The 112,291-nt window shown below is 64.1% G+C and carries 114 protein-coding genes and 5 tRNA genes (2 of these 119 running past the window's edge); 75 read left to right on the top strand and 44 right to left on the bottom strand.

The annotated features are described in order from the left end of the window. From QN084_RS02520 to bcp, 5 genes are all read right to left on the bottom strand, one after another. Positions 1-2,154, bottom strand: partial view of an efflux RND transporter permease subunit gene (locus QN084_RS02520; RefSeq protein WP_069695128.1) — the 5' portion only. It extends 1,068 nt beyond the left edge of the window; the window shows 2,154 of its 3,222 coding nt (coding positions 1-2,154); it begins with the start codon at positions 2,152-2,154; its stop codon lies off the left edge, out of view. Between the two features lie 69 nt (positions 2,155-2,223). Further along, positions 2,224-3,729, bottom strand: a complete 1,506-nt coding sequence (locus tag QN084_RS02515) for a malate:quinone oxidoreductase (protein ID WP_166183206.1) — start codon at positions 3,727-3,729, stop codon at positions 2,224-2,226. A gap of 79 nt (positions 3,730-3,808) precedes the next feature. After that, on the bottom strand, positions 3,809-5,476 hold the full coding sequence (locus QN084_RS02510) for an ABC transporter substrate-binding protein (protein ID WP_083261901.1): 1,668 nt from the start codon (positions 5,474-5,476) through the stop codon (positions 3,809-3,811). A gap of 194 nt (positions 5,477-5,670) precedes the next feature. Then, positions 5,671-5,752, bottom strand: a tRNA-Leu gene (locus tag QN084_RS02505). Between the two features lie 59 nt (positions 5,753-5,811). Next, positions 5,812-6,285, bottom strand: a complete 474-nt coding sequence (bcp, locus tag QN084_RS02500) for a thioredoxin-dependent thiol peroxidase (protein WP_069695126.1) — start codon at positions 6,283-6,285, stop codon at positions 5,812-5,814. Positions 6,286-6,371: 86 nt separating this feature from the next. On the opposite strand from bcp, the gene QN084_RS02495 reads away from it, so the two are divergent. Further along, positions 6,372-6,872: a MarR family winged helix-turn-helix transcriptional regulator gene (locus tag QN084_RS02495; RefSeq protein WP_259362625.1), complete on the top strand. Its 501-nt coding sequence runs from the start codon at positions 6,372-6,374 to the stop codon at positions 6,870-6,872. Between the two features lie 74 nt (positions 6,873-6,946). Here QN084_RS02495 and QN084_RS02490 read toward each other — a convergent pair. The 4 genes from QN084_RS02490 to QN084_RS02475 form a co-directional block, all read right to left on the bottom strand. Continuing rightward, a tRNA-Lys gene (locus tag QN084_RS02490) sits at positions 6,947-7,022 on the bottom strand. Between the two features lie 246 nt (positions 7,023-7,268). Further along, a tRNA-Lys gene (locus tag QN084_RS02485) sits at positions 7,269-7,344 on the bottom strand. 116 nt (positions 7,345-7,460) lie between these two features. Next, positions 7,461-8,615, bottom strand: coding sequence for a PQQ-dependent sugar dehydrogenase (locus QN084_RS02480; RefSeq protein WP_069695125.1), 1,155 nt, complete (start codon positions 8,613-8,615; stop codon positions 7,461-7,463). A 48-nt stretch (positions 8,616-8,663) separates the two neighbouring features. After that, the gene (locus QN084_RS02475) at positions 8,664-9,614 is read right to left on the bottom strand and encodes a sunset domain-containing protein (protein WP_021470926.1); all 951 of its coding nucleotides are present in this window, start codon (positions 9,612-9,614) and stop codon (positions 8,664-8,666) included. A gap of 226 nt (positions 9,615-9,840) precedes the next feature. Between QN084_RS02475 and ilvD the strand changes: the two genes are divergently transcribed. The 8 genes from ilvD to metG all read left to right on the top strand — a co-directional run bounded on the left by ilvD (position 9,841) and on the right by metG (position 22,606). Then, entirely contained in the window at positions 9,841-11,562 is a 1,722-nt protein-coding gene (gene ilvD / locus QN084_RS02470; RefSeq protein ID WP_069695124.1) for a dihydroxy-acid dehydratase, read from the top strand. A gap of 286 nt (positions 11,563-11,848) precedes the next feature. Then, positions 11,849-13,750 carry an acetolactate synthase large subunit gene (locus QN084_RS02465; protein ID WP_069695123.1) on the top strand — a complete coding sequence of 634 codons (1,902 nt, stop codon included), beginning with the start codon at positions 11,849-11,851 and terminating at the stop codon, positions 13,748-13,750. A gap of 3 nt (positions 13,751-13,753) precedes the next feature. Further along, positions 13,754-14,266, top strand: a complete 513-nt coding sequence (ilvN, locus tag QN084_RS02460; RefSeq protein WP_021470923.1) for an acetolactate synthase small subunit — start codon at positions 13,754-13,756, stop codon at positions 14,264-14,266. 101 nt (positions 14,267-14,367) lie between these two features. Then, positions 14,368-15,393 carry a ketol-acid reductoisomerase gene (gene ilvC, locus QN084_RS02455; protein ID WP_021470922.1) on the top strand — a complete coding sequence of 342 codons (1,026 nt, stop codon included), beginning with the start codon at positions 14,368-14,370 and terminating at the stop codon, positions 15,391-15,393. Positions 15,394-15,641: 248 nt separating this feature from the next. Beyond that, positions 15,642-17,237, top strand: coding sequence for a phosphoglycerate dehydrogenase (serA, locus tag QN084_RS02450; RefSeq protein WP_062097096.1), 1,596 nt, complete (start codon positions 15,642-15,644; stop codon positions 17,235-17,237). 211 nt (positions 17,238-17,448) lie between these two features. Continuing rightward, entirely contained in the window at positions 17,449-20,259 is a 2,811-nt protein-coding gene (locus tag QN084_RS02445; protein WP_069695122.1) for an FtsX-like permease family protein, read from the top strand. Continuing rightward, positions 20,256-21,011, top strand: a complete 756-nt coding sequence (locus QN084_RS02440; protein WP_021470919.1) for an ABC transporter ATP-binding protein — start codon at positions 20,256-20,258, stop codon at positions 21,009-21,011. The genes QN084_RS02445 and QN084_RS02440 overlap by 4 nt, the downstream gene beginning before the upstream one ends. Before the next feature lie 35 nt (positions 21,012-21,046). After that, complete coding sequence (metG, locus tag QN084_RS02435) at positions 21,047-22,606, top strand: methionine--tRNA ligase (RefSeq protein ID WP_069695121.1); 1,560 nt, start codon at positions 21,047-21,049, stop codon at positions 22,604-22,606. 114 nt (positions 22,607-22,720) lie between these two features. Here metG and QN084_RS02430 read toward each other — a convergent pair whose 3' ends face one another. The 4 genes from QN084_RS02430 to QN084_RS02415 all read right to left on the bottom strand — a co-directional run bounded on the left by QN084_RS02430 (position 22,721) and on the right by QN084_RS02415 (position 27,993). Next, positions 22,721-25,204 (bottom strand): ABC transporter permease, encoded by a 2,484-nt coding sequence (locus tag QN084_RS02430; protein WP_069695120.1) that lies wholly within the window; start codon positions 25,202-25,204, stop codon positions 22,721-22,723. A 2-nt stretch (positions 25,205-25,206) separates the two neighbouring features. Beyond that, entirely contained in the window at positions 25,207-26,001 is a 795-nt protein-coding gene (locus tag QN084_RS02425; RefSeq protein WP_069695119.1) for an ABC transporter ATP-binding protein, read from the bottom strand. 90 nt (positions 26,002-26,091) lie between these two features. Beyond that, entirely contained in the window at positions 26,092-26,733 is a 642-nt protein-coding gene (locus QN084_RS02420; RefSeq protein WP_406626602.1) for a LuxR C-terminal-related transcriptional regulator, read from the bottom strand. 75 nt (positions 26,734-26,808) lie between these two features. Continuing rightward, entirely contained in the window at positions 26,809-27,993 is a 1,185-nt protein-coding gene (locus QN084_RS02415) for a sensor histidine kinase (RefSeq protein WP_069695118.1), read from the bottom strand. Between the two features lie 117 nt (positions 27,994-28,110). On the opposite strand from QN084_RS02415, the gene QN084_RS02410 reads away from it, so the two are divergent. From QN084_RS02410 to QN084_RS02365, 10 genes are all read left to right on the top strand, one after another. Continuing rightward, positions 28,111-29,163: a 3-isopropylmalate dehydrogenase gene (locus QN084_RS02410; protein ID WP_069695117.1), complete on the top strand. Its 1,053-nt coding sequence runs from the start codon at positions 28,111-28,113 to the stop codon at positions 29,161-29,163. A 119-nt stretch (positions 29,164-29,282) separates the two neighbouring features. Then, positions 29,283-30,395 (top strand): branched-chain amino acid aminotransferase, encoded by a 1,113-nt coding sequence (locus QN084_RS02405; RefSeq protein ID WP_069695116.1) that lies wholly within the window; start codon positions 29,283-29,285, stop codon positions 30,393-30,395. Positions 30,396-30,596: 201 nt separating this feature from the next. Then, entirely contained in the window at positions 30,597-31,415 is an 819-nt protein-coding gene (locus QN084_RS02400) for an MBL fold metallo-hydrolase (protein ID WP_069695115.1), read from the top strand. Positions 31,416-31,466: 51 nt separating this feature from the next. Next, positions 31,467-32,243 (top strand): fumarylacetoacetate hydrolase family protein, encoded by a 777-nt coding sequence (locus tag QN084_RS02395; RefSeq protein WP_021470910.1) that lies wholly within the window; start codon positions 31,467-31,469, stop codon positions 32,241-32,243. A gap of 122 nt (positions 32,244-32,365) precedes the next feature. Next, positions 32,366-33,886, top strand: a complete 1,521-nt coding sequence (gltX, locus tag QN084_RS02390) for a glutamate--tRNA ligase (protein ID WP_021470909.1) — start codon at positions 32,366-32,368, stop codon at positions 33,884-33,886. 12 nt (positions 33,887-33,898) lie between these two features. Next, positions 33,899-34,639 (top strand): HAD family hydrolase, encoded by a 741-nt coding sequence (locus QN084_RS02385; protein ID WP_069695114.1) that lies wholly within the window; start codon positions 33,899-33,901, stop codon positions 34,637-34,639. A 126-nt stretch (positions 34,640-34,765) separates the two neighbouring features. After that, positions 34,766-34,837: transfer RNA gene (locus QN084_RS02380), tRNA-Gln, on the top strand. A gap of 129 nt (positions 34,838-34,966) precedes the next feature. Then, positions 34,967-35,042 (top strand) — tRNA-Glu (locus tag QN084_RS02375). Positions 35,043-35,244: 202 nt separating this feature from the next. Further along, positions 35,245-36,921: a dynamin family protein gene (locus tag QN084_RS02370; RefSeq protein ID WP_139126777.1), complete on the top strand. Its 1,677-nt coding sequence runs from the start codon at positions 35,245-35,247 to the stop codon at positions 36,919-36,921. Beyond that, a complete protein-coding gene (locus QN084_RS02365) occupies positions 36,918-38,537 on the top strand; it encodes a GTPase (RefSeq protein ID WP_069695112.1) in 1,620 nt (539 codons plus the stop codon). Before QN084_RS02370 ends, QN084_RS02365 begins: the two co-directional genes overlap by 4 nt. Positions 38,538-38,543: 6 nt before the next feature. On the opposite strand, the gene QN084_RS02360 is transcribed toward QN084_RS02365, so the two are convergent. Both QN084_RS02360 and QN084_RS02355 read right to left on the bottom strand, forming a co-directional pair. Then, positions 38,544-39,080 carry a DUF1697 domain-containing protein gene (locus QN084_RS02360; RefSeq protein ID WP_069695111.1) on the bottom strand — a complete coding sequence of 179 codons (537 nt, stop codon included), beginning with the start codon at positions 39,078-39,080 and terminating at the stop codon, positions 38,544-38,546. 12 nt (positions 39,081-39,092) lie between these two features. Beyond that, on the bottom strand, positions 39,093-39,812 hold the full coding sequence (locus tag QN084_RS02355; RefSeq protein ID WP_014922101.1) for an IclR family transcriptional regulator: 720 nt from the start codon (positions 39,810-39,812) through the stop codon (positions 39,093-39,095). Between the two features lie 113 nt (positions 39,813-39,925). Between QN084_RS02355 and leuC the strand changes: the two genes are divergently transcribed. The 6 genes from leuC (at position 39,926) to QN084_RS02325 (ending at position 46,546) form a co-directional block, all read left to right on the top strand. After that, positions 39,926-41,377: a 3-isopropylmalate dehydratase large subunit gene (gene leuC, locus QN084_RS02350; RefSeq protein ID WP_021470835.1), complete on the top strand. Its 1,452-nt coding sequence runs from the start codon at positions 39,926-39,928 to the stop codon at positions 41,375-41,377. A gap of 9 nt (positions 41,378-41,386) precedes the next feature. Next, on the top strand, positions 41,387-41,986 hold the full coding sequence (gene leuD / locus QN084_RS02345) for a 3-isopropylmalate dehydratase small subunit (RefSeq protein ID WP_069695110.1): 600 nt from the start codon (positions 41,387-41,389) through the stop codon (positions 41,984-41,986). Positions 41,987-42,201: 215 nt separating this feature from the next. Continuing rightward, the gene (gene murA / locus QN084_RS02340) at positions 42,202-43,527 is read left to right on the top strand and encodes a UDP-N-acetylglucosamine 1-carboxyvinyltransferase (protein WP_069695109.1); all 1,326 of its coding nucleotides are present in this window, start codon (positions 42,202-42,204) and stop codon (positions 43,525-43,527) included. Between the two features lie 12 nt (positions 43,528-43,539). Beyond that, positions 43,540-44,358: a lysophospholipid acyltransferase family protein gene (locus QN084_RS02335; RefSeq protein ID WP_021470832.1), complete on the top strand. Its 819-nt coding sequence runs from the start codon at positions 43,540-43,542 to the stop codon at positions 44,356-44,358. Beyond that, on the top strand, positions 44,355-45,407 hold the full coding sequence (locus QN084_RS02330) for an NAD(P)H-dependent glycerol-3-phosphate dehydrogenase (protein ID WP_021470831.1): 1,053 nt from the start codon (positions 44,355-44,357) through the stop codon (positions 45,405-45,407). Before QN084_RS02335 ends, QN084_RS02330 begins: the two co-directional genes overlap by 4 nt. Continuing rightward, entirely contained in the window at positions 45,407-46,546 is a 1,140-nt protein-coding gene (locus tag QN084_RS02325; RefSeq protein WP_021470830.1) for a D-alanine--D-alanine ligase family protein, read from the top strand. Before QN084_RS02330 ends, QN084_RS02325 begins: the two co-directional genes overlap by 1 nt. Positions 46,547-46,562: 16 nt before the next feature. Here QN084_RS02325 and QN084_RS02320 read toward each other — a convergent pair whose 3' ends face one another. Beyond that, positions 46,563-47,057, bottom strand: a complete 495-nt coding sequence (locus QN084_RS02320) for a DUF3515 domain-containing protein (protein WP_069695108.1) — start codon at positions 47,055-47,057, stop codon at positions 46,563-46,565. Positions 47,058-47,110: 53 nt separating this feature from the next. Between QN084_RS02320 and thiL the strand changes: the two genes are divergently transcribed. From thiL to rsmD, 4 genes are read left to right on the top strand one after another with little or no spacing between them, the layout of a single operon-like run. After that, complete coding sequence (gene thiL / locus QN084_RS02315) at positions 47,111-48,124, top strand: thiamine-phosphate kinase (protein ID WP_069695107.1); 1,014 nt, start codon at positions 47,111-47,113, stop codon at positions 48,122-48,124. A gap of 22 nt (positions 48,125-48,146) precedes the next feature. After that, entirely contained in the window at positions 48,147-49,142 is a 996-nt protein-coding gene (locus QN084_RS02310; RefSeq protein WP_021470827.1) for a DAK2 domain-containing protein, read from the top strand. Further along, a complete protein-coding gene (locus tag QN084_RS02305; RefSeq protein ID WP_069695232.1) occupies positions 49,132-51,387 on the top strand; it encodes an ATP-dependent DNA helicase RecG in 2,256 nt (751 codons plus the stop codon). The genes QN084_RS02310 and QN084_RS02305 overlap by 11 nt, the downstream gene beginning before the upstream one ends. Before the next feature lie 45 nt (positions 51,388-51,432). Further along, positions 51,433-51,999: a 16S rRNA (guanine(966)-N(2))-methyltransferase RsmD gene (gene rsmD / locus QN084_RS02300; RefSeq protein ID WP_031216031.1), complete on the top strand. Its 567-nt coding sequence runs from the start codon at positions 51,433-51,435 to the stop codon at positions 51,997-51,999. A gap of 19 nt (positions 52,000-52,018) precedes the next feature. On the opposite strand, the gene QN084_RS02295 is transcribed toward rsmD, so the two are convergent. After that, the gene (locus QN084_RS02295) at positions 52,019-52,729 is read right to left on the bottom strand and encodes a spermidine synthase (protein WP_259363018.1); all 711 of its coding nucleotides are present in this window, start codon (positions 52,727-52,729) and stop codon (positions 52,019-52,021) included. 77 nt (positions 52,730-52,806) lie between these two features. Beyond that, the gene (locus QN084_RS02290) at positions 52,807-54,048 is read right to left on the bottom strand and encodes an aminotransferase class I/II-fold pyridoxal phosphate-dependent enzyme (protein WP_069695104.1); all 1,242 of its coding nucleotides are present in this window, start codon (positions 54,046-54,048) and stop codon (positions 52,807-52,809) included. A gap of 35 nt (positions 54,049-54,083) precedes the next feature. Here QN084_RS02290 and coaD point away from each other — a divergent pair, with 35 nt between their 5' ends. The 6 genes from coaD (at position 54,084) to QN084_RS02260 (ending at position 58,338) form a co-directional block, all read left to right on the top strand. After that, positions 54,084-54,584 (top strand): pantetheine-phosphate adenylyltransferase, encoded by a 501-nt coding sequence (coaD, locus tag QN084_RS02285; RefSeq protein WP_021470821.1) that lies wholly within the window; start codon positions 54,084-54,086, stop codon positions 54,582-54,584. Positions 54,585-54,750: 166 nt separating this feature from the next. After that, positions 54,751-55,278, top strand: coding sequence for a YceD family protein (locus QN084_RS02280; RefSeq protein ID WP_079941228.1), 528 nt, complete (start codon positions 54,751-54,753; stop codon positions 55,276-55,278). A gap of 33 nt (positions 55,279-55,311) precedes the next feature. After that, entirely contained in the window at positions 55,312-55,515 is a 204-nt protein-coding gene (gene rpmF / locus QN084_RS02275; RefSeq protein ID WP_011775139.1) for a 50S ribosomal protein L32, read from the top strand. 23 nt (positions 55,516-55,538) lie between these two features. Next, entirely contained in the window at positions 55,539-56,249 is a 711-nt protein-coding gene (rnc, locus tag QN084_RS02270; protein ID WP_021470819.1) for a ribonuclease III, read from the top strand. Between the two features lie 3 nt (positions 56,250-56,252). Next, positions 56,253-57,191, top strand: a complete 939-nt coding sequence (mutM, locus tag QN084_RS02265) for a bifunctional DNA-formamidopyrimidine glycosylase/DNA-(apurinic or apyrimidinic site) lyase (protein WP_069695103.1) — start codon at positions 56,253-56,255, stop codon at positions 57,189-57,191. A 151-nt stretch (positions 57,192-57,342) separates the two neighbouring features. Beyond that, on the top strand, positions 57,343-58,338 hold the full coding sequence (locus tag QN084_RS02260; RefSeq protein ID WP_069695102.1) for a GIY-YIG nuclease family protein: 996 nt from the start codon (positions 57,343-57,345) through the stop codon (positions 58,336-58,338). A gap of 314 nt (positions 58,339-58,652) precedes the next feature. Here the strand turns inward: QN084_RS02260 and QN084_RS02255 are convergent, their stop codons facing one another. Continuing rightward, a complete protein-coding gene (locus QN084_RS02255; protein WP_139126770.1) occupies positions 58,653-59,534 on the bottom strand; it encodes a hypothetical protein in 882 nt (293 codons plus the stop codon). Positions 59,535-59,708: 174 nt separating this feature from the next. Here QN084_RS02255 and QN084_RS02250 point away from each other — a divergent pair, with 174 nt between their 5' ends. The 7 genes from QN084_RS02250 to QN084_RS02225 all read left to right on the top strand — a co-directional run bounded on the left by QN084_RS02250 (position 59,709) and on the right by QN084_RS02225 (position 66,965). After that, positions 59,709-60,206 (top strand): hypothetical protein, encoded by a 498-nt coding sequence (locus tag QN084_RS02250; protein ID WP_139126769.1) that lies wholly within the window; start codon positions 59,709-59,711, stop codon positions 60,204-60,206. Between the two features lie 153 nt (positions 60,207-60,359). Beyond that, positions 60,360-62,213: a DUF262 domain-containing protein gene (locus QN084_RS02245; protein WP_069695099.1), complete on the top strand. Its 1,854-nt coding sequence runs from the start codon at positions 60,360-60,362 to the stop codon at positions 62,211-62,213. 75 nt (positions 62,214-62,288) lie between these two features. Further along, complete coding sequence (locus QN084_RS23980) at positions 62,289-62,354, top strand: zinc finger domain-containing protein (RefSeq protein ID WP_352231360.1); 66 nt, start codon at positions 62,289-62,291, stop codon at positions 62,352-62,354. 215 nt (positions 62,355-62,569) lie between these two features. Beyond that, the gene (locus QN084_RS02240; RefSeq protein ID WP_069695098.1) at positions 62,570-64,621 is read left to right on the top strand and encodes an ATP-binding protein; all 2,052 of its coding nucleotides are present in this window, start codon (positions 62,570-62,572) and stop codon (positions 64,619-64,621) included. A 780-nt stretch (positions 64,622-65,401) separates the two neighbouring features. Then, complete coding sequence (locus QN084_RS02235; protein WP_069695096.1) at positions 65,402-65,608, top strand: hypothetical protein; 207 nt, start codon at positions 65,402-65,404, stop codon at positions 65,606-65,608. Positions 65,609-65,876: 268 nt separating this feature from the next. Further along, on the top strand, positions 65,877-66,371 hold the full coding sequence (locus QN084_RS02230) for a hypothetical protein (RefSeq protein WP_069695095.1): 495 nt from the start codon (positions 65,877-65,879) through the stop codon (positions 66,369-66,371). 129 nt (positions 66,372-66,500) lie between these two features. Further along, positions 66,501-66,965, top strand: coding sequence for a hypothetical protein (locus QN084_RS02225; protein WP_069695094.1), 465 nt, complete (start codon positions 66,501-66,503; stop codon positions 66,963-66,965). A 44-nt stretch (positions 66,966-67,009) separates the two neighbouring features. On the opposite strand, the gene QN084_RS02220 is transcribed toward QN084_RS02225, so the two are convergent. The 5 genes from QN084_RS02220 to QN084_RS02200 form a co-directional block, all read right to left on the bottom strand. Beyond that, positions 67,010-67,522 carry a hypothetical protein gene (locus tag QN084_RS02220; protein ID WP_069695093.1) on the bottom strand — a complete coding sequence of 171 codons (513 nt, stop codon included), beginning with the start codon at positions 67,520-67,522 and terminating at the stop codon, positions 67,010-67,012. Between the two features lie 78 nt (positions 67,523-67,600). Continuing rightward, positions 67,601-71,239, bottom strand: coding sequence for a hypothetical protein (locus tag QN084_RS02215; RefSeq protein WP_069695092.1), 3,639 nt, complete (start codon positions 71,237-71,239; stop codon positions 67,601-67,603). Then, entirely contained in the window at positions 71,236-73,467 is a 2,232-nt protein-coding gene (locus QN084_RS02210; protein WP_069695091.1) for a hypothetical protein, read from the bottom strand. Before QN084_RS02210 ends, QN084_RS02215 begins: the two co-directional genes overlap by 4 nt. A 41-nt stretch (positions 73,468-73,508) precedes the next feature. Then, complete coding sequence (locus QN084_RS02205; RefSeq protein ID WP_069695090.1) at positions 73,509-74,408, bottom strand: hypothetical protein; 900 nt, start codon at positions 74,406-74,408, stop codon at positions 73,509-73,511. Positions 74,409-74,660: 252 nt separating this feature from the next. After that, a complete protein-coding gene (locus tag QN084_RS02200; RefSeq protein ID WP_206599682.1) occupies positions 74,661-77,081 on the bottom strand; it encodes a type IA DNA topoisomerase in 2,421 nt (806 codons plus the stop codon). A gap of 237 nt (positions 77,082-77,318) precedes the next feature. Here QN084_RS02200 and QN084_RS02195 point away from each other — a divergent pair, with 237 nt between their 5' ends. Beyond that, complete coding sequence (locus QN084_RS02195) at positions 77,319-77,810, top strand: hypothetical protein (RefSeq protein ID WP_069695089.1); 492 nt, start codon at positions 77,319-77,321, stop codon at positions 77,808-77,810. On the opposite strand, the gene QN084_RS02190 is transcribed toward QN084_RS02195, so the two are convergent. Both QN084_RS02190 and QN084_RS02185 read right to left on the bottom strand, forming a co-directional pair. Then, positions 77,807-78,701, bottom strand: a protein-coding gene (locus QN084_RS02190; protein WP_206599970.1) for an IS5 family transposase whose coding sequence is annotated in 2 segments (ribosomal slippage) — positions 77,807-78,355 and positions 78,357-78,701 — 894 coding nt in all. Because the reading frame shifts where the segments join, the coding sequence is not laid out codon by codon here. The genes QN084_RS02195 and QN084_RS02190 overlap by 4 nt on opposite strands. Positions 78,702-78,781: 80 nt before the next feature. After that, positions 78,782-78,979 carry a leucine zipper domain-containing protein gene (locus QN084_RS02185; protein WP_069695088.1) on the bottom strand — a complete coding sequence of 66 codons (198 nt, stop codon included), beginning with the start codon at positions 78,977-78,979 and terminating at the stop codon, positions 78,782-78,784. Between the two features lie 203 nt (positions 78,980-79,182). On the opposite strand from QN084_RS02185, the gene QN084_RS02180 reads away from it, so the two are divergent. Next, positions 79,183-79,446 carry a hypothetical protein gene (locus QN084_RS02180; RefSeq protein ID WP_069695087.1) on the top strand — a complete coding sequence of 88 codons (264 nt, stop codon included), beginning with the start codon at positions 79,183-79,185 and terminating at the stop codon, positions 79,444-79,446. Between the two features lie 13 nt (positions 79,447-79,459). Here the strand turns inward: QN084_RS02180 and QN084_RS02175 are convergent, their stop codons facing one another. Beyond that, positions 79,460-80,437, bottom strand: coding sequence for a hypothetical protein (locus tag QN084_RS02175; RefSeq protein ID WP_069695086.1), 978 nt, complete (start codon positions 80,435-80,437; stop codon positions 79,460-79,462). A gap of 261 nt (positions 80,438-80,698) precedes the next feature. On the opposite strand from QN084_RS02175, the gene QN084_RS24145 reads away from it, so the two are divergent. Beyond that, positions 80,699-81,307 (top strand): transposase, encoded by a 609-nt coding sequence (locus tag QN084_RS24145; protein ID WP_139126768.1) that lies wholly within the window; start codon positions 80,699-80,701, stop codon positions 81,305-81,307. A 43-nt stretch (positions 81,308-81,350) separates the two neighbouring features. On the opposite strand, the gene QN084_RS02165 is transcribed toward QN084_RS24145, so the two are convergent. Both QN084_RS02165 and QN084_RS02160 read right to left on the bottom strand, forming a co-directional pair. After that, positions 81,351-82,373, bottom strand: a complete 1,023-nt coding sequence (locus QN084_RS02165) for a hypothetical protein (RefSeq protein ID WP_069695085.1) — start codon at positions 82,371-82,373, stop codon at positions 81,351-81,353. Then, a complete protein-coding gene (locus QN084_RS02160) occupies positions 82,370-82,780 on the bottom strand; it encodes a hypothetical protein (RefSeq protein WP_206599681.1) in 411 nt (136 codons plus the stop codon). Before QN084_RS02160 ends, QN084_RS02165 begins: the two co-directional genes overlap by 4 nt. A 388-nt stretch (positions 82,781-83,168) precedes the next feature. Between QN084_RS02160 and QN084_RS02155 the strand changes: the two genes are divergently transcribed. After that, complete coding sequence (locus QN084_RS02155) at positions 83,169-83,645, top strand: LexA family protein (RefSeq protein ID WP_206599680.1); 477 nt, start codon at positions 83,169-83,171, stop codon at positions 83,643-83,645. Between the two features lie 15 nt (positions 83,646-83,660). After that, positions 83,661-84,965 (top strand): Y-family DNA polymerase, encoded by a 1,305-nt coding sequence (locus tag QN084_RS02150; RefSeq protein ID WP_069695084.1) that lies wholly within the window; start codon positions 83,661-83,663, stop codon positions 84,963-84,965. Positions 84,966-85,035: 70 nt separating this feature from the next. Here the strand turns inward: QN084_RS02150 and QN084_RS02145 are convergent, their stop codons facing one another. Both QN084_RS02145 and QN084_RS02140 read right to left on the bottom strand, forming a co-directional pair. After that, the gene (locus QN084_RS02145; protein ID WP_139126767.1) at positions 85,036-85,320 is read right to left on the bottom strand and encodes a hypothetical protein; all 285 of its coding nucleotides are present in this window, start codon (positions 85,318-85,320) and stop codon (positions 85,036-85,038) included. Between the two features lie 108 nt (positions 85,321-85,428). Continuing rightward, positions 85,429-85,902: a hypothetical protein gene (locus tag QN084_RS02140; RefSeq protein ID WP_069695083.1), complete on the bottom strand. Its 474-nt coding sequence runs from the start codon at positions 85,900-85,902 to the stop codon at positions 85,429-85,431. Positions 85,903-86,110: 208 nt separating this feature from the next. Here QN084_RS02140 and QN084_RS02135 point away from each other — a divergent pair, with 208 nt between their 5' ends. Beyond that, on the top strand, positions 86,111-86,266 hold the full coding sequence (locus QN084_RS02135; protein WP_168529714.1) for a hypothetical protein: 156 nt from the start codon (positions 86,111-86,113) through the stop codon (positions 86,264-86,266). Between the two features lie 86 nt (positions 86,267-86,352). Here the strand turns inward: QN084_RS02135 and QN084_RS02130 are convergent, their stop codons facing one another. After that, on the bottom strand, positions 86,353-86,928 hold the full coding sequence (locus QN084_RS02130; RefSeq protein WP_069695082.1) for a mismatch-specific DNA-glycosylase: 576 nt from the start codon (positions 86,926-86,928) through the stop codon (positions 86,353-86,355). Positions 86,929-87,169: 241 nt separating this feature from the next. On the opposite strand from QN084_RS02130, the gene QN084_RS02125 reads away from it, so the two are divergent. Next, entirely contained in the window at positions 87,170-87,694 is a 525-nt protein-coding gene (locus QN084_RS02125) for a hypothetical protein (protein ID WP_069695081.1), read from the top strand. 153 nt (positions 87,695-87,847) lie between these two features. Here the strand turns inward: QN084_RS02125 and QN084_RS02120 are convergent, their stop codons facing one another. Beyond that, a complete protein-coding gene (locus QN084_RS02120) occupies positions 87,848-88,684 on the bottom strand; it encodes a hypothetical protein (RefSeq protein WP_069695080.1) in 837 nt (278 codons plus the stop codon). A gap of 332 nt (positions 88,685-89,016) precedes the next feature. Here QN084_RS02120 and QN084_RS02115 point away from each other — a divergent pair, with 332 nt between their 5' ends. The 15 genes from QN084_RS02115 (at position 89,017) to QN084_RS02045 (ending at position 95,485) form a co-directional block, all read left to right on the top strand. After that, a complete protein-coding gene (locus QN084_RS02115) occupies positions 89,017-89,256 on the top strand; it encodes a hypothetical protein (protein ID WP_069695079.1) in 240 nt (79 codons plus the stop codon). After that, complete coding sequence (locus tag QN084_RS02110; RefSeq protein WP_069695078.1) at positions 89,253-89,702, top strand: homing endonuclease associated repeat-containing protein; 450 nt, start codon at positions 89,253-89,255, stop codon at positions 89,700-89,702. Before QN084_RS02115 ends, QN084_RS02110 begins: the two co-directional genes overlap by 4 nt. Positions 89,703-89,791: 89 nt before the next feature. Then, positions 89,792-90,097, top strand: a complete 306-nt coding sequence (locus QN084_RS02105) for a hypothetical protein (protein ID WP_069695077.1) — start codon at positions 89,792-89,794, stop codon at positions 90,095-90,097. A gap of 216 nt (positions 90,098-90,313) precedes the next feature. Beyond that, positions 90,314-90,604 carry a hypothetical protein gene (locus QN084_RS02100; RefSeq protein ID WP_069695076.1) on the top strand — a complete coding sequence of 97 codons (291 nt, stop codon included), beginning with the start codon at positions 90,314-90,316 and terminating at the stop codon, positions 90,602-90,604. 200 nt (positions 90,605-90,804) lie between these two features. Next, positions 90,805-91,125: a hypothetical protein gene (locus QN084_RS02095; RefSeq protein WP_069695075.1), complete on the top strand. Its 321-nt coding sequence runs from the start codon at positions 90,805-90,807 to the stop codon at positions 91,123-91,125. After that, a complete protein-coding gene (locus tag QN084_RS02090) occupies positions 91,125-91,364 on the top strand; it encodes a hypothetical protein (protein ID WP_069695074.1) in 240 nt (79 codons plus the stop codon). The genes QN084_RS02095 and QN084_RS02090 overlap by 1 nt, the downstream gene beginning before the upstream one ends. An 18-nt stretch (positions 91,365-91,382) precedes the next feature. Continuing rightward, positions 91,383-91,646: a hypothetical protein gene (locus tag QN084_RS02085; RefSeq protein ID WP_069695073.1), complete on the top strand. Its 264-nt coding sequence runs from the start codon at positions 91,383-91,385 to the stop codon at positions 91,644-91,646. A 232-nt stretch (positions 91,647-91,878) separates the two neighbouring features. After that, a complete protein-coding gene (locus QN084_RS02080; RefSeq protein ID WP_069695072.1) occupies positions 91,879-92,376 on the top strand; it encodes a single-stranded DNA-binding protein in 498 nt (165 codons plus the stop codon). A gap of 165 nt (positions 92,377-92,541) precedes the next feature. After that, positions 92,542-92,802, top strand: coding sequence for a hypothetical protein (locus QN084_RS02075; RefSeq protein WP_069695071.1), 261 nt, complete (start codon positions 92,542-92,544; stop codon positions 92,800-92,802). Continuing rightward, positions 92,799-93,008 (top strand): hypothetical protein, encoded by a 210-nt coding sequence (locus tag QN084_RS02070; RefSeq protein ID WP_069695070.1) that lies wholly within the window; start codon positions 92,799-92,801, stop codon positions 93,006-93,008. Before QN084_RS02075 ends, QN084_RS02070 begins: the two co-directional genes overlap by 4 nt. 66 nt (positions 93,009-93,074) lie before the next feature. Next, positions 93,075-93,488: a hypothetical protein gene (locus QN084_RS02065; protein WP_139126766.1), complete on the top strand. Its 414-nt coding sequence runs from the start codon at positions 93,075-93,077 to the stop codon at positions 93,486-93,488. 306 nt (positions 93,489-93,794) lie between these two features. Further along, entirely contained in the window at positions 93,795-94,103 is a 309-nt protein-coding gene (locus QN084_RS02060; protein ID WP_069695068.1) for a hypothetical protein, read from the top strand. Between the two features lie 17 nt (positions 94,104-94,120). Then, on the top strand, positions 94,121-94,462 hold the full coding sequence (locus QN084_RS02055; protein ID WP_069695067.1) for a hypothetical protein: 342 nt from the start codon (positions 94,121-94,123) through the stop codon (positions 94,460-94,462). Continuing rightward, positions 94,459-95,106 carry a thermonuclease family protein gene (locus QN084_RS02050; RefSeq protein ID WP_069695066.1) on the top strand — a complete coding sequence of 216 codons (648 nt, stop codon included), beginning with the start codon at positions 94,459-94,461 and terminating at the stop codon, positions 95,104-95,106. The genes QN084_RS02055 and QN084_RS02050 overlap by 4 nt, the downstream gene beginning before the upstream one ends. Positions 95,107-95,149: 43 nt before the next feature. Beyond that, positions 95,150-95,485, top strand: a complete 336-nt coding sequence (locus QN084_RS02045; protein ID WP_069695065.1) for a hypothetical protein — start codon at positions 95,150-95,152, stop codon at positions 95,483-95,485. A 14-nt stretch (positions 95,486-95,499) separates the two neighbouring features. Here the strand turns inward: QN084_RS02045 and QN084_RS02040 are convergent, their stop codons facing one another. From QN084_RS02040 to QN084_RS02025, 4 genes are all read right to left on the bottom strand, one after another. Further along, entirely contained in the window at positions 95,500-96,462 is a 963-nt protein-coding gene (locus QN084_RS02040) for a DUF4365 domain-containing protein (protein ID WP_069695064.1), read from the bottom strand. An 86-nt stretch (positions 96,463-96,548) separates the two neighbouring features. Beyond that, positions 96,549-96,917, bottom strand: a complete 369-nt coding sequence (locus QN084_RS02035; protein WP_220459249.1) for a Fic family protein — start codon at positions 96,915-96,917, stop codon at positions 96,549-96,551. Further along, positions 96,812-97,150, bottom strand: coding sequence for a hypothetical protein (locus QN084_RS02030; RefSeq protein ID WP_264398637.1), 339 nt, complete (start codon positions 97,148-97,150; stop codon positions 96,812-96,814). The genes QN084_RS02035 and QN084_RS02030 overlap by 106 nt, the downstream gene beginning before the upstream one ends. Further along, entirely contained in the window at positions 97,147-97,452 is a 306-nt protein-coding gene (locus tag QN084_RS02025) for a hypothetical protein (RefSeq protein ID WP_069695061.1), read from the bottom strand. Before QN084_RS02025 ends, QN084_RS02030 begins: the two co-directional genes overlap by 4 nt. Positions 97,453-97,644: 192 nt before the next feature. Between QN084_RS02025 and QN084_RS02020 the strand changes: the two genes are divergently transcribed. Both QN084_RS02020 and QN084_RS02015 read left to right on the top strand, forming a co-directional pair. Next, entirely contained in the window at positions 97,645-98,238 is a 594-nt protein-coding gene (locus QN084_RS02020; RefSeq protein WP_069695060.1) for a hypothetical protein, read from the top strand. A 209-nt stretch (positions 98,239-98,447) separates the two neighbouring features. Continuing rightward, positions 98,448-98,681 (top strand): hypothetical protein, encoded by a 234-nt coding sequence (locus QN084_RS02015; RefSeq protein ID WP_069695059.1) that lies wholly within the window; start codon positions 98,448-98,450, stop codon positions 98,679-98,681. 28 nt (positions 98,682-98,709) lie between these two features. Here the strand turns inward: QN084_RS02015 and QN084_RS02010 are convergent, their stop codons facing one another. Both QN084_RS02010 and QN084_RS02005 read right to left on the bottom strand, forming a co-directional pair. Beyond that, positions 98,710-99,957, bottom strand: coding sequence for a sensor histidine kinase (locus QN084_RS02010; protein ID WP_168529718.1), 1,248 nt, complete (start codon positions 99,955-99,957; stop codon positions 98,710-98,712). Positions 99,958-100,076: 119 nt separating this feature from the next. Then, positions 100,077-100,793, bottom strand: a complete 717-nt coding sequence (locus tag QN084_RS02005; protein ID WP_069695057.1) for a response regulator transcription factor — start codon at positions 100,791-100,793, stop codon at positions 100,077-100,079. A gap of 1,332 nt (positions 100,794-102,125) precedes the next feature. Between QN084_RS02005 and QN084_RS02000 the strand changes: the two genes are divergently transcribed. Continuing rightward, complete coding sequence (locus QN084_RS02000) at positions 102,126-102,860, top strand: hypothetical protein (RefSeq protein WP_069695055.1); 735 nt, start codon at positions 102,126-102,128, stop codon at positions 102,858-102,860. A 115-nt stretch (positions 102,861-102,975) separates the two neighbouring features. Here QN084_RS02000 and QN084_RS01995 read toward each other — a convergent pair whose 3' ends face one another. Next, on the bottom strand, positions 102,976-103,197 hold the full coding sequence (locus tag QN084_RS01995) for a hypothetical protein (protein WP_069695054.1): 222 nt from the start codon (positions 103,195-103,197) through the stop codon (positions 102,976-102,978). Between the two features lie 251 nt (positions 103,198-103,448). Between QN084_RS01995 and QN084_RS01990 the strand changes: the two genes are divergently transcribed. From QN084_RS01990 to QN084_RS01970, 5 genes are all read left to right on the top strand, one after another. Beyond that, positions 103,449-103,688 carry a hypothetical protein gene (locus tag QN084_RS01990; protein ID WP_069695053.1) on the top strand — a complete coding sequence of 80 codons (240 nt, stop codon included), beginning with the start codon at positions 103,449-103,451 and terminating at the stop codon, positions 103,686-103,688. 67 nt (positions 103,689-103,755) lie between these two features. Further along, positions 103,756-104,085, top strand: coding sequence for a hypothetical protein (locus QN084_RS01985; protein WP_069695052.1), 330 nt, complete (start codon positions 103,756-103,758; stop codon positions 104,083-104,085). 5 nt (positions 104,086-104,090) lie between these two features. Then, the gene (locus QN084_RS01980) at positions 104,091-104,471 is read left to right on the top strand and encodes a hypothetical protein (RefSeq protein WP_139126765.1); all 381 of its coding nucleotides are present in this window, start codon (positions 104,091-104,093) and stop codon (positions 104,469-104,471) included. 35 nt (positions 104,472-104,506) lie between these two features. Continuing rightward, positions 104,507-104,761 (top strand): hypothetical protein, encoded by a 255-nt coding sequence (locus QN084_RS01975; RefSeq protein WP_139126764.1) that lies wholly within the window; start codon positions 104,507-104,509, stop codon positions 104,759-104,761. A 147-nt stretch (positions 104,762-104,908) separates the two neighbouring features. Further along, positions 104,909-105,631, top strand: a complete 723-nt coding sequence (locus QN084_RS01970; protein ID WP_069695051.1) for an HD domain-containing protein — start codon at positions 104,909-104,911, stop codon at positions 105,629-105,631. A gap of 105 nt (positions 105,632-105,736) precedes the next feature. On the opposite strand, the gene QN084_RS01965 is transcribed toward QN084_RS01970, so the two are convergent. The 3 genes from QN084_RS01965 to QN084_RS01955 all read right to left on the bottom strand — a co-directional run bounded on the left by QN084_RS01965 (position 105,737) and on the right by QN084_RS01955 (position 107,910). After that, on the bottom strand, positions 105,737-105,967 hold the full coding sequence (locus QN084_RS01965; protein WP_069695050.1) for a hypothetical protein: 231 nt from the start codon (positions 105,965-105,967) through the stop codon (positions 105,737-105,739). An 86-nt stretch (positions 105,968-106,053) separates the two neighbouring features. Beyond that, entirely contained in the window at positions 106,054-107,367 is a 1,314-nt protein-coding gene (locus QN084_RS01960; RefSeq protein WP_069695049.1) for an acetate and sugar kinases/Hsc70/actin family protein, read from the bottom strand. Between the two features lie 48 nt (positions 107,368-107,415). Then, positions 107,416-107,910 carry a hypothetical protein gene (locus tag QN084_RS01955; protein WP_069695048.1) on the bottom strand — a complete coding sequence of 165 codons (495 nt, stop codon included), beginning with the start codon at positions 107,908-107,910 and terminating at the stop codon, positions 107,416-107,418. Positions 107,911-110,065: 2,155 nt separating this feature from the next. Here QN084_RS01955 and QN084_RS01950 point away from each other — a divergent pair. Beyond that, positions 110,066-110,338 (top strand): hypothetical protein, encoded by a 273-nt coding sequence (locus QN084_RS01950; protein WP_069695047.1) that lies wholly within the window; start codon positions 110,066-110,068, stop codon positions 110,336-110,338. A 227-nt stretch (positions 110,339-110,565) separates the two neighbouring features. After that, a complete protein-coding gene (locus tag QN084_RS01945) occupies positions 110,566-111,054 on the top strand; it encodes an SLOG family protein (RefSeq protein ID WP_069695046.1) in 489 nt (162 codons plus the stop codon). 123 nt (positions 111,055-111,177) lie between these two features. On the opposite strand, the gene QN084_RS01940 is transcribed toward QN084_RS01945, so the two are convergent. Further along, positions 111,178-111,513, bottom strand: coding sequence for a histone-like nucleoid-structuring protein Lsr2 (locus QN084_RS01940; protein ID WP_043427369.1), 336 nt, complete (start codon positions 111,511-111,513; stop codon positions 111,178-111,180). Between the two features lie 207 nt (positions 111,514-111,720). On the opposite strand from QN084_RS01940, the gene QN084_RS01935 reads away from it, so the two are divergent. After that, positions 111,721-112,291, top strand: partial view of a DHH family phosphoesterase gene (locus QN084_RS01935; protein ID WP_069695045.1) — the start only. It continues 1,355 nt past the right edge of the window; 571 of the gene's 1,926 nt are visible here — the first part of the coding sequence; it begins with the start codon at positions 111,721-111,723; its stop codon lies beyond the right edge, outside the window.

The following is a 112,291-nucleotide window of genomic DNA, read 5'->3' as shown; positions in this document are numbered from 1 at the left end:
TACCTGGACCACGGCTTGGCTGGCTGCAAGGTTCGTAGCCACTTCGGTGCTGCCCGGAACGCCTTCCATGGCCTTCACCATGGCATCGCTGGCCGTTTGCAGGTCCGCCGAGTTCGCAGCCCTGATGGTGATGTCAACGGTGGAGGATGTGCCGAACCCGCCCTGCTGGGATCCTACGGTGATCTTTCCCGGCAGGCCTTCAAGCTTGCTGCGGACCTCGTCCTGGAGTTTTTTCTGGTCCACCTTCTCGTCCGTCACCACGGTAAACGTTGAGTTGGAAGCGCCCGTGGAGGTCAGCGCGGCAAAACCCGTTTGGGCGTTGCCGGAGGTCACCTGGACGTCCTTGATGCCCTCCGTGCCCCTGAGGAGGTCCTCCACCTTGGCAGCTTCCGCGCTGGTGGCGTCCAGGCTGGTACCGGCAGGCAGGACCTGCCGGACGGTCATGCTGTTTTCCCCGGAACGTCCCAGCAGGTCCGTAGCCAGCAGGGGAGAAACAGCCACGGTGGCGACCAGGATCAGTGCCGCGGCGCTCAGTGTGATCACAGGGTGTTTCTGCGTTGTGGCCAGGATCGGCAAGTAACCGCGCTGGAGCCTGCTCTTTTGCTCGGCTTCCCTCGCCCGTGCGGCAATGGTCTTTGCATCGGGGATTGCAGCGCCTGCGGCAGGCGGCGTGCTCTTCGCTGACGGGGACGCCAGGAACCAATAAGCAAGTACGGGGACGATGGTCAGCGAGACCAGCAAGGAAGAAAGCAGCGCGATGGTGACCGTCAAGGCGAAGGGCCGGAACAGCTCGCCCGCCAGGTCTCCGACGAAGGCGATCGGAAGGAACACGGCAACTGTGGTGAGCGTCGAGGCAGTGATGGCTCCGGCCACTTCGCGGATGGAGGTGACGATGGCCGTCAGCTTGTGCTCGCCGTAGCTCAGGTGCCGTTTGATGTTCTCAATCACGACGATCGAGTCGTCCACCACCCGGCCGATCGCGATGGTGAGCGCACCCAGGGTCAGGATGTTCAGTGAATAGCCGGTTGCGGAGATGCCGATGAAGGTGACCAGCAGCGACAACGGAATGGAAACCGCGGTCACCAAGGTGGACCTCACGGACATCAGGAACACCAGGATCACGGCCACCGCAAAACCGAGCCCGAGAAGTCCCTCGGTAGTGAGGTCCTTGATGGACTTCTCGATGAAGGGTGCCTGGTCAAAGACGGGGGTGAAGGCGGCGTTGCTGCCCAGCTCTGCTTCCATGGGCGCCAGGGCCTCACGCACGGCATGGGAGATCGCCACGGTGTCGCCCTCAGGCTTCTTCGTGACCGACAGCGCCAGTGTCGGTTTGCCGTTGGTGCGGGTGATCGAGGTGGCGGGGTCGTCCTCGATGCTGACATCGGCGACGCTTCCGATGGTGGCCGCTCCCTTTGCGCTCTCCAGTGGCAGTGCCTTGATGATCTCCAGGGAATCGACAGGGCTGCCCAGCTGGAGGGACAGCGTCTTGCCCTGGTCCTCGATGGTGCCTACCGGAACCAGGGTCCCGTTGTTCTTCAAGGCCGCGCTGATGGACTGCACCGACGCGCCGGAGCCGGCAAGGTCTGCAGGGCGGGGCTGGACCAGGATGTGCTGGGTCGCTCCGCCCGTTACGTCGGCGCCCCGGACGCCGTCGATTTTCTGCAACCGTGGAACGCTGAGGCGCTGCAGGTCAGCGTTCAGCTCGCTCAGCGGCTTATCCGAAGACACCGCCAGGTACACGATCGGAAAGTCGCTGATGTTGCCGGCGATTGACTGCGGTTCCACATCGGCCGGCAGAACTCGCTTCGCATTGGAGATGGCACGGTCGATCTGGTTGCGTGCCCTGTCCAGGTTGGAACCGTAGGTGAACACCATGGTGATCTGGGAGACACCGTTGCGGGACGTCGACGTCGTCGACTCGAGCCCCTCGACGCTGTTGAGGGCTGTCTCCAGCGGACGGCTGAGCTGCTTGTCCACCACTTCGGGAGAGGCTCCCGGCATGGAGGTAACCACCGTTATCTGCGGGAACTCAATCGACGGAATGAGTTCCTGCTTGAGCGAGCCCATGGTGATCACGCCGAACACCGCTGCAAAGACGGTGATCAGCGCGATCAGGGCCCGGTTTCCCAGGGACAACGTGGCCAAGCGGAACATTGCAAAGTCTCCTGAGATCTACGGAGTATTCGATTGGCGGGAACGGGTTCCCGTGGGGCGGTGCGGAGATCAGCTCCGAAGTGCCGGTGCGCTGTCCAACTGCAGGGACCGCGCGGTGCCCGCCTCAAGTTCTGCGGCAAGCTCCGGGTTGTCGTTCAGCTTTACGCCGTAACCGGGCATCATGTCTTTCAGCTTGGACTGCCAGCCCTTGAAGTTCTTGGGGAAGGACTTCTGGAGCAGCTCGATCATGATCGGTACTGCCGTTGATGCTCCCGGGGAAGCACCCAGCAGGGCGCCGATCGAGCCGTCCCGTGAGGCAATGACTTCCGTGCCGAACTGCAGGATGCCGCCCTTTTGCGGGTGTTTCTTGATGATCTGAACACGCTGGCCGGCCGTGATAAGTTCCCAGTCCCCGCCCGTTGCCTCGGGGTAGTACTCGCGCAGGGCCTCGACCTTGGCGTCGTGGCGCTTGGCTACTTCCTTGATGAGGTATGCCGTGAGGTCCATGTTGTCCTTGGCAACCGCAAGCATGGGAATGATGTTGCCCGGGCGGATGGACAAAGGTAGGTCCAGGTAGCTGCCGGACTTCAGGAAGTTCGTGGAGAAGCCTGCGTACGGTCCGAACAGCAGGGAACGCTGGCCGTTGACGTAGCGGGTGTCCAGGTGGGGAACGGACATGGGCGGCGCGCCCACGGAGGCCTGGCCATAGACCTTGGCATTGTGCCGGGAGGTGATGGAGGAATCGTTGCAGCGGAAGAACTGGCCGGAAACGGGGAATCCGCCGTAGCCCTTGCTCTCCGGGATGCCCGAGGCCTGGAGCAGGTGCAGTGCGCCGCCGCCGGCGCCGACGAAGACGAACTTGGCGTGGATCTTGCCGTGCTCGCCGGATTTGGCGTGCTTAATGGACAGATCCCAGCCACCGCCGGACGCGCGGCTGATGTTGGTGACATCGTGCCCGAAGTTCACTTCGGCACCGCTGCTGCGCAGGTAGCCGGTGAGCTCACGGGTCAATGCACCGAAGTCGACGTCGGTTCCTTCCGCTGCGCGGGTAGCCGCCACGCGCTGCTTCGGGTCGCGGCCCTTGACGATCAGCGGAGCCCACTTGGCGATCTGGGCCTGGTCCTCGCTGTATTCCATGCTGCGGAAGAGGGTGTTGGGCTTGAGTGCTTCGTAGCGTGTCTTCAGGAAGTTGGCGTGGTCATCGCCGATCACGAAGCTCATGTGCGGGACCGTGTTGATGAAGCCCTTGGGCGAGCCGATCACCTTGCTGTCCACCAGGTGGGACCAGAACTGGCGGGACAACTGGAACTGTTCGTTGATGTGGATCGCCTTGGTGGGATCCACGGAGCCGTCCTTGGCTGCGGGGGAGTAGTTCAACTCACACAGGGCGGCGTGGCCGGTGCCTGCGTTGTTCCATGGGCCGGAGCTTTCCAGGCCGGCTTCGTCGAGGCGTTCGAACATGGAGATGGTCCAGGTGGGTTCAAGTTGCTTGATGAACGCACCGAGGGTGGCACTCATGATTCCGCCGCCAATAAGGACGACGTCGGCATGTTGAGTCTTGGAAATGAAGGTCACGATCAATCTCCGTTAGCGGCGGCACTGGCTGTCACAGAATATCCCCGTGCGAGTCCAATACTGAAATTGCAGGGAATCGTCAAGGCTTTAAGCGGACGTTCGTAAAAACTTCATTGAGAACCGGGGAAGCGGGATAGCTTTCCACCTTGTTGGAGAGCGCCAGGGCGGAGATGGGGAAGGCGATCGGAACTGCCGGGACGGAAGCGGCGATCGCGGCATTGATCGACTGGTACTCCGTGTTGCGGCCGTCACCGGAGGGCAAGGCGCGGGCACGTTCGATCTTGTGGAACACGTCTGCGTCGAAGTAGTTGAACTCGGCACGCTGCTCACCGAAGAGCGGACCCAGGAAGTTGTCTGCGTCGGCATAGGAACCGTTCCAGCCGAGAAGATGCAGGGCATGGTCGCCCGGGGACTGGACCTTCTGGAGGTAGCCGTCTTCCCAATCGATCGGGACCGGTTTGACGTTGATGCCCACGGCCACCAGCTGCCGGCTGATCTCTGCATAGATCTTCTCGGGCGTAGGGAGGTAGGCCCGAGTGGCATTGAGCGGATAGTAGAACTTCAAAGGCTCGCCGTCGTAGCCGGCTTTCTTGAGGAGTTCCTTTGCCTTCTCAGGGTTGTAGCCCAGGGAAGGAGCGTTGTTGTTGAAGCCGCTGAGTTTCGGCGGGACGAACTGGGAGGCCTGGGCGGTGTTGTCGATGAAGAAGCGCCGGATCAGCGTCTCTTTGTCGATGGCCATCTCGATTGCCTGCCGGACCTCGAGTTTCTCCAAGGGAGCTACGGCTTGGTTGATTCCCAAATACATCACGGAGAAGGGGTCCCGCTGGATGATCTGGACTCCCTTCTTCACGAGCTGGTCGAACGTCCCGGGGGTCACGAGGTCGTAGGCGTCGATCTTCCCGTCCAGCAGCGCCTGCTGCCGCGTTTCGGCACGGTCATACGGGATGAAGTTGATGGTGGCAATTTGCCCGCGGTTTCCCCAATAGGCCTCATTCGTGGTCAGGGTGACCTTCTGGTCATCCCATGAACCGAACTTAAAGGGGCCCGTGCCAACCGGGTGGGCTGCGTAGGCGGACACCGCCTGACCGTTTCGAACGGTGTCAAGGATGTTGGCTTTCTGTGCTTCCAGGGCTGTTGGCGATGAGATCGCGAAGGCCGGCAACGTCAGGGCCTGGAGGAAACCGGTGAAGGGACGGGTGAGGTTGATCTGGACTTTGTTTGGCGCTTGGACCGCGCAGTCCTTGTAGATGGAAAAGACCGGTTCGTCGGAGTAGGCCTTGAAGACGCCCTGGAAGGAGATTCCCGGTGCTTGCTTTCGCAACGCGGCCGGGAACGTGAACCACCGGTTGAAGTTGGCACAGACCGCTGCTGCATCAAACGGGGTGCCGTCGTGGAACCGGACGCCTTCGCGCAGGGTGAAGTCGTAGCTCAGGCCATTGTTGCTGTCCTGCCATTCGGTGGCGAGCAGGGCAGTGGTCTGCCCGGTGGAGCCGTCCACGCCCACCAGTCCTTCAAGGACTTGGCGGGTCACCCGGTAGGCCTCGGAATCCGCGGTCATCGCTGGATCCAGGCCCAAAGGCATGGAAGCGGTCCCGAAGTTGAACGTTTGGGTAGGGGCAGCGGGAGTGGAACTGCTGGTGGAAGAGGACGGTGCGGGCCCGGGTGTTCCCGTGCACGCTGCGAGTCCCATCACCAGGAGCAGGGCGCCGCACTGCTTCGCCAGACGCCGCGTCTTGCTGCTTGCCACTCTTGTCCCCTCAAGCTGGTGTGAATTGGTGCCGACTTTGCCGGACAGCATTTCAGTCTAGTTGAACGTCCTGCAGGCAGAATCCGTTGCCAGGCGGCACACGCCCGTGGAACACGTTCCCCGTCTTCTTGAGGAAGGACACCCCAAGCTTTGAAAGCCGGGGGTGTCCTCAGGGAGCCAAAGCTCCAACACTGTGCGCAAGGGGGGACTTGAACCCCCACGCCCGAAGGCACAGGAACCTAAATCCTGCGTGTCTGCCAATTTCACCACTCGCGCTTGCCTGCGGTTCCAGCCCTCAGGGGCAGTACCGGCGGCGTCGGGGTCCAGTGTACCTGCTACTGATCGAGTTTGAGGTCCTTGCGCAGCTTGGCCACGTGACCTGTTGCCCGGACGTTGTACTGGGCCAGAGCCACTTTTCCTTCGGGATCCACCACGATCGTGGAACGGATAAGGCCCATGTAGGTTTTCCCGTAGTTCTTCTTCTCGCCCCAGGCTGCGTAGTCCTCCGCAACCGAGTGGTCCTCGTCGGAGAGCAGGGGAAAGGTGAGGCCCTCCGTGTCGGCGAACTTCGCCAGTGCCTTGGCAGAATCGGGGGAGATGCCGAGGACTTCGTAGCCGGCTCCCTGCAGGGACGCGAGGGAATCGCGGAAATCACAGGCCTGTTTGGTGCAACCCGGGGTGGAGGCCGCCGGGTAGAAATACACGATGGTATTCCGGCCGCGGAAGTCCTGCAGGCGTACTTCCTTGCCGTCCTTGTCCTGAAGAATGAAGTCCGGGGCCTGGTCGCCCGGGGTGAGTCGCTCCGCCAAAATTTGCTCCTTGAAATATGTGCGCAATCACCCACTTTAGTGCGGAGAGGCAATGTAAGCATGCTTAGCGCGCATATACTATCGACATGCCTGATATGGAGAGATGGCCCACGACGCGACTACTTTCGACCGCTGCGCGGCTCGTGGAAATCTCATGGAACGAGAAATTGAAGTCGATTGGCCTGACGCACGCCGGCGTTATCGCCATGCAGGTCCTGGCTGCCAAGGGTCCCATCACCCAGGCCGCTTTGGCGGAGGTTGCCAGGGTCAAGGCCCAGACCATGGGTACCACCCTTGCGCGGCTCGAACTGCATGGGCACGTGACGCGCCACCGCAGTGATTCAGACCGCCGGAGCCATGTGGTGACCCTTACGCCCGCCGGTAGCGAGGCGCTGACCGAGGCCGTGAAGTTGGAGCAGGACGTCCTTGCACCGGTTGCGGTTGACACTGCGCGGCTCCGCGACGAACTCCGCATCGTGGTCAGCGGACTCATCGGGGTCCCGTTGGCTGAAGAGGTGGGTATCCGGCCTCCTCATGAAACTGCTGGGCCAGGGGTGGAAAAGCCCTCGGGGGAGACCACCTCATAAGACTGGCCCCGTTCCTGCAAGGGTCGGGCAAAAGGAAAGGCTCCGGATCGCATCAAGCGATCCGGAGCCTTTTTTGGTGCACCCCCCGGGACTCGAACCCGGAACCCATTGATTAAGAGTCAATTGCTCTGCCAGTTGAGCTAGAGGTGCAACTATTGCTTTCAGCTTGGCGGGAATTTCTTCCTCAGCGGCCTCCGCAACGACAGATAACTCTACACCACTTCCAAGGTCGCAATGTCCACTTGTGCCGATCAGTGATGCACTCCACAGTCCGGCGATCGAAGCGGTGCCGGCTCCCGGCTGGGACATGCAAAACAGGGACACGCAAAACAGGGGACAGGCAAAACGGGGACACGCAAAAAGACCCCGAAGCGTTGGACGCTTCAGGGTCTTTCTTGGTGCACCCCCCGGGACTCGAACCCGGAACCCATTGATTAAGAGTCAATTGCTCTGCCAGTTGAGCTAGAGGTGCAGCTGTTGTTTTCGATCATTCCGACGAGGTTTATTTCCCCGGCGATCTCCGCAACGACAAGTAACTCTACACGACTTCAGCCGAACTGCAAATTCGCGGACGGCTGGCCCCGGCGCCTACCGTTCCAGCCTCAAAACCAGCGCAAAATCGGGGTTTCTGTTGTTGCTGAGTACCCACAAAGCACCGTCGGGGGCTGCCGCCACGTCCCGCAGCCGCCCGAAGTCTCCTGTGAGAAAGGCCACAGGAGTGCCGGCAGACTCTCCGTCCAGGGGAACGGCCCATAGGCGCTGCCCCCGGAGGGCGCCTGTGTACGCCACGCCGTCCACAATCTCCAAGCCACTGGGTGACGCCTCGCCCGTTGAAGGCCACACGACTTTTGCGTCGAGGAAGCCCTGCCGTCCAGGGGCTCCCGTCACCGTGGGCCACCCATAATTCCCGCCGGGCGTGATGAGGTTGAGTTCATCATCGACGTCCGGCCCGAACTCGCTCGCCCACAGGCGTCCCCCGGAGTCCCAGGCAAGGCCTTGAACGTTGCGGTGCCCGTAGCTGTACACGGGGCTGTCGCCAAAAGGGTTGCCCGGTGCGGGCCGTCCCTCCGGTGTCAGCCGGAGGATCTTGCCGCCCAGTGCCTCCAGGTCCTGGGGCTGCTCCCGTCGCTGCGAATCGCCCGTTCCAACGTAGAGGAGTCCATCAGGGCCGAAGCGGATCCTTCCGCCGTTGTGGGTGGACGCTTTGGGGATCCCGGAAAAGACCACTTCTGCCGGGCCCAGCCTCAGGTCCCCGGACCCGTCCCGGGTCAGCTGCATCCGGGCTATCCGGTTGTCCGAGCTTGAGGTGAAGTACGCATAGAGCCAACGGTCCGTGGCGAAGCCGGGCGAAAGCGCCAGGCCAAGGAGGCCGCCTTCACCACCGGGCACGACGCCGGCAACCTCACCGACAAGGGTGGCCTGCCCGTCCCGGATTGCCTTGACGGTTGCCGAATCGCGTTCAGAGACCACCGCAGTACCGTCCGGGAGGAACACGACCGACCATGGCAGTTGCAGGCCGACGTCGAGCCTCTCCTCAACCTGGACGCCGCGGGGAACAGCGGTTTGGGTCGTTGGCGGCGGGCCGGCGGTCGCAAAAGTCGTGCTGCTTTGGGGAACCGGGCTGCTGCCGGACGTGGACGTTCCGGCCGGACCTGACGGGCTTCCCGTGCAGGAAGAAAGAACCACGGCCAGCGCGCAGAGCACAGGCAGTGCGCGGGTGGCCGGCTTTCGGGCGTTCGTCATGGCGATCGGGAGAACAGCAAACGACGGCGGTTCGGCAGCAGATCCGGCTCAGCGGCGGCTGCGTCGTGGCGGACGGAAGCCTGCCGCCTCAGCGTGGGCGGCTGACTCGAACCAGACATCCGCAGGGGCGTCGGCGTAATCCGCGGAGTCGTCGTCGTAGTAGGTCATGGTGGCGGCTTCCCCCTTGACCGGGTATCCGTCCGGGGCACTGCCATCAGCTGCCGCGCCGGCGGAACCAGCGCCGTAGGGGTGATCGGCCGCCAAGTGTCCGGACGGCGCCTCGGCCTCCACTGTTTCGGCGGCAGCAGTTTCAGCGCCGGGAAGCGTGGGGGAGTGGGGGTCGGTGTACTCGTGGTGGTGGACCGGTTTTCCCGAGGAATCGGTCCACGAGGATTCCCACTCGTTCTTATCCGCCGCGTCCTGGCCGGTTGAGTCGGCGCGGGTGACGTCGTCTGCTGTCACTTCCCCGGTGCCTCCCACCCGTGCGTTCGTGTCCACTACGGGCTCGTCCACCACCGGCTCATCCAGGACGGGAGCCTCGATGACGGGTTCGTTCCCGACGGTCGCTTCGGTGGTTCCAGTGCGCTCAGTGCCGGCGCCGGCAGGTTCAGCGTCGCTACCCGCTCCGTCCGTACCGGCAGCAGGAGCAGGTTCGCCGTCCGTTGATGAGTGCCTGCCATGCCCGTGCGGTGCTGCGGAAGGGGCAGTCCCGGCCGTGGCGGCGTTGGAGGCGAGGTCCGGATCTTGTTCTTGGACGGCGGCGGGCTCCGGCGCTCCGGGACGGCTGTCTGCGGCGGGCTCCCTGCCCGCGGTGGTAACTCCTGCGAGACCGGCTACTCCCGCTGCCGCGGCAGCGGTCTCCGGAACGGCGGAAGTATTGCCCGGCTCCGTGGCGGCAGGCGGAGCGGCCGCCGGTTTGCGTGTGTTGTTGCGGCTGATAAGCCACCAGGCAACCGCAATCACCAGCACAATAACAATGACCCAAATCAACCAATCCATGGTGACGCCCTTCCGCTTTGGGGGTTTGAAGTCTTTCCAATGAGCCGTGTTTCCGACGTTACGTGCCTGCTCAGGGGCTGTCCAGCATCCGGACCGGGCTGCGGGCGACGAAAGGAAACCATGGGTATTTCCGGTGTTATCCGGACTTTGTGTCTTTTATGGTTTTTTTGATTTTTCCGGGACGGGCAAGGGACTGCGGGCAAGGCTGCCACATAGACTGTGGGGCATGAGCGAGGACACCCGGACTTCCACAGAGAATACGCCTGACATCAAACCCCGTAGCCGGGTTGTCACGGACGGCATTCACGCCGCTCCCGCACGCGGAATGTTCCGCGCCGTGGGCATGGGCGATGACGATTTCGCAAAGCCGCAAATCGGCGTCGCGAGTTCCTGGAACGAAATCACACCCTGCAATCTTTCCCTTAACCGCCTGGCCCAGGGCGCCAAGGAAGGCGTCCACGCCGGCGGGGGATTTCCCATGCAATTCGGCACGATTTCCGTCTCCGACGGTATTTCCATGGGGCATGAGGGCATGCACTTTTCCCTGGTATCGCGGGAAGTCATTGCCGATTCCGTCGAGACGGTGATGCAGGCCGAGCGGATCGACGGTTCCGTGCTCCTTGCCGGTTGCGACAAGTCCCTGCCCGGCATGCTCATGGCAGCCGCCCGCCTGGACCTGGCCAGCGTGTTCCTTTACGCCGGTTCCATCATGCCGGGGTGGGTAAAGCTCGAGGACGGTTCGGAGAAGGAAGTAACCCTCATCGACGCCTTCGAGGCAGTCGGAGCCTGCGCCGCCGGCAAGATGAGCCGTGAGGACCTGGACCGCATCGAAAAAGCCATCTGTCCGGGCGAAGGTGCCTGCGGCGGCATGTACACGGCAAACACCATGGCGTGCATTGGCGAAGCCCTGGGAATGTCGCTTCCGGGTTCCGCAGCTCCGCCTTCGGCAGACCGCCGTCGGGATGATTTTGCCCGGAAGTCCGGCGAGGCGGTGGTCAACCTCCTGCGGCTGGGCATCACGGCGCGGGACATCATGACCAAGAAGGCCTTCGAAAATGCCATTGCGGTGACCATGGCCTTCGGCGGTTCCACCAACGCTGTGCTTCACTTGCTGGCCATTGCCCGCGAGGCCAACGTGGACTTGACGCTTGATGACTTCAACCGGATCGGTGACCGCATACCGCACCTTGGCGACCTGAAGCCGTTCGGCCGGTATGTGATGACCGACGTCGACAAGATCGGCGGGGTTCCGGTCATCATGCGCGCTCTGCTAGACGCCGGACTGCTGCACGGCGATTGCCTCACCGTGACCGGCAAAACGCTTGCCGAAAACCTGGCTGCGATCAACCCGCCGGACCTGGACGGCAAGATCCTGCGGGCGCTGGACAATCCGATCCACAAGACGGGCGGCATCACCATCCTGCACGGCTCGCTGGCTCCCGAGGGTGCAGTGGTCAAGAGCGCAGGCTTCGACGCCGACGTTTTCGAGGGCACCGCCCGGGTGTTCGAGCGCGAGCAGGGCGCCTTGGATGCCTTGGACAAGGGCCGCATCCAGAAGGGCGACGTCGTGGTGATCCGCTACGAAGGTCCCAAGGGCGGCCCCGGCATGCGGGAAATGTTGGCCATTACCGGCGCGATCAAGGGTGCCGGGCTCGGCAAGGACGTCCTGCTCCTCACTGACGGCCGCTTCTCCGGCGGGACCACCGGCTTGTGCATCGGCCACGTCGCGCCGGAAGCCGTCGACGGCGGTCCTATCGCCTTCGTCAAGGACGGGGACCGGATCCGTGTGGACATCGCTGCGCGTTCTTTCGACCTCCTGGTTGATGACGCTGAACTCGAAGCCCGCAAAGTGGGCTGGGAGCCGCTGCCTGCCAAGTTCACCAAAGGCGTTCTTGCCAAGTACGCCAAGCTCGTCCACAGCGCCTCCACCGGGGCTTATTGCGGCTGAGTTTCCTGCCGGGCTCCGCGTCCCCTACGAGGGTGGAGTCCGGCAGATGGACATTGTTGTCCAGATATTGAGATACGATGTTGCTTGATTGACACGTATCTCGTTTAGAGGGAACACTGAACGCATGATTTCATTCGTTACCGTTGGCGTCGTCGTCCTTACCAAGCGCGTGGCATAGCCCGACTGGTAACGAACTGTCACGCGCAAACCCCTCGAAGAGCCGTAAGGCTGAGGGGTTTTTTTATTTGCAAGACCCACCAATGAAGATCCACTAAGGAAGAGTCCGATGAGCAAAGGATCGCCGATCAGCCCCTCGCTGATGGCTGCAAAGTCCGCTGGAGCCACCAAGGCTCCGGAAACGATCGACCGAACGGCTGACACCGTCGTCGACGCTGCTGCACCTCTCTCTCCTGTACTTGGGCCGAACAACGTTGTACCCCCAACGGTGATGACCGGCTCGCAAGCAATTGTCCGCTCGCTCGAAGAACTCGGCGTGGACGATATTTTCGGTTTGCCCGGTGGCGCGATCCTGCCCACCTACGACCCCTTGATGGCCTCCAGCATGAATCACGTCCTGGTCCGTCACGAACAGGGAGCCGGCCACGCCGCGCAAGGCTACGCCATGGTTACCGGACGGGTTGGCGTGTGCATCGCCACCTCGGGCCCCGGTGCCACCAACCTCGTTACCGCCATCATGGATGCCCACATGGACTCCGTGCCGATGGTGGCCATCACCGGCCAGGTCTCCAGTGGAGTCATCGGCACCGACGCCTTCCAGGAAGCCGACATCGTAGGCATCACCATGCCCATCACCAAGCACTCCTTCCTGGTGACGGATCCCAATGACATCCCGCACGTCATGGCTGAAGCCTTCCACCTTGCCTCGACCGGCCGCCCCGGCCCGGTCCTGGTGGACATCGCCAAGGATGCCCAGGTTGGCCAGATGACGTTCTCATGGCCGCCCAAGATCGATCTTCCCGGATACCGTCCGGTTGTCCGCGGCCACAACAAGCAGGTCCGCGAAGCCGCCAAGCTGATCGCGGCCTCCAGCAAGCCCGTTCTGTACGTCGGCGGCGGCGTGGTCAAGGGCCACGCATCCGCCGAACTCATGGAACTGGCACTGGCCACCGGCGCGCCCGTGGTCACGACGCTCATGGCCCGCGGAGCCTTCCCCGATTCGCACCCGCAGCACGTTGGCATGCCCGGCATGCACGGTGCCGTCTCGGCAGTCACCGCACTGCAGCAGGCTGACCTGCTCATCACGCTCGGTGCGCGGTTCGATGACCGCGTGACCGGTGTACTGAAGACCTTCGCGCCAACCGCCAAGGTGATCCACGCGGACATCGATCCCGCGGAGATCTCCAAGAACCGCACGGCGGACGTGCCGATTGTCGGCTCGGTGAAGGAGATCATCCCCGAACTGACCGAAGCCGTAAAGGCCCGGTTTGAACAAGTCGGTACTCCGGACCTGGGCTCCTGGTGGGCCTTCCTGAACAACCTGCGCGACACCTACCCCCTGGGGTGGACCGAGCCGGAAGATGGACTCACGGCTCCGCAGCGGGTCATCAAGCGCATCGGAGAACTCACCGGTCCTGAGGGAATCTACGTTGCGGGCGTTGGCCAGCACCAGATGTGGGCTGCCCAGTTCATCAAGTACGAACGTCCCCACGCCTGGTTGAACTCGGGCGGCGCAGGAACCATGGGCTACTCCGTTCCCGCCGCCATGGGCGCCAAAGTCGGTGAACCGGACCGGGTTGTCTGGGCGATCGACGGCGACGGCTGCTTCCAGATGACCAACCAGGAACTGGCTACCTGCGCCATCAACAACATCCCCATCAAGGTGGCCATTATCAACAACTCGTCGCTGGGCATGGTGCGCCAGTGGCAGACGCTGTTCTACGAAGGCCGCTACTCCAACACGGACCTGAACACCGGCCACGACACCATCCGGATCCCGGACTTCGTCAAACTCGCTGACGCCTACGGTTGTGCCGCCCTGCGGTGTGAACGCGACGAAGACATCGACGCCACCATCCAGAAGGCCTTGGAAATCAATGACCGCCCGGTGGTGATCGACTTCGTCGTCAGCCCCAACTCAATGGTGTGGCCCATGGTGCCCGCCGGCGTCAGCAATGACCAGATCCAGGTTGCCCGCAACATGACCCCGGAATGGGAAGAGGAAGACTAGGCCATGACCCGTCACACACTGTCCGTTCTGGTAGAAGACAAGCCCGGCGTGCTGACCCGCGTGGCCAGCCTCTTCGCCCGGCGTGCCTTCAACATCAACTCCCTCGCCGTGGGGCCGACTGAGGTCCCGGGCATGTCCCGCATGACGGTCGTCGTCGACGCCGACGGCGACCTGATCGAGCAGGTCACCAAGCAGCTCAACAAGTTGGTCAACGTGATCAAGATTGTTGAACTGACTTCCGAATCTTCCGTACAGCGCGACCACATCCTGGTCAAGGTACGTGCGGATGCCGCGACACGTCTGCAGGTTACCCAGGCTGCAGACCTGTTCCGTGCCGCCGTCGTCGACGTGTCTACAGACTCGTTGGTGATCGAGGCAACCGGTACCCCGGAGAAGCTCGCTGCGCTGCTCTCAGTGCTCGAGCCGTTCGGCATCCGTGAAATTGTGCAGTCCGGCACCTTGGCCGTTGGACGGGGATCCCGCTCCATGAGTGACAGGGCGCTTCGCTCCGCCTAAAGCACAGGCAGGGACTGCTCTTGCATGCCCTGCCCTGCGTTGCGCCCAGTACCGCAGCACCACCTTCAATATCTAGAAACCACTCAAGAGGAGTTACGCAAGTGACTGAAATGTTCTACGACGACGACGCAGACCTGTCGATCATCCAGGGTCGCAAGGTCGCAATCGTCGGTTATGGCTCGCAGGGACACGCCCACGCGCTTAACCTGCGCGATTCCGGCGTCGAGGTTGTCATCGCGCTTAAGGAAGGCTCCAAGTCGACCGCCAAGGCGCAGGACGCGGGCTTCACCGTCAAGAACGTTGCCGACGCCGCCGAATGGGCAGACGTCATCATGATCCTCGCGCCGGACCAGCACCAGCGCTCGATCTACAACGACTCCATCAAGGACAAGCTGACCGAAGGCAAGGCCCTCGCCTTCGCCCACGGCTTCAACATCCGCTTCGGCTACATCGAGCCCCCCGCAGGCGTTGACGTCATCCTCATCGCTCCGAAGGCACCGGGCCACACGGTCCGCCGCGAATTCGAAGCCGGCCGTGGCATCCCGGACATCATCGCCGTGGAGCAGGACGCTTCCGGTTCCGCTTGGGAACTGGCCAAGTCCTACGCCAAGGCCATTGGCGGTACCCGCGCCGGTGTCATCAAGACGACCTTCACCGAAGAGACCGAAACCGACCTGTTCGGTGAGCAGTCCGTACTCTGCGGCGGCGTTTCCCAGCTCGTCCAGTACGGCTTCGAGACCCTGACCGAAGCCGGCTACCAGCCGCAGATCGCCTACTTCGAGGTCCTGCACGAGCTCAAGCTCATTGTGGACCTCATGTGGGAAGGCGGCATCGCCAAGCAGCGCTGGAGCGTTTCCGACACCGCTGAGTACGGCGACTACGTCTCCGGCCCGCGCGTCATCACCCCCGAGGTGAAGGAAAACATGAAGGCTGTGCTGGCTGACATCCAGTCCGGTGCCTTCGCCAAGCGCTTCATCGACGACCAGGACAACGGTGCCGTCGAATTCAAGGAACTGCGCGCCAAGGCAGAGCAGCACCCGATCGAGGAAGTCGGCCGCGAGCTCCGTTCGCTCTTCTCCTGGCAGCAGCAGGACGAGGACTACGTCGAAGGTTCCGCAGCACGCTGATCCTTTGCAGCAATGCCCGTCCGGCACCACAGCCGGGCGGGCATTGCCCGTTTTACGCGTCCTTCGATCCCGTTCCGAGGACTGTGAACTTCTTCACAACCGGCGTGTCCGGCCCGTAACATCCCTGAGCGGGCGCCGGATTAGCCGTTCCGATTCGATATTCTGGGCCTGTCCGGAGTAGTGCCCGGGCCCCGCATCCGCTCCTTGTCCAGTACTGTTCCCAAGTTGTCCAAAGTAAGGTGCCACCCGTGTCAGCCACCAAACCCGTCGTCCTCCTCGCCGAGGAACTTTCGCCCGCCACGATCGAGGCACTGGGCCCGGATTTCGAGATCCGCCAGACAGACGGTGCCGACCGCTCCCAGCTGCTGTCCGCCATTGCCGACGTCGATGCCATCCTGGTGCGTTCGGCCACCCAGGTGGACGCCGAAGCGATCGCCGCAGCGAAGAACCTCAAAGTGATCGCGCGCGCCGGCGTAGGACTGGACAACGTAGACATCAAGTCTGCTACCCAGGCAGGCGTCATGGTGGTCAACGCCCCCACCTCCAACATCGTCTCTGCGGCGGAACTTACGGTGGGCCACATCCTGAGCCTCGCCCGCCACATTCCGCAGGCCAGCAGCGCCCTGAAGAACGGTGAGTGGAAGCGCTCCAAGTACACCGGCATCGAACTGTTCGAGAAGAAGATCGGCATCATCGGCCTCGGCCGCATCGGCGCTTTGGTTGCTGCCCGCCTCCAGGGATTCGACACCGAGATCCTCGCGTACGATCCCTACATCACTTCGGCCCGCGCAGCGCAGCTCGGGGTCAAGCTGGTAACGCTCGACGAACTCCTGGCCAACGCCGACTTCATCACCATCCACATGCCCAAGACCCCGGAGACCGTGGGCATGCTGGGCGCCGACGCGTTCCGGAAGATGAAGGAATCGGCCTACGTCATCAACGTTGCCCGTGGCGGCCTGGTTGACGAAGAAGCACTGTTCACCGCGCTGAAGGAAGGCCAGATCGCCGGCGCCGGCGTCGACGTGTTCGTCAAGGAGCCCAGCACGGACCTGCCGTTCTTCGAATTCGACAACGTGGTGGTCACTCCGCATCTGGGTGCTTCCACGGACGAGGCCCAGGAGAAGGCCGGCGTGTCCGTAGCGAAGTCGGTACGGCTCGCCCTGGCAGGGGAACTCGTCCCGGATGCCGTGAACGTCGCCGGCGGTGTCATTGCCAGCGACATCCGCCCGGGCATCCCGCTGATCGAGAAGCTCGGCCGCATCTTCACTGCCCTCACCCACGCGTCCCTGACGCAGATCGACGTCGAGGTTGCCGGCGAAATCGCCGCCCTGGACGTCAAGGTCCTGGAGCTTGCCGCGTTGAAGGGCGTCTTTGCCGACGTCGTCACGGAGCAGGTGTCCTACGTCAACGCGCCGGTGATTGCTGAGCAGCGCGGTATCAACACGCGCCTCATCACCACCCCCGACGCCGAGGACTACCGCAACGTCCTGACCATCCGCGGTGCGCTCAGCGACGGCTCGCAGATTTCCGTGGCCGGTACCCTGACAGGACCCAAGCAGGTCGAGAAACTGGTGGGCGTCAACGGCTACGACGTCGAAATCCCCATCAGCGAGCACCTCGTGGTGGTTGCCTACGCGGACCGTCCCGGCGTCATCGGCACCATCGGCCACATCCTGGGCATGAACAACATCAACATCGGTGGCATGCAGGTGGCCCGCCAAACCGAAGGCGGCCAGGTGCTGGCGTTGCTGACCATCGACAGCTCCGTGCCGCAGCAGGTACTGGAAGCCATCAAGGCCGGCATCGGCGCGGACATGGTCCGCGAAGTCGACCTGGAGGACTAAGCACGGGCTTAGCCAGATGAATTCGGCGTGCCCGGGAACACACCCCTGACGCGCATGCGTGGCCGGTCTGCTTACAATGGCTGGGTCCGGAATTCGGACCCGGCAGCAGGCCGGCCACTACTTTTTGCACACCAAACCCGCGGCTCCTTTGTGTTTTCGAAGGGTCGCGGTCCATGTGTGCGCGCCCGCAATCAAGGTCTCAGGGAGCCCAATGAACGCCGTCCAAAGGTTCATCAGAAGCCGTGTGCTGCTGCTGACCGCGGCCATTTTGATCGTCGCCATGTGCTTGTCCGTCGTCGTCCAGAGCCAGTCGCAGGCGGCCCTGAACAGGACTGTGGATGAGAACTCGCGGGGTCTTTACGACATCCTGGTCCAGGCAAAGCCGGACCAGGAGGGGGACGGCGAGGGCGGCTCCCTGATCCAACCCGAAATTGCCAACGGCCAGGGTGGCATCAGCTTTGAGCAGCTGGAAAAAATCAGGAACATGGGCAACACGGCAGTTGCCGCACCCATCAGCCTTGTTTCCCGCGTATCGCAGAACCTCGAGGCGCCGCGCCTGAATGCCATGGACTACCTCGGCTACAACTCGGGCCTTGCCGGGGCCATCACGGCAGGCGATCCCTCGGCGATGGACTCCGCCAAATGGCCGGAAGCCGAATCGGTATTGTCGGACACCCCGAAGAAGTACCGCTTGACGGCCACGGCCACCAGCTCTGATGGCGTCAACCAGCAGACACTCTTCAAGACCAGCGCGGAAGGCACCTTGGGCAAGGGCCGCCTGGTTGAGGAAAAGACCACCGGTGGCTCCAACGTCCGCATCGCCGGGCCGGAAGGGGAGACGGGCATCAAGTTCCCGGCCCCCGCGCTCGGCTCGGAGCACAACTTGTTCAACCTCTCGGTGGCCCTTCCCCTGGCCCCCGAGGTGACGGAGTCCGTCGTCGCCGTCGATCCCGCGGCCGAACGGGCGCTGCTTGGGACGGCAGGAGACTTCCTGGCACCGCTTGAAAAGGCCCCGCCGGCCGATGCCCGCAACGCGGGCGCAATCGGACGCCACTTCGAAAGCCTCTTCACCACCGGCTTGAGCATGGAGCAATTGGAGGAAGGCCCGGACTTCCTGGGCGTCAAGCTCAAGTACTGGGCCCCCTTGATGACCCAGTACCAGCAGGCCAAGCGTGACGGCCTGCTGACGGACGAGTCACAGGCGATCCCGCTGATTGTCCGCTCGGGCACGTCCCTGGACCTGCAGTACTCGGTGAAGATCGAGGAAATCGACTCCAACGGCAAGGTCCTTAAGGACGTGGGCACCGTGAGCCGTTCCCTGGACAAGGACTACCTCCCGTTCGTATCGAAGTCCCCGTTCGCTCTGGAATGGCCGGGTTCCACCGATCACAGCAAACTGCTTGGCAGCACCGCTTCCTTCAGCCAGGGCCTCTACAACCCGGCCACCTGGAGCACCGCTTTCGCTGCTGCACCGAAGTACAAGGACGGCGACGACGCCGCCAACGGTGCTTCCGACAAGACCGCCACGCCGGGGGACTGGGTGACGGTCAACCGCCTGCCGGAGAAGTCTTCGTTCGGGGCAGCGGTCGACCAGACGCAGCGCAAGCCCGTCGAAGAGCGCGCGTACCGCGAAGACCTGGCGACCGGCAAGAAGCCGGCTACTCCGATGCCCATGGTCTACGGCACCTTCAATCCCGGTGACGTCCAGGCAGCAGCCGGCGACGTGAACAAGCTTCCGCTGGGCGGCTACGATCCGGCACCGATGACCCTCACCAAGGACGCGAACGGAAAAGACGTCGAGGGTACCGTGCTCAAGCCTTCACTGAGTGCCACCGGCCTGGTGAGCCAGTCGGCCGGCGCGATCACCGACTACTACGGCCTTGCCGCCGCACGCGGCTACGACTCCAATGCCAACGTCATCGACGCCATCCGTGTTCGTGCCAATGCCCCGGGAAACTGGAAGCAGGCTCAGCCGGATGTCGAGAAACTGGCTTCGGAGATCCGCGCCCTCGGCCTGGAGGCAACCGTGGTGGCCGGGTCCGCCCGCGAGGACGTCAACATCTTCGTCTCCGGCTACAGCAAGGACGACTCGGGCAAGGAATCGGCCCTCGGGACGGTCCAGCAGTCGTGGGTACGGCAGGATGCCGCCGACGCTGTATCCGGTTCCCTGACCGGTACCAACATCACCCTGCTCTTCCTGACGTTGCTTGGAGCCACGCTCCTGACCGGCGCCTCGACCGTGAGCTACATCCGCCAGCGCAGAAGCGAAGCAGGAATCCTGCGCGCCATGGGGTGGACGCAGAAACGCATCAGGTCCTGGGTGCTTGAGGAGTTCGCCGTCGGTGCGGCTGCCCTCGCCGCTGCCGGAATCATCCTGAGCTTGCTGAGCTGGAACCTGGCGACGGTCATTGTGTCCGCCACCATGCTGGTCATCTACGCGGCAGCTGCCCTGCTGGCCGCACAGCAGCTGCGTCACCGCGTGGTGATTGACCAGGAGCCGCAGCACGACGACCGCCTCGTGACCGTGGACTCACCCCTGACGTTCGCCAACCGGCAGTTGACCACCAACAAGTTCAACTCAGTCTCGCTGGCAGTGGCAGTGGGAGTGTTCGGCGCAGCCGTCGGCGCGCTGATCGCCCTGCTGATCGACATTCCCCGGGCAGCCGGTGCCAGTGCCCTCAGTGGCCTGGCGGCTGCAAGTGTCGCTCTGCCCAGCGTGATCCTGGCTGTGTTCGGCGTCTTGGTCGGCCTGCTGCTCACACTTGTCACCGGGCGGTTCGAACTCCATGCCAAACGCGAATACCTGGGCACCCTCCGGGCCATGGGCTGGAACCCGGACATGCTGGGCCAGGTCCGCTTCTTCGAAAACGCTTTGGTAGGTACCGTGGCCCTTCCCCTCGGTGTCCTCGGGGCGCTGGGACTGGGGCTGCTCCTGGCCCCGTATGCGGCCCTCTGGGCCGGGCTGGCCGGCCTGCTGGCCGTAATTTGCTGGATTCCGATTGCAACGAAAGTAGTCAAATGACTGACAACCTCAACACCGAGCTGACGGCCACCCCGGAGTCCACGGAAGAGTCGCTGCAGACCCGGGCCAACACCATCGTCAAGGCCACGGACCATGCCACTCCGCTGGAACTGCGCAAGGTGACCATCCACTATGGCGGAGACAAGGGCGGGGCCGAGGAAGTCGACGTCGTCGATGACTTCAACCTGACGCTGCACGCAGGCGAGATGCACTGCATCGCCGGTCGAAGCGGCTCCGGCAAGACCAGCATCCTGACCGTCAGCGCGGGACTCACCCTCCCGACGTCGGGCCAGGTTTTCTGGGAAGGCACGTCGCTGGAATCGATGGGCGACGACGAGATCGCCGACCGCCGCAGGGCGCTCATCGGCTATGTCGACCAGGGCGGTGCCTTGATCGAGGGCATGAGTGCCCTGGAGAACGTGCTGCTTCCCGCCGTACCGGACGGCGAAGTGGAACAACGCACCGAAATGGCCAAGGACCTCCTGGACCTGGTGGGCCTGGGCCGCCGGATGCGCCACCGTCCCGCCCAGCTGTCCGGCGGTGAGCGCCAGCGCGTCGCGATCGCCCGCGCCCTGATCCTGGGCACCCGCGTCCTGGTGGTTGACGAACCGACGGCGAGCCTTGACCGCGCAGCGGCCAACCGCATCATCGGGATCCTGAAGGACACCACCAGTGACGGCATCGCCGTCCTCGTGGCGTCACACGACCACGAGCTGGTCCGGCTCAGCGATACGCTGACCGAGCTTAACTAAGCTTCTTCCGCTGAAAATAAAGGTAACTTCTTAGAGTGACGTCTGCAGAGAAATCCCCGTTCTACATCACCACGGCCATCAGCTACCCCAACGGCGTGCCGCACATCGGCCACGCCTACGAGGTCATTGCCACCGATGCCATGGCGCGGTTCAAGCGTCTGGACGGCCATGAGGTGTTCTTCATGACCGGAACGGACGAGCACGGACTCAAGATGCAGCAGTCCGCGGAGAAGGAAGGCCTGACGGCCAAGGAACTGGCCGACCGGAACTCTGCTGCCTTCAAGCAGATGAGCCAGGACCTCGGCATTTCCTACGACCGGTTCATCCGCACCACCGATCCGGACCACTACGCCGCTTCGCAGGCCATCTGGAAGAAGATGGAAGCCAACGGCGATATCTACCTGTCCAAGTACGAGGGCTGGTACTCCGTCCGCGACGAGGCGTACTACGTCGAGGACGACACCGTGGTCAAGGAAGACGGCCTCCGCTACTCCAAGGAAACGGACACGTTGGTGACGTGGACGGCGGAGGAAAGCTACTTCTTCAGGTTGTCGGCCTACCAGGAGAAGCTGCTCGCCCTCTATGAAGCCCACCCCGACTTCGGCGCGCCGCAGTCCCGGTTCAATGAGGTCATCAGCTTCGTCAAGCGTGGCTTGGAAGACCTCTCCATCAGCCGGACCACCTTCGACTGGGGTGTCCCGGTTCCCGGGGATGAGAAACACGTCATGTACGTGTGGGTGGATGCCCTCACCAACTACCTCACCGGCGCGGGCTACCCGGACACGGAGTCGGAATCGTTCAAGAAGTTCTGGCCGGCGGACGTGCACATCATCGGCAAGGACATCTCCCGGTTCCATGCCATTTACTGGCCGGCATTCCTCATGAGCGCGGGGCTGGAGTTGCCCAAGCGCGTCATGATCCACGGCTTCCTGACCAACAACGGCGTCAAGATGTCCAAGTCCCTCGGCAACGTCGTTGCCCCACGGGACTTCGTGGAGCGTTATGGCTTGGACCAGTGCCGCTTCTTCTTCCTCCGCGAAGTACCGTTCGGTGCCGACGGCAGCTACAACCACGAGGCAATCGTGGGCCGCATGAACTCGGACCTGGCAAACAACTTCGGCAACCTCGCGCAGCGCTCCCTGTCCATGGTGGCCAAGAACTGCGAGGGCAAGGTGCCCGTGCCGGGTGCTTTCACGGCCGAGGACCAAGCCTTGCTCGAACAAGCCGGAAAGTTGCTGGAGACGGCACGCGGCGCGTTTGAGAAGCAGGAGTTCAGCCGCGCCCTCGAAGCCATTTGGACGGTGCTGGGGGATACCAACGCCTACTTCGCCGAGCAGGCGCCCTGGGTGCTGCGGAAGACCGACGTCGAGCGCATGAACACGGTCCTCTACGTCACCTTGGAGGTGGTCCGGATCGTGGCGATCCTCGCCCAGCCGGTCATGCCGTCGTCGTCGGCCAAGTTGCTTGAGGTGCTGGGACAGCCGGAAGGCCCTGCCCGCCTGTTTACCGCGATCGCGGCGCCCATCCAGCCTGGCACGGAGCTTCCCGCACCCGTTCCGGTGTTCCCGCGCTACGAGGAACCCGCCGAAGCCTAGGTGAACGCTCTTTCACCTACCGCCACCACACGGCAAACGCTCTTCCACCTCCCTCCGTTGATCCGGGGAAGATGGAAGAGCGTTTTCGTTTAAGCGTGGTGATGTGACAGGGCGTCAGGCGGTGGCGAGCCCCTCCACCGGGGGCAACCGCGCTGCCCGGCGGGCCGGGACCACCGAGGCCAGGAGCCCTGCAACCACGGCGACGCCGAACACGGCCGCCAGCTGTCCCCACGGAACGGAAGGAATGACGTCGGCCATGCCGCCCAGCGTCGCCTGGGCACCCAGCCAGCCGTAGACAATGCCGAGGCCACCACCCAGGACGGCTGCCACGCCGGCCACCAACACGGCTTCGATGGCGAGCATCCCACGGAGCTGGCCCTTGGTCAGGCCGAGCGCCCTGAGCAGCGAGTTTTCCCGGGTGCGTTCCAGGACGGACAGCGACAGCGTGTTGGCGACGCCGATCAGCGCGATCACCACCGCGATCCCCAACAGCCCGGTGACCACCAGGAGCAACACGTCGATGATGCTGTTGAACGTCGCCCGCTCTATGGCCGCGCCGCTGACCGTCCGCTCAGGTACGCCCAAGGCAGCTGCGATGTTCTTTTGGATTGCCTGCACCTGCTCGCCGGAGACGGAGTCGGCCACCTTGACCCAGACCATCCCCGGTGCTTCCGTGAGCGGACCGGCGGTGATCGTGGAGTCGGCCACGAAGGACGGGATATGCCGGGTCGTGAGGACCGTAGCGTCGAGGGTTACCGTCCCGGCCGCCGTCGTGATGGACGCCGGGCCGGTGGGCGAGTCCTCGGGCAGGTAGGCCTTTCCGGGTGCGGGTCGGAGTTTCGCGTCCCGAAGCACGGCCGAAGCGTCGGCGCTGCCGAGGGCGTAGATGGCGCCGCCGCCGTCGGGCGCCGACCCGTCGGCGAGGCGGCCCACCGGCTGAAGGAGGGCAGCTGCGCTGACACCGTCCAAGGCACGGATCTTGTCCAGGGCCTGCTGCGCGTCGCCCGCATCCGGACCCACGGCGGTGGGCGCGGCCAAGTCGACGGGATACGTCTCGGCCAAGGTGCTGTTGAATGCCTGCCTGGCTGTCGACGCGCCGGTCATCATGAGCGACACGAGCGTCACTCCGATCAACAAAGCAGCAGCGGTAGCCGACGTCCGGGCCGGGTTGCGCGTGGCGTTGACGGCGGCAAGCTTGCCGGGCACCCCGGCCGGAGAAGCCAACCGACCTGCCCAGGACACCACAGCCGGAATGAAGAGGCTGGAGCAGAGCAAAACTCCAATGAAGGAAGCGGCGCCGCCAAGCAGGGCGACCTCCAAGGAGACCGAGGCGCTCCCAAACGCCAGCAAGGCACTTCCGCCGGCCAGGACCACCGCGCCCAGTACCAACCGCACCTTGCCGCGACGGTTCCGGACAGACGCGTCATCGGCCGGACGCAAGGCAGCAAGAGGTGCGACGGCGGTGGCCGCCTTCGCGGGGACCAGCGCGGCGATGACGGTCAGCAGGGTACCGGCAAGCAGCCCCGCAATAACGGCCGACGGCGGCACGGCCAGCGTGGCGAACGTTTGCCCGGGCTGGGTTGCAGCCCACGCGACGAGGCCGGACATGACCCCTACCGCGGCGGCGACACCGAGCACCGAGGCAAAGAAACCAACCGCCAGTGCTTCCACGATCACCGAGCCGCGGATCTGCGGGCGCCCCGCCCCCAGGCAGCGCAGCAGAGCCAATTCCCTGGTGCGCTGGGCAACCAGCACGGAGAACGTATTGGACACCACCAGCATGGACACTAGGATGGCCACACCGGCAAAGGCGAGCAGGACGATGGTGAGCTGGTCCTGGCCTCCGCTTAACATCGCAACGGTGGCGGTGACCTTTTCCTGTGCCGTTTGCAGGACCGGCCCCTCGGCTCCGGCCGCTTCCATGCGGTGTGTGATGTACTCCTTCGCGGCAGCAACGTCCTCGCCGGGCTTCAGAATGAATTGAACCCCGCTGAATTGGGCCCCGCTATGTCCTGTCCCCGCGCCCAGGACAGCATCGAGGACGGTCCCACCGGCAATCAGTTGTGCGGCGGAAGAGGCGAAGGGATCATTCGTGGGTTGGACCAGGCCGGAAACCGTGACTATGGCTTTCTCTTCCGGTCCGGAACCCCGCAACTCCATCGTGCTGCCGGGGTCCAGGCCCAGGTGCCGGGCCGTCTTGGCGTCCAAGAGTACGTCGAAGGGTTTCAGGGGCATTGTGCCGGATACCAGCTCGGCCCCTTCAAGTCCGGCGGGCGCCGCGTTCCGCAGCCGGCCGAACTGCTCGCCGTTTGCTTCGAAGGTCACGTAGGTGGACCGTTCGGCATAGCTCTGGTCAACGGCCGGCGACGACGCGGCGGCGTCCACCGCCGCTTTGCTGAACGGGTTCCCGTTCCTGGGCGTCGCCACCAGATCGGCGTTCCGGTAAGCCTCGCCAATGCTCGCCCCGAGCGAGGCATTGGTGCTGGCACCCACCATCAGGGTGGCCGACAGGAACATCACGGACAACATCACGGCCAAGCCGATGGCGATGAAGCGCCGGTAATGGGTCTTGAGTTGGGACAGTGCTACTCGCAGCACGCTCAGGCCCCCAGCTTGCCGAGGGCGGCCAGGACGGAGTCCGCGGTGGGCTGGTGGATCTCGCCCACCAGGCCACCGTCACTCATCAACACCACCCTGTCCGCATAGCTTGCGGCGACGGGGTCGTGGGTCACCATGATGATGCTTTGCCCCATCTCCCGGGTACTGCGCCGCAACAGCGCAAGGACTTCGCCGCCGGCCTGGGAGTCCAGGTTTCCGGTGGGTTCATCGCCGAAAACGACGTCGGGGCGCGTCAAGAGCGCACGGGCAACGGCTACGCGTTGCTGTTGGCCCCCGGACAGTTCGTGGGGCCGGTGCCGCAACCTGTCCTTCAACCCAAGCGTGGTGACGACGCTTGCCAGCCAGCCGGCGTCGACGTCTTTACCGGCCAAGGCGAGCGGGAGGGTGATGTTCTGTTCAGCAGTGAGCGTTGGCACCAGGTTGAATGCCTGGAAAACAAAGCCGATCCGCTCGCGACGGAGGGCAGTCAGTTGTTTGTCATTGAGCCCGGTCAACTCAGTGCCGCCAAGGAGGATCCGTCCGCTGTCTGCAGAGTCCAATCCGGCGAGGCAGTGCATCAGTGTCGATTTGCCGGACCCGGAAGGGCCCATGATCGCGGTGAACTTGCCAGCGTCGAAGCTGACACTGACGTCCTTCAACGCGATGACCTTGGTATCGGCGCGTCCGTAGCTTTTGCTCAGCGAGAACGCCTCGACGGCGGGACGCCCGGGAGCGGCGTCGGCCGGTGTTGGGTGGTCCGGTGTTGAAGGGTGCGGCATGGACGTGAAAGTTGTCATGTTTTCACGCTAGGCGGCAGGACCCCTCCAGCAGATCCGGCCACGGGCCCAAAGTCCGGCACCTCGTCTCATACTGTGGTCTGAGGGGAACTACAGCCCGGGGGATACCACTCCTGTTTCATACGCGATCACCACGATCTGGACCCTGTCACGGGCACCAAGCTTGGCGAGGATGTGCCCCACGTGCGTCTTGACGGTCGCTTCCGACAGGAACAACCCTGCCGCGATCTCCGGGTTCGATTTCCCCTGGGCGATCAGGGTAAAGACCTCGCGTTCGCGCGCGGTGAGCCGTTCCACGGCCGCGGCGTGCCCGCTTTGCTCCGGGGTCTGCGTTCGCAGCAGGGGCGCGACGTGATCCAACAGGCGCCGGGTGGTGGAAGGCGCGATCACGGCATCTCCGCGATAAACCGTGCGGATGGCTTCCAGCAGTTCCTCCGGCGGGGCGTCCTTCAACAGGAAACCGCTGGCACCGGCACGGATGGCTGCCAAGGCATATTCGTCAAGGTCGAAGGTCGTGAGGACAACGATCTTGACCCCGGCCCGTTGCGAACCTTCCGGTTGGGTCGCAGCCTGCTCCAGGATCTTCCGGGTGGCCTCGATCCCGTCCATGCCCGGCATCCGGACGTCCATCAGGACAACGTCGGCTGCCGTGGCGTTCAGGGCCTGGACTGCTTCGATGCCGTTGCCCGCCTCCGCCACGACCTCCAGGTCGGGCTGGGAGTTGATGAGCATGCTGAAACCGGAACGGACCAACTGCTGGTCATCGACGAGTGCTACGCGGATTGGCGGTGAAAGGTCGGGCAAGGATCAAGCCTCCGAATACGGGATAAGGACAGACACGCGGAATCCGCCGCCCTGCTGCGGGCCTGCGGACAAAGAACCATCGTAGAGGGCGATGCGTTCGCCCATCCCCGGAAGGCCGTTGCCGCCTCCCGGCACGGGCGGATCGGCTGCGGCGCCCCGGCCGTCGTCCCGGATATCAATCTCCAGTCCGCGGTTCTGCCACGTCAACACCAAGGCTGCCGTGGCGCTGGGGCCTGCGTGCTTGATGACATTGGTCAGGGCTTCCTGGATGGTCCGGTAGGCGGTCAGCTCAGCCCCTGCCGGCAACTGCCGGCGCGGTGTCCCGTGCTGCTCGAAAGACACCTGCAGGCCGGCCGCCCGGAAGCCGAGGAGCAGCTCGTCCAGGTCGGAAAGGCGGGGTTGCGGACGGGTGGGGGAGCCGTCGTCGGAACGCAGCACGCCAAGGAGCCGCCGCATCTCGGCGAGCGAGTCGCGGCCTGTTGCGGCGATGGTAGCCAGCGCTTCGGTGGCGAGTTCCGGTTTAGCGGCTGCCGCGTACCTGGCCCCGTCCGCCTGCGTGATGATCACGGACAGGGAGTGGGCAACAATGTCGTGCATTTCCCGCGCGATGTGGGAGCGCTCATCGGCAGCTGCAAGTTGGCGTTCCTGGTTGTGCTCGATCTCCAGGCGGCGGGTCCTGTCCTCCAACGCTTGCAGTTGCAGCCGCCGCACGCGCGTCAGGTCGCCCAAGGTCCAACTCACCAGCACCAGCATCCAGATCAGTACGGTGTACAAGGCTCCGATGGTAAGGCCCAGGATGCCTGAAGCTGCCGACCCCGAATACTCGCGGGTGGTCAGCATCACGCCGCCCAGCAGCCCCAGCAGCAGCACGGCGCGGCTGGCCCACGCCGGCCCGTAGGCCGCGGTCGCATAGATCACCAGCGGCACCGCTATCTGCCCCGCCACCGGCTCGGCCCCCGCCGCCCATTGGACAAGGCAGACCAGAACCACGACGCCGGCAGCCACCTCCGGGCGGGTCCGTCGCCACGCGAGGGGCAACAGGAGGCAGCACGACAACAGGAAGAGGAAGGGTCGTCCGGCGAGCAGGTACACAGGGCCGAAGAGGAGGACGAGGATGATGGCGGCAGTGAGGTCCACTGTGAAGCGGTTGGTGCGGAACCATTCGTATATCGCGTGCCTTCTATCCACTCCATGACTCTAAGTGCTGCGCCGGGCCGCACACATCATGCCGTGGTCTGACATCAATGCTGTTCAAGAAGTGAGACGATTTTGACCAGCATGTGGATTACTTGGCTAGATAGACCTATGAATGCATCGTCCATCAATCTCGCTGTCATCCCCGGCGACGGCATCGGCCCCGAGGTCATCGCCGAAGCCGTCAAGGTTCTGGAAAAGGCTCTTGCCGCCGAAGGCGTCACCCTTGAGCAGACCCATTACAAACTGGGCGCCCAGCACTGGCTTGAAACAGGAGAGACCCTCCCGGACGAAGTACTCGACGATCTTCGGACACGCGACGCAATCCTTTTCGGCGCCGTCGGTGCAGCCCCGGGGGACACCCGCATTCCCTCAGGCATCATCGAACGCGAAATGCTGCTCAAGCTGCGCTTCAGCCTGGACCACTATGTCAACCTGCGGCCCTCGCGTCTCTACAGCTCCGTGGGCAGTCCGCTGGCCAACCCCGGCGAGATCGACTTCATTGTGGTTCGTGAAGGAACAGAGGGACCGTACGTCGGCAACGGCGGAACCTTGCGCGGCGGAACCGCGCATGAGGTAGCTACCGAAGTGTCGCTGAACACCGCCCATGGGGTGGAGCGGGTGGTCCGTGATGCCTTCCGTCGTGCGAGCGCGCGTCCCCGAAAGCACGTGACATTGGTCCACAAGCACAACGTCCTGGTCTACGCGGGCCACCTCTGGAAGCGCACTGTGGAAGCCGTGGCCAAGGAGTTCCCCGAGGTCACGCATGACTACCTGCACATCGACGCCGCCACGATCTTCATGGTCACGGACCCGTCCCGCTTCGACGTCATCGTCACGGACAACCTGTTCGGCGACATCCTGACCGACCTCGCAGCTGCCGTCACCGGCGGTATCGGCCTGGCGGCATCAGGCAACATCAACATGGACCGCACCGCACCGTCCATGTTCGAACCCGTCCACGGCTCGGCCCCGGACATCGCAGGCCAGCAGAAGGCTGATCCCACTGCTGCGATCCTGTCCGCAGTGCTGTTGTTGGAGCACCTCGGCTACACCGGGGCAGCCCGCAAGATCGAAGCGGCAGTGATTGCCGACGTCGAAGCCCGCACCGGCGGGCCGCGCAGCACCGCTGCGATCGGCGACGCCATTGCGGCAGCACTTTAGGCCCAATACTCAGGCGTAAGCTTGTCTTGAATTATTTACCTGCTTCCTTGGTCCATCGCTGAACCACCCCTTTTGGGGGCCGCGGTTCGCACTGCCAGGTAGCTGACAGTGGAGGAAACATGACTCAGACTGCCCATGGCGTCGAATTCAGCCAGCAGCTTTCGGCCAACCCGAAATCTGCTGAGGAGCGTGCAGCCATCCTGGCAAACCCGGGATTTGGCGACTACTTCACCGACCACACCGCCGTCGTCGACTACAAGGTCGACGCCGAAGGCAATGGCGGTTGGCACAACGCCCGCATTGAACCGTACGGCCCCATCATGCTGGATCCCTCAGCTGCCGTGCTCCACTACGGACAGGAAATCTTCGAAGGGCTCAAGGCGTACCGCCACGCCGACGGTTCGGTCTGGACGTTCCGCCCCGAGGCCAACGCCGCGCGCCTGAACAAGTCCGCCCGCCGCCTGGCCCTGCCCGAGCTGCCTGAGGAGTACTTCCTCGGGGCCATCCGCGAGCTGGTCCAGGCGGACAAGGACTGGGTGCCCTCCGGAGACGGGGAAGCGCTGTACCTGCGTCCGTTCATGATCGCCACGGAGGCTTTCCTGGGTGTCCGGGCAGCCCGTGAGGTCTCCTTCCGCGTGATCGCCTCCCCGGCCGGCAACTACTTCGGCGGGGAGCTGAAGCCGGTGTCGATCTGGATTTCCCGTGAGTACGCCCGCGCCGGCCGTGGCGGAACCGGTTCGGCCAAGTGCGGCGGCAACTACGCTGCCTCATTGATCGCGCAGCAGGAAGCCGAAGCCAACGGGTGCAAGCAGGTATTGTTCCTGGACCACTTCAACGACGACGCCGTGGAAGAACTCGGCGGCATGAACGTCTTCTTCGTGTTCAAGGACGGTTCGCTGGCCACTCCGGCCCTGAGCGGCACCATCCTCGAAGGCGTCACCCGTTCCTCGGTGATCCAGGTGGCGAAGGACATGGGCCGCAAGGTCTCAGAGCGGAAAATCACCCTTGACGAGTGGCGCGACGGTGTTGCTTCCGGCGAGATCACCGAAGTCTTTGCCTGCGGCACCGCAGCCGTGATCACCCCGATCGGTGTCCTCAAGGACGCCACCGAGTTCATCGGTTCCGAGGACGCCAAAGCCGGCGAGACCACCATGGCCATCCGCGAACAGCTCCTGGGAATCCAGACCGGCAAGGTCGAAGACCGCCACGGCTGGCTGACCCGCCTGGTCTAGCAGGTACTACTGGTACAACCGGTACTGCCGGAATTTACGACGACGGCCCCCGCCTGAGGTGACAACGCCTCGCCACGGCGGGGGCCGCCGTCGTCCCCGCGTTCCTCTGTCACGTCCCGACGGTTTTCCCGCGTTCCTCTGTCACCTCCCGACGGATTTTCCCGCGTTCCTCTGGCACGTCCCGGATGCGAAGATGGACGGGTGACTTCCACTGACCCGGCTTCGACTGACCAGCCCTCCACGCACCCGGCGCCATCCCCGTTGACCCGGAGCAGCGAACTGACGCGCTTCAGGCTCGCGCCCAACCCGGGTCCGATGAGCCTGGACGGAACCAACTCGTACGTGATTGCCGCTGAGGGTTCCGGGCACGTGGCGATCGTTGACCCCGGTCCCGAGGACGAGGAGCACCTGGCAGCACTTGCGGCTGCGGGCGTTGTGGACGTTGTCCTGATCACTCACCGGCACGCCGACCACACCGAGGCATCGGCACGCTTCCATGAGCTGACAGGCGCGCCGGTCCGCGCGGCCCTTCCCGAGCATTGCCACGGGGGCGAGCCCCTCAGTGATGGCGAGGTCATTTACGGCGGCGGCGTGGAAATCAGGGTCATCGCTACTCCCGGACACACCTCGGATTCACTTTGTTTCCACTTGCCGACGGATGGTCCCACGGGCTCGGTACTTACCGGCGACACCATCCTCGGTCGCGGCACCACCGTCCTGGACTACCCGGACGGCCGGCTGGGGGACTACCTTGCCAGCCTGGATCGGCTTGAAGCACTGGGCCCGGCCACGCTGCTCCCGGCGCATGGCCCGGTCCTGCCGGCGCTGGACGAGAAATGCCGTGAATACCGGGACCATCGGGAACAACGCCTGGCGCAGATCAGGGCTGCCCTGATCCAAGTAGGCGGGTCCGCTACGGCCGCCGAGGTCACCGACGTTGTTTACGCCGACGTCGATCCGTCCGTCAGGTGGGCGGCCGAGACCTCCGTTGCTGCGCAGCTGGACTATCTGCGCAGCTGAGCCTGCCCTGACCTGCCGGATCCGGCTGCCCCGGACGGTAGGCTTGTGCCCATGCGTATCGCCCGGTTTGTAGTAGATTCTGATCCCCTTTACGGCGTCGTCGACGGCGAGCCCGGCAGTGAGGAAATTACTGTCATCAACGGCGACCCGTTCTTCAACGGCGTCGAACGTACCCACGTCAAACACAAGCTTGAAGACGTAAGGCTCCTGGCACCGATCATCCCGCGCAGCAAAGTCATCGGCGTGGGCCGCAACTTCGCCGAGCACGCAGCCGAACTTGGCAACGAAGTTCCCCAGCACCCGCTGCTGTTCCTCAAGCCCAACACCGCCGTGATCGGCCCCAACGATCCGATCGTGCTTCCGGAGTTTTCCGAGGAAGTTTCCTTCGAAGCCGAGCTGTGCGTCGTGATCGGCCGTATTTGCAAGGATGTACCGGAGGAACGCGCAGAGGACGTTATCTTCGGCTATACCTGCGGCAATGACCTTACGGCCCGCGACGTCCAGAAGACCGACCTCCAGTGGGCGAGGGCCAAGGGCTTTGACACTTCCGCTCCGCTGGGTCCATGGATCGAGACCGAACTGGATCCGGACGACCTCGCAGTCCAGGCCCGCCTCAACGGTGAACTCCGGCAGGACGGCAACACCACACAAATGATCCGCGGGGTCCGTGAGCTGGTTTCCATCGTTTCGCAGGCGTTCACACTCCTCCCCGGCGACGTCATCATGACCGGCACGCCCGCGGGGGTCGGCCTCATCTCCGAGGGCGACCGCATCGAGGTCGAGGTCGAAGGCATTGGCCGCTTGTCCAACCCGGTGGTCCGCCGCTAGGCGACCACCACCGTAGGTGGCCACCTCCTGATGGAAGGCCCGACGGCGGCACGCGGCTGTCGTCGTAGGGCGCTTTCTGGCGGGAAACCAGGGCGTCGGCAAGCGGTAAAGTTGGAAGCACTATGACTACTGCTTCTGCGTCGACCCCTGCCTCCAGCGCCATCCCCGCCGTCAATGCCGAGACCCCCGTCCGGGTCCGTTTTTGCCCGTCGCCCACCGGAACGCCCCACGTGGGGCTGATCAGGACGGCCCTCTTCAACTGGGCCTATGCGCGCCACACCGGCGGCAAGCTGATCTTCCGCATCGAGGACACGGACTCAGCCCGTGACAGCGAAGAAAGCTACCACCAGCTGTTGGATGCGCTGAAGTGGCTGGGCATCAACTGGGACGAGGGCGTTGAGGTTGGCGGCCCACACGAGCCGTACCGGCAGTCGCAGCGTGGCGGGATCTACCAGGATGTCATCGCCAAGCTCAAGGCCGGGGGACACGTCTATGAGTCCTACTCCACTCCGGAGGAAATCGAAGCACGCCACCGGGCTGCAGGGCGCGATCCAAAGCTCGGGTATGACGGCTTCGACCGCCACCACACCGAGGAACAGCTGGCCCAGTTCAAGGCGGAGGGCCGTGACGCTGTCCTGCGCTTGAGGATGCCGGACGAGGACATCACCTTTACCGACCTCGTCCGTGGCGAGATCACTTTCAAGGCTGGATCAGTTCCCGACTTTGCTGTGGTGCGGGCCAACGGGGCGCCGCTGTACACCCTGGTCAACCCCGTGGACGACGCACTGATGGGCATCACCCACGTCCTTCGCGGCGAGGACCTCCTTAGCTCGACACCGCGCCAGATCGCCCTGTACCGCGCCCTCTACGCCATTGGGGTGGCAGAGTACATGCCGGAGTTCGGCCACCTTCCGTACGTCATGGGCCAGGGCAACAAGAAGCTTTCCAAGCGCGATCCCGAATCCAGCCTGTTCCTGCACCGCGAACGTGGCTTCATTCCTGAAGGACTCCTGAATTACCTGTCCTTGCTGGGCTGGTCGTTGAGCGCGGACGAGGACATCTTCACGGTGGAACAGCTCGTGGCGAACTTCGACATCCACGACGTCCTGGGCAACCCTGCCCGGTTCGACCTCAAGAAGGCCGAGGCCATCAACGGAACGCACGTGCGCATGCTGGCTCCCGAGGTGTTCGAAGAGCGGCTGGTTCCGTATCTGCGGGCTGCCGGTTTCGTAGGCGAGATCCTGACGCCCAGGCAGGAAGAGATTCTGAGGGAAGCAGCCCCCTTGGTCCAGGAACGTATCGCCCTGCTGGGCGAAGCTCCCGAGATGCTCGCCTTCCTTTTCAAGGCGGACGACGCAATCGACATCGCCGACGACGCCCGGAAGGGCCTTCCGGCCAACCTCGAGGAAGTCCTCGACGCAGCGCTTGCGGCCCTTGAGCCCATCCAGGAGTGGACCGCGGAAAACATCCAGACCGCGTTGAAGCAGGCGTTGGTCGAGGACCTTGGCATCAAGCCGCGTGCAGCCTTCGGTCCTGTGCGCACAGCCATTTCCGGGCGTCGGATCTCGCCGCCGTTGTTCGAGTCCATGGTGATCCTCGGCAAGGATTCCTCACTGGCACGCGTCCGGGCTTTCCGGGGCTAGCAGGGGGCTGACATGGCAATCTCACGTTCCTTCGGCACCATTCGCGGTGTGCTTTTTGACATCGATGACACCCTGGTGGACCTTGAGTACGCCATGACCACGGCCCTGCGCGAGGTCAGCGAACATCTCCTGCCCGGCCTGGACCAGGCCGGGTGGGCGAAGTTCGGCCGGATATTCACCCACGAAACCACGCACTTCTACGACCGGTACCTGGCCGGCGAACTCACCTTCAATGAACAGCGGCTGCTCCGGGGCCGGGCCGCCCTGGGCCATTTCGGGGTGGAACTGGAGGAGGGCGAGGCATCGCAGGCCTGGGTAGCTGACTACCATCAGCGCCAGGTTGCCTATGTCCGCGCTTTTTCCGACGTCGCGGGTGTTCTTGACGCCCTGGATGCTGCGGGTGTCCCTTACGGTGCGGTGAGCAATAACGTCCACGATTACCAGCGCGCCAAGCTCGACGGTGCCGGGCTTGATCGCATCAAGATCCTGGTGGGGACGGACACGGTAGGCGCCGCCAAGCCCGAGCCGGCGATTTATCTTGAGGGCGTGCGCCTGCTGGGCAGCACGCCGGGGGAGACCCTGTACGTCGGGGACAACAGGCTGCTCGACGCCGAAGGTGCCACGGCCGCCGGCCTGGTGGGCGTATGGCTCAACCGCACCGGGGAAGTGGTGGAAGACTTCGCCGGACGGCAGGTGGACTCTCTGTCTGCGCTGCTGCTCCAGGCGCCTGCCTTGGAGCCCAACTCGTTGTGACGCAGCTAACGCCTCCGCGATTTGTGCAGGTGAAAAGACTCGGGTAGAGTAATTACTCGTGCTGAGGGGCACGGAGGGAAAATCCAAGGGAAACCGAAGATTGGAAGTCCGGCCCGAAAGTCACTTTGGGATATGGTGTAATTGGCAACACTACGGTTTCTGGTACCGTCATTCTAGGTTCGAGTCCTGGTATCCCAGCTCTGGAATTCATTACGAAAGTATTGAACAACGCAGAGAATTCAAATCGATTTAGACGATTTGGAAACAAGCTGAATGTATGAAATACTCATTCAGCTTGATCGCCGGAAACGGTGATAAATAGTGCAAGGCCCCATCGTATAGTGGCCTAGTACGCCGCCCTCTCACGGCGGTAACGCGGGTTCGAATCCCGCTGGGGTCACCACCGAATTCCCCCGGAACATGGTTCCGGGGGAATTCTTTTTTCCACAACGCACCCTGCTTGCAAGGATGGCAGCCTTCGGGGCTGGCATGATGAAGCAGTGACCGCAGATCAAGAACCCACCTCACCAAGCGCCCTCCCGGCAGGGTCTTCGACGGAGGGGCCCGTGGACACCCTCGAGGCAGCCCGGAACGAACTCGCAGTCATGACGCTGCCACTCGCGCTTTCCGACGCCGACGAGGGGCGCCGCTGGATCACGGCAGCCCTCGCGCAACTGGACGATTACGTCCTTCCCCGCTACCGCAGCCTGGACGCGCCGCTTCTCGCCGTCGTCGGCGGTTCCACCGGTGCCGGCAAATCGACGCTCGTTAACGCGCTGATGGGGTATCCCGTGACACGGTCAGGGGCAATCCGGCCCACAACCCGGCAACCCATCCTGCTGCACCACCCGGCGGATGCTGCGTGGTTCGAAGGCAGCCGGATCCTCCCCGGCCTCGAGCGCATTCGCGGCACTGTGGCCGCACACCCGGTCCCCGCCAGCCAGGCAGGGGCAACCCCGGACGCCTCCGCGATGACTTCCTTGGTACTGCTGGAGCAAGAGCAGGTGCCCCAAGGCATGGCCCTGCTCGATGCCCCGGATGTCGATTCGATTTCCGATGAGAACCGCCGGCTCGCAGGCCAGTTGCTCGCGGCGGCCGACCTTTGGGTGTTTGTCACCAGCGCAAACAGATATGCCGACGCCGTACCTTGGCGTTTGCTGCTGGACGCGGCCTCCCGGGACATCACCGTGGCGGTGGTGTTGGACCGCGTGCCGCCCGAGGCGGAAGCGGAGGTCCGCGAAGACCTGCAGGCCATGCTGACCGCCCAAGGACTGGGCGGGGCCATGTTGTTCGTCATCCACGAATCCCCGCTGGATGCCATGGGGATGCTTCCCGCCGGCTCCGTGGATTCGCTGCGCAGCTGGCTCGCGGGATTGGCTGCGGATGCCGGTGAGCGAAGTGCGGTTGCCCGCCGGACCCTCAACGGCGCCGTCAAAGCCGTGGGAACCAGGATGGAGGCCATCGCTGGGTTTGCCGATGCCCAGGAAGCCGCTGCCCGCGAACTCCGGGAGGGTGCCGTGGCGGAGTATTCGGAAGCGTTAAAGCGGATTCTCGACGCCACCAAGGATGGCGCGCTGCTCCGGGGTGAGGTCCTGGCCAGGTGGCAGGACTTTGTTGGCACAGGTGAATTCTTCCGTGCCGTGGAGCAAAACGTGGGCAGGATCAGGGATCGCATCGGAGCCTACTTCCGAGGGGAGCCGGCCCCGGCGGTGAAAGTGGAGACAGCTATTGAGACCGGCCTTCAAGCAGTCATCCTTGATGAGGCGGCGAACGCCGCGGAGAACGTGGACCGGCGGTGGAGATCGCAGCCTGCCGGCCGCCAGCTGCTGGGAACCGACGATCTTGCCGGGACTTCGCCGGATTTCGATGTCCGCGCCACAGCGGCAATCCGGAAATGGCAGGAAGGGCTCATGGAACTGATCCGTGAGCAGGGTCAGGGAAAGCGGACCCAGGCCCGGTGGCTTTCCTTTGGCATCAACGGACTCGGGGCGGCGCTCATGGTGGTGGTCTTTTCCATGACGGCCGGATTGAGCGGGCTTGAGATCGGCATCGCCGGCGGTACCGCAGTGGTGGGTCAGAGGCTGCTTGAAGCGGTGTTCGGCGAAGACGCCGTCCGTCGCCTGGCACATCAGGCAAGGGAGGATTTGCACGTGCATTGCCAGCGGCTCCTGGATAGTGAGCGGGCGCGTTTCCTCGACCGGCTGGACGACGCCCGGCCGATCGGCGGAAGAAGTTTGCGCCAGCACGCGCGCACACTGCGCCGTTTGGCGGGATCAGCATGAGCCGGCACAGCCTCGTACGGGAATCCTCAGCCCTGCAGACGCGCCTGGAAGCGCTGAACACAGCCAGGGAATTGGCCGAAGGGGTTTTGCCGGGGGCCGCCTTGCAAACCGTCCTCGAGGTCTTGGAGAGGGCAACGTCACGGCGTTCACTGTCCGCCGGGCACACTGTGGTGGGTTTCTTCGGTGCGACCGGCAGCGGTAAGTCCTCGCTGTTCAACGCAGTCTCCGCCAGCAGCCTCGCCACGGCGGCAGCACGAAGGCCCACCACCTCGGCCCCCCTTGCCGGCATCTGGGGCGTGGACGGCAGCGGCCCGCTCCTTGATTGGCTGGGTGTTCAGGAGCGGCACAGCCTCCCCTCCGTGCCGGGACTGGCGGATGACAGTACGGGACTGATCCTGCTGGACCTGCCCGACTTCGACTCCACCAAGGTGGAAAACCGTCAACTGGTGCAGCGCCTGGCCGGGATGGTCGACGTCCTGGTGTGGGTGCTGGACCCGCAGAAATACGCCGACGCCGCGGTCCATAATGATTTCCTGCGTCCCATGGCGTCCCATGGTTCGGTCACGCTGGTGGTCCTGAACCAACTGGACAAACTCAACCCGGACGACGCCGCGCTGGTCATCGAGTCGCTGCGCGGAATCCTTGCGAGGGACGGGTTGCCGGGAGTTCCCGTGATGGGTGCCTCCGCGCTGACCGGCGACGGCGTTGTCACGGTCCGCGGGGCCATCAAGGACGTCGTGGTGCGAAGGGAAGCTGCAACGCGGCGTCTCTCCGCCGACGTTTCGGCCGCTGCGGCCGGGCTTCGCCAGGTGTCGGGAACAGGCGAGGCCCGCGGGATCTCTGATGGCGCGACCAAGACTCTGGCCAAGGAGCTGGCCATCGCGGCCAATGTTCCCGTGGTGGTGGATGCAGTGGCCCGTTCGTTCAAGCGCGAGTCGGCCCGGCGCACAGGCTGGCCGGTGACGCGTTGGTTGTTGCGTTTCCGTCCGGATCCATTGCGTCGGCTGAACCTGGGCAGAACAGACACCAAAGCCGAACTGAACCGCACATCGTTGCCGCCGGCCGGAGCTCCTGAACGTGCCAGGACGGATGCTGCGGTGCGGAACTTTGCCGATGACGTCTCGGAAGGAGCGCCCGGCCCATGGCGGGCTGCCATCCGCAGTGCGGCGCGCGAGGGCCGTGAGCAGTTGCCCGATGCGCTGGACCAGGCCATCGCCACAACGGACCTCAAAGCCTCCACACGTCCCCTGTGGTGGGGGATATTCAACGCGCTGCAGTGGCTCGCGTTCCTGCTGGCCCTTGGTGGGCTTGGTTGGTTGGGCGTCCTGGCGGTGCTCGGCTATTTCCAGATGCCTGTCCCTGAGGTGCCGCGTACGGAAGGATGGCCTTGGCCGACCCTGATGGTCGCCGGGGGAGTGGTGCTGGGACTCGTCCTGGCTGTGGCCGGCCGTGTACTTGGGGGCTGGGCTGCCCGCATCCGTGCCCGCGGCGTTGCCCGACGACTCAATTCCGCTGTGGCCGAGGTAGCAGGCCAACGCATTGTGGAACCCGTCAAGGCCGGGATCGGGAAGCTGAAATCGTTCAACGCGGCGCTGAAGGCAGCCCTGAAGAGCTGATTGAACCTAGAGGGCGGCGGCGGCGTCCCGGACTTTGATCAGCGTCCGGAGGTTACGGGTGGTGGTCGTCGCTTTATAGCGGGCCTTGGCGGACAACTTGCTGAAGGGGCTGTCCAAGGTGCCCCCTGCCGGAGCCAGCCACGAGGACGCCTCTGGTCCCAGCCGGGTCTGCTCGACGCCGCCAAGGGCCTCACCCGCGTCGAAGAGTTCGTCCAGCATGGCATCGTCCGAGGCGAGGGTGACGTAGCTGTGGGTGGACTTGTCATCCGCGGGGTAGGGGCAAGCCTCCACCAACTCGGCCACGCGGGCAGCGGTCAGGACCACCACCCACGCATCGTAGCCAAAGGACTCGCGCAGGCATTCCTCGAACCGGGACTTCACCTCGGCAGGGCCAAGTTCACTTTGCAGTACCACGTTGCCGCTGGCCAGCAGGGTCTTGACCTTGGCGAAGGGATAGTCCTTCAATGCAGCCTTGAGGTCAGCCATCTTGATGGTGATGCCACCGACATTGATTCCGCGAAGAAACACTGCATAGTTCTCCATGGCCGTCCTTGGTTAGTCGTTGTTCTTCCGGAGCGCCTCGGTCAGCACCCTGGCTGCATTGCAGACTACCTCGGCGTGCAGGCGGCCGGGTTGGCGGGTGAGGCGCTCAATCGGGCCCGAGATGGACACTGCGGCAATGACGCGGCCGGAAGGACCCCGTACCGGCGCGGAAACCGAGGCAACCCCCGGCTCGCGCTCGCCGAGGCTCTGGCCCCAGCCCCGGCGTCGTACTCCTGCCAGGACGGTGGGCGTGAACCGTGCGTTCTGCAGGCCTTCCAGGAGACGGTCGTGGTCTTCCCACGCGAGGAGCACCTGCGCGGCGGACCCGGCCTTCATGGACAATTGGGTGCCTACGGGAATGGTGTCGCGCAAACCTATGGGCCGCTCGGCGGAGGCGACGCAGACACGCCAGTCTCCCTGGCGGCGGAAGATCTGGGCGCTCTCGCCCGTGGCATCGCGCAATTGGATCAGCACGGGTCCGGCAGAAGCGATGAGCCGGTCCTCGCCCGCTGCGGAGGCCAGTTCCACGAGGCGGCTGCCCAGGACGAACCGCCCTTGGATGTCCCGGCTGACCAACCGGTGGTGGACCAAGGCAAGCGCGAGCCGGTGAACGGTCGGCCTGGCCAGTCCGGTGGCCGCTACCAGCTGGGCCAGCGTGGTGGGCCCGGCCTCGAGGGCGTCCAGTACCTGGGCCGCTTTATCAATGACACCGACTCCACTAGAATTGTCCATGTAATGATATTGCCGTCTCAATATCTGAGATGCAAGTTGTTTCGCTGGCCTACTTTGCAGCCGTGCTGCTTGAGTGGGTGTAGATCAATCAACAGTTTCGAAGGGAGCAGGCCGTGGGAAAGACACTGGCCGAGAAAGTCTGGGACGCGCACGTGGTGCGCAAGGGTGAAGGCGAAGGAGCCAATGCCCAGCCAGACCTTCTTTTCATTGACCTGCACCTGGTTCACGAGGTCACCTCGCCACAGGCATTCGAAGGCCTGCGGCTGGCCGGCCGCAAGCTGCGCCGCGTTGACCTCACCATTGCCACCGAGGACCACAACACGCCGACCTTGGACATCGACAAGCCGATCGCGGACCTGACCAGCCGCACGCAGATTGAAACCCTCCGCGCCAACTGTAAGGAGTTCGGTGTCCGCCTGCACTCCCTCGGTGACAAGGAACAGGGCATTGTTCACGTCGTTGGACCGCAGCTCGGTTTGACCCAGCCCGGCATGACAGTGGTCTGTGGTGACTCGCACACCTCAACCCATGGCGCATTCGGCGCGCTGGCAATGGGCATCGGCACTTCGGAAGTCGAACACGTCATGGCAACCCAGACGTTGTCCTTGAAGCCCTTCAAGACCATGGCCATCAACGTCGAGGGCACGCTCCGCCCGGGGGTCACGGCCAAGGACATCATCCTGGCCGTCATCGCCAAGATCGGCACCGGCGGCGGCCAGGGCTACGTCCTGGAGTACCGCGGATCGGCCATCCGTGCCTTGTCCATGGATGCCCGCATGACGATCTGCAACATGTCCATCGAGGCCGGAGCCCGTGCCGGTATGGTCGCCCCGGACCAGACCACCTACGACTACATGCAGGGACGCCCCCACGCGCCCCAGGGCGCCGACTGGGACGCCGCCGTCGAATACTGGAACACGCTGCATACCGACGACGACGCGACGTTCGACGTCGAGGTGGACCTGGACGCCAACACCCTTGAGCCGTTCGTGACCTGGGGTACCAACCCGGGCCAGGGCGTTTCCCTCTCGGCCAAGGTGCCGTCCCCGGAGGATTTCGGTGATGAGAACGCCAAGCTGGCCGCCGAACGTGCACTGACCTACATGGGCCTGGAAGCCGGAACTCCCATGAAGGACATCAGGGTGGACACTGTCTTCCTGGGTTCCTGCACCAACTCCCGCATCGAGGACCTGCGCGCCGCGGCAGATATCATCCGTGGCCGCGAAAAGGACCCGAACGTCCGCATGCTCGTGGTCCCGGGTTCCGCCCGCGTCCGCCTCGAAGCCGAGGCAGAGGGGCTGGACAAGGTCTTCAAGGACTTCGGTGCCGAGTGGCGTTTTGCCGGATGCTCCATGTGCCTGGGCATGAACCCGGACCAGTTGGAGCCGGGAGAGCGCTGCGCGTCCACGTCAAACCGCAACTTCGAAGGCCGCCAGGGCAAGGGTGGCCGCACGCACTTGGTTTCACCCGTGGTTGCCGCAGCTACCGCCGTGCGCGGCACTCTGAGCTCGCCGTCGGATCTTGAATCCGCCCCCGCCGCCACGCTGACCGGAACCGCAGTCTAGGAGGATCCCATGGAAAAATTCACCACCCACACCGGAATCGGCGTTCCGCTGCGCCAGAGCAACGTGGATACGGACCAGATCATCCCGGCTGTCTACCTCAAGCGCATCACCCGTACCGGCTTTGAGGACGCCCTGTTTGCCGCGTGGCGCAAGGATGAATCGTTCATCCTCAACCAGGCCCCGTTCAACGCAGGTTCCGTCCTGGTGGCGGGACCGGACTTCGGCACGGGTTCCTCGCGTGAACATGCCGTGTGGGCCCTGAAGGACTACGGGTTCAAGGCTGTCCTATCCTCCCGTTTTGCCGACATCTTCCGGGGCAACTCGGGCAAGCAGGGGCTCCTGGCGGCCCAGGTTGCCCAGGATGACATCGAGCTCATCTGGAAGGTGCTGGAAAACAACCCCGGTGCCGAGGTCAAGGTGGACCTCGTGTCCAAGACCGTCGAGTGCGGCAATGTGGTTGCCCCGTTCGAGATTGACGATTACACGCGTTGGCGGCTCCTGGAAGGCCTCGACGACATCGGGCTCACCCTGCAGCACGAGGCGGACATCACTGCCTACGAGGCCACCCGGCCATCTTTCAAGCCGACGACGCTTCCTGCCAGGAGCTGAATTAGCAGACGCTTAAAGGGGCAACATACGCCCATCGAAAAAGACCGGAAGTCCCTTTCACCAGGGCCTCCGGTCTTTTTTCGCAGGGAGCCCGGGGCCATGCGATGAACCCGGCGCGCGGGGGCTGCATTTCGGTTAGGTAACGCGAGCTTCTATGCTTAGCAGGAGCCTTTGAAAGTATTGGGGGGCGAGTAGTCGTGAGGAAACCGGTATAGATGAGTAGTGTTCTGACAATCCGCGGTGGCGTCCCTTTGACCGGACGAGTAACCGTTCGGGGGGCCAAGAACCTTGTACCCAAAGCCATGGTTGCGGCACTGCTGGGCAGTGAACCTTCCGTGCTGCGGAACGTGCCGGAAATCAAGGACGTCGAGGTTGTCACCAGCCTCCTGCAGCTCCATGGCGTGACGGTGGTGAAAGACCCGGCGACGGGAGACCTGACGTTGGACCCCAAGGACGCCAAGACCGCGTCCAGCACCGCCATTGACGCCCACGCAGGCGATTCCAGGATCCCGATCCTGCTTTGCGGGCCGTTGATCCACGCGATCGGCGAGGCCTTCATCCCGGACCTGGGCGGCTGCAAGATCGGGGACCGCCCCATCGACTACCACTTGAACGTGCTTCGCCAGTTCGGTGCCGTGGTGGAGAAGCGTCCCGGCGGCATCCACATTTCGGCACCGAACGGGCTCCACGGCGCCAAGATCTCCCTGCCGTATCCTTCCGTGGGTGCTACCGAGCAGGTTCTCCTCAGCGCTACCCGCGCGGAAGGAATCACCGAGCTCTCCGGCGCAGCAACGGAGCCCGAGGTGGTTGACCTCATTGCCGTGCTCCAAAAGATGGGCGCGATCATCAGTGTCCAGACGGACCGCACCATCAGGATTGAAGGCGTCAAGGACCTCGGCGGCTATAACCACCGGGCCCTGGCAGACCGCAACGAATCCGCTTCCTGGGCCTCGGCGGCGCTGGTCACGCGGGGTGACATCTTCGTTGAAGGTGCATCCCAACGCGACATGATGACGTTCCTGAACACGTACCGGAAGGTGGGCGGCGGGATGGACATCGGCGACGACGGCATCCGTTTCTACCACCCCGGCGGAAAACTGACGCCGTTGGTGCTGGAAACCGACGTACACCCCGGGTTCATGACGGACTGGCAGCAGCCCCTGGTGGTTGCCCTGACGCAGGCCGAAGGTGTGTCGATCGTGCACGAAACCGTGTACGAGAACCGCTTTGGCTTTACCGATGCCTTGGCGCGCATGGGGGCGAATATCCAAGTCCACCGCGAATGCCTTGGCAGTGTTCCGTGCCGGTTCGGCCAGCGGAACTTCCTGCACTCCGCCGTGATTTCCGGCCCCACTCCGCTCCGCGGCACCGAAATTGACATCCCCGATCTCCGCGGCGGTTTCAGCCACCTGATCGCCGCCCTGGCAGCAACCGGTACCTCGCGGGTCACCGGCATCGATATCATCAACCGTGGCTACGAGCGCTTCACTGAGAAGCTCGCGGGCCTTGGTGCCGATTTCGACCTCACCACTACCAAGTAGCAGGGGACCCCTTTGAAGGAATCGGCCAAGAGCCGTGCCACATTCGTGTTTCTGGCAGGCATCGCGCGTCCGCTGATGAACGTCCTCATGGCGAAGAAATGGGAGGGAACGGAGAAGCTCCCCGAGGGTGGCTTCATCGCCGTGCCCAACCATTGCACTGAGATCGACCCCATCGTGATCGGCCACATGCTGTACAACCAGAAGCGCCCGCCGCACTTCCTTGCCAAATCGGGCCTCTTCAAGGTGCCCGTACTAGGCTCTCTGTTGCGTGCCACCCGGCAGATACCGGTGGAACGTTCGACGGCGGGTGCGAACCGCTCGCTGCAGGTCGCCAAAGAGGTGGTTGATGCCGGCGGGTCCATCATCATCTACCCGGAGGGGACCCTCACGAGGGATCCCGATCTGTGGCCGATGAAGGGCCACACCGGGGCAGCCCGTTTGGCGTTGCAGACCGGCGCGCCCGTAGTGCCGATGGCCCATTGGGGCGCCCAGGAAGTGTTCCCCCGCTATGCAAAGCGGTTCCACATCTTTCCGCGGAAGACGGTCCGGGTCCTGGTAGGAGAACCCGTGGACCTGAGCGCTTTCAGGGACAAGCCCATGGACCGTACGACGTTGGCTGAGGCCACGGAGTTGATCATGGACGCCATCACCGGGCTCCTGGAAACACTGCGGGGCGAGCAGGCACCGGCTGAGCGCTGGGATCCGGCCAACCACCAGCAAGCCAAGCACGGACGTTTTGTGGAGCGCGGCCTGAAACCGGGCTCCGCGGCGTCGACCGAAGCAAACCCAACGGGAGCGTCCGAGGCTCCGGATCTTGAGGGCGGCAAATGACGCTGATCGAAACTGGCGTGCCGGCTGCGGACAAGGTGGCCGTGCTGGGTGCCGGGTCGTGGGGAACCACCTTTGCCAAAGTCCTTGCCGATGCTGCCGACGCCACAGGGGCGGATCGGAAGATCCACCTGTGGGGTCGCCGTGCCGAGGTAGTGGACCAGATCAACTCCGTCCATCGGAATGAACAGTACTTGGACGGCATCAGCCTCCCGGCCACGATCACCGCTTCCACCGACGTTTCCGAGGTCCTCAAGGGAGCAGGCCTGGTTGTGCTGGCCGTGCCCGCGCAGTCCCTGCGGCCCCAGCTCAGCGAGTGGAAGCCGCTCCTGGAGCCCAATGCCATAGTGGTCTCCCTGATGAAGGGCCTTGAGCTAGGCACCGACGCTCGCATGAGCGAAGTGATCGCCCAGGAGCTGGGTATCCCGGCCTCGCGGGTTGCCGTGGTGTCAGGACCGAACCTTGCCATGGAGATCGCACGGGAGCAGCCCACCGCATCCGTGGTGGCGTGCAGCGACGCTGAAACTGCTGCGGCCATCGCCCTCTGCTGTACTGCGCCGTACTTCCGGCCGTACACCAGCACTGACGTGGTTGGCGTCGAGATCGGCGGGATCGTCAAGAACGTCATTGCCTTGGCCGTCGGCATCTGCGAAGGCAAGCAGATGGGGGACAACACCAAGGCCTCGGTGATTACCCGTGGCCTGGCCGAGACGTCCCGGCTCGCTTTGGCGCTCGGGGGAGAAGCCCATACGATGGCCGGCCTGGCGGGATTGGGAGACCTCGTGGCGACGTGCTCTTCCGCGTTATCGCGCAACCACACCGCCGGGCGCCTCTTGGGTGAAGGCCTCAGCCTGGATCAGGTAGCCGCCCGCATGACCCAAACAGCCGAAGGCATCAAGTCGGGACCGGCCGTGCATGAGCTTGCCGGCAAGCTCGATGTTGAGATGCCCATTACCGCTGCCGTGGTGGCGGTGCTGGAAGGCAAGATGTCCGTTGATGACCTGGGGCCACGCCTGCTGGCCCGGGCACTGAAGTCCGAAGGCGACTACTGATGGTGACAGAAAATTCAACTCCCGCTGCCGGACGGCGGCCCCGGGTGGCGATCCTGTTTGGCGGGCGCTCCAGTGAGCACGCCGTCAGTTGCGTCACCGCCGCCGGCGTGATGGGTGCCATAGACCGGGAAAAGTACGACGTCGTGCCCATCGGCATCGCCAAGTCCGGCCAGTGGGTGCTCGCTTCAGGCGATACCAGCCAGTGGTCGCTGAGTTCCTCGGCCCTGCCTGAGGTTGCCGCATCTGAGAAGACAGTCACCCTGGCAGAAATCGGGGGAGAGCATCAGCTCGTTGTCACCGAACCCAACGCCGTACCTCAGGAGCTGGGCTCCGTGGACGTCGTGTTTCCGCTGCTCCACGGCCCGTGGGGCGAAGACGGGACCATCCAAGGACTTCTGGAGTTGTCCGACACCCGCTACGTGGGCGCAGGAGTCCTGGCCTCCGCCGTGGGCATGGACAAGCACTTCATGAAGGTGGTTTTCGAGGCCGCGGGGTTGACCGTGGGCCCGTACATCGCTGTGACGGACAGGGAATGGCTGACCGATCCCGAAGCTGTCCGCAAGCGCGTGGACAAGCTGGGATTCCCGGTCTTCGTTAAGCCTGCACGCGCGGGCTCCTCGATGGGCATTTCCAAGGTCGACTCCCTTGACGGCCTTGACGCCGCCATTGAAGAAGCCCGCCGGCACGACCTCAAGCTGGTCATCGAAGCAGGAATAGACGGCCGCGAAATTGAGTGCGCCGTCCTGCAGGGGCGCGGAACGGATGCCCCGCGGACGTCCATGCCCGGCGAAATCGCCGTTGCGGCCGGTGAGCACCAGTTCTATGACTTCGCGGCGAAGTATGTGGAGGACGGTGCCGCGGCCCTCAGCTGCCCGGCCGACATGCCTGACCAGGACATAGCCCGCGTCCGAGAACTTGCCGCAGTCGCCTTTGATGCGGTGGGCGCGGAAGGCTTGAGCCGGGTGGACTTCTTCTACACTCCGTCAGGTGACTTGATCATCAACGAAATCAACACCATGCCCGGCTTCACGCCCAAGAGCATGTATCCGCAGATGTGGGCCGCCTCGGGGCTTGCTTACGGTGAGCTGATCGACGAACTCATCCACCTTGCGCTGACTCGAAAGACCGGGCTGCGCTAGCAGACCTGCCGTCCCGCTACTTGTCGTACGGCAGGTTCTGCAGGTCTTCCTGGCCGATGCACTGCCGCGTTGCCTTGATTTTGCCGGCTGCGGCGGCAAGGTCCGCCAGTACTGTCGCGGAGCTGATCTTGTCCGGATCCATGAGGATCTCAGTAGCCGGCTCCCGGCCGTACGTGGTCAATGTGTAGTAGGGATCGCCTTCCTTGATCACCCAGTCGATGTCGTTCACAGTGACGCAACGGTCCGTGGTGGGGCCCGGTACGTTGACCCCGCACCGGAGGATGACCTGCGATGGGTCGCCCCAAGCCGCGGTTGCCTGGCTGTTGGTCTTGCGGAGGCCCGCGTCGCCGATCTTGTCAGGCAGTGCCACCATCATGGGAGCGCAGGCCGGATTGGCGGCATCGTTCGCGGCCGTGACGTCAACGGCGGGAGAGCAGGCAGACAGTGCAAGGACGGCCGTTCCGGAGACGGCGAAGGCCGCAACCGTCCGGCGGAGGGTCTTTCGGTGCATCACTCCAGCCTATCCCGCATTATTCTGTCGGTCGCTCGCGATAGCGTAGGACCGTGCTTGAAGAACAGTTGACCGTTGCCCACCTCTCTGAATCAGAGTTGCTGGCCCGGATTTTTCCCCGCCTGGACCGGACTTCCGCGGTCCTTCTGGGCCCCGGCGATGACGCCGCGTTGGTTGCTGCTCCGGATGGCAGGACCCTCATCTCCATCGATACCCAAACGCAGGACCAGGACTTCCGGCTGCAGTGGAACAACGGTTACCGGACCACGGGCTTTGACGTCGGCTGGAAGGCGGCCGCCCAGAACCTTAGCGACATCAATGCCATGGGCGGACGCGCCACCTCCCTGGTGGTCAGCCTGACCATGCCTCCTGCCACGCAGGTTTCCTGGGTGGAGGATTTCGCCGACGGACTCACGGCCGCCATCAGGGACCTCGGGGCAGCGGACTGTTCGGTGGCGGGCGGCGATCTTGGCCGCGGACGGGAGCTTGGGGTGACTGTCGCCGTCGTCGGGACGCTTGGCGGGCTCCCTCCGGTGGTGCGCTCGGGTGCGGAAGCGGGGGACGTCGTGGCCGTCGCCGGAACGTTGGGCCGGGCCGCAGCAGGCCTGGCGCTGCTTGAAAGCAGTGTGGCCATGGCCAGCCTGACGCCGGAGCAGAAAGCACTGGTCGAAAACCAATGCAGGCCCATACCGCCCCTGGCCGCAGGACCTTTGGCGGCGAACAGCGGTGTAAAGGCAATGATGGATATTTCCGATGGCCTGATCCGGGACGCCGGCAGGATGGCGGCAGCCAGCACCGTGGTCCTGGATTTCGATCCCGTAGCGTTGAAGGCACACGCCGCTCCGTTGGAGGCCGCTGCCGGACTGCTGGGCATTGACCCCATGGCGTGGGTCCTGGGCGGGGGAGAAGACCACGGATTGCTGGCCACGTTCCCGGCTGGAATTCAGCTGCCGGCGGGCTTTACTGCGATAGGCTCGGTTCAGGCCGTTGACGAGTCACCGGGCGGCAGCGTCCGGATTGCAGGGCAGCCTGCCGACACCGTGGGATGGGATCATTTTGCAGACTAAGATCGCAGCGAACGCGCACGCAATGAAGCGTTGGCTCAACAAAGCCGAAGTGGTTCTGGGAAACCACAGCGACCGCCTCAATGCGATCAACATTTTTCCTGTGGCTGACGGTGACACGGGAACAAACCTCTATTTGACCATGCGGGCGGCTGCCGCAGCCTTGGGCGGCCCTGCTGACTCAGTCGAAACCGGGAACGACGTCGGTGCGGTGCTGGCCCGCGCGGGACAGGCAGCCATGGAGCGGGCCAGGGGAAATTCCGGCACGTTGATCGCCGTTTTCCTGTCTGCCGCGGCCGAACCCTTGGCCGGAAAACCCCGGTTGAACGCTCCGTTGCTTGCAGCGGCCTTGCACCGTGCGCAGATCCGCGCATGGTCGGCACTCAGTGAACCCGTGTCCGGAACCATGTTGTCCGTGCTTGAAGCAGCCGCGCACGCGGCGCAGGCTGTGGACGCAAACCAGGAGGGAGACCAGAGCAACCACGCCTTGGGCCTTGCCCTGGATGCCGCGGTGGAAGCTGCTTTCCAGGCAGTGGTTCGGACGGAGGACGAACTGGCTCCCCTGCACGAGGCCCATGTAGTGGATGCCGGCGGGGTTGGCATGCTGCTGGTCCTGGACTGCCTGAGGTCCGCCGTACTGGGCGAAGAACTCCAGGATGAACTTCTGGATGGTCTGCATGGCTACAAGCTGCAGGATCCCCACATCCATCAGCACATGCCGGCAGATGACGGAGTTGAAGTCATGTGCACCATCGATCTTTCGCCCCTTGATGCCGCCGTGCTTCGGCAGCGGCTGGACGAAATGGGTGACTCCGTCATTATGAGCCAGGTGGGCGGAGCAGCCAGGGCGGAAGACGATGACGATTCGCCCATGGACGTGAGCTACCGTTGGCGGATCCACGTCCACGTTCCGGATCCCGGACCGGCAGTTGAGTTGATTCGCTCCCTGGGAGAACCGGCGGATATCGCCGTCAGCCAGTTGGCCGTTCCGAGGGATGCCGCAGGCGGGCATGACGACTGAACTTGAGCTTCCCCTTGAGCGTCGGATCGGCAAGCGGTCAGCCGGGGTCATCGAAAAGCACCTGGGACTACGGAGCACCGGTTCCTTGCTCAACTACTTTCCCCGCCGGTACCTCAGCCGCGGCGAACTGACCCCCATCAGTAAACTGCCGCTGGACGAAGAGGTGACCCTGATTGCCAGGGTGGTTTCCAACAGCACACGGCAAATGCGTGCCCGCCGCGGCACCATCACCGACGTCGTTGTTACCGATGAGGTAGGCGGAAGCAGTGCTGCAGGGACCCTGAAAGTCAGCTTCTTCAACGGTTTCCGTGCAAAGGCCGAGCTGCTCCCGGGACGCCGGGCCATGTTCTCGGGGAAGGTCTCGCGGTACGGGGGCGCCCTGGGGCTGACGAATCCGGACTTTCTCCTGCTGGATGAGGATCCGGAGGCAGAGGGGTCCGTGGATCCCGGGAAGCTTGCGGCCATGCCCATCCCGGTATATCCCGCAACGGCGAAGTTGACCAGCTGGTCCATCCACAAAGTGATCAAGGCCTTGCTTGAAACGCTGGATCTGGACGCACTGGCTGATCCTTTGCCCGAAGAGGTGGTCCGCAGGGACGGGTTGCTCAGTGTGGCGGAGGCCTACCGGCTGATCCATTCTCCGGAGACTGCGAAGGATTGGCAGCGCGCACAGGAACGTTTCCGCTACCAGGAAGCGCTGGTGCTCCAGACGGCCTTGGCACGCAGGCGTGCGCAGTTGGCTGCAGAGGAAGCAACCGCCCGCCGTCGCGTGAGCGGGGGCCTGCTGGAAGAATTTGACCGCAATCTCCCTTTCACCCTGACGGCAGGCCAGTCCGCCGTCGGTATGACGTTGTCGGAGGAACTGGGGCGGGACACGCCCATGAACCGCCTGCTCCAGGGCGAAGTGGGCTCCGGCAAGACCATCGTCGCCTTGCGTGCCATGCTGCAGGTGGTGGATTCCGGCGGCCAGGCGGCGTTGCTGGCGCCTACTGAAGTGCTCGCAGCGCAGCATTACGACTCCATCCGCAGGACGCTGGGCCGGCTGTCCCGCGACGGCCTCTTCGGCGGAGCAGGGATGCTTGGCGGCGGATCCTCAGAGCCCGGCGTGCAGGTGACTCTCTTGACGGGGTCGATGCCAACGTCCGCCCGTAAACAGGCCATGCTGGATGCCGCGTCAGGCAACGCCGGAATCGTTATCGGGACCCACGCGTTGCTCAGCGACAAGACCTCCTTCCAGGACCTGGGCCTCATCGTGGTGGACGAACAGCACCGGTTCGGTGTTGAACAGCGCGATGCCCTCAGGGCAAAGGCACAGCGGCCGCCACACCTCCTGGTCATGACGGCTACGCCTATTCCCAGGACCGTGGCGATGACCGTGTTTGGTGACCTCGAAACCTCCGTATTGGATGAACTGCCCGCCGGCCGCGCGCCAATCTCAACCCATGTGGTTGGTCTGGCGGAAAACCCCGGTTGGGCGGACCGGATTTGGAAGCGGTCCCGCGAGGAAGTGGATGCGGGTCACCAGGTCTACGTCGTATGCCCCAAGATCGGTTCGGACGACGACGGCGATTTCAGTCCCGGGGAGGCGGAACCCAGCGACGCGGAGCTGTCGGACGAAGGGCCGGCCCGTGAGCTCGCCTCCGTCAACGCCGTCGTCGAATCCCTCCTCCAGGAGCCATCGCTAAGTGGCGTCCCGGTGGCGCCGCTCCACGGCCGCCAGGATCCCGACGTCAAGTCCGGCACCATGGCTTCCTTCGCTGCGAACCAGACCAAGATCCTGGTCTCCACCACTGTCATCGAGGTGGGCGTTGACGTCCACAACGCCACGCTGATGGTGATATTGGATGCAGACCGCTTCGGAATCTCCCAGCTCCATCAGCTGCGTGGACGCGTAGGCCGCGGCGGGCTGCCGGGTACCTGCCTGCTGGTCACTACCTTGGAGCCGGGCCATCCCAGCCGCCGACGGCTCGATGCCGTGGCTTCCACCACGGATGGATTCGAGCTGTCGCAAGAGGACCTTAAGCTGCGGCGGGAAGGCGACATTCTGGGCGCTTCGCAGTCAGGCGGGCGCTCCACCCTGAAGCTCCTGCGCGTCTTGGAGCACGAGGACCTTATCGCCCGGGCCCGAACAGACGCCCAGGCCTTGGTTGCCGGGGACCCCACCCTGACGCACCAACCGTCGCTGGCAGCTGCTATCGACGACTACTTGAACCCGGAGAAGGAGGCGTTCCTTGAACGCGGTTAGTGGAGGCCGGGAGCCTCTGGCATGGTTGTTGTCCGGTGGCTGCCCATGAGCCGCATCATTGCGGGAGCAGCCGGCGGTAACCCGCTCACATCCGTTCCGGGCACTGCGACGCGGCCAACAACGGACCGTGTCAAGGAAGCGCTCTTCTCCCGGTTGGAGTCCTTGGCCGTGATCGATGACGCCCGCGTGCTGGATCTCTACGCAGGCTCCGGTTCGCTGGGAATCGAGGGGGCAAGCCGTGGCGCCCGCAGCGTTGAGCTGGTGGAGTTTGATGCCCGTGCCAGCGATGTTTGTCAACGGAATGCGGACATGGTCAACCAGGTCCTGGGCAGGAAGACCGTCTCCGTCCACCGGTCCAAAGTGGAGTCATTCCTCGAGCGCGCCGGTGGGGACGTCCTGTGGGACCTCGTGTTCCTGGACCCGCCGTATCCCTTGGACGAGGCAGCCCTGAGCGCAGTGTTGGGGAAACTGGCCCCGCACTTGGATGAAGGAGCAGTAGTTGTTGTGGAGCGGTCTTCACGCAGCGCCGAACCAGGGTGGCCTGAGGCCATGGAGTGCTTTTCGGACAAGAAGTACGGCGAAACCAAACTGTGGTTCGCCGAACCGGCTTGATCGGACATGCCGAACCGGCCTAATCGGAGATCTTGTCCAGTTCCACTCCGCTGAGAACGGCGGCCGGATGCGGTCCACGGGCCAGGAGTTCGCGTGACCAGTCCGCAGGCCACGGCGCCTGCGTGCCTACCAGGATGATGTTGCCGGGATATCGGCCTTCAAACATTCCGGCCTCGGCAACCGCCGCGACATCAGGCATGGCCTGGCGCAGGGCTGCTACCTGGCTCCGCACCAAGGTCAGGGCGGGCTCGTCTCCCACGTTGATAATGAGGACACCGCCGGGGGCCAGCCGCCGGGCAGCCTCTTCATAGAACTCCCGGCAGGCGATGTGCGGGGGAGCATCGGGGCCGGAGAAGATATCGAGGATGACGACGTCGAATCCAAGTCCGGCGGGAAGGGCAGCGAGTGCTTCGCGGGCATCTGCGATGTGGGTGGTCAGGTGGGTGCCTTCGGGCATCGGCAGCTTCTGGAGCACAAAGTCCAAGAGCTCCCGCTCCAACTCGACTGCGTGCTGCACGGAACCGGGCCTCGTCGCCTGGATATAGCGGGCGAGCGTCAGCGCGCCTGCCCCAAGGTGCAGGGCCGAGACCGGGGCCGCCGGCTCGGCAACCAGGTCAACCACGTGGCCTATCCGGCGGAGGTACTCATAGAAGATCTCATTGGGATGGGCAAGGTTCACGTGCGACTGTTCGGCGCCGCCAATGCTCAGGATGTAGCTTCCCGGTACCAGTGGATCGGCATCGATCGTGGCGTGCTGGCCGGTGGTGCGAAGGAACCGTGACGCGTCGTGCCGGACGCCCTTGGCGCTCAGAGCTTGTCCTGCAGGGTAGCGAGGCGCGAAGCGGCTTCATGCAGGAGAGCGGTCTTCTTGCAGAAGGCGAAGCGCAGCAGGCTTCGCGTCCGTTCTGCTCCTTCCGCGTGGCAAAAGACGGGGACAGGGATCGCAGCTACTCCCACCAGGTCCGGGAGGCGCCGGGCCAGGGCCACCGAATCGGTGATGCCAAGCGTTGCGGCGTCGACGTTGATGAAGTACGTTCCGCCCGGTACGTAGACGCCGAATCCCGCCTCACGCAGCCCCGCCGCGAGGATGTCCCTCTTCTCTTTCAGCGTGGCCGCAATATCCGCGTAAAAGGCGTCCGGAAGGCCGAGCCCGATCGCCACGGCTTCTTGGAACGGGGTTCCTGAGCTGTAGCTCAGGAACTGCTTGACCGTACGGGCGGCGGCGACGAGGTGGGCCGGTCCGCTGAGCCAACCGATCTTCCACCCGGTGAAGGAGAACGTCTTCCCGGCAGAAGAGATCGTGATGGTCCGTTCAGCGGCTCCGGGGAGCGTCGTGACGGGGATGTGTGCTTCGCCGAAGGTCAGGTGTTCGTAGACTTCGTCGCTAACGATGATGGCGTCGTACTTTTCCGCCAGTTCAACCACCTTGGCCAGGACGTCGCGCGGGAAGACAGTACCCATGGGGTTGTGTGGATTGTTCAGCAGCACCACCTTGGTCCGGTTGCTGAACGCGTCTTCCAGGGCGTCCAGGTCCGGCAGGAAGTCCGGGGCGGCCAGGGGAGCGGTAACGTGTTTGGCGCCCGCCATCGCAATGATGGCCCCGTAGGAATCGTAAAAAGGCTCAAACGTCAGGACCTCGTCCCCGGGCTGGACGAATGCCAGCAAGGAGGCGGCGATCGCTTCGGTGGCGCCGGTGGTGACGATGACCTCAGTGTCCGGATCCGGGGTGAGGCCGTAAAAACGTTCCTGGTGTGCAGCTACTGCCTCGCGGAGCCGGGGAAACCCTTTGCCGGGCGCATACTGGTTGGCCCCTGCCTGGATGGCCGCCCGTGCGGCCTCCTTCATTTCGGCGGGGCCGTCCTCGTCCGGGAACCCCTGGCCGAGGTTGATGGCTCCCTTGGCGACAGCAAGGGTTGTCATCTCCTCGAAAATGGTGACGCCCAGGCCGCCATCGGGGGACAGGAGGTTGGCTCCGCCAGCCGCCCGTTGCCAGGGCAGGGACGTGTGGACGGGTGGGGCGCTGCTTCCTGCCGGTGACATGTCAGCCATGGTATCCCGGCGAAGCTTTGGGGTAGGTTCGTGTCATGAGACGTGCGGTTTGCCCCGGATCCTTTGACCCCATCCACAACGGACATCTTGAAGTCATTGCCCGCGCGGCCGGGCTGTTTGACGAGGTCATCGTGGCGGTATCCACCAACTACGCCAAGAAGTACCGCTTCAGCCTCGAGGACCGCATGGAGATGGCCAGGGAAACCTTGGCGTCCTTGCGTGGCATCATCGTCGAACCCATGGGTGAAGGCCTGCTGGCGGAGTACTGCCGCCACAGGGGCGTCTCGGCCATCGTGAAGGGACTGCGGTCCTCCTCGGATTTCGATTACGAGTTGCCCATGGCCACCATGAACCGGCAGCTTACCGGCGTCGAAACGGTCTTCCTGCCCGCCGAGGCGCACTACGTCCATCTCTCCTCGACGCTCATCAAAGAGGTCAACGTCCTGGGGGGCGACATCTCGGATTTCGTGCCCAAATCCGTCCTTCGACGACTGCTCGCGGGCGAGCCTTCGGCAGAACAGCAACGTAAGGGGTAGGCTTTAAGCCGTGCCCGCAGCCGTTCGCGCGCAATTCCCAAACTGAACACGTTGGCGCATTTACGCGCCCGTCGCCGGTTTGAGTCCTCGCACGCGATCAGGCTAAGATGGTACGTCGGTCATATGTTCTACAGGAGTTCTCATTAAGCGAGATGCAAGTTCGCCCTTGGCGCTGGTAGTCAAGGACCTTGGACGCAGTCCAGGAACCATGCGGACACTCAAGGAGCATGTGCCTGCACCAAGTGACCTTGGTGTGGCACTCATTGGCGTGGAGGAAGGCTCGGATGTCGAGCTGGATCTCCGGCTTGAGGCCGTACACGAAGGAATTCTGGTATCCGGAACCGCAATCGTCGGAGTAACTGGCGAATGCGGTCGATGCCTGGATCCCCTTGCGTATGACCTTGAGGTCAATGTGCAAGAACTTTTCTTCTACGAAGGCGAAGAGCTTTCGGACGGGGAAGACGATGAAGAGCAACGTCGAGTCGAGCACGATCTGATCGATCTTGAGCCGGTGTTGCGGGACGCAGTAGTCACCATGCTGCCGTTCCAGCCGGTGTGCCGGGAAGACTGCCAAGGCTTGTGCTCCGAATGCGGGGCGCGCCTGGAAGACGAGCCGGGGCACCACCACGAGGTCCTGGACCCTCGCTGGGCTGCCCTAGCTGATCTGGCTAAGACTGACCGGCAAACTGATTAGTAACTGTTGGACTAAGAGAGAAATGAGATAGCCGTGGCTGTTCCCAAGCGGAAAATGTCTCGCGCAAACACGCGCGCACGCCGTGCCCAGTGGAAGGCAACTGCCCCCAACCTGGTCAAGACCATCGAAAACGGTCAGGTCACCTACAGCCTGCCGCACCAGGCAAAGGTCGTCACCGACTCCGCCGGCACCGCGCTGTTCCTTGAATACAAGGGCCGCAAGGTCGCAGACGCCTAATCTGCCGCACAGGCTGACAAAGGATGTCTTCAACTGAAGAGCTTCTGAAGCGTCTCGGTGTCTCCATTGACACCGAGACGCTTCGTCTTGCTCTGACACACCGCTCCTACGCGTATGAGAACGGCGGTATCCCCACCAACGAGCGCCTCGAGTTCCTCGGCGACTCCATCCTGGGATTCTCCGTCACCGATTCCCTGTACCGCGACCATCCTGAGCTCCCTGAAGGTGAGCTCGCAAAGCGGCGTTCCGCCGTCGTGAGTACGCGCGCCTTGGCAGGTATCGGCCGCAAGCTCGGCGTTGGCGAGTTCATTTACCTTGGCCAGGGCGAAAAGATCACCGACGGCAAGAACAAAGCCTCTATCCTCGCGGACACCATGGAAGCGCTGATCGGCGCCACCTACCTTTCCAATGACATGGAAACCGCGCGCCAACTGGTGATGCGCCTCGTGGGTCCGTTGCTCAAGGACGCCGGTGCCCTCGGTGCCGGAACCGACTGGAAAACCAGCATCCAGGAGTTGGCAGCCAGCCGGCAACTCGGCACCATCCACTACGCCGTGGAAGGTTCCGGGCCGGACCACGCCCGCACCTTCGAAGCCGTGCTCAACATTGGCGGCACCCCCTATGGGCGGGGTTCGGGCCACTCGAAGAAGGAAGCGGAACAGGAAGCCGCAGCGGACGCTTGGCGTGCCTTGAATTCGCTGGACACAGCCTCCACCGAACCGGCTTCTTCCTGATCCATGCCCGAACTTCCCGAGGTAGAAGTGGTGCGCCGCGGCCTCGCGCGCTGGGTTCGCGGCCGCACGGTCACCGGCGTCGAGGTCCTGGACCCCAGGTCCATCCGACGCCATGCACTGGGTACCGAGGACTTCATCGGCAACCTTGAAGGCGCTACGGTGCTGGACGTCGTGCGCCGCGGGAAGTTCTTGTGGATGCCCTTGTCCATGGCAGGCTCGGACACCGCTTTGCCCGGTACGGCCCTGATGGCGCATTTGGGGATGAGCGGGCAGTTGCTGATGCAGGATCCCCAGGTGCCGGATGAAAAGCACCTCAAGGTCCGGATCCGGCTGAGCGCGTCCGATGGCATGCCCGGGCAGCTCAGGTTCGTGGACCAGCGGATCTTTGGCGGCTTGTTCGTCACGTCCCTCATCCCGACGCCCGACGGCGGCCCCGGCGGTTTGGGCGAGACGCCCCTGCCCGAAATTGCAGAGGAAGCGGCGCACATAGCCCGCGACCCCCTGGACCCCAACTTTTCCTTCGATGAGTTTTACCGGAAGGTCAAGGCGCGCAGGACGGGACTCAAACGGGCCCTCCTGGACCAGACCGTCATATCCGGAATAGGCAACATCTACGCTGACGAAGCCCTGTGGAAGGCACGACTCCACTACGCCCGGCCCACCGACAAACTGCGGCGCGGCGACGCGGAACGGGTCATCGAAGCCGCCCGGGACGTCATGAACGCAGCCTTGGCCGCCGGCGGCACGAGTTTCGACTCCTTGTACGTCAACGTCAACGGGGACTCCGGGTACTTCGACCGTTTTTTGCATTCATACGGAAGGGCTGGTCAGCCCTGCGAACGTTGCGGTGCCCTCATCGTGCGCGAGCCGTTCATGAACCGTTCGTCATATCGCTGCCCCAAGTGTCAGCCGAAACCTAGAGCAAAATCACCACGAGGCTGAATCTCCGGACCTCCGTGGTATTCCATATGGCATTCAGAGGAGCCCGAAAACCGTTCCCCTTCGAGCAGAGGGTGTCTTTTTTGCCAGCGTCCCCTAAGAGCACGCGCGGCCGTCGCGGGAGAAGGAACGTTTTCCGGATAGGTTCTATCCCATGAGGGAACCCAAGCCTGTTCTTCATCCAGGCATCGAACACTTCGGAGAGCAGCTGCGTGCAAGCCGATTCGGCCACAAGATGACCCGGGAGCTTTACGCGTACCCGAACCGGAAGCCGAAGGAGAAGCCAAGACGAGAGGAATGGCCCGAAGAGGTCTGGAACGACAGTGCCTGGATGTACCGCGATGAGGAGCACACCGAGCATTCGGATGTGTTCCTCCTGGCGTATCGGGACGCGGCGCTGACCAACTTCGACTTGTCCATGAAGTACTTCTCATCCCTGGACCAGGACGACTTTGAGGGTGCCTTGGACCATGTCCTGACCAAAGGCCGCACCTTCAAGCCAGTGCAGTCGCTGAAGTCTTGGGACGGCGTCGCGGGCGCATACATCATGGTCTTCGATGAGTACCGTCAGTTCTACATAGGACAGTCCAACGACATCCGATCTCGGATCAAGAAGCACTGGACCCATCGAAAACCGTTTGACCGTGTGCTCTTTGGAACCAGGTATGACTCGATCTTCCCGGTAGACGAGCTTAGGGCTCTGGATACGACCAGGATCTTCGCTGCCCGCAGCACCAACCCCTACGCCCTCGAAGAACGAACTGAGAAGGCTGCAGACCAGCGATACTGCTTGAACCGTATGAGCGGTGGTGAACCGCCATTGACTGTGATGCTTGGAAGCCACCTACCGCGCAACCGGGCTCATGGGCTTGCTGCGGTTCCGCTATCCCCGGAGGATTACGACCTCGAGTGGGACAAAGTCAGCCTTGTGATTTCGCAAGCAAGAACCAGCCAGAATCCGAACCTGGTAGAAACGCTCGCGGGCCTCGATATGACAATCTATGCGGTCCCGCGGGAGGAGCGTCCGCCGTACCTTTGGTCCAGGAGAGACGCGGTCGCTGGCGCTGCCGCCCGCGGCGAGCTGACCGTGGAGGAATATGCTGTGTTCCTAAAGCTGATGGGCGAAAAGGTCATCTGGCCGGAAAGCTGAGCGCGACGGGTTGAGGCCTCTGCCGACGCAGATCAATCCCAGGTCTGGCCACACGAGCAGCTGCCTTCCCTGTGCTCCTGGATGACCAGGACCCGTTCCTCACCGAGCAAAATGATGTCTTCGTAACTGAGCATGGATCCAGTCCAGCATCAGCAGCAGGCTGTCTCTAGAGGTGCCTTGGCGTATGGGGAAAACTCGATGGAGCAGGTGCCTCAGTTCTGGCTGGACCGGGGGAGCGGTTCATAACCTCCATCGCGCGTGGGCGGGGGCGGTGCTCATTCTGAGCAGCAGCACGACGTGTGGAAATCCACGAATCATTGACCTGGCTCCCGTTCGTCGTCGCGCTTGGCCTCCTGTTCATTAAAGTACTCAGCGAGCAGGCCATCCACGATGGGGTCCATCTCGTCCATTATCTCCTGCGCCCGTTTCTCATCCTCCGACAGCTTCTCCTCGCCCTGCCACTCAAGTTCCCATGCCCGATACCTGAGCCGCAGACTCGGCCAGTCATAGGTGTCGTCGTCTGTGACCGTGGAAGCAAGCGGCTCCGGTGCCACCACACCCACTTCCGCCAGCGCCCGACGGAAGCACCAGCGCGCGTCGATGAGCCACACCCTGATCCGCGTGAGAGGGATACCAGCCAGCCAGACCTCCTCGTCGTCGGGTATGGGTAGCTCAAACAACATTGGCGGGTAGGCCTCCAGCTTCACCCGGAGCGCTTCCAGTTCGCTCTCTCCGCCCCGCCTCATCGCGAGCATCTCGTGGATCTTCTGAAGCATCGCAGCGTGTTCTGATTCCAGCAGCTCCCGCCGCGCCCGTCCCTCGGCATCCTCGCGATGCTCACTCAAGTCCCGCAGCAGGTACAGGATCCGATCCTCGTCGAGCACGGTCTTCGGTCGGTGCTCCTTTGGGAGGCTGGCCTCGGCAGTTTGCACGTGCTGGATCGCCACAAGCAGGAACGAGAGCTCGGCCTGTTGTTGCCATCCCAAGGCCACGGTCGGTACGAGGATAGGAGGATCGCCCAAGCCCCGTATCCACGGGCGCTCCGCGCAGTCTCGGCGGCGGTGTGCGTCCTCACGCGCCTGTTCGTTCTCCCGGACCAGACGCTCGTACCGCGCGCATTGCATCTCGGCTGCCTCGACCCACATCAACCCCTCGGACCACAGCTCAGGGCCCGGCCTCTTCGGTGACTTTGCCATATCAAGGATGTTCGCACGCCGCAGCCGCTGCCACGGAAACGGTCCGTATGTCGTTCGGCTCAACGGACACACGTCATGACTGCGACCGCCTTGTTCCATGGCCCTTCAACCTCCATTCGAGCCAGGCCTACGATGGAGGAGGGGAGCTCCGTCGGCCGATTGTCGGGACACGCCATGGCACCACACAACGAGACAGGGCGGGATGACCATATCCCTGGCAGTGCGACGTTGCGCCCAGGGCACCGCATCAGGGAAATCCGGCAGACCCTCCACGACCGGCAGCACCCTGTCCGGGCACGCTACCAGGTCATTCCTACGCACCGTCCGCCCGCCTGCGGTGCACCACCCTTTGCTGCTCCGGCTTCGGATGAATATCAGGTCCACCTATACATGCGGTCCCGCAGCGGGGACGTGAAGGTACGCGTTGCCGCGGCCAGAGAGGCCATAGCAACCTCGCCCCACGTGTGGGAGGACCTTGCCGCCGATGGCGTGCGCGAATGGGTAGAGCCTTCGATCGAGGACGATGCGCTGTTGGCGGCCGCCCTTGTCTCCCTGGGAGCATTGAACGTCGAAGAACGCCCCTACTTTGGAAAATTCGTGGCCGAACGGACCTACGAGATGCTGATGGACGCAGAAGAGGCTTACTGGCACCGATTCTTCCGCCGGCGCTGACCGATTGCACGGCGAATCAGCGGCTCATCCCTGGATAGTTCAGGCCGAGCACCTGGCAAAGAAGGCGGCCCTCAAGCCAGCATTGCGAAAATGGATAATGACAACCTTGTGTGTCTCAACTCGGATCTTGGGGTGCCGCGTAGAGTGTGGCCCATGGGACACAAAGAGCCGATGTCGATCGCAAAGGCGCTGCGACAGATCCAGGAGAACAAGCTCATACTTCCGGCAATCCAGCGAGAGTACGTCTGGAAACCTACCCAGATCATCCGGGTGTTCGACTCCATCATGCGCGGTTACCCGGTTGGGAGCTTCCTCTCGTGGAAGGTGCTGCCGGCGACAGTCAGCGAGTTCAAGTTCTACGGATTCATGAAGGACTACAGCGCTTTCAACAATCGCCACAACCCAGTGGTCGACATACCCACCGACCGTGAAGTCATCGCGGTCCTTGACGGTCAGCAGAGACTGACGTCCCTCAATATCGGACTTCGAGGTACCTACGCCTATAAGGTCCATGGCGGCTGGGCGAACAAGCCATGGTCCTACCCGGAGCGTCGTCTCTACCTGAACCTTCTGGATGAAGCCCCCGAGAATGAGCTCGGCCTCAAGTACCACTTCCAATTCCTGACCAAAACCGACATCGACGCAGCGGCAGCCGACAAGAGCAAGTCGTGGCTTCCGGTATCCGAGATCTTCGACGCAGCCGAACCTTCAGCAATGATGATGATTCCGGCGAAGTACGGCGTCGGGAACAACCTGAAAGCAATGGAGCTCGCATCTAAGCTCTGGGAGGCGATCCACCACAGCGCGAGCCTCCATTTCTATGAAGAAGACGTGCAGGACATTGAACGTGTCCTCGACATCTTTGTGCGAGTCAACTCCGGCGGCACCGTCCTCTCCTACAGCGACCTGCTCCTGTCCATCGCCACAGCGCAATGGGAGGGTGACGCCCGTGCCGCTGTCCATGGCCTGGTGGACTCCCTAAACCAGACGGGAAACGGGTTCAACTTCTCCCGGGACACGATCCTGAAATCGGGACTGGTGCTTGCGGACATCGGTGACATCGGGTTCAAGGTCAAAAACTTCAGCACGCCCAACATGGCCAAGCTCGAGGCCGGCTGGGATGTCATGAGTACATCCCTCCATGTTGCAGTCGGACTTCTTAGCGATTTCGGTCTGTCCGGCGGTGCACTCACCGCGGACAGCGTCCTCATCCCGGTTGCGTATTACGTGCATCGCCGGAAACTCGGACACGCATACCGTGAGTCACCTGCGTCCCGCCAAGATCGTGAAGCTCTTCGGTCATGGGTTCTGCGGTCCCTCATCGTCCGCGGTGTCTGGGGTTCTGGCCTGGACACCTTGCTTCGTGACCTGCGCGAGGTCATCAAGGCGCAGGGTGCCTCGGGGTTCCCGGTCGCAGCAATCGAGCAGGCGATGGCACTTCGCGGCAAGTCGCTCGCAGTCACAGATGCCCTGGTCGACGACATCCTGACCCTGGAGTACGGGAAAGCCCGAACCTTTGCAGTGCTTGCAGCCCTGTTCCCGCATGTTGACACGCGCAACCTGTTCCACGTCGACCATGTATTTCCGGCCGCGCGGGTCAACAAGAAAGTACTGGCGCGTCTCAAGAACCCCGACGGCACACCGCTGTTCACCCCGGAATCCATCGAGGAGCTTGTCTCAAAGCGGGACCGCCTGCCGAACCTGCAGCTGCTCCCAGGGCTCGAAAACATCGGCAAGTCTGACAAAGCGCCGGACGACTGGCTTGCTGCGGAGTATCCATCCCCGGATAATCGAAGCGCATTCCTCGAACGACATGCCCTGCCGTCGCCGCTACCGCACTCCGTTGACGAGTTCACCGCATTCTTCGAGCAACGGCGCGCGAATCTCACGGCCCGTATCTGGATGATGTTCAAGATCAGCGGCCCGGAACCAATCGGAACTCCCACAGCCCCTCAGCTTGCTGACCTGGATGAGGAACTAGCTGAAGGCGACTACGAGGATGACTGACAGAAGGGCTGGTTTTCCCTAGGTCTAAGTGTCTATGGGCTCGCTGGGCACCCCTGCAAGCGATGCGCAACGCCGATCATACGCGAACGTTTCATGAATCGTTCGAGTCATTTTTGCCCGGTTTGCCAGCGAAATCGCTAGATTGATTCGCTCGTGGGGGCCGATGAGCATGCGGTGATCGAAGGGCGCGCGACCGTCACGCTGGGGATCCGGACGTGGCCGTGCTCGACTGCTCTTCCCATTGATATTCATGTCTTGCCGGTCGAGTGGTTGAGTCAGACTGGAACGAGGCATTACAAGTTCCACGTCAGTGGTCGCGGCTACTGTCATAACATCGAACGAACGGAGGAGGGACCATGGCGCTGAAGACATCGCTGGCAGGGCGGGTGCGGAACACGACACTGCCGAAAACCCATGCGCTGCTCCCGCTCCACGAGGCGGTCGTCAACGGTATCCAGGCGATCGACGCGCGGTTCCCCGACGATGCTGCTGGCCGAGGGCGTCTCACCGTCCGGATTCACCGGGAGCAGCAGGGCGCGTTCGACCTTAGCGCGGGCGCTCCTGGCCGCGCACCGCTCAAGATCATCACCGGCTTCAGCGTCGAGGACAACGGCATCGGGTTCACGCCCGACAACATGACGTCCTTCGAGACGCTCGACAGCGACTACAAGGCCGGTATCGGCTGCCGCGGCGTGGGCCGGCTCCTCTGGCTCGTGGCGTTCGATCGCGTCGAGGTGCGCAGCGCCTACTACGAAGGTGGGACCCTTGCGGGACGTCAGTTCAGGTTCTCGGTCAGTCAGGACGTCGTGCGCGACGACGCGCCCGACGGACTGACCGATGCCGGCAGCTCTGTGTGTCTGGAAGGCTTCAAGAAGCCGTACCAGCAGAGCGCGGCGAAGACGGTTGAGGCCATCGCGCGCGAAATCTTCGAGCACTGTATCTGGTACTTCCTCCGCGACGGCGGCGCTCCCGACGTGTTCGTGTCTGACGACGATGAAACGTTCTCACTCAAGGACTTTGTCGAAGAGCTCGGGCACTCCGAGACCGCAGCGTCGTTCGAGGTCAAGGGTCAGACGTTCGAGATGCTCAACCTCCGCCTCAAGACTTCGGCCCGCAACGCGACGCCGCGCCTGCACTGGTGCGCCGCGAACCGGGTCGTCAAAGACGAGAGCATCGCGGGGAAGCTGCCGGGCCTCTACGCGCGCATGAAAGACGGCACCTCAACTGAGTTCACCTACGTCTGCTACCTGTCCTCGACCTACCTAAACGACCACGTCAGGGCCGACCGTACGGACTTCGACCTGCCGGAGCGCATGGCGGGCGACGCCCTGATCGACGAGCCGACGCTCGACGACATCCGAACAGGCGTCCTGCAGGAGGTCTCGAAGGCGCTGATCGAGCCGCTGGCATCGGCGCAGGTCGCGAGCAAGGAGCGGATCCACCAATACGTGAGCACCAAGGGGCCGAAGTACCGCCCGCTCATGAAGCGCATCGAATCAGCCGGGATCGTCGTGGACCCGTCGATGAAGGACACAGACCTCGAAATGGAGCTGCACAAGCATGCCCAGAGGATCGAAACCGATTTGTTGGCAGAGGGCCAGGCCGTGTTCGCGGATTCAAGCGGCGACAAGCCCGAAGACTACGACGAGCGCCTCGCCAAGTACCTTGAGATGGTGAAGGAGTTCAACCAGTCCGACCTGGCGAACTACGTCGCCCGACGACGAACGACCCTCGACATCCTCGCGAAACTCATCGAGTCGGACGGCAACGGCAAGTACGCCCGCGAGGACCGTATCCATGAGCTGCTTTTCCCGATGCGGCAGGACTCGAACGAGGTCGGGGTCGACGCGTCAAACCTCTGGATCCTCGACGAGCGGCTCGTCTTCCACGACTACCTCGCGTCCGACAAGACGCTCAAGAACATGCCCGTCACGGACGATGCCTCGACAAGCAGACCAGACATTCTGGCAACCCGGGTGCTCGAGCCGGACTTGCCTGTGCTCGCGTCCGAAGGGCAGAAGCTGCCGCTGCAGTCGATCGTCGTCGTCGAGCTAAAGCGACCCATGCGCAATGATGCGACGGCGGAGGATAAGAACCCCATCGCACAGTGCCTCGACTACGTCGCCCGCGTCCGTGAGGGCAAGGCGGCGACTGCAACTGGGCGACCGATCCCGTCGAGCGCGCAGGAGCCGCCGGCTTTCTGCTACGTCATCGCGGACCTGACGCCGACGATGGAGCGCATGTGCAAGCTGTCGGGCCTGACCAAGACACATGACGGGCTCGGGTACTTCGGCTACATCGAGCCCTACAAGGCCTACATCGAAGTCATCAGCTTCGACGGTCTCGTAAATGCGGCCACAGAGCGGAACAGGGCGTTCTTCGATAGGCTCGGCCTGCCGTCGAGCTAGGCGACGATCAGCGATATGCTCCTCCGCCAAGCACGGCTGCATGTCCGATGTTGTGGGACCTGATCGTGAACACCCCCGTCGATCATTTGTTCCCCTCCAGCAACAGCTGCGCGGCCTCTGGCAGTTGCGGTGTTCTGTGCGACCGACACCTGGAAGTCGTCGCCTATCTTGAGCACCAAAGACTCGAGCATTCTGAGGAGCTGGACGTACGACTGCCTGTGCGCGCTCACGTCGCTAGGGTCGGCGTTGGTCCCGTGCGCATACCTGTTGCGGAGGCCGTAGTTAGCCTGCCGTTGTCTTCAGCCTTCTTCGCGTTCTCGGGGCCGGCACGCCATCTACGAAGTGGATTCGGCCGAGTCCCACTACAATGACGCACTGATGACAAGACTTCGGCCTCAACAGAAACTGATGGATCAATGACACCTCGTCCGCGCCGCGCTTGGCAGGCCGCAGCAAAAGCCAAGCAGGAGTCCAAAGAACTAGGACAGCTACACCCCGTTGAACCAGCATCACGCCGCAGCGATGGCTCACCCAAAATAGGTCCAGGCCAGGTTTACGTGGTGAGCTCAGGTAAGGTCTTCCACCCTGCTTGGTGCAACTCAGTGGGCAATGTCTGGGACGACAACCCCAAAAGGCTGCTGGTCGTCGACGAATCCGGTGTTGGCAGCCGGAAGGCCTGCAAAGCCTGCGACGAACCTCTTCAGGCCTAACCTCGGTCTTGGCCTGCGTTCAGACGAAAGCTCCTGACCAGGTCGACCAGTGCTGATGGACAATGGGCTCATGCCTACTGCATCCGCCGCCCAGACCACTGTCCACCATTTCTACGCCCGTCCCGAAGACCTGTTGCCCGTCTGCGGTGCCGTCCCCGGTCCAGACGGCCCGGAATGGCACACCGGGCACAGCGCCGACGTCCTCGTGACCTTCGCGGCCGAGAGCCACGCCTGCTGCTCCCTGTGCCTGGAGTTGTCCCTGTCGTCTCCTGATTGACATGTGCAAGGTGGTACATGTGGTACGTGGTCTGCCATACTGGTAGAGAAAACAGGTATACGAGTGGAAATCCCGCTCAGCCCCGGCTGAGCAGATCGTCCGTCCAGGCGGGCGTGGATGGTCCAGCTTCGGCTCCCGGGCGTGGCCTGGGAACGGGGGCTCGGGGAAACGGTTCTGAACTGTGGAGCCGAGACGCTGAACCCTTCCGAACACTCATTGCCTGGACACAGAGCCAGGACGACAGGACCGACGAAAAGGACGAGAAGCCATGAACATCACCAGGACCGCACACGTGACGCGGACCAATCTGGCCGCGACCGCGGCGGCCCTGGCATGCGCCGCGCTCGTGCTCACCGGCTGCAGCAGCTCCGGCGGAGACGGGCGGTACTTCGCCACCTCCGAGGGCCAGAATGGCGACATCGTCGTGGTGGACGGCGACCAGATCACCTACTTCGACACTGCCAGCCGCCAGGACCTCGCCTGCAACTCCATCAACTCTGTCCTCGATGACCCGAAGGCGGCCGCCGCGAAGGGTGAGCTCGAGGACGCCTACACCGTCCGCGGCACCGGCAAGATCAATGAGTCCAAGTCTTCCGTGGACTGGACCGAGGCTGGGCGCAGCACCACCGAAACCGGCTCGATCAGCTTCGGCAAGGACAAGTCGACCATGGAGTTCGTCTTCTCCAACGGTGTCAACGACGTCGTGCTCGTGCCCGTCGACAGCGAGCAGGGCAAGGCCGTCAAGACCAAGTACTGCGGTTGAGGAGGCTGACCTCTTGACTGCCCCCATCCACCTGCAGCACCAGAGCCCCGTGGACCACGCGTCCGCGGGGCTCTGCCTTTTCTTTTCCGGGACGCACCCGTGCACCGGACAGGATGCAGGAGGTCGGGTATGACGCGCATCGGGCCGATCAGGTATTACAAGGAGCGGGTGGCGTACCCCAGCGACGAGCAGCTGCGTGCGGCAAGAGCCACCTGGGACTTCGATGACATCCGCCGGCCGACGGACGATGTCGACTGCACGCACATCCACCTGATCGAGGTCTCGGGCCACAACGCGCGGGAGCGGCGGCGGCTCGAGGAGGAGAAGCTTGGCAGGTTCTTCGACTACATCGGCGACCGTCCCGGCTTCCGGGTGCTCACCCACCAGAAGAAACCGGACTCGGACACCTCGGCCTTCGTCTCGCACGAGATCGTCTACGTCATCGAGTCTCGGCCGACCAGGGGCTACGCCAAGCTGACCCTGCGCTCGGAGCTTCCGCGCAGCGGGACCGCCGGTGCCGTTTCGGACATCTTCAGCGCCGAAGGAATCGATCGCATCTCGCGGATCTTCGACAAAGGACCCAGGAGGGACTGAACCGGGGCGCTGGGGGCCTCTTGCGTCTGACTGCTGACTATCTCTTACGGGCCCTGCAGCCGTCCGCCCTTCAGGCGCAGCGCCCGATACTCCTCGACCGTCTCCGGAGGCCGTCCGTACTTCGGCGCGTGAGCCTTGATGAAATCGATCTCGGCCCAAACGTCGCGATGCCGGATCCGCGACCTGGCCAGCACCGCCAGGGCGGTTAAAGAAACCAACACGTTGGCCAGCCACCACAGCATGGCCACGAGGACCGCCGCCTGGACCAGGCCCCGACCAGAAGAGCCCGCCGGCGCTGCCAGGGCCGTCGAACTGCCCAAGACCATGCAGCCGAGCAGGAGCCCGGCCACCCAGCCTTCCGTCGGCACCCGCCGGCGTGCCAGGTCATCGGGGCTGTCCCGATCGCGGACCAGCCGCAGCGCCTCGCGCGCGAAGAGCACAGCCGCCAGCGCAGCCAGGCAGTTCACCCCCAGCTCGCGCGCCCCCTCGAGCCACCACCGGCCCGAGTGCCACCAGCCCCGCGGGAACTCGTCGCGCGCCTTGACTCGCAGATTCATCCATTCCGTCCCTTCTCCGCCGACAGACCAAGGGCGGCGCACCCCTTGTCGGAGTGCGCCGCCCTCATCACCATCGGATCAGTCCTTCGGGTCCTCAGCCGACCTCTTCCGCGACACGGGACCGTCCGTACGCTTCGGAGCCGGGTCCGCCGTCCGTCGCGTCCGGGCCGGAGCCTGTTGCGACGGCTGCTGAACCGGGACCTTCGGAGCCTGTACCGGAGCCTGCGATGCCGAACGGCGTCCGCTACCCGGCACCGGCTGGACGCCCTGGCTGCCCTGAGCACCGCCGGTGACCCGGCCGCCGACACGAGGCTGGGCCGGAGCCGGAGCCGGAGCCGGAGCCTGCGGCCGCTGACCGGGCTTGCCCTGCACCTGCGTCCGAGCGCCGGTGCGGGGCTGGACCGGAGCCCGATGGGCACCGCTCTGGCCGGTCGGAACCTGGACAGGAGCCTGCGGACTGCGGCGCTGGCTGCCGCCCTTCTGCGGAGCCCCGGAGCCCGCCTGCACAGCACGGGAACCGGAACCGGCCTTGGCCTGCGGCTGCTGGCCCTCGGCGGCCCGGGTCGCGCGGGTGCCCGGAACGACCGGAATGCCCGGGACCGCGGCGGCGACGGGATTCACCTGCGCGGGCCCGCCGGTACCCGCGGTGAAACGTGGGATCTGGCCCGAGGATGCCGGAGCCGACTGCTGGCCCGTGCCGAACTGCGCCGGAGCCGACTGACCGGTGACCGCCTTGCGGCCGCCGCCGGTGTGTGCACCGCTGTCGGTGCCGCCAGGAAGCCCGTCATGCTTCTGACCCTGGGCCTGACCCTGGCCCGGCTGCCCGGTACCAGGAGCACCCTGCACGCCGCCAAGCCCGAAGCTCGTCTGGCCGCCAGTGGCCTGGCCACCCCGAGAGGAAGGACCCTGGCCGCCGCGGCCGCCGGTGCCCTGCTGACCGGGCTGCTGACCCTGGCCGGTGCTGTAACCGAGATTCGACAGGCCACCCTTGCTGCTCAGAGTCTGCGCGGTCTCCTTGTCGGAGCGGGAACTCCCCGCCTTGCCGCCCGTGAGCTGCAGAGGACCGCCCTTGTCGCCAGGACCCTCAGGACCACCAGCGGACGGGCTACGGCCGCCACTGTCACCACCGCCGCCGGGAACCGGACCGGGACCGGCCGGGCTGCCGCCGTCGGGGCCGACCTCCGGGCCGTCGTTCGGACCGGCCGCCAGGGCCAGCACACCCTTCCCGGGAGCAAGAGACTTCTGCTCGCCGTTCAGGCCGCCGGCGTTGGTCGACGAACCCTTGCCGCCACCGGGGGTACCGCCGGGCTTCGTAGCCCCGCTGCCGCCGAGCTTGCCGCCGACGCCCGAGGCGAGCTTGTTGCCCATGGCCATGCCCGCTCCAGCCCCGGCCCCCGCGGCCAGCGCGGGGAGCATGCCGCTCTTGTCCGGCTTCGGCGCGGTGTTGGTCTCGAGGAACTTGTCAACCAGCTTGGTGAAGACCTCGTCCATTGCCTGCAGCACGACCTTGCGCACCCGCAGAAGCGCGAGGGTGATGCCGATGATGAGCAGCGAGGAGATCAGGGTCAGGATGACCACGATGATCCCGCCGAGCATGCCCGAGCCCCACAGGCCGTCCTGGGACATCCAAGCCGACACCGGTCCGGAGATGATGTCCGGAATCGAGATCAGCAGCTCCGAGACGAACTGATAGATGAACAGCGTCACCAGCACCTCGAGGATCAGCGCGACCGAATACACGATCACCTTGCTGATCGCGGCGATCGCGCCCAGCGTGGCGAACGGCACCGCGGCCACGAGGCTGAAGGTGCGCTTGACCGCGCCCACCAGCATGCCGATGGCGTACCAGAAGCCGAGCAGGACCATGCTGCCAAGGACAACCCCGGCGTTCTGCCAGTACATGAACTTCGCCGGGCCCGTGCCGACCTGGCTGACTGCCATGTGGTCCTCGCGGGTCAGGCCGCTGGTGACGTTGTTCGAGCTGTACATCGTCATCGAATCGGGACCGAAGCCGGTGTTCAGGTAGTTGTACGCCGACAGTGCCGACATGTTGCAGGCGACCGGGGCGTCGTCCGCCCAGACCGAGAACCCGCAGCCGTGCTTGGTGCCCTGGGTCGAGAAGCTCGTCGTGTTCCCGCCCGGGTTCGAGGAGGTCAGGCCCTTGCCGCCGACCGCCAGCACCGGGTGGTTGGTCGGGATGTAGTCCGACTCGCCGTGCCCGCCGAAGTTGTCGCTGTCACCGTAGGACTTTTTGTCGATGAACCACTCCTTCTTCACGTCGCTGCTGACCGGCAGGTTGGTGATCGCACTCTTGATGCCCGACTCGAAGTCCGACGCCGAGGTGATCTGGCCCGAGATGTAGCTGTTGAGCATGCCGAAGGTCGCACCCACCGCATTGAAGTCACCCGTGGGGCTGCCCTCCATGCCGACCAGGCTGTTCTTCCAGGCCGTCTCGGCGTTGGTCGCGCCGGGGCCCACGCTGATGTCGCGGAAGGTCGAGCCGTGCGCCTGCTTGTTGATCGCCAGTGCAGTCGTGCGCACCGACATCATCGCGTGGTTGCTGGCCTGGCCGTTGTCCCAGGCAATGACGGCCTCGTCGGGGACGCCGAGCCGGTCGTTCATCATCCAGGCCTCGAAGTCCACGTAGGTGGAGAGCACCACGCGCGTCGGGCCGGCGTGCTGGCCCAGCAGCGAGTCGTCGAACTTGTCCAGGACGCCGGTGTACAGCGAGCCCAGCAGCGGCAGGCCCACGCCGATGAAGACGACGCGCACGACGAGCTTCTTGATCGCCGAGCCACGGTCCATCTTCTTGAACAGCACCAGGCCGATGATCAGGAACCCGATGAAGAGGGGGACCAACGCCTCCCAGGCGATGGACTGCAGCAGGCCGTACCAGCTCGCGATCCAGTGCTGCAGTCCCGCCAGGGCACCACCGCCGGCCTGGCCGCCGGTCATCCCCTCGGCGAGGTCCTGCTGGTGGGCGCTGTTCGTGTTGCCGCCGGAGTCCGCGACGCCGGCGACCGCCTGGTAGAACCACATAAACGGATTCAGCACCTTCAGCAGCTGGATGATGAGGTAGAACAGCGTGCCCACGGCCAGCGCCATCGCATAGAGCAGCCAGATCGCGCCGCCGCCGATGAGCGCAAGGATCTGGCCGCCGATGCCCGAGGACATCGTGTCCAGACCGAGGTCGGCGTTGGCCGCGCCGAAGTGGGCGTAGTCCACCATGCCGGCGTAGACGTTGGTGCCGCTGCCACTGGCCGTCCCATTCAGCGTGTCGTAGCCGATGGTCTGCGTGGAGCCTGTCGCCTCTGCGAAGAGCCAGCCGACCACGTTGAAGAGGCTGAACTCGGGGTCGGCGTAGCCGAGCATGTTGCCGCCCGTCGCCGGGTCGGCGGTGATCGCCCGCCAGTCCTCGTTCATCCGCTCCTCGGGCTTGTCCTTGCCCTCGGGGGAGTTCTCCTGGCTGAAGTACGTCGAGGCGTTCGACGCCAGCTGGTACAACGAGTAGTTGTCGCGCTCCTCGTCGTCGGCAGCATGCGCCGACGGCGCGAACACCGTCATCAGCAGCGGCACGACCAGTGCCACGAGCAGCAGCAGGGCCAGGACGCGCACCAGCCCGCCCCGGGCAGTCGCCGCGGCCCGGGCCCGCGCCGCGAGCGTAATGGTCCCGTTCATCTTTCCCTCCCTGTCCGTCGTGTCCGTGATGGCCGTCATGACTTGCCCAGCTTCTGCGGAGCGCTCCCGGCCTTCTTCCTGGCCTTCCTGCGGTCGGCCCGTCCCACCAGGTCCTCGGAGCGGTCCTCCTCGGACTCCACGCTCTGGCGGGCGCTGGTGAGTTTCGCGCCGGGGGCCGGCTTGTCCTTCATCAGCTGGTCCATCCGGGCCGCCTCGTCGGCCTTGGCGGCCTCCAGGCGCACCTGCCTGCGCTGGGCTTCGCGGAAGGGGTTGATCCCCAGCGCGAGGTCGAGGTGGAAGACCACGTTCGACACATCCCGGCGCAGGTAGGTGAGGTTCTCACCCTTGGTCGTGATGAGCTGGGCGAGGTCCGGCGGGATCTGCTGGTGCAGCTGCTTCTGGTACTCCGCCACCGTGCGGTCCCGCATCGGTCCGAAGAGCGTGTAATCCGCGGCGTCGAACTTGTTGAAGTCCGAGTCCGCGAGCATCTTGTCGACGTCGTTGTAGCTGTAGACCACGCGGCCGCCGCGCTCGTGCATGTGGTCGAACTGGTCGCGCAGGTACTTCTTGACGCGGTCGTCGATCTGCTCGGTGCCGTGGATCACCACAGTGTCCCCGAGCCCGAGCTTGCCGACAGCGAAGCCGACGATGTTGACCAACTGGGCCATGGCCACGCCCTTGCCGCGGCGCATCAGCCGCGAGAAGTCGTAGACCACGCGCCGCGCGTCCCGGACCCCGTCCACGGCCGAAGCCGTGTGGTTGTTGAACAGGTCGCCGTTCGTGCTGAGCATCGTGTTCGCGATGCCGCGCAGCACGTTGTACGCCCGCAGCTGGTCGGGGTCGGTCTTGCTCGAGTTCAGCAGGGCCTTGTGCGCGGTGTCGAGGTACGAGACGAACATCTGCAGCCGCGGCACCTGCTCGTGCGGGATGTTGACCACGCGCAGCCGGTGGCGCTGGTCCTTGGCGTTGTGCCGCCACATGCCCTGCTCGACGTAGAAGTCCGTTGCGGTGTCTTCCAGCGCGCTGCGGATGATCGAGGCCACCGAACCGTCAGTCGACTCATAGAGCTGCTCGAACATCAGCTTGAGCTTCTCCATCTGCGCGGCGAAGACCGTCAGCTCGTCGTCCTCGTCGCCGAACATCTCGAAGGGGTTGACGTCGCCGCGGTTCAGGTCCACCCGCGAGGTCAGCCGCTCGAACGTCGGACCCAGTTTGTCCAGGTCCGCCCCGTCCAGCACGAGGTGGACCACCGAGCCGTTGCCGAGCATGCAGGCCTGCGAGAGCTTCGAGCACCACATGTTCGACACGCGCTGGCGGTCCAGGTACTCGCTCAGCGTCGCGTCGGCCACGACGACGTGGTGCTCGTACCGGTTCACGTCCATGAGCACGGCCGAGTTGTTGACGTCGCCGACCATGTAGCCGACGTACTCGCCGCCGCGGTCATTCAGGCCGTTGGTCACCAGCGAGTACGAGCCCGCGAGCTCGGTCGAAGTGAAGTGGAAGCCCTTGCCGCGCTTCTTCTCGTTGTTCTTGAACAGGCCCGAGAGCTCCTGGCGCTGCTCGCCGGCGTACGCCGCCGCCTTCAGCGTTCCGAAGCGGTCGATGTACAGGCGCGTGACGCGGTCGACTGAGTCGTCCAGCGTCTCCAGGTCCGGGGCCTTGAGAAACAGCCTGTTGTGCACCGACAGGTAGCTCGCGCCGTCCTGGATCTCGCCGATGGTGACCTCCAGGTCGGAGGAGATCTTCGCGGCCTTGCGCTTGGAGGAGGTCGTGCCGGTCTCCTCCTGCTCGTTCGCGTCGAGGCGGTCGAGCTTCTCAGACTGCTTCGTGAACGAGTCCACCCACTTCTCGTCCATCCGGCGCACCTGCTCCAGGACCACCGCGGTGACGCGCTCGTCGAGTCCGTCCGGGATCCGGTCGATGCCCCAGAAGGCTGCGAAGTTGTCGTGGGCAGCGTCGTCGTGGAAGAACGCGAGCACGCACGCCACAGAGCCATCGACCTCGAAGTAGTCGGAGCGGAAGACGTACTTCTCCCGTGGCTTGAGGGCCAGCAGGTGCGGATACGAGTCGAACCGCCCCTCCAGCTTCTTCATCTCCTGGCGGCGCAGCCACCAGTTCTTCTTCTGCTCGGCCACCTCGGCCTGCTCGGGAGCACCCTCGAAGGCAGCCTCCAGTTCGTCCACGCCCGGCACGCCCGTCGCGTCCCCGCCCCGGGGCTTCTTCCCCGGGATGCCCAGCTGCGCGCGGGCCTTCGTCATCAGCGCCATGTCACCCTTCGTCCTTCCTTTGTTCGTCCAGCTCGGCCCGGTCAGCCCAGTGATGCCTTGAGAGAGTGCAGTTCGTCGTCGATGCCTTGGTAGAAGACCCGCAGCATGGGTTCGGTCTCCTCGCGGTCAAGGACCGTCGCCTCCTTGATCATCAGCGCGGACCCCTCGACCTCGGCCTGCAGCACCATGTGCGCCCGGCGCAGGGCGTCAGCGCTCTTGCCCTTGAGCAGCAGGTACTGGTGGATCGAGGTGAACTTGCCGCCGACGTGCTGCGTGAGGATGTCGTACTGCTCGTTCTGCAGCTCGATCAGATCGGGATCGCGGACCTCCAGGGCGTGGTTGCGGTGCTCAAGCGAGGCCACCTGGTGGTAGATCCTCTGGGGTTCCTTCGTAGTGATGAAGGCCCACTCGCAGTTCGTGTCGATCTTGCGCCAGAAGGCGTCGACCCGGTCCAGGATCGCGATGCGGTCCTCATCGAAGAGCAGGTAAGACGCCGAGCCGACGACCAGATACACCTGTCCCTCGCCGCCGTCAGAGAAGTGGATTCGGCCATCCTCTTCGATGCCGTCGATGCCGACGATCGAGTAGAAGTCGCTCGGGTCCGAGCTGCGGCGGGTGAAGACGTTGCGCGCCCGGGGAGGGGCATACGCCAGCAGGGCGGGCACGTTCATCGCCCGCAGCTCCTTGGTCTTGGTCATCCCGCCGAAGTAGACGATCAGTGCCAGGCCCCAGATGACGAAGAGCGTGATGAACACCGGCCCCGAGCTCGCCACGAAGGTCTGCGTCACCGCCCACAGCAGCGCCAGCACGCCCCCGCCGAAGAAGAACAGCTGCTTGATGGGGGAGGGCTTGGCCGCCCAGCCACCCTTGCTGAGCGTGATCTCGTGGTCAAGGAACGACCTGTTGAGGCTCGTCGGCACCTTATACGACATCTTCGCCATGAATCTCTCCCTGCTACCACCACTGGTCTGTCTGCGCCTGTCCGAATGCCCTCATAGATGAGGGATACATAGCCACTCTACCTTAGATAGACCTATCGAATCGAGCGCGACTGACGCACAAATGGCACCGCCCGGCGACTCGAAAGTTCGATCCGATGCCGTCGGACGGTGCCGTATAACGCTGATGTAAGTGGCGGGGCAGTCTATCTGACTGATCGGTGAATGCTTATTCAGCGGTCAGTCAGCGCTGCCTCATCCGAAGGAGGGGACGAGCTTCTTCTTGCCGCCCTCGTCCTTCCACTGGAGCTGGGCGTCGAACTTCTTCCCCTTGCTCGAGGTGAAGCCCGTGCCCTTGATCGTCTTGCCCGCGGCCAGCGCGGCGAGCTGGTCGTCGGTGAAGGCGACGCCGCACCAGCTCTTCGGCGGGGAGTCCAGGGAAGCCTCGAAGTCAGGCACGATCTTCTTGCCCTCGCCCTTCTTCTCCTCGCGGAAGAAGACCTTGCACTGGAAGCGGTTGCCCTTCTTCGAGACGAAGTCGCTGGACTCCACGCCCTCGCCGGCCATGAGGAGGTCGATCTCCTCGGGCGTGAAGGTGTAGTGGCACCAGGACTCCGGCGGCAGCGCGTTGCCGCTGGCGTCGCGGCGGCCGAAGCCGAGCTTCTGGAAGCCGACGAACTTCCGGCCCTTGAAAGTGCTCTCGCCGAGCTCGCCGAAGACCTCGTAGGCCTTGCCCGTCGTGCTCTTCGCCGAAAACTCGATGGTCTCCCCGGCCAGCAGCCGGGCGACCTCGTCATCGGTGAAACGGTGCCCGCCCCACTCCCGGGCGAACACCACACCCTTGCCCGTCTTGGCCCAGGTGCCCTGCGCCCGCTCCTTCCGGGTGACGGCCTCCTCCTTCAGTCCCAGCTCGGAGCGCATCGTCGCGGCGTTCTGCTGCATGGTCGCGATGTCCTCGCGCACCCAGTCGGCGACGACCGCCAGGCGCTCCTCGGCGCTCGGGCCCGTGCCTGCGGCGATCTCCTTCATGTCGGCGTAGACCTTCTCGGTCAGCGCCAGGTCGCCGATCCAGGTGCCCGGCAGCAGCCGCCAGCTCATGTCACCGGCTTCGGCCAGGGTGAGCTTGCGCCCCTTCTCCACCAGCAGCGGATACTTCGTCTTCGTCGAGGTCACCTCGGAGTACGTCGAGGTGCGGGTGGCACCGGTGCCCACGTCACGCTTCTCCAGCTGCTTCATCAGCCACTTCATGCTCGGGTGCTCCGGGCGCTTGTTCGCGCCCTCGAAGACGAACGGCTCGGCATTGGTGCCCAGACCCTTGGCAGACTCGTTCTCATCGCCCTCGGCCGTGTCGTCGCCCGCGTCCGGGTCGAACACCGCCTTCCAGCCCGCCGACAGCGGGACGTTGGCGATGCCCACGAAGTCCGGGTAGTCCTTGACGTGGCCCTTCTGCTGCTCGTAGACGTAGTCCTCGGCGATCATCGCCAGATAGTTCTTGCCCAGCGTCTCGTAGATCAGGCGGCCGGCCTTGCCGAAGCGCTGCTCGACGTCGTCGAGAGAGGCGGGCACCTTCGGGCCGGGCCGGTTCGCGCCGTGCGCGCCCTGCGGCTTCACGTGCGTCGTCCGCGGCTGGCGGTGCGTCAGGAGCTTCACGTCCACCCCCACGACCCCGGCAATCCTGTCCACCAGCGGCGCGAGCTCGTTGAACTGCTCGGGGGTGATCATCTTGTCCTCAGTGCGCGGGTAGCTGACGACCTGGGCCTCGTACATCTTCTGATAGGTCGAGAGCACCAGCTGGGCCTTGATCCCCTTGCCGACCAGAAGCGAGGACAGCGCGGCCAGGTCCAGCAGCTTCGGCGGCGCAGTCTGCTTCGCCGCCTTGCCGTCCAGCACGACAGGGGAGGGGCCGTACTGGTTCGGCACCTGGTCCTTCCGGTCGAACCGCGGCTCCTCCGGGTTCGTGTACATCACATCGTTCTCGTCGCGGAACCGGTTCTGGAAGAACGGCTTCTTGACGTAGTCGTTGTATGCCTTGAGCTGGTCGCCGACGAGCTTGACCATCGCCGACTTCAACCGGCCCTGGCGCAGCACCGTGTCCTGCCCGGACTGGCGGGCCATGTTCGTGGCGATGCGCGTGAACTGCATCGAGAGCAGGTCGAACTGCGAGCGGTAGCGGGCCTTCTTGTACTCATCGAAGTCCAGCAGTGAGGCGATCGCCTTGCGGCTGGCAAACGCCTTCTGCAGCGACGCCGGGGCCTCGTCGGTGAAGTACATGCGCGACCACTTGCCCGGCTTGAGCCCCAGCTCAAGGAAGGCGTTGACCGCGATCATGCCGCCCTCGCCCGTGGGGTCGACGTCGGTGGCGATGACGATCTCGTCGCACTTGCCCAGCGTGCGTTTCACGTCCTGGGCGACCGGCCCCGCGTCCTTGATCACCTCCAGGCTCCAGTCGAGCTGCTGCGGGTCCCACGGCAGGTTGCCCAGGTCCCAGGTGCGGTACTTCTCGGCCGCATCCGGATCCGCGACCATCCGGTGCGGATCGGCGAACTCGTACAGGTGGCCCCGGGCGTGGGCGATGACGAACTGCTCCCCGTTGTACGTGCCGTTCATGCCGCCGAGGGCTGCGGCGAAGTGCCGCGCCGCGCTCGGCTTCTCGGTGAGGATCCCGACAACCATCATGACTCCCTTTCGTCGGTGACTCATAAACCAATCGACTCATAAATCAGTGATCAGTCTATCGACAGAACGAGTCCAATGGCGAGTCAGAGCGAGTCTCGCAGCGAGTCGAATGGGAGCGGCGAGACCCGCGCCGGCACGCCGGTCAGAGAGGGCCCGGATCATTCACGGCGACCCCGGATCGAGGTAACGTCTATAGAGTCGCCACCCGCTCACGCCCGACCCAGGAGCACGAATCCCATGGCCCTCGACCACGCATTCCTGCGCACCCCACAGGATTTCAACAGCATGCTCATCGAGATGCAGGAGGGCAGCTGGCCGCCGGACGAGGCCGACGTCATCCGTATTGCCCAGGGATGCTCAATGCTGATCGAGTGCATCGACACCTGGGAGAGCGCCACGCACGGCAAGAATGTCTTCGACGTCGCCCGCGGAGAGATCTGCACGGCCGACGTACGGCGGCTCCTCGCCCAGGAGGTCTCACTGAGCTACGAGGGCGACGTCGCAGTGCTGCTGGTGCCGCCGGGGGACGATCGCGTGCGCGTGGAAATCCGTGCGGACGTCGACGAATACCAGGGCCTGCTGCGCCGTCCGGAGATGGTCCTGGATTGGGAGCAGGGTGGTAAGCAGCACGAGCACTACATCTCACTCAAGCCCAAGGGCGCGCACTGGTACATGCTGTCGCAGCTGCGTGACGACATGAAGGAAGGCCGGCTTACCGTCCGGTCCTAGGCCGTGTTGATCAAGTCGCTTTTGATCCAGATCAGGGTGGTGGCGAGGCTGATGGCGGCTCGGTAGCTGCGGGCGGTCTTGTCTGATCGCATGGCGATGCCGCGCCACTGTTTGAGCTTGTTGAAGGAGCGTTCGACGACGTTGCGGCCGCGGTAGCGGAGCTTCTGCTCGTCGCCGAAGTCGATCGGGCGTCCCGGCTTCTTGCGGCGGTGAGCGATCTGGTCGTCACGCTCCGGGATGGTCGCGGCGATCCCTCGCTGACGCAGCCAGGCACGGTTCGTCTTCGACGGGTAGCCCTTGTCGGCGAGGACTCGATCTGGTCGCGTTCGTGGTCTTCCGACGCCTGGGCGGGGGACACGGATGTGTTCGAGGGTGGTCGCCAGCATCGTGGTGTCGTTGATGTTGCCGCCGGTGAGCACCCATCCCAGCGGCCGCCCCTTGCCATCGGCGACCAGGTGAATCTTGCAGGTCAACCCGCCACGGGACCGGCCAATCGCGTGGTCAGGCGGCTCGAACCACGGATTCTTGTGATTCGGTGGAGCCCCCTGTGTCCCGGGCGAGGGTCGCACCGTGCTGATGCACGCGGGTGATCGTGGAGTCGATCGACACCACCCAATCGAGCCGGCCCGCCGCGTCGGACTGCCGCTGCACCTCGGCGAGCAGCCTGTCCCAGGTGCCGTCGTGCGCCCACCGGGTGAACCGCTTATAGACCGAGTTCCACTTCCCGAACCGCTCCGGCAGATCACGCCACGGCGCACCCGTCCGGTACTTCCACGCCATCCCCTCAACCGCGAGACGATGATCCGTCCACGGCCGCGACCTCCCCGTCACCGTCGGCATCAACGGCTCCAGAACGGTCCACACCTCGTCAGAGACCTCGCGACGCGTCATCCCTCAAGACTCGCCCATCGACCACCGAAACCACTTGATCAACACGGCCTAAGGCGTGTCTCTTTATTGGCGTAGCCACATCAGGCATGCGTAGAGGGCGACGCCGGCCCGGTAGGTGAGCGAGAGCTTGTCGTACCGGTGGCGACGCCGCGCCATTGCATGAAGCGGTTGAAGGACTGCTCGACGGCGGACCGGGCCAGCGGCCACCGGTCCTCGACGATGCAGCGGGCCAGTCGGAGCCGGCCCTTCGGGGTCAGGACGGCGTCAGCGTGGGACATTGAAGACCTCCGGGTCGGGCGTGATGACTGTCGCAAGCACCACCCCATCCGGAGGTCGTCTTCATGTCACGCACCCACACCGGGCATCACCAACGTCCATGGGTATTACACCTAGCCGGCGCTGCGGATCGTTTTTCCGGCGGTGTTGAGTAAGCGCCGGGATGCTCTGGTGCTGCTCTGATGGTCTAGTTAGGGTGTCAGGCATGGCAGCCATTGACCTCGAAACAACACAGAACCAGGCGCGCAAACTATTGAGACACCGGATTGCCTCGGTGACCGAACTCGCCAAGGCCCGGCCGCGCAGGGACCAGCTCTCGGAACAGGTTAAAGAAGCCGAACGGGAGAACAAGCGCGCCCATGCCCGTGCACGCCGGGACGGTTGGAGCGAAGAGGAGCTGAAGAAGCTGGGCCTCGATGAAACCGGAGGAGTGCGGCGGCGTACGCGAAGGGCGGCAAACACGGCGTAAGCTGCTGGACCCCTTAGGGGTTCAACCGACTGGCAATCCATGGCACGACCACAAGTGAGCTAATTACGAGTATCAACGATACTTTTTCGCCTACTCCTGGGGCTTGGGCCTCGACAGCGATGGACACCACCGGTACAGCCGCAATCCACATCAGAACCCCCCTGAACCCGCTGACGATCGGCCGCTTTCGCGGTTCAGGGTTGAGGTGCTTGTAAAGGCTGGAATCTCTGGGCAGCACCTCAGCCTCGGCCGGCTGCCGGCGGCTTTCCTGGACAGCTTTACCGCGGACTCGTACAGGGGCGCTATGGACCCACTTCCAGTCCGGGATCTCTCCTTCGGGGTCGAGAAATTCTGGGTATACCGGATGTGTCCTGGGCCTAAGATGCTCCTCGCGGTACTGCCGTACATCCCCCGATCCATCGGCTGCATAAACAAAGTGCTCTCCAGAGCGTCGGCCCAGGCTGGGACCCATGGGGTCCGGCCCAATTACGGCGTCCTCGAAGCGGACATTACCGTCGTCTGCAACTACCCAGTCACCGATCTGGAGCCGCTCCCTTTTGCCGTCTTCGGAGTGGTACCAAAGGCTGAGGTGTGCGTCGCCAAAGAACGCGGACTCCTTAGTCGACTCGTCCGTCACTTTGTAAGGTCGGTCGCCATCCGCCACAAACTTCTCAATGACTGCATGTGCGAAGTGCGTTGTTCCGTCGTTCACGATGACTGTATCGCCAAGGTAATAATGCCCCACGCGCCAGGCATCGTCGGCAGAGCGTAGTTTGACTCCTTCTTCTTTGAAGAAGTCCCCCTTCTCCGGATTGCAGGCGTGCACCACGTAGTAGGCGTACTTAGTTCTGTTGTAGGGGCTGGCCGTCCTATCGTCGGGATCCAGGACTTGAGCTATCACTCCGTCTGCGATGTGTTCGATCTGGACGCCGTACAACCAGTCCTTGGCATCTACCAGATCACCGACTTTGAGTTTTCTTTCTTCGTCCATCCCCCAGTGGTCCTTTCAGCTCAGCGTTTCTGAGACTGATTTTCCACTACCCGGGTAACTATCATGGATTGTGAAGACAGTCCGAGCGTTCGAGTCCTGAGTCTTCCAGTACCCTGCTGTCGACCGCTTGTGTTGGACGCCGGGCGGGAGGGAAGCTTGGACCGTAGCGTTAGAGGGGAAGCTCGCCCGCATTGAGCGCTTTAGTGCCGTTAGTGCGGTGTCTCCTAAATAGGTCCCAGTCGGGATGGAAGTCTTGGAGGCGTGTCACGTTTCCAAGTTTTCGCCGATGAGCAGTGGGCCCGCGTCCAACCCATGCTTCCCTCCTCGGACGGGCAGCGGGGCAGGCCGTTCCGCGACCACCGGCAGGTGGTGGAGGGCATCGTCTACCGGTATCGGTGCGGGATCGCCTGGCGCGACCTGCCGACGGCCTTCGGTCCCTGGCAGACCGCGGCGATGTACCTGGCGCTGGCAGCAGCCTGGTCGGCCCGGAACTGCGGGTCCTGGCGGTACCGGCGGGAGTGGTCGCGCTTGCAGGGACGGCACACCCACGTGCCGTCCTTGGCCCAGGAGCCGTTGTCTGTGTTCATCGCGTGCCCGCGGGCACAGGTGCGGCTGCCCGGCCGGCGCAACGGCTTGGCCCCCTTCTGCATGTGCCCGGGGTTGACGCAGGCCCTGCGACCACAGGCCATCCGCAGGATCTCGTCCTGCGTCAGGGACCCGAGCCCGAGCGCCTGCTGCAGGGCCTCCCAGGCCTATCGGCGCGGCGTGACCGAGGACCGGCCGTTCGACAAGCCGAAGCGACCCGAGGCGGTCCAGACCCAGCAGCCTGTGCCGTCGAGCCTGCCCGCCTCCTTATCGACCTTCTCCTAGAACCGCTCGGCGTCGATCGCTGCGCTCCTGGGCATGGTCATGCTCACCGGATCGGCCGCCCTTCCCGCTCGCGCTCGAGCTTCGCCTGCTTCTTCGTCGCCTCCCGCACCCGATCGCGCACGAAGACCGCGTCCTTGTGCGTGATCGGAGCCTCGTGGACGTCGTGCGAGCCGCGCAGGAAGTTGCTCGTGCGGTCCGCGATCGAATACGCCACAGCCTGCTCGATCGCGGCGCTGGTCTCCTTCACCTCGCCCAGCTGTCCGTGCAGGCCAGCCAGGACCTGGGACTGCTCACGGGCCCGCCGCTCCAAGGCCTCCATGCGCGCCGCGATGCTGCCCAGCAGCGGATCGCGGGAGCGGAACAGCTGCGCCGCGCGCCGCGTGGCCGCATCGGTCTCCAGTCCGAGGTCGAGCTGGGCCAGAAGGAAAGCCGTGACCAGGCTGGCCTGGCTCAGCCGTTCGGCGAACTCGCGGGCTGCCGTGTCACCGACACCGAGCTCACGGACGGCCGCTGAACGCAGCTGCTCACGCAGCGCACCGACGATAGCCTCGGGCAGGGCCCGGACCGCCGGCTGGCTCTTCACGCCGTCGAGCCGGAAGCCGGTCTGCGGCAACGACTCGCTGCCCTCGTCCCCTCCACCGGAGCCGCCCCTGGCCGCCGCTGACTGCACGGCCTCCTGATGGTCGGTGTGCTGGAGCGGGACAGGCGGGATGAGCTCGGCATCCTCCAGCTGCGGGACCGGGATGTCCACAGGATGCGCTTCGGCGTCGGCGTCGTCGTGCATCTGGGGCATCGCCGCTGTGTCCACGGCGACCGCATCGCTCTGGGCCGGGGGAGTGGCGCTGCCTGCTCCCGAGCCTCCGCGCTGGCCGGCACCGGTGTCCCGGTAGAGATCCTCGGCGCTCTGCTGCGCGGCCTCATCCTTCTCCGGCTCCGGCTGCTGTGCTCGTTCCTGGATCCGCTTCAAGCCTTCGCGCCCGCCGGTCCGGTACGCGTCGAGGAAAGACGTGTCGACGTCCATCAGCTCGTCGGTGGACGGCATAATCCCGTTCAGTCCCTGGCTCACGTCAGCTCCCCGTTCTCCTCGTCCAGCAGATAGTTGTCGCCCCTGGTCAGCCCGAGCAGGGAGTCGAAGCCCATGGTCACGACCCGCTCGAGGTTGGCGTTGTTCGTCGAGAGCGCCTTGAGCTCGTCGATGACCTGGTTGATACGCGCGGTGAGCAGATCGGGGATGTCGAAGTCGAGGTTCTCGCGCTGGACCTTCTCGGCGATGGCCTCGGCGTAGTACTCGTTGACGGAGGAGTAGCCGCGCCGCTGCGCCCAGTACTCCGCCCGCTGCCTCTCGTCCGAGGACAGGCGGGTGAAGACCCGCTCCCTGCGGTCGCCGCCGTTATGGTCGGTGCTTGGTCCACCGGACCTGCTCGCAGCCCGCACAGCGGGAGGCGCAGCCTTCGGTTCATCGACGACGGTCATGTCTGGCCTCTCCTGTCGTATTCGACTGATGTACGAGTCCATTCTATCGGCATTCGACTACCTGTCACGAATGGCGGGGCAATGAACAAGCAACAGACCTTTGCATAATGATCCGGGAGGCAGGTAGAGTCGTCCGCATCACCCGGTCAGCGCCTGATCGCGTGTCCCCCAAAGGGCGGCCCCGGGTCCTCGGCCCCAAGGCCGGGGCCGCTGAACGTTGGTTCGCACCTCCTGTTCGTGCGAAAAAGAGAAGGCCCCGGCGCGCATGAAGCGCACCGGGGCCTTTTTCCTGCCTGCCGTCCCGGCTCCCGGGCCGTCCAACCCTGCGCGGCATTTGCTCCACATTGCATGTCGCTCCCGCCCGGGCATACGATGAGTTATCGAACATATGTTCGAAAAGGAAGTGGACATGCAGGCCTCGCAGCCAGAACCCTTGGCTCTGAATGAGCCACTGATACTCCCGTTTGCACCGGAAGCAGTAGCCTGCGGCTTCCCCAGCCCGGCGGAGGGCTATTGGTCCGGCGACCTTGATCTCGTCCAACACCTGGTCCGGGATCCAAGCAGCACGTACATATGGCGTGCAGCCGGCCATTCCATGACCGGAGCCGGAATCAATGACGGTGACCTGCTGCTCGTCGACCGAGGGATCGATCCCGTTCCAGGCAAGATCGTGATCGCCGTCGTCGACGGCGAATACACCGTCAAACGACTCGATGTCATCCGGGGACGCACGGTTCTCTTGGCAGAGAACCTCGACTACGCAGACATCGTTCTCCAGGAACACACGGAGATGTCGGTCTGGGGTGTGGTCACCTGGATCCTGTCTCCTCCGAAAATCAAACGTGGTGTCAGACCCCGCCGATAGTCTCCGGCCGTGGCAATGACTGTTCCGACTCCAGCACCCGATCAAATTGCACTCGTAGACTGCGTCTCCTTTTACGCCAACGCGGAGCGGGTCTTCGACCCGACGCTGCACAACCGGCCGACCCTTGTCTTATCGAACAATGATGGTTGTGTGGTCGCCGCGTGCCCGCTGGTGAAGGCACTGGACCCCGACATCATGGGCAAGCCGTGGTTCAAGATCCGCGGCTGGTGCCAAGCCAAAGGCGTCGAAGCCAGGTCATCGAACTATGAGCTCTATGGCTCGCTGAGCGCACGCGTTGCCACCATCCTGGGCCGCTTCAGTGCGTGGCAGGAAGTGTATTCGATCGACGAAAGCTGGCTGAAACTCCGGGGGACTCCTGAAGAACTCGAACCACTGGGCCAGGAGATCCGACGGACTGTCCTCCAGTTGACCGGCATACCCGTTCGTGTGGCCATCGCTCCCACGAAGACCCTTGCCAAAGTCGCCGCCCTGGGCATCAAGAAAAACCCTGCATTCGATGGAGTGCTCGATCTCCGGCGGTTTCCGGAGGAGCAGCTTGACCGGATTCTGGACTCCCTCCATGTCACTGACCTCTGGGGCGTCGCCGGACGTAACGGCAAGCGCCTGGCTGCGCTCGGCATCCATACAGCCAGGGAACTGCGCGACGCTGATGCCAAATGGCTCCGCAAGCGGTTCTCCGTCGTCATGGAGAGGACAGTCCTCGAGCTCCGGGGCCAGAAATGCATCGAGCTGGAGACTCAGCCACGGGCCGCCAAAGACCAACTCATCTACTCCAGAAGCTTCTCCCGCAAGATCACCGACTCCGACGAAATGCACCAGGTGCTCTCGATCTACGCACAGCGGGTCTCGGCGCGGCTGCGGGCCCAGGGTTCTGTGGCCGGCGTGCTCTCAGTGTGGGTCTCGACCGGCTGGGCCGACGAAGGATCCGTCCCGCATTCAGCACATAAAGCCGTACCGCTGCCTGTGCCTACGGATGACCCGATCACGCTCACCAAAGCCTGCAGCGCAATCCTGGCTGAACTCTTCCCTGCAGCCGGGATCCGCTACGCCCGCGCCGGCGTTGTACTCACCGATCTGCGTCGCGCCGACGGCGTCCAGGCCCTGCCCCTGTTCCAGCCCGAGTTCGAAGGCCGGGGAATAGGTAAAGTGCTCGACGACATCACCCGGAAACTCGGCCCGCAGGCAGTCGGCGTAGGCCTCGGCGGCATGAAGACACCACCGGAATGGGAGATGAAACGCGCCATGCTCTCGAAGCGCTGCACGACCCACTGGGACGAGCTGCCGGTCGCTGTGGCATAGCGGGGTCAGGGAAGCGCAGGACCTCAACAGCACCCGCGGCGGCAGCAAATTCAAGCAGCGACCTGCCACATTAAAGCGCGGCTTCGAGTTCCTCCGAGGAATACCCGAACATGTAATCCTCATCCTTACCGTGTGAGGCCCAGATCTGAGCTGCATCGTAAACACTCAGCGCCTCGCTGTCGTCATCGTCATCGTCGTCCAGACCGTAACGACACTCAAGGCAGTACATCTCGGAGTAAACAAACTTTTTCACCAGGGGCGTCCCACAGTTGGGGCACGGGGGCGTTTCACCCTCGTAGACATCGATCTCGTCCCAGCTTTTTTCCTTCTTCGCAAGGAAATCAAAGATACCCAAAAGCCCTACCGTCCCAATACGTCCCACCGAAGCCGTTTCTGATAAGAGATAAACCGCTGACGACAAGCACAACCGCAATTTCCGACACGGTCAGTATTTCATGGCCTGTTAGGTACTACCTCCACGCGAGTAAGGCGATACCTGGATGAACTTTGTCTCGGTGCCGCCGGGACCGTAGTGCTGCACGCGCTGGTGCCCGCTGACAATATGCTCGGTCGGAGACTTTCTGCTGGCCTCCTCGCCGATGCCCTCGAAAGCCGCCTCCGTGAACTCAGGGATCTTCTCCCAGACCGCCGCGCTGACCTGCTTGAATGCGTCGGGCGACCTCAGTGTCAACAACGTGACCGCGCCAGCAGCCGCAAGAGCGCCAACGGCGAGACCTGTCCTGAAAGCCGGATGCTCCTTGATCCGCTGCCAGCGGGTCGGGCCCTGGCTCATCTCCTGCTCGCAGACTCCGGCGGTCTCAGGGTTGCGCACTTCGCCGGGCTCAGACTGGACTGATTTGTCCTTGGGCTGCTGAAGACGTGATGGATTGAGTGGCTGCGCCCGATCGAACGGGCCTTCTTGATCGTGATCGGGCACTCGGGCAGTCTATCCTTTACCGGCAATCCCAGTCTCACTCCGGTCCGATTCAAGTTGCCGACCGTAGTCCGACGCCTTCGATGGCGCGCCGATCAAAGACATTCATTTCACAGCTTAGGCAGGCCTACTCACTGCGCATGCTGTTACTTGACACTTTCACTTCTCCAGCGGACAGAGGACGGCCGAGCAGGGCTCTATGCTCAGAGCTATGAAGGTTGAATTGACCATTGAAGCTGCCCAGGGCGAAATGATGCGCGTCAGCGCCACGGGCCCCGACTATGACGCCGCCATGGCTGCGGCGAAAGCAAAAATCCCGGAAGGCTCCCGGGCAATTGTCATCCGCGTCGGGGACCGGGAGGCCTAAACGGCCCAGGGAGCGACAAAGCTGCCCGAGCCATCGAGTGCCTGAATTCTCGGAACCAGATGTCGGTCGATCGAGCGGCTGCGGATTCACTGCTGCCGATCAGTTTCTCCAACCCGCACATCGCTGGTGACAAGCTGGCCCATCTCCAGCCAATAGTCGATGGCCGCACGCCTCTCACCGGTATTGTCCATGCACAACCGCGCGTCCCTGACTTGAGGAGAGCTCCCAGGTGCCACAAAAACGCGGCTCTCGCCCAGCTTCCATTCCTGTAGCCCAAAACCGTCGTACCTATGCCCGTTGAAGCGTGCATGCTTCTTTGCGTGCTCGGCCCCGTTGAAGACCACCCATGCCGGAGTCAAAGGTAGTACGCGATCCAGAAATCCCTGATGGTCGTAGGCAAGGCCTCTGTTGTTCCCTTGAGCCACCGTCTTGTTCAGGTCTGTTACACCAATCCCGTACTCGAGGAGTTTCAGTTCATCCTTCGGTCGAAGAATGACGTCAGTGAGCCCAGCAAGGAACAGTCGCCGCCAAAACGAGTTCTGAATATTGGAGTAATAGTGCCCCTCCCGGGCGCTCACATTCCCGACTGCCGTGCCGACAACGACGACGTGAAGCCCTGGGGCGAGGATGTCCGATAGAACGTGCTCGGACCTGTCAGGCATAGCTACTCCTCAGATACTGGAACGATGTCGCCGTGAGACTTCCAAGGAAGTCCACGCCCGCCGTGAGGAATCACGCCTTATGTTGAGCGACGCAAGTAGCCAAATTATGCGCCTGAAATGAGACCCGGACCAGACAACCGCTCTCACTGTGGCGTGGGCCTTCTATGTCATACCTGCATGCAAAGCTGAAACATCACCGACGGACCATTTCCGTCGGAGCCAGCACAGCACGAGGGGGACCATGACTTACATCTACATTTCCGAACCCAACTTCTGGTGGCGCGCCGACGTCGGACAGATCCGGAAGTTCGTACCCGTTGACCCTGACGTCGATGACGGACGGCGGCGCTGGCCGGACCGCGACGAGCAGCGCTGGGATCTGATTGCACAGGCTGTCACCCAGGTCTCGCAGGCCCTGGCCGCCGGGGAATGGGAGAAGGACGAAGACCAGGGCAGCCATGGCCTTGTCCGGATTGACGCCGAAGAACTGACTGGCACCGAAAAGAAGATCGTCCAAAAGTGGTTCAGCATGGACGAGCCCGTGCGCATGGATCCTTGGTTCGAGCCGATTCAGAACGGCCGCCACCGGCTGTGGTCGACACTGGACTTCTTCGGCAGTGACCCGGTTCCCATCAAGGGCGACGCCATTCGGCTACGCAAATCCGGCGGATACCGAGGTGCTGGGGTCCAACTGGCAGCACCTCTTCGTGAAGAACGTCGAAGAGCTCGAGGCTGTGACCTGGTTCGACACCGCCGACCCCGTTAACGTTCGTTTTGCCAGGGCCCTAAAGACTGCAGCCGGCGGACAGTTCCCGGCATCGTGCTGATCAAGCCCACCCATTGAAAAAGATGCACCCCGGGAAGCAACAGCTTCCCGGGGTGCATCTTTTTCCGACCCTGGCCCAGACACAGAGGCCGCTCAGGCCTTCCCGTTCTTCGGTGTCGCACTGGCCGTGCAGTCCACGAGCGCCGCGGTGAAATCCCTCGACTTCCAGATCGTCTTGTCCTCTTCCTTCGGCAGGAAGTCCGAGATCGAACCGGCCCCTATTGACGCGCCGCCGGCGAGGAAACGCAGCGTCTCCTGCGAAAACCCCGCCTGGAAGACGACGCCTGCCAGGCACTCGCCCGAGGCCTCGTAGGTCTTCTTCTGGTCCTCGTTCAGCGCATAGGAGGAGAACATCGAGACCAGTCCCGCGGTCAGCTGCGAGGAGGAGTTGATGCTCGTGCCCTGCGGCACGGGGAACTTCGGCGTGAGATCCGGCTGCCGGGCCTGGGGGAGCTCCTGTCCCTGCTTCGGCGGTGCGTAGACCTGGTCCTTGCCGTCGGTGCCGGCCGTGGCACCCGGAGTCGGGGTCGGCAGGATCACCGCATCGACGCAGGCGTCGAACTTGTCGCGCAGCTCAGGGGAGAGCAGGATCGCGGCGTCCATCACGCTGACCTCGCGCAGGCCATTGGCCACCGCGGCGATGTCATCGCTGCCCTTGCCAACAATGTAGGCCTGCCCGGTGTCCGAAAGCTTCTTGTCCTGCACAGCACGGACCAGGCATGCGCCGCCATCAGTGCTTTTGGCCCCGGTGCCCTGGAACACCAGCCGGTCCAGCGCCTTGCCCAGATCCTCGCTGGCCACCTTCGCCGTGCTCGCGCTCGGCGACGGCTGGGCCGCTTCCGGGCCACCGGAGCATCCGGCGAGCAGGCTGCCCAGCACCGCCAGCGCAGCGGCGGACAGGGCCGCCTTCCTCGTCATCAGGGTCTTCATCGCTATGGCCTCTCCTGCCGGGTCGATGTCTGCGCCGGATGGCACACAGCTCGCATCCGACTGGTCTTCCAGTACATCTTATCGGATAGGTTCATTGAATGGTCTATCGAATGATGCTCGGAAGAGCGGCGCGAAAGGCTGCTGAAAGAGCGTCTGCGCCCGGCTCCGGCGGTGGCTGGTATCACCAGGGGGCAGCTGGGCTGGGAGGGATCAACGGAGTTGATCCGGGCGGATGCCCGACGCGTCCCGAGCGCGTCACCCGGTCCCTGGTTTGGGCCGGGCCGGGGACGGCATGCCGTCCAGGATGACGCCGACCGGAAAGAGGACTCCCGATGACCCGGACAACTGCGCCGACGAACCTGATGCCGCTCTGCCAGATCGCAGACCCACAGGTGCAGGAGCACCTGCCGTGCCAGCACGGCGAGAGCGGCGGCGTGCGGTGCGAGAACCCCGATCCGCATACCGACGACCATTGGATCTCGGAGCACACCATCGCCCACTCGCTGGCCGGAATCGGCTACGCCTGCACGGCATTCGAACCGGCCGGACCGACCCGGCCCTTGCACTCATGACCACTGGCCAGAGGCCCGCCACCGCCAGGCACCGGCCTGTGGGTTACACCGAACAGCAGATGATCGACGCGCTCCTGCGCTGCGCCGCGGACCAGGACAGCCTCTCGCGCAACGACTACATCCGCCGCAGGCACGACGACGAGCCGTCCGCACCGCTGTTGGAGCGTCGGTTCGGCTCCTGGAACGCAGCCCTGCAGCAAGCAGGCCTGGGCACCACCGAGCAGCCGCTGCACTTCCAGGGCGCGACCACGAAGTGGACCGAGGAAATGATCCTCGACGCCCTGCGCGAGTGCTGGATCAAGACCGGCTCCCTCGCTGTGCTCACGTACGAGGCCTGGCGCACCGGGAGCACCGACGGCATCTGCAGGAGCCATGTCCCGCCGGCGGCCACCATCCGGTTCCGGATGGGCAGCTGGTCGCGGGCCACCCGGCTCGCCGTGGGCTGAGCCGGAGGAGCCGACATTTGGCGGCGCGGCTGGCTCATCGTTCGGCCCGCCCGTCCACCTTGACCGCACACACCCCGAAGGACTTCATTATGACTATTACCCACCCCCTTCAGGACGGCATCGAAAACTCACCGCCGTCGGCGAGCGACGACATTACGCAGCAGATCCTGCTGCAGGCTGCTGCCGGACTGCTGCCTGAGCAGGAATGGTGCACCGACTGCACCCCCGGCGACGATCCGGTCCCCGACCCCGAGGAGGGCCTGCCCGGGATACCGCAGGCCGTCGTGCGGCGCACCACGGAAGCGCTGCCGCTGCCCGAGGGCTGGGGTCCCGCCGCGCTCTACGACATCTCCTATCTCGCCTGCGGGCACACCGTCGCCCACCGGGCGTTCTGACCGGGGCAGACGGCGATGGCATCCTCCCGGGTATCCAGTTCGTGTGTGCCCGGACTGCGAAGAGCAGGGCATGGCGCGCGTGGACGGGAACGAGTGGTGGTGCTTCTCCTGCGGGTTCCAGGAGGTCCGTCCGGTGGCAGGGATCCAGCGACGCAGCACAGCTGCGCCGGGGAATTCATTGACTGAACCATCGACCAGCAAAGGAGCGTCCCACCCATGCTTCCCATGACACCCCTGCAGAGCTGGGCCTTCATCGTGCTCCTCTTGGTCTTCGTGCTCGGGCTCGTCTGGCTCGTCGCCGAGGTTGAGGCGGCGCTCCGGCGCAGGCCTGCAGATGTGGTTGCAGTACAGCCGCCGCAGGCCCACGAGGCAGACAGCACCATCGATCCCATTCCCGCCACCCGCCCGGCCCTGCATCTCATCCAGGACCAGGACACGAGCCAGGTCTCCAAAAGGTCCCGTCGCGGTCCCACCGAGGTCTACGACTGGGCCCGCCGGGGGATCTGACCAGACCCCTTCCGGCCCCTGGTCTCTTGAAGGGCTGAGTCAAGACCTCAAGCGGCCCAGCGCCGCACCACGAACAGCCCCCGGGCCGTCGCGAGAAGCGCCGGACGCCCCGTTCCTGCCGCAGCCCGGCAACGAAGCCACGGCGGCCCGGGGGTCACCAACACCACCTGCACACGCAGGCACCGAAAGCGAGAAGAACCATGGACCAGACCGTCGCACCGCCCGCCATCAAACACAACGTCGCCGTCGACTTTGGCGTCATCGCGCTCACCGGCACGCTTCACCACGACGACGCCCGGCGAGCCCTTGTGCTCCTGACCGACGAAGGACCCGAGCGAATCTCGGTGAACCTCGAGGCCTACGGCCTGGTCGCCGAGCCGGGGCGGGTGTTCGTCAAGGACTGGTCGGAGCATGTCGGTCTGGCCGAGCGCCTGCAGCAGGCGGGGCTCGTACGCATCGTTCGTTCCGTAGCCGTGGGGCCATTCGCCTCCACCGCCCACGAAGTCGAGGTGACGCTCTGATGACCATGGACACGCAGGCTCTGGTTTTCCTGAAGGAGACCACCGGACACCTCGAGCAGATCGAACAGCTCCAGCGGCGGATGCTCACCCTGGGCGAAGAACAGCTGGAGGTCGATCGCCGCCAGCTCGAGGCCCAGGACACGCAGAACGTCCTCGCCTGGCTGCAGCTGCAGCAGGCCCAGGGGCATACACCCGACCCGACTCTCGTGGACCTGGTCCGCCGGCGGCTACGGGTCTGAGCGGGCAGGAGGAATGCCATGGACAGCATCATCGATTCCGCCGGAATCCTCACCACGACTCTTGCCTTCATGCTCTGCCTGGCGTGGCTGGGCTGGTCGCTCCTCCGGTGGCGGTTCCCGAACCGGGACGGGCAGATCGCGTACCTGGAGGAGGACTACCGGCGGGCCTGCGAGAGCGGAGACGTGGCCGCGGCCGATCAGATCGAGGCTGAACTATGGAATCTGGGGGCAGCACCGGGCTGGCCGGGGACCGGGCGTACCGGGAGCGATCAGCGCAGCTGATGCGGGACCCGTGGTGCAAGGGACTCCGGGATCAACGCAGTTGATCCGAAGGGAGCACTGAGGAGCGCTCGATCAGCACAGCTGATCCGAGTCTTCATTCGAAAGATCATCGTCTGATCAGCACAGCTGATCCGGATGGGGGTCTGAGAGACAACCGAACACTTCAACTCACCATCGCGCGCGGAGCAGGGACACTGCCCGCGCGTTTCGTGCACAACGAGGAGAAACACTCATGTCGAACCCCCGCAACTCCGCCACCGTCATCGGCCGCCTGACCAAGGACCCGGTCGTCTTCAACAACCAGGACGGCTCCAAGAAGGTCGCCTTCACCCTGATGGCCGACCACAACTACACCGACAGCCAGGGCAACCGCGGCGCGGACGCTGTGCCGGTCGAGGCCTTCGTGCGCTCGACCACCAACGGCATCGGCCCGTTCGCGAGCATCCACAAGGGCGACCTCGTGGCCGTGAACCTCAAGCTTCGCCAGGACCGCTACACCAAGAACGGCGTCGAGGTCTTCGAGCTCAAGGCGATCGTCGAGGACATCACGTTCCTCGAGCCCCGCTCGGTGACCCAGGCCCGCGTGAGCGAGCGCGTGGCCGCAGCCGAGGCACAGAACCAGGCCCTGCAGGCTCAGCCGGCCCCGGCTTCGGCCCCCGTGGCCGCTGCCGCCGCACCGCAGCCGGCCGTCGCCAGCGCCGTCCACAGCGAGGAACTGCCCTTCTCCTGAGAAGCGCGCCCCACAACCCACAACTGAATACCGACAACCGAATACAGGCGGGTCACGCACACCGGCGGTCCCCGTTCGAGGAGCCTCGCGCTGCTCGGACGGGGATCTGCTTTTCGCTGACTGCGCCCTGCCGTCACATCATCAGCCGCAAGAAGGAGTTCCGCCATGCAGATCGTCGCCGACGCGACCGTCAAGGCCACCGATCACGACCAGGCCCTGCACACAGGGCTCACCGACGTCGTCGCTTCAGTGATCACCGACCACCCCGGACCCGATGTCGAGGCCATGGTCGACGATGTCGTCACCGCCGTCATCAGGAAGCTGCGCCTGCACGCCAGCCAGGTCTTCGTCGCCGACCACGGCGACGCCCGCCCCGTCGAGCGCTTCCGCACCATCAGTGGCCGGATGGACGTGGACGAGCCATGACCGCCGTCCACGACGTGCTCGAGCACGTCAGTGTCGTGCCGCCGGCGGCTGAGCTCCCCGCAGCAGCGCGGATCCTCGCCGAGACGTATCCCCAGATCGTCGACTTCGACTCCACCGGGATGTCGGTGGAAGAGGTGCACTACTTCCTCGGCGAGTCCGCTGCCATCGCCTACTTCCAGTACCGGTTCCTTCTGAACCGGCCCTGAGTCCGCATGCTTCCGTGCAGAGCGGTTCGATCCCGCAGCACGCTGGTTGATCATCAGCGTGCGCCAGTGGACAACTGCACGGACCGACCACGGAACGGGTTCGATTCCCCAGCACTGCGGCTGATCCCCGCAGCGCGTCCCTGGAGACCTCCGTGGCTCCGGTCCCCACCAGCGCCCCGCGCGCCCTGCCCTGCCTTCCAGGCAGCAGCGGCGTGGCGGGGCGCTGTCTTTTCTTCTCCGGCTTCGCTCCTGGCCGGGGTGGAGGGGATCGGCACAGCCGATCCGGATCTGACGACGAAGGACAACGTCCCCGTCCTGCCCGCTCTTCACTGGAGGCCCGCCGTGCCCGGTATCAGCTGCCCCAACGACGGCGCGCCAATGGAGTCCGACGCCCCCGCCACGGCCCGCGAGCGGACCCGCCGGCGCGGCTGCGCCTGCACCCACACCTGCCCGGAGTGCGGCTACATCGAGATCCGCTGAGGCTCTGGATCTTCTTCCTGTTCTTCCTCTTCACCACCGCCGGGTCCCGCAAGGAACCAGTCCCGGCTCCGGCGCTCTAGCTCAGCGGCAGAGCACTCGGCGTTCTGACTGACCGCGGTTCGATTCCGCGCCAATCCCTGGTCGGGCAGACCCAGGCGACAGGCCACGTTCGATGGTCCGCCTCCGGGCGGCACGGGCACGGCGACGCACGAGAGGTCACGGGTTCGAACCCCGTGAGCGCCCCAGATCCCGGGCCGCACAGGCCCTTGCCGATCCGCCAACTGCACCACCCAGAAGGGCACCGCCATGACTGACACCATCACCCCCGCCTTCCTCGACATCACCAAAGACAGCGGTCCTGCCGTCCAGGAGACCCTCTTCCCCTCGACCGAGCGCCACCGCATCCTCGGCGGCAAGAGTGCCCGGATGCTTCGCCGGGGCGACCGGGTCGCACTGCGCGACCTGAACCCTGATCTCGACGGAGGTACCGCCGTCGTCGAGCAGGTGCGGCCCTCGGTGGGCAGCACCGTCCACGTCCTCACCACCGGCGGGGACGCCCACCTCGTCCGCGGCTCGCGCCTGGTGCTCGTCGCCCGCGGACCGAAACAGCCCTGACCACCAAGGAAACAGCCATGTACACCGGACCCATCAGCAACGGCATGCTGCTCGGCATGACCCACGAGCGGCGCAGCGCGGTCATCCTCGAGCTCAGCCCGGACGTGCGCCGCAAGCTCGCACACATCGCCTCACTCGGTGCCGAACGCGAGACCGAGAAAGCCGCCGAGCACTTTGACAAGGGCCGGCGCACCTGGGCCGACACCAGGCTCGACCACGCCCAGTCCCTGACCCGGCTCGCTGCTGAGCTCACCGGCGGGCCCGACGGATCTTCGTCGTCGAACCCATCGACTCCGGATCCGTCGCCGCGGGCACCTGAGAGCGCCCGACGACTACTCCAGCAAGGAACCCAACCATGAAGTGCACCATGATCCGACCCCTCTTCGGCGGCCTCATCGCCGCCGTGCTCTGCATCGTCACGCTGACCGGCTGCGAAGACCTGCCGATGGCCCCCGGCATCCCGGGCACTCCGTCCACCAGCACTGCAGCAGCCCAGGAACCGGCGCAGGTGTCATCCGGCCCGCCGGCGGCCGTCGAGACCAAGGTCATCCGCGTCATCGACGGCGACACCGTCGCCGTGCAGCCGGTCGACGGCGTGCTCAAGGTGACCGACACTCGCGGCGACGTCCCTGAGCACACGGTCAGGCTCCTGGGCATCGACGCGCCGGAGATGAACTACCGCAAGGACACCGGGCCCGAGTGCGGCGCGAAGGCGGCCACTGATCATCTTGGCGGCATTCTGCCCCAAGGTCTGCCGGTAACCGTCCAGTTCGACCCGAAGTCCGACAGAACCGACCGCTACGGGCGGTCGCTCGCCTACGTCATCACACCGGCCTACAACGACGCCGCACGCCAGCAGGTCATCGACGGCTACGCCATGCCCTGGTTCCCCAAGGGCGAGCCGGAGCCCCAGCGGATCCCCGAGTACCGCACGGCAGCCGAGAAGGCCACAGCCCTGCACGCCGGTGCGCACTCCCAGTGCCCGTCCATAGGCCGTGGCTGAGAGAAAACGTGCGCTCCCACCGACAACACACCAGGAGAACCACATGCCCATCCCCGCAGCACCCACTGAACTGGAAGAGCTCCAGGTCGGCGACAAGGTCCTCGTCAAAAGGGTCCTCGACCACCCCGCCTGGATGAAGCAGGTCCCGTGCGATCCCCGCAACGGGTCCACCACGAAGTACGTCCGCGACCCGCAGGTCGTGGAGGAGCTGGGGATGAGCAGCGTAGTGGACCGCCGCGCGGTGCCTGTGATCGCAGCCGCCGGCAACTGGCCGGGACGCGAGGCGCACACGCTGGTCCGGCTGCCCAACGGCTTCTGGTACGACTGCGCCACCGGCCTGCAGGACGGGTCCGGATCCACGCGCATCGAACGGGCCTGACCAACACATCCGTGCTATTGGTCGCCTGTAAGCTGCCGATCACCCTCGGTGGCGAACTTGTCTACCACCAAGAAGGCCTTGCCCAGATCGTTGAGCGTCAGTTCGAGGCGGAAGCAGTCAACTTCACCTTCGGCATTCTTATAGGGACGGATTCCGTTTGCAATGCGCTCGCGCCTCCAGTCATCAAACGACTCGGTGAAGAACTGATCAGCCTCATCCCAAATCGAGCACTCCGCCTCGTACTGGTCGTACTCCGCATCGTCATAGGTTTCTTCATGGACATCGAGGTCGGCCCAGGCAAACAGCTTCGCTACCGCATCGGCGTAACTTGTCGGCCCGACGAAGAACTGCCAGGTGACAAGTTCCTCTGGATCATGGCCGTCCTCATGATCGATACCAATCGAGATCGAACCACGGCCTGAAGACTTGTTAATCCATTCCTCCATATCGACAAGAAGCCGCGTACCGCCTGCGAGCATCTCCATCCAGGGTCTCGCCAGCTGGAGTTCGCGGATTCGGAGGACATAGGGGTCGCCCTCCGCGGCATCCTTGAGCGGAGTTTGGGCTGTCTCATCAAGCAAGTGCGCAGCTGGCACGAGCAGCTTCCATCCACCGGTCGACGTTTCGACGAGCGTCTCGCGATTGACTAGCTGCCAGTGGCATTGCTTGGTCTCAGGGTGGTAGAGGACGACAACTACTGGCAGCGAGTGGTTCGTCCAGTAGCGCACATGGGCCGCATCAGGCCGAAACCACCAGCCTTCGGGACCAGGTTCGCTGAACCAGCTTTTGCCCCCCTTGATCTGGAGAGCCAGGAGCCGACCACGGACATCCTCACCCTCCACGATCTCCGCGTGAGCATCGATACCGTAGTCTTCGGTAGGCTGATCGCGAAAAAGCCATCCGAGCTCATCTTCGATGGCAAGGCGTGTGTGGGTCAGGCCTTCACTGCCGACTTTGGCACTAGGTTTACGGCGCATCACGGATCTATCTTGCCGCACTGCAAGCCAGACGTGACCTTCCGCCGTGTTCAGCGGGAATTGTCTTTCTCTGCCGTGCCGGATGCCTAATCTTCGAGATCGATGAGCCCGACAGTGCCGAGGAGCATGCCAACGTCCAGACTTAGGTCCGCTTCCCGCAACCCCTCGAAATACCGGTGCGACTCCAGGGCCGGCTGCCAGTCGAAGGTGTAGCGCAAGGTGAGGCTGAAAAGCAGCAGATCGGCGAACAAGCGGGTGATTCTCCCGTTTCCATCCACGAATGGGTGCACCCTGACGAGCCGGTGGTGCGCGGTCATCGCCACCCAAGCCGGATCCATCTCATCCCGCTCTACCCAGAATCCGATATTTCCGACCTCCGCGGCAGTTGCTCCCGGATCTGCTCGGGGGGGGGCACGCCGATGGTGACCTCCCTGGTCCTGATCTTTCCCGCCCACTTCCAGATGGGGGAGTAGCAGTTTTCATGGAGGGACTCGAGGACACCGTTCCTGGCGAGGTCGAATGCGGTGATTTCCCCTTCACCGATGGCGGACATGAACTCAACCTGCACTGCGGAGATGGCGTTGGCCTCGGCCTCGTATACCTGCAGTTTCGTGTCGAAGGACACTCCGTCGACGAATGCCGTCGCGTCTTCCGGGTCAACCGGTGTGCTGTCGTAGCCCGGGCTCACCACGCCGCCGCTGCATCGTCCGGCGGCCAGCGGCGGTCCCTGTCCCGCAGCCTGATCGCAAGCACCTCTGCGACGGCTTTTCGCGACTCTTGTGTGGACTCCACGACGATGTCCTCGGACTGCACGGCCCGGTCCTCGATAGCCATAGAGGCGGCCACCTGCTCGGCGATGACCCGATGGTCAACCGTGATCGGCTTCATTTCCGGCGGTAACTCAAAGGATACGGACAAGGAACCGAGACGTTCGGTCTTAGCCATCGCCGTCCGCTTAACCAGTCCCTCAGTGTACTTGACCTTCTTCATCCCGCCTCCTTCCGCCCGCTCACTGTTCACAGTTTACGTCTGTATAGCCAACCCGGCACGGGGAGAGCCCCTGGTGCCGGGTTGGTGTTTTTCCTAGCGCTCCTGATGGCGGCTCTTCAGATCGGCACAGCCGATCCGGATCTGGCCCCGAAGGACGGTTCGCGCTCCTTCCCGACCAGAAGGAGCAGCACGATGAGCAACGACGACCACAAGTGCAGCCTGGCCCAGCTGGAGCGGGCCCTCGAGGTGCTCGACGGCAAGCTGAAGCGCCTGGGGCTGAAGGCCCCGGTACAGATCCGCGCCATCGGTGGCTTCGCGCTCATGAAGTACGGCATCCGCGCGGCCGACCGTGCGTTCACCGTCGACATCGACTCTGTCACCCCTGACTTTGCCCCGGAGGTCCTGGCAGCGATTCACGAGGTCGCCGAAGAGCTGAACCTGGAGCGCGATTGGATCAACAACGACAACGTGATGGATGGCGACGACGCTGAGCTGGTCGCGTCGATGTATCAGGCACGCTGGATCGCGGACGACACAGCGTACGAGTGCATCGAGATGCACCTGGCCAGTGTTCCCACCCTGACCCGGGCCAAGATCATCGCAGCCGACACTGCCGAGTTCTCCGGCCGTGCACAGGACCTGCCGGATCTCCTGGAACTGCTCCGATTCCAGGGCATCACCTCGGTTGCCCGGTTCGATGCTGCTTACCCGGATCCCTACGACGAGTACCCCGCCGCCCGTGAGGCCGTGCACGAGCACTTCGCTGGAGACAGGACGTTCGCCTAAGCCGGGCTGGTCTTCAGATACGCACAGATCCTCGTCGGCCAGCTGACGCCATGCCCTGCCCTGACCGGACAGTGCGCTAACTACAGAGCCCCGACGGGGAGGCGCATCGCGCTCTTCGTCGGGGGTCTTTTCTTCTTTGGCGGAAGGATCAGCGCCGCTGATCCGGAGCAGAGGTGACACAACAACCACACCGGTCATTGGAGGACGGCATGAGCATCATCACCGCACCCAAGCAGGACAAGCTTCCCCTCAGCTTCGTGACGGACACCCAGACCCTCGCGCCCGTCTACAACGAGCAGGCCCGCCGGACGGACCGAATGTTTTGCCGCGATTACCTGAAACAGTGGGCTGGTTCCTTCAAGCGCCAAGGCGCGGCCTCCACGATCAACACTCCCGACTTCGAGGCAGCTGCCGAACACCTCGCCGCCTACGCCTACACCTAAGAGAGTGGCCGTGATTCCCCTGTATTCATCAATCAATGTTGGTGCCGAGATGAGCCGATGCCTGCGCAGCGGTAGGGAGTTCGGCGCGAACTGCGAAGCCATGGCCTTCAGGGCCATACGAGAGACGCCCCCCTACGAGTGCAACCCTTTCGTGGAGGCCGAGGAGGCCGTAGCCCGATGCCTTGTTCGCCTTCGGACTTTCGCCCCCATAGTCAAGGACCTCGACGTGAAGGCGATCCTTTGTCCAGTGCAGCCTGACGGTTGCCTTGGTGTTTGTGCCCACGTGTTTCGTCACGTTCGTGAGGGCTTCCTGCACCACACGGAAGGCAGCATGACCGACGCTCGGATCCAGTGGCCGTGGATCTCCGCTGGAGGAGACCTGCACGTCGATGCCAGCCGACCGGACCGGGGAGACCAGCGATTCCAGATCGTGGAGGCTGTGGAGCCCTTCGACTCCTGAACCATTGGCCCTCATCAGCTCCAAGAGTCGCCGGAGTTCGTCCATGGTCTGGGAGCCGACCCGTTCAATCACCTCTAACGCCTCTTCGGCCCGGCGAGGGTCCTGGTCGATGATGCGACTTGCTCCCGCGGCGTGGAGAGTCATCACCGTCACAGCGTGAGAGACGATGTCATGGAGCTCTGCCGCGATCTGGGCACGTTCCTCGAACACCGCCTCCGCGGCGTCTTCCTGCAACTGCTGGAGGTACCGTATCCGACGGCGGTTCCGACCGAGCAGCCAGCCGATGAACCACGCAGAGGCCAGGATGACCATCATGGTGAATATGCCCCCGGGCTCCCAGCCCACAAGCCCGTCGCGCGCATAGGCGATCACGAACGGGATCAACACCGCGATGGCCGCGGGGATGGAGATCCTAAGCGGCTTGTCGGAAGCAAGTGCGGCGATGGCCACGAGGACGCCCGACATAGGCGCTGGAACGGATACATCCGTGGCTTGGATCCCGGCTGCGAAGATTTCGGGGGCGAAGATTGGGACAGCCAGGAGCTGGTGAACCCAGACGAATGCGAAGACCATCAGAGGGGCCATGTGCCGCCAAGCCAGAAGCGGCAGGCCGATGAGGAAGTACAGGCCCACCGCCAGAGGCTCTTGCGGCATGAAGCTGCCCGCCCAGTTCAGCCACATGCCGACAAGATCGAATCCAATAGCTGCGGCGGTCGTCAGGATGTCACTCCTCGTCGGTGCCATGAGCACCGTCCGCCAAGGGGCATAGCCTGGAGCAGGGCGTGGCGCGACCGTTGGCTTGGGTGAATGGCTCATGGTGAAACCTCCCAAGGAGACGCAACCACTTGTATTACTGGTACCCCGATTCTCGACCCAGCGCTCCTGTTGCGCATCCATCCTCCGATGCAGGCTTCTCCATCTGGAGGATGAATGGCTCATTCGCTCCGCGGTTGCATAAGGCCTGAGCGGAAGGCGACAGCTACTGCCTGCGACCGGTCGGTGAGGCCGAGCTTCATCAAGATGCGGTGCACATGGGACTTGACCGTCGTCTCGCTGAGGAATAGTTCTTCGGCTATCTGGCTGTTCTTGAGGCCGCGGGCCATGGCGGCCAGCACCTCCTGCTCTCTCGGCGTGAGATCACGCAGTTCCTCCTGCCCTGGCGGACGCCGGCGTGCCTGCGTGAATTCGCGTTTGGGATTGGTGCCGTATTGGCGAAGCAGGCTCTTCGTCACAGACGAGTCGACCCAGCCCTCACCTCGAGCCAATGCCCTGATAGCCGCTGCCAGGATCTGGGGAGCTGAGTTCTTCAGGAGGAATCCCGTAGCCCCGGACCGGAGCGCCGAGTCGACGTCCGCGTCGTCGCCGAACGTGGTCAGGATAAGTATGGGTGGGGCCGTTCCATGCTCTGCTTCGAAGTCCTTGGAGTTGAGCAGGCGGGTTGCCGTGATCCCGTCGGTTCCACGCATGCGCACGTCCATGACTACCACGTCGGGACGAACGGAAATGACAGTGTTGATGCCGGAGGTGCCGTCTCCCGCTTCGCCCACAACTTCGATGTCAGGTTCGGTCGCGAGCACGAGGGCGAGCCCTGCCCTGATGAGCTCCTCGTCGTCGATAAGGACAACACGGATACGGTGTGTGATGCCTTCCATGCCTGGACCTCCTCGGCTGTATAGGCAAGTATTCCCGGTCTAAGCCTCCTCCCCAAGATGGTGTTCCTCCACCTGCGGATCACATAGACAAATTGCTTCCGAGGGACGAATCGGCAGTCGCGACGCAAAGGCGAAACTCTTCACACGACATCGAGTGAAAGGAGTTTCCGATGATCGAGAAAAACCGACAAGAAACCAACGGGGTCGGAGCTAGGAAATACCTCTTCCATAGAGCGAGCCTTGCTGCAGCCATCGTCTCGACACTTATCAGCGCAGCGGCATGCAGTCCCCTGAACCACGGCTCTGGGGGTAGTGGCGGAAGCGCGGGGGGCCAATCCAGCATCACGCCTTGCAGTGGTGCTGCGCTTGCCCTCTCTCCGGCGGGATGCGGGGGTGGCGAAATCATCGATGGCCAAGTCCACCCCGTTCCTCCTGAGTTGCCGGGGACGTGGCATGGAGGCGCAGGCGACAGCTACTACTACACTTTCGACTCCCATGGGCAATACAGGCTGGAGCATGCTCGCTCGGGGTGGCGAGAGGAGGGAACCTTCATCGTCGACGGACAGTCGATAACATTCTCGCCCCGCGGTGGGTACGAAAGAACGTCTGCCTGGGAGATCCAACCACTCTTGGTCACCCTGCTTTTCATTGACGGATTCAGTTATGTCAAGGCGTGAGCGCCTGCCTTGAATTGCGCTTTGCCCAAAGCGCGCCGAGGCAAAAATCGTGCCCGAAACGCGGAAATGAAGGAAATGTCGTGAAGAAGTGCAACTGGCAGCCTCCACACGATACCTCGGTGGACAGGGTCCTTATCCCCTCTGTAGCCCCCGGCGGGTCTGAGGCGGCGACATCACTCGTAGATCTGCCTCTTCTCCCGGATTACAACGGTCCGCTCTTTCCGGATATGACGACCTAGCGAATTCTCTCCCACGAAATAGGGAAGGAAAAAGAATGCGCACTCTGCATAACGGAAATTAATCAACTCTGTCCAAGAATTTCAGACTGAAGAACCAATATTGAAAGGAAATAATCATGAACGTCAAGCGTCTTCGGGCTTATGGCATCCTGCTCCCACTCACTGCGATGGCACTCTCGGCATGCGGCCCTGGGGGAGTGATAATCCAGCCGCAGACACCCCAGACAACCGCCCCGGTGCCCGCGCCGACACAAACATCCGAACCCGTCCACACAACCCAACCGCCAGAGAATCCGACTCAGACCAATACCCCTGTGCAGACTCAGGAACCACAGAGCCCTCCCGAAACGTCACAGGAGTCTGTTGCTGCCGAGCCCAAAAAAGGGACGTACCGGGTCACCATCAATGGCCTATACGTGAGGAGCGAGACATGGGATCACGCGCTCGAGGTCGACGGCAAGGGCGACGAAGTCTACATTGACGTGCGTGCCCGGATGGTTGACGAGACCGGCAAGGACCGCGGTCCGGCCCGCGGGAACACGTCCGTGGTCTTGGGTGACACCAACGGGCAGGGAGGCAGGGTCCAGGCCGGATCACGCAGCTCCAATGGTGGACTGAAGACGGGTGATTCAGTCCCGGAGTCGGCGACATCCGGTTATGGTCCCTGGGTCCTCTCCAGCCAGCCGAAGGCCGACAGGCTGCCTCTCGACGCTGGAACCTTCACCCTGACAGAGGGGAAGGACAAAGTTCTGATCAGCCCCACCATCTGGGAGTGGGACGGTGGTAAAGACGTCTTCGCCGACTGGACAGCTTGGATGAAATCGGCCACCGACCAGATTCCCGCGGAAGCGCTGGGAGCGACAGGAGTGGCTGTCAAGAAGGCTACACAGGCAGGCCTGGGCCTCGCACTCAGCCTTTCGGACAAGCAGATTCTTGGGCAGGCATCAGATCGGCCGATAGGCATTCAGGCCCAAGGTGCAGAGGGATTCACTTTCGACCCCTATGTGATGACGCTGGACTATGCCTCAGCTGAGAGTCTCGTCAGTGAAGACGACGGCAAGGGAACAGGTGTCAAGACGATCATCTATAAGGACTCGGACAAATACCACGGGCAGTACGAGCTATACCTTCAAGTGACCAAGGTCGGTTGAAAACCCAACCAGGAGGGGCACCAAGAAGGTGTCCCTCCATCTTCGACAAGGATGATAAAGACCCCATCGCCAGAGGTTTAAGCTCCGGCGGTGGGGTTTCTTTTTTGTCAGTGCATTACGGCTGCTCGGAATCTTCGGCGCTGCCGCCGTCGTCGATGTCCTTCATCCGCTGTTCCAGCCGGGTTGCGTGGGCCTCTTTGACTTTCCGGTAGACCTTGACGCCGCCGGCGATGACCAGGCCTGCAGCCGCCAAGACCCCCGCGGCGACAAGGTCCTCCGTACGGGCATCCTGCTTGCCGGCGTGGTAGCCCTTGCCATAGACCGCGCTTCCCGCCACGAATCTCTCCCTTTGTTGAATTTTGAACTCCGCCGAAAGCCTATCCCATGGTGCATGGAGGGGTGTGCCGGTGCCGCGGATCACCTGCGCTGTGCCGGCGCGGGGTTGGAACCTTCTTGTTGTTTGTCTTCATCTTCGACTCTCAGGTGCAGCCGGTGGAGGTGACAGCGGAGCTGTCACGGAGGAGTCATCGACGAAGGACGGCCTGCGGTGCAGCGCCGAGCCACCATCGGATTCCGAGGAGAACCGCCATGAGCACCATCGCAGTACCCGTACAGGACGCGCTGCCGTTCGACTTCGGCTCTGATGTGCTGGTCGTCAGCGCGCCCGTCTACGACGAGCAGGCCCGCCAGGCCGACCGCGAGCTGTGCCAGCACTACTTCGCCGGATGGTGCAGCACGGCGTTCCCGGTCGACGGCACACAGGCAGAACACAGCGGGACTACTTTCGCGGACTTCCAGGCGGCCTCCCGCCGTCTGGCTGAGAGCTGAGGAACCAGCGCAGCTGATCCAGGTCCGGCGTCGAACAAACGACTTCATCAAACAGGAGGGGATCACCGTGTCCACTGCAATCACTTCCGAGCCCGACCTCGACGCTGAAGCGCAACGCGTTGCCGCCGTCCACCGGCTCGCCACAAGCAAGGCCTTCCATCCGGAGTTGCGGCGCGCCGAGGCTCAGGCCCGGGTCCAGCTCGCGGCCGCCGTCATGGCGATGGACGAGGTCGAGGACCGCATCGCCGGCGGCGAAAAGATCCACTCACTCCACGAGCAAGCCGCCGTCGAACGCGCCAAGGACGCCTACGCCCAAGCGCTGGCTGATCTCGTCCGCGGCGAGTCCAGCGTTGAGGCTGACCCGTCGACTTCCCAGCCCATGAACCAGGAGCACTGATCACCATGTCCTTTCTCGAGAAAATCGGATTCATCGAGACCGCCGAGCAGGAGGCCCAGCGCCTCGCGCAGTCGCCCGAAGGCTCGGCCAACCACGAACTGTCCAAGCTGCCGGTCACCATCGAGCAGTGGCCCCAAGACCTGCTCGTTGAGCTGCCCTGGCACGCCACCGAGCGCGGTTCCGGCCACCGCGTCGTCGTGGTGCCCATCGAATACCGCGGGGAGGCCCGCACCGAAGGCGAGGAAGAACCCCGTCCCCGCAAGCGCCACGCCGGTTGGTGGAACTGCGCGGTCGTCGCCAGCGACCACCCCAGCTATCCGGTTGGCGGCTACCGGCTGAGCATCCCCGCTGCCGAGCTCGCCCGCGGCAAGCGGATCGAGCTCTGAGAGAACACACCCCACGACGAAGGAGCGTAACCACCATGCCTGACACGGTGCAGACCACCGGCCGGCGCGAGCGGATCCTCCGGAATGTCGGCAGGACGCTCCTCGTCACGGGAACCGTGCTGAACGTCCTCGCCCTGCTGCCCGCGATCGCAGCCAGCGCCTGGACCGGCCACTGGACAGCGAGCGTGGTGCTCGTGGTCCTGTCCGGTGCCGTCTGGGCTGCTGGCTGGCTCGGCCTGAAGGCCCGGGCTGCGCGGTTGCGCAGCCGGAACAGTGCCCGGCCCAACTGACCAGGTTGTTAGTCCACAGAGCCCCGGCTCCTGCGCTCCGGCGCGGGGGACGGGGCTCCCTCTTTGCAGGGTAGACGGATCAGCGCTGCGGGGCAGCGCCTGGTGTTTTCCAACAGCAAGAGAACCATCCCGAACAAAGGAAGAGCCATGACCACCCTGCCCACCACGCGCATCCCGCTCAAGCAGATGGACTCCGCACTGCTCGTGTTCGAACTCGAGCGGGAGATCCAACGCCTGATGCCCGGCACCGCGAACACGGAACTTGTCACCGGCGCAGCTGCGACGGCCTCGTTCCTGCACCGCGATCAGACCCGCTTCGTTAGGGGAGACCTGCCGCGTGTGCCGTACATCGAGCATCCGCTTCGCGTGGCGCTGCGGCTCCTGCGCTGGGGTGTCACCGACGCTGAGCTCATTGCCGCGGCCCTGCTGCACGATGTCGTCGAGGACTGCAGCGAAGGACTGCTTGCGGCGTTCGGCCAGCCTGGTGAGGACCCCCTGGATTGCCTGACACGGCTGTACGGCCGGCGCGTCGCGCTGCTGGTCGCAGCGGTGACCACTCCGGGCGGGAACACCTCCTACGAGGAGCACCTCGGCGTGCTGGCCAGCTCCGGCTCCCGGGCGCTGCTCATCAAGGCCAGCGACCTGAAGGACAACGCCGGTTCCATCCGCCACCAGCTTGGCCACGGCCAGGACTCGCGCATGTACCGGATGCTCTTCAAGTACATGCCTGCCGTCGAGATCGTCGAAGCAGGTCTTCGCCGCTCGCTCTGCTGCCCGGCGACCCAGCAGTGCACCATGGCCGCCATCACCGCCATGGAGGATCTCAGCCACGATCTCGCAGCCCTGTCGGCCGAGCATGGCATTGACTGACCGTCCCGTTCTCCTGGAACCACCAGCACGGCAAAGACCTCCCCGGGCGCAGCATCAGCTGCCGCCGGGGAGGTCTTTTTTTCGCCCGCGCTGTGCCTGCCGGCGCTACGGCATGTCGTCCATCGGCAGCAAAGAGATGCCGATGAGATCCACGGCTCCGGTGAGGACTCCGCCCAGTATAAACACCAGCCCGGAGACCACCATCACGAGCACCGCAAAGACCACAGGTCGGTCCTCGTACAGATGCTGGAGCCGTGCGACGATACCCGAAGGCTTCTCAGGGGTCTCGCTCGGGTCCTTCTGGGGTCCGTCGTTGGTCTCGTCGTGGTCAGTCATAGTGCTGATGCCTCCTTGGGTCTGTTGCTGGTCTGTTGCTGGCCGGTCCGCAGTCCTCGCTGGACCGAGCTACGGGTGCACGATCGTCATGCCGCCGCCTTGCTGCGCTTGCCCTCGGGCTTCTGGACCTCGACGGCCTTCGCCGCCAGGTACAGGCCCTCGCGGTTCAGATGGCGGGAGTACGCAGCGTCGAGGTACAGCACCGGGATGCCGCCGGCGGCCTTCTGCAGGACCGGGCGCAGGATCTCCTTGACCGGGCCCGAACCGCCGCCGTAGACGTACACCACCTCGGTGGTGCCGCCGACCTCGGCGAGGACGTCCTCGAAGCGCGCACCGATCTCCTCGGCCAGGTACTCGGCCTCCTCGTCCACGTAGCCCTTGGCCCGGTCGAACCGGCCCTGGAGGAACACGCTGGGCTCCTGCTGAAGGAAGTCGGCCAGTGCCTTGCGGTTCTTGAACCGCAGATCCTTGTCGCCGCTCGTGCTCATGCGGTCCAGCGCGTTCGTCAGCGCGGTGCCGTAGCCCTGGTCCAGCGTGCTGGCCGCCTCGGAGTTGAACGCGCCGTCAGTGAAGACAGGGAAGTTCACGGTGCCCTCGCCGACGTCGACGCCGACGGTGTTGCGCACACCGACCAGCAGCTCGGCCGTGACGTCCTGCAGGCGCGCGGCCTCCTCGGGGTCCGAGGCCCGCAGGTCATCGAGAAGAGCCTGGGCCAGCGGCGCGCCCTTGTCGGTGATCGCGAACTGCGCGGACGCGCCCTCGGGCAGAACCTGCACGTCTTCGAACTGCAGGCGCACGGTGACCGGCGTGGAGAAGTTCTTCACGGTCACCAGGTGCACCGTGGGGTCAGCCGCGCCCAGGAGTCCCACGAACTGCGCAGCGTAGGCGCTGCGGCGCTGCACGTACTCGGCGATCGGCAGGGCGAGTCCAGCGCGCACCGTGGCGCGCAGCTCGTGCTTGGGCAGCGCGCCGTGCTCACGGACGTGGTCGCGCAGGGCCTTCGCGGCGAAGACGCCCAGGACGAGCACCGAGCTCAGTTCCTGGTCGGCCTTCGAGCGGGACCCGACGACCTCGAACTGCGTGAACTTCGACCCCGGGGTGCTCAGGGCCGCGCGGCCGAAGGTGCGCAGGTCTGAGTGTCCGATCAGGGGAGTGGTGAACGAAGCGGCGACGCGGTTGTAGAAGTCGTCCTCCACCACGATCTTGAAGGCGTCGGTGTCAGCCTCGGGCACCTTGGGCGTGGAACGCGAGGTGCTCACCACGGCGGAGGGAAGGTCGATCGTATCGAAGACCTCCTTGCCGTTGACCTCGCCGCGGATGACGCCCTTGACGTAGCCGTTGCCGACGTCGATGCCGCCGGTGAGCTGAATGGTCTTCTCGGCGGTGCGGGTGTTGCTCATGATTGTGTCCCTCTCAGGAAGTCGGTGTCTCAGGAAGTGCGGTGCGGATCAGCGGGTGAGGAAGGCGTCCAGCCCCGAAGGGACCGAAGGCTCCTCGGCGGGAATGGGGCGGGACTTGGGCGCAGGAGGCGCAGCCGGCGGCTCAGCCATCCGGGCGACCTCAACGCGCCGCACGGGCTCTGAGGCAGCAGCAGGCACAGCCGCTTCATCGCGGCTCTCGCGACTCTCGTGCTGGCTGTCGCTCTCGTCGCGGCGGTCGTCGCCGCGCTCCTGTCCTTCATGAGCCTCGCTGCGACCGGGATCCTGTTCGCCCTGCGGCGGGCGGCTCTGCTCGATGGCGTCGCCCGGAGGGCGACCGCGGCGGGGCAGCTGCTCGACCGGGCGGTTGACCACGTCGATGTAGCCGTCGCGCTGGATGGACTCGCGGATCAGCAGCTGGAGCGAGCGCGAGATGTCGTACTGCTCGTCCAGCCACCGGTTCGTCGATTCGTCGGCCCGCGGAACGCTCCAGCGCAGACGGCGCGGCTCGGCCTTATCGGTCATCGTGAGCACCCCTCGCGCCCTCGTGCTGATGGACACTGTCCTCGGTCATCGCGGCCCCCTCTCATGCGCGGTCCGCGAGGCACTACTGCCATTCGCGGACCTTTCGACTCATTTATCGGTCATCATTCTACTGGTCTTTCAATGGTCTCTGCAAGGACCGCGCCGAGACCAGTAAAAGGCCACAAGCACATCGGGCCCCGTAGCGCAGTGACCGACCCCTGGCCGCGGCGGGACTCATGAGAGCCACCGGCAGGACCCGCAGAAGGCCATGGGGCAACAAGAGAGCCGGCAGGCGCTGGACTCATCAAGGGCTCACCCGGGACCGGGATGCGGTCCGGGAAGGACCGACAGGAGACCCCAATCAGGCCACCGCATATCGCTGGGCCCGCGCTGGTCCCACGTCGGACACAGCCCGGCCCTCGAAGAGACCAGCAAAAGTCCACAGCTGAGGCCCGGATCAGAGGAGACCTGAAGGAGACCACCACAAGACCAGCAGCACGCCCGAAGCGGACCCGAGGTGTGCCATCAAATACTCAATGAGGTCTGAATGGCCTTTCTGGACTCTCTCGGGTCTTGTGATGGTCCTGTCTGTGTCCCTGTCTGGCCATGCTGAGACATTGATGTGTCCACTCGGGAACCAGAAGGAGTCCAGCGATTCGGGTCTGAATCAGTGCCTGGAACACGCGCCGGCGGCACCATGAAACAGTCCTGGAGCGCCGGCGGAACGAGCTGGGGGAGCTGTCGGTGCACGGTGGAAGAACTGTGGTTGCGCCCGTGGCGTCACCGACCCGCCCGGGGACCGCAAAAGGAGCAGAGGGAGAAGGCGAGACGGGTGTAAGGCCCCCGCATGGAGCGAGAGGGCGAGGGCTCCGCTTCCTGCTGCGCCTCACGGGCGGTGACGGTCCAAAGGGTGAGGACCCGTGAGCCTCTGCAGGAAGCTGCACCTGGTGGGAGACTCGGACGGGCTCGGTGACGCTGTAGAAGAAGGGAGCTCCCCATGGATCCAGGAGCATGTCGTACTTCCCGGGAAAGCTCCTCTTCTGATGCGTCCACGAGGGACCGGCCGGCGGTGGACGTCGAGGACTCGCGCCGGGCGCTCGTTCGTGAGTGCAGCTGCCACCAGCAGGGAACCGACGACCCGCCCCGAACAGGCCCCGGCAAGAGAGCGCTGTGGGCCCGCCTCGGACGCGGTGCTACAGGTGCTGGCGCGACCATGAGACACAGCCGGAACGAGCGCCCGCACGCCGGTGCGACAAGCGCACCAACACGTCAGTGCGGTGCTCTACTGCAGAGTTTTCCACAGCCTGACGCGACAGGTCGCGGGGAGTGGAGGACCGCTGCGCGCCGCGTCTGATGCGCCTGCGGCAGCAGGGTGCACCAGAGGTGCAGACCGGGCTGCGCCCGACGTCGCTGACGCTATGTGTGAGGACCCGTACGGGTACCCGCTCGTGCCTCGCGGTGGTGCGGAAGATGCACCCGTACGGCGTTACAGCGGACGGCAAAAGGGCTGTACGCCCAAAAGCCCGTAAATCCAGCGGAAACGACATGACCCGTACACCCGCTGCGCGGATGGAGAGGGGGTGTACGGGTCAAGGGTGTACGGGCCGTTTCCCCTGGTATTCCAGGCTTCCGCTAACGCTCCAGCCGTGGAATGGCGAAATGGCGGCAAGAGAGGAAAAGGGCATAAGGGAACCTGGCAACAGCGGTCCTTCGGACCCTCCGCTTCGCTCCGGTCTCTCGCTGCGCTTCGAGACGCTGTTGGTCGGCATAGCCGACAGGTTCCACCGCTCGCTTCGCTCGCCGGTCCGTCAGTCGCTGCGCTCCCTCCGGCTATGCCCAGCGCTGCGCTTGAGAGGAGGACGCCCACCCCTGCCCCGCCGCAGTTGTCCACAGGTGGACAACTGCGGCAGAGGGTGCAGCCAGGCGGTGGATCACCTGGCGCTGCGCACCAGGTTCGTCCGAGGAGGACGGCCCGTTGGCCGGCCCGCTGCGCGGCCCAGTCGGAGCAGGTCCGGACACGGTGGACCAGTAGGCCGTCAGGCCAGCGGAGCTGGCACGGGAGCTGGACCGTACATCGAGTCGCCGCGGACCCTGGCGGGACCTGCACTCGTTGACCGACACCTGCACCCCCAAGAAACAGAAGAGGCGATCGCCCATGACGCAGTCCGTGAACCAGCCGGCGCTGACTCCCTACGACACGGGAGAGCGGTGTGAGCCGAAGCTCTGGCAGAAGAGCCGCACAGAGGTGCTCGCAGCGATGCGCGACGAACCGGAGGACATCGGCAACGTCGACTTCGAGGACGAAGAGAGCCGCACGATCGTCACCGTCCACGTCGCGCGCAACGACGACGGCACCCATACCGTCCACATCGTGCCCTTCGGCGACAGGGACGAGATCTCGATCGAGACCCACTTCGAGGACGACTGACTCGCGACTCGGCCCGTCTGACAACTGCTGCGCTGTGACGGGCCGAATCCGCGCCTGGTCTGCCAGGGTATGGCAGCGCAGGGCGAAACTCCTGGTCGATCCGTACGTCGACGCACAGGCCTTGACGCTGAATCATTAGTGGAATCATTTTCCTGAAAGAGAGTCGCACGCATGCGAACATCCCGCTGTCTCAGGACTCGACTCGCCCCTGATCTCGAGGCAATCTCGTGAGCGGTCCCTACTCGCACGTCCTGCTCGTGACCGCTTCCCGCACCTGGAACGACGAGGGGGCCATGAAGGCTGCCTTCAACGAAGCCTGGAGAGCTTGGGGACCGTCGGCGGTCGCCCGCCCCGTGCTGCTCTCAGGGCACTGCCCCAAGGAAGCTGACGCCATGGCCGAGCGGTTATGGCGGGCTGCCGGCTTCGAGGTGATCGAGTTTCCGGCCGACTGGAGCGCCGAGCCCAAGGCGGCAGGCTTCACCCGGAACCAACGGATGGTCGATGCCCTCGTCGCCATGCGCGCCGGGGGAGCGCAGGTCCGTGTCGCCGCCTTCCTGGACCTGTGCAGCAAGTGCGACCAGCGCACCGGCCGGCAGCAGCTGATGCCCGGAACGCCCGGGCACTTCTCGCACGGCACCGTGCACGCCCGTTCCCGCGCCCTGGCTGCAAGCATCGAGGTTGAAGACATCATCCACCCGCGCCTGCCTCCCTTCTGACAAGTGCACACCCCGGACATGACAACAGCCCTGCAGCTGGTGCTGCAGGGCTGTTGATCCTTGATTCGACTAGGTGGCCGGTAATCTTTCCGGTATGGCCCGAAAGACTGCGGAAAGGGTGGGTTAGAGAGTCCGCTCGATGCCGTGTGCCTCATCGTAGGCCTTCATGACAGCTTTCGGAATGCGACCGAACTCGGGCACTTCATGACCGTTCTCGCGCGCCCACTTACGGATCTCCTCGCGTTCCTCGGGCGTCGTCTCGGGCACGAGTCGCTTCTTCTCGCCCTTCTTCGTGGCCTTTCGCCCCTTACTGATGTATTGCTTGAGATTCTTCTCAAGCTCTTTGCGCTCTTCGTCGGTCAGGTCTATCTCGAACCAGGTGTCGCCCAGTCCGAAGGTGACTGTGGCAGCATCCGGCTTGCCACTGATGTCCGACTCCACAATATTTCGAATAGCCATGTCTTGAATGGTAGACGATCCGAACCACCTTAGAGAAGTCTTTGGGCACGCCAGAACGACAGATCTTTCGAATGCTTCCACCATAGGCCGAAAACGCTGCTATATCAGCATAATCAACCTGCCACACTGCTAAAATCGCACTGCCAGCGGGTGCCTTTCCCCACCCCTGTAATCCGACCATTCGACACGATCGAGAGGCCCTCCGCCATGACCATTCTCCAGACCGTCGACGACCATTCACTGACGGACGACGGCGTCGACTTGTTCACCCTGATGTGCCAGCGCCGCGGCTGGACCGACGAGTACCTCCGCGAGATCGAATCAGCTGAACACGACGAGCTCCTGGGCCTGGCCGAGATGGTCGAGGCCCTGGAGGACGCCCGGACCGCCGGCCACAAGGTCACCATCGCCCCTGACTTCGACATGGACGGGATCTCCTCCGGTGTGCTCGGCTACGCCGGACTGTCAGAGCTCGGCTTCGACGTCGAGCTGCACCTGCCCGACTACCGCCGCGGCCACGACCTCACGCCCGAGGACATCGCAGAGATCGCCGCGACGTGGCCGGACACCAAGGTCCTGCTGACCTGTGACGGGGGAGTGAACTCCCACCGCGGGATCGCCGCCGCCCGGGCTATGGGATGGAAGACCCTGGTCACCGACCACCACGAAGAGCTCGAACCCGGTTCGAGCGCCGACGTCACCGTCGACCCCTGCCGGATGGACGAGACCTACGCCAACACCGGCATCTGCGGCGCGCACGTGCTCTACCAGGTGTTGG

It is taken from the genome of Paenarthrobacter sp. R1 (genome assembly GCF_030264015.1).
Lineage (GTDB): Bacteria > Actinomycetota > Actinomycetes > Actinomycetales > Micrococcaceae > Arthrobacter > Arthrobacter ureafaciens.
The sequence above is the reverse complement of the archived record's forward strand: the minus strand, read 5'-3'. Positions and strand labels throughout refer to the sequence as shown.

Coding starts and splice junctions, on each gene's coding strand:
- QN084_RS02495 (WP_259362625.1), top strand. CDS start 6,372: ATGCCTGATATGGAGAGATGGCCCACGACGCGACTACTTTCGACCGCT.
- QN084_RS02480 (WP_069695125.1), bottom strand. CDS start 8,615: ATGACGAACGCCCGAAAGCCGGCCACCCGCGCACTGCCTGTGCTCTGC.
- QN084_RS02475 (WP_021470926.1), bottom strand. CDS start 9,614: ATGGATTGGTTGATTTGGGTCATTGTTATTGTGCTGGTGATTGCGGTT.
- ilvD (WP_069695124.1), top strand. CDS start 9,841: ATGAGCGAGGACACCCGGACTTCCACAGAGAATACGCCTGACATCAAA.
- QN084_RS02465 (WP_069695123.1), top strand. CDS start 11,849: ATGAGCAAAGGATCGCCGATCAGCCCCTCGCTGATGGCTGCAAAGTCC.
- ilvN (WP_021470923.1), top strand. CDS start 13,754: ATGACCCGTCACACACTGTCCGTTCTGGTAGAAGACAAGCCCGGCGTG.
- QN084_RS02445 (WP_069695122.1), top strand. CDS start 17,449: ATGAACGCCGTCCAAAGGTTCATCAGAAGCCGTGTGCTGCTGCTGACC.
- QN084_RS02440 (WP_021470919.1), top strand. CDS start 20,256: ATGACTGACAACCTCAACACCGAGCTGACGGCCACCCCGGAGTCCACG.
- QN084_RS02425 (WP_069695119.1), bottom strand. CDS start 26,001: ATGACAACTTTCACGTCCATGCCGCACCCTTCAACACCGGACCACCCA.
- QN084_RS02420 (WP_406626602.1), bottom strand. CDS start 26,733: ATGCTCATCAACTCCCAGCCCGACCTGGAGGTCGTGGCGGAGGCGGGC.
- QN084_RS02410 (WP_069695117.1), top strand. CDS start 28,111: ATGAATGCATCGTCCATCAATCTCGCTGTCATCCCCGGCGACGGCATC.
- QN084_RS02405 (WP_069695116.1), top strand. CDS start 29,283: ATGACTCAGACTGCCCATGGCGTCGAATTCAGCCAGCAGCTTTCGGCC.
- QN084_RS02395 (WP_021470910.1), top strand. CDS start 31,467: ATGCGTATCGCCCGGTTTGTAGTAGATTCTGATCCCCTTTACGGCGTC.
- gltX (WP_021470909.1), top strand. CDS start 32,366: ATGACTACTGCTTCTGCGTCGACCCCTGCCTCCAGCGCCATCCCCGCC.
- QN084_RS02385 (WP_069695114.1), top strand. CDS start 33,899: ATGGCAATCTCACGTTCCTTCGGCACCATTCGCGGTGTGCTTTTTGAC.
- QN084_RS02370 (WP_139126777.1), top strand. CDS start 35,245: ATGACGCTGCCACTCGCGCTTTCCGACGCCGACGAGGGGCGCCGCTGG.
- QN084_RS02365 (WP_069695112.1), top strand. CDS start 36,918: ATGAGCCGGCACAGCCTCGTACGGGAATCCTCAGCCCTGCAGACGCGC.
- QN084_RS02360 (WP_069695111.1), bottom strand. CDS start 39,080: ATGGAGAACTATGCAGTGTTTCTTCGCGGAATCAATGTCGGTGGCATC.
- QN084_RS02355 (WP_014922101.1), bottom strand. CDS start 39,812: ATGGACAATTCTAGTGGAGTCGGTGTCATTGATAAAGCGGCCCAGGTA.
- leuD (WP_069695110.1), top strand. CDS start 41,387: ATGGAAAAATTCACCACCCACACCGGAATCGGCGTTCCGCTGCGCCAG.
- murA (WP_069695109.1), top strand. CDS start 42,202: ATGAGTAGTGTTCTGACAATCCGCGGTGGCGTCCCTTTGACCGGACGA.
- QN084_RS02330 (WP_021470831.1), top strand. CDS start 44,355: ATGACGCTGATCGAAACTGGCGTGCCGGCTGCGGACAAGGTGGCCGTG.
- QN084_RS02325 (WP_021470830.1), top strand. CDS start 45,407: ATGGTGACAGAAAATTCAACTCCCGCTGCCGGACGGCGGCCCCGGGTG.
- QN084_RS02320 (WP_069695108.1), bottom strand. CDS start 47,057: ATGCACCGAAAGACCCTCCGCCGGACGGTTGCGGCCTTCGCCGTCTCC.
- QN084_RS02310 (WP_021470827.1), top strand. CDS start 48,147: ATGAAGCGTTGGCTCAACAAAGCCGAAGTGGTTCTGGGAAACCACAGC.
- QN084_RS02305 (WP_069695232.1), top strand. CDS start 49,132: ATGACGACTGAACTTGAGCTTCCCCTTGAGCGTCGGATCGGCAAGCGG.
- rsmD (WP_031216031.1), top strand. CDS start 51,433: ATGAGCCGCATCATTGCGGGAGCAGCCGGCGGTAACCCGCTCACATCC.
- QN084_RS02290 (WP_069695104.1), bottom strand. CDS start 54,048: ATGGCTGACATGTCACCGGCAGGAAGCAGCGCCCCACCCGTCCACACG.
- coaD (WP_021470821.1), top strand. CDS start 54,084: ATGAGACGTGCGGTTTGCCCCGGATCCTTTGACCCCATCCACAACGGA.
- rnc (WP_021470819.1), top strand. CDS start 55,539: ATGTCTTCAACTGAAGAGCTTCTGAAGCGTCTCGGTGTCTCCATTGAC.
- mutM (WP_069695103.1), top strand. CDS start 56,253: ATGCCCGAACTTCCCGAGGTAGAAGTGGTGCGCCGCGGCCTCGCGCGC.
- QN084_RS02260 (WP_069695102.1), top strand. CDS start 57,343: ATGAGGGAACCCAAGCCTGTTCTTCATCCAGGCATCGAACACTTCGGA.
- QN084_RS02255 (WP_139126770.1), bottom strand. CDS start 59,534: ATGGCAAAGTCACCGAAGAGGCCGGGCCCTGAGCTGTGGTCCGAGGGG.
- QN084_RS02250 (WP_139126769.1), top strand. CDS start 59,709: ATGGCACCACACAACGAGACAGGGCGGGATGACCATATCCCTGGCAGT.
- QN084_RS02245 (WP_069695099.1), top strand. CDS start 60,360: ATGGGACACAAAGAGCCGATGTCGATCGCAAAGGCGCTGCGACAGATC.
- QN084_RS02240 (WP_069695098.1), top strand. CDS start 62,570: ATGGCGCTGAAGACATCGCTGGCAGGGCGGGTGCGGAACACGACACTG.
- QN084_RS02235 (WP_069695096.1), top strand. CDS start 65,402: ATGCCTACTGCATCCGCCGCCCAGACCACTGTCCACCATTTCTACGCC.
- QN084_RS02230 (WP_069695095.1), top strand. CDS start 65,877: ATGAACATCACCAGGACCGCACACGTGACGCGGACCAATCTGGCCGCG.
- QN084_RS02225 (WP_069695094.1), top strand. CDS start 66,501: ATGACGCGCATCGGGCCGATCAGGTATTACAAGGAGCGGGTGGCGTAC.
- QN084_RS02220 (WP_069695093.1), bottom strand. CDS start 67,522: ATGAATCTGCGAGTCAAGGCGCGCGACGAGTTCCCGCGGGGCTGGTGG.
- QN084_RS02215 (WP_069695092.1), bottom strand. CDS start 71,239: ATGACGGCCATCACGGACACGACGGACAGGGAGGGAAAGATGAACGGG.
- QN084_RS02210 (WP_069695091.1), bottom strand. CDS start 73,467: ATGGCGCTGATGACGAAGGCCCGCGCGCAGCTGGGCATCCCGGGGAAG.
- QN084_RS02205 (WP_069695090.1), bottom strand. CDS start 74,408: ATGGCGAAGATGTCGTATAAGGTGCCGACGAGCCTCAACAGGTCGTTC.
- QN084_RS02200 (WP_206599682.1), bottom strand. CDS start 77,081: ATGATGGTTGTCGGGATCCTCACCGAGAAGCCGAGCGCGGCGCGGCAC.
- QN084_RS02195 (WP_069695089.1), top strand. CDS start 77,319: ATGGCCCTCGACCACGCATTCCTGCGCACCCCACAGGATTTCAACAGC.
- QN084_RS02185 (WP_069695088.1), bottom strand. CDS start 78,979: ATGTCCCACGCTGACGCCGTCCTGACCCCGAAGGGCCGGCTCCGACTG.
- QN084_RS02180 (WP_069695087.1), top strand. CDS start 79,183: ATGGCAGCCATTGACCTCGAAACAACACAGAACCAGGCGCGCAAACTA.
- QN084_RS02175 (WP_069695086.1), bottom strand. CDS start 80,437: ATGGACGAAGAAAGAAAACTCAAAGTCGGTGATCTGGTAGATGCCAAG.
- QN084_RS02160 (WP_206599681.1), bottom strand. CDS start 82,780: ATGACCGTCGTCGATGAACCGAAGGCTGCGCCTCCCGCTGTGCGGGCT.
- QN084_RS02155 (WP_206599680.1), top strand. CDS start 83,169: ATGTTCGAAAAGGAAGTGGACATGCAGGCCTCGCAGCCAGAACCCTTG.
- QN084_RS02150 (WP_069695084.1), top strand. CDS start 83,661: ATGACTGTTCCGACTCCAGCACCCGATCAAATTGCACTCGTAGACTGC.
- QN084_RS02135 (WP_168529714.1), top strand. CDS start 86,111: ATGAAGGTTGAATTGACCATTGAAGCTGCCCAGGGCGAAATGATGCGC.
- QN084_RS02130 (WP_069695082.1), bottom strand. CDS start 86,928: ATGCCTGACAGGTCCGAGCACGTTCTATCGGACATCCTCGCCCCAGGG.
- QN084_RS02125 (WP_069695081.1), top strand. CDS start 87,170: ATGACTTACATCTACATTTCCGAACCCAACTTCTGGTGGCGCGCCGAC.
- QN084_RS02120 (WP_069695080.1), bottom strand. CDS start 88,684: ATGAAGACCCTGATGACGAGGAAGGCGGCCCTGTCCGCCGCTGCGCTG.
- QN084_RS02115 (WP_069695079.1), top strand. CDS start 89,017: ATGACCCGGACAACTGCGCCGACGAACCTGATGCCGCTCTGCCAGATC.
- QN084_RS02110 (WP_069695078.1), top strand. CDS start 89,253: ATGACCACTGGCCAGAGGCCCGCCACCGCCAGGCACCGGCCTGTGGGT.
- QN084_RS02105 (WP_069695077.1), top strand. CDS start 89,792: ATGACTATTACCCACCCCCTTCAGGACGGCATCGAAAACTCACCGCCG.
- QN084_RS02100 (WP_069695076.1), top strand. CDS start 90,314: ATGCTTCCCATGACACCCCTGCAGAGCTGGGCCTTCATCGTGCTCCTC.
- QN084_RS02095 (WP_069695075.1), top strand. CDS start 90,805: ATGGACCAGACCGTCGCACCGCCCGCCATCAAACACAACGTCGCCGTC.
- QN084_RS02090 (WP_069695074.1), top strand. CDS start 91,125: ATGACCATGGACACGCAGGCTCTGGTTTTCCTGAAGGAGACCACCGGA.
- QN084_RS02085 (WP_069695073.1), top strand. CDS start 91,383: ATGGACAGCATCATCGATTCCGCCGGAATCCTCACCACGACTCTTGCC.
- QN084_RS02080 (WP_069695072.1), top strand. CDS start 91,879: ATGTCGAACCCCCGCAACTCCGCCACCGTCATCGGCCGCCTGACCAAG.
- QN084_RS02075 (WP_069695071.1), top strand. CDS start 92,542: ATGCAGATCGTCGCCGACGCGACCGTCAAGGCCACCGATCACGACCAG.
- QN084_RS02070 (WP_069695070.1), top strand. CDS start 92,799: ATGACCGCCGTCCACGACGTGCTCGAGCACGTCAGTGTCGTGCCGCCG.
- QN084_RS02060 (WP_069695068.1), top strand. CDS start 93,795: ATGACTGACACCATCACCCCCGCCTTCCTCGACATCACCAAAGACAGC.
- QN084_RS02055 (WP_069695067.1), top strand. CDS start 94,121: ATGTACACCGGACCCATCAGCAACGGCATGCTGCTCGGCATGACCCAC.
- QN084_RS02050 (WP_069695066.1), top strand. CDS start 94,459: ATGAAGTGCACCATGATCCGACCCCTCTTCGGCGGCCTCATCGCCGCC.
- QN084_RS02045 (WP_069695065.1), top strand. CDS start 95,150: ATGCCCATCCCCGCAGCACCCACTGAACTGGAAGAGCTCCAGGTCGGC.
- QN084_RS02040 (WP_069695064.1), bottom strand. CDS start 96,462: ATGCGCCGTAAACCTAGTGCCAAAGTCGGCAGTGAAGGCCTGACCCAC.
- QN084_RS02025 (WP_069695061.1), bottom strand. CDS start 97,452: ATGAAGAAGGTCAAGTACACTGAGGGACTGGTTAAGCGGACGGCGATG.
- QN084_RS02020 (WP_069695060.1), top strand. CDS start 97,645: ATGAGCAACGACGACCACAAGTGCAGCCTGGCCCAGCTGGAGCGGGCC.
- QN084_RS02015 (WP_069695059.1), top strand. CDS start 98,448: ATGAGCATCATCACCGCACCCAAGCAGGACAAGCTTCCCCTCAGCTTC.
- QN084_RS02010 (WP_168529718.1), bottom strand. CDS start 99,957: ATGAGCCATTCACCCAAGCCAACGGTCGCGCCACGCCCTGCTCCAGGC.
- QN084_RS02005 (WP_069695057.1), bottom strand. CDS start 100,793: ATGGAAGGCATCACACACCGTATCCGTGTTGTCCTTATCGACGACGAG.
- QN084_RS01990 (WP_069695053.1), top strand. CDS start 103,449: ATGAGCACCATCGCAGTACCCGTACAGGACGCGCTGCCGTTCGACTTC.
- QN084_RS01980 (WP_139126765.1), top strand. CDS start 104,091: ATGTCCTTTCTCGAGAAAATCGGATTCATCGAGACCGCCGAGCAGGAG.
- QN084_RS01975 (WP_139126764.1), top strand. CDS start 104,507: ATGCCTGACACGGTGCAGACCACCGGCCGGCGCGAGCGGATCCTCCGG.
- QN084_RS01970 (WP_069695051.1), top strand. CDS start 104,909: ATGACCACCCTGCCCACCACGCGCATCCCGCTCAAGCAGATGGACTCC.
- QN084_RS01965 (WP_069695050.1), bottom strand. CDS start 105,967: ATGACTGACCACGACGAGACCAACGACGGACCCCAGAAGGACCCGAGC.
- QN084_RS01960 (WP_069695049.1), bottom strand. CDS start 107,367: ATGAGCAACACCCGCACCGCCGAGAAGACCATTCAGCTCACCGGCGGC.
- QN084_RS01955 (WP_069695048.1), bottom strand. CDS start 107,910: ATGACCGATAAGGCCGAGCCGCGCCGTCTGCGCTGGAGCGTTCCGCGG.
- QN084_RS01950 (WP_069695047.1), top strand. CDS start 110,066: ATGACGCAGTCCGTGAACCAGCCGGCGCTGACTCCCTACGACACGGGA.
- QN084_RS01940 (WP_043427369.1), bottom strand. CDS start 111,513: ATGGCTATTCGAAATATTGTGGAGTCGGACATCAGTGGCAAGCCGGAT.